Source organism: Citrobacter sp. CK194 (assembly GCF_030333395.1).
Classification (GTDB): domain Bacteria; phylum Pseudomonadota; class Gammaproteobacteria; order Enterobacterales; family Enterobacteriaceae; genus Citrobacter_B; species Citrobacter_B koseri.
On sequence record NZ_JAOWGA010000019.1, the window covers coordinates 460,970 to 576,312 of the forward strand.

Sequence of the window (115,343 nt, forward strand, 5' to 3'; positions counted from 1 at the left end):
GAAAAAGGGCAGCGTGCTGACGCTTGTGCTGGCGCAGGCGCTGGTGATCGCCATGCTCTGGAGCGTGGGGAAAGCGGCAACGCATCTGGCGCAGGCCGGCAGCCCGCTGGCGCGCACCAGCCTGGGGAGTGGCCTGTGGCTGGGTCTTGGGCTCACCCTGCTGGCCTGTAGCGATGCCATTCGCCGTATCACCACCCAACCGCTCTGGCGCTGGCTTCTGCATGCGCAAATTGCGCTCTTACCGCTGGCGCTGCTGCTCACCGGCGCATTCAACGATCTCTCTTTACTCAAAGAGTACGCTAACCGGCAGGATATTTTTGATAATGCGCTGGTTCAGCACCTGACGCTGCTGGCGGGAACCGTGTTGCCCGCGTTGCTGATTGGCGTACCGCTGGGCATCTGGTGCTCGTTTGCAACGGCGCGGCAGGGGCCGGTCTTTGCCGTTCTGAATGTTATCCAGACCATCCCTTCCGTTGCGCTGTTTGGCCTGCTGATTGCCCCGCTTGCCGGGCTGGTGAAGGCGTGGCCCTGGCTGGGAACGCTTGGCGTGGCGGGAACCGGGTTAACGCCCGCCCTGATTGCGCTGGTGCTCTATGCGTTACTGCCGCTGGTGCGCGGCGTGGTTGCCGGGCTTAACCAGGTGCCGCGAGACGTGCTGGAAAGCGCGCGGGCGATGGGGATGAGCGCTTCTCAACGCTTTATCCATGTACAACTGCCGCTGGCGTTGCCGGTTTTTTTACGCAGCCTGCGCGTGGTTATGGTGCAAACGGTGGGGATGGCGGTCATCGCCGCCCTGATTGGGGCGGGAGGGTTTGGCGCCCTGGTCTTTCAGGGACTGCTCAGCAGCGCCGTTGATCTGGTTCTGCTGGGGGTGATCCCGGTCATTGCGCTGGCCGTGCTGATCGACGCGCTGTTTGATTTATGGATCGCACTCCTGAAGGTAACGAATGATGATTGAATTTAGCCATGTCAGCAAAACCTTCGGTGCGCAGAAGGCCGTCAACGACCTCAATCTGCATTTTCGCGAAGGCAGCTTTTCAGTGCTGATTGGCACATCGGGGTCGGGAAAATCCACCACGCTGAAGATGATTAACCGCCTGGTGGAGCATGACAGCGGGGTGATCCGTTTTGCCGGGGAAGAGATCCGCAGCTTGCCGGTGCTGGAACTGCGTCGTCGCATGGGGTACGCCATCCAGTCGATCGGCCTTTTCCCGCACTGGACGGTGGCGCAAAACATTGCCACCGTACCGCAACTGCAAAAGTGGTCGCGCTCGCGTATTGATGACCGCACAGAAGAACTAATGACGCTGCTGGGACTGGACGTGAATTTGCGTCACCGTTATCCGCACCAGCTCTCTGGCGGGCAACAGCAGCGCGTTGGGGTGGCCCGTGCGCTGGCTGCCGATCCGCAGGTATTGCTGATGGATGAGCCGTTTGGCGCGCTGGACCCGGTAACGCGCGGGGCGCTTCAGCAGGAGATGACCCGTATTCACCGGCTGCTTGGCCGCACCATCGTGCTGGTGACGCACGATATCGACGAGGCGCTGCGTCTGGCGGAGCATCTGGTGCTGATGGATGGCGGCGAAGTGGTACAGCAGGGCACGCCGCTGGAAATGCTGACTGCGCCAGCGAATGATTTTGTGCAGGCGTTTTTTGGGCGCAGCGAACTGGGCGTGCGGCTGCTGTCGCTGCGCAGCGTGGGGGATTATGTGCGTCGCCATGAGCAAGTGGGCGGTGACGCGCTGGCGGAAGAGATGACGCTGCGCGATGCGCTGTCTGTCTTTGTGGCGCGAGGGTGCGACGTATTGCCGGTGGTGGATCAGCAGGGCACTCCCTGCGGGACGCTCCATTTTCGCGATCTGCTTTCGGAGGCGCTGCCCGGTGAAACGACGGTCTGATCCGCTGCTCTGGCTTATTGTCGCTTTTCTGGCGCTGCTTGCGGGGCTGCCGTACAGCCAGGCGGTGTTTGGCGCGCTGTTTCCGCAGCTGCCACGACCGGTTTACCAGCAAGAAAGCTTTATGGCACTGGCGCTGGCCCATTTCTGGCTGGTGGGCGTATCAAGCCTGATTGCTGTGGCGGTTGGCGTCGGGGCGGGGATTGCGGTCACTCGCTCATGGGGGGCAGAGTTTCGCCCGCTGGTGGAAACCATCGCCGCCGTCGGGCAGACCTTTCCGCCGGTCGCGGTGCTGGCGATAGCCGTTCCGGTGATGGGGTTTGGTCAGGAGCCAGCCATTATCGCGCTGATCCTCTACGGGGTTTTGCCGATATTGCAGGCCACGCTCGCCGGGCTGGGGGCGATTCCCGCCAGCGTCATGAGCGTGGCGCGCGGGATGGGGATGAGCCGGGGACAGCAGCTGTGGAAAGTCGAACTGCCGCTGGCCGCGCCGGTGATTCTGGCGGGGATTCGCACCTCGGTAATCATCAATATTGGGACTGCGACGATCGCCTCGACGGTGGGCGCCAGCACGCTCGGCACGCCGATTATTATCGGGCTGAGCGGCTTTAACACCGCCTATGTGATTCAGGGGGCTTTACTGGTCGCGCTGGCGGCGATCATTGTCGATCGCCTGTTCGAGCGTCTGGTGCTGCGCCTTAACCGGCACGTAAAATAAACGTATAGCCAGCGAGCATCACGCCGCCGATACCGCCGATAGCCATCAGCAGGAAGAGGGTAATCACACCGATTTTAGCTGCGCGCATTGTGCACTCCTTATGTTAACAAAAGGATTGTACCGTAAAGCACGTTTGTTAATGAATCATTAAATGCGCAGAATGTCTGATCACGCATTGATGCCGCCATCCGGTAAGGCTACAGGCCCAGCGGGTAAATATCGTGCCCCTGCGCGCGCCAGGCATTGAGTTGCTGCTGCTGCGCGGGCGTCTGCGTCTCGCCGCACCAGATAAGCAGCGTCCTGCCGTCAAACAGCTCCGGGCGAAGCTGGTTCAGCGAGTGAGCCAGCACATCGACGCGCCATCCTTGCTGGCTGGCGACCCAGCCTTCCAGCCACAGCCGGGTGGTATCGTGAATATTCCAGCCGACCACCAGCGCGTCTTTCCCCTGTTTTTTGCGCGCGGAGGCAAGACAAATCGCAATGTAATTGATCAAGATGCCGTCAAGGATGCCGAGCAGCGCCTGGAGAGTGGGTTGATGGCACTGTAAGCGTCGTCGCAGAGGAGTAAACAGGTGCGTGGTGAGCGTCTGGGCGGGGTAATCCTGCCCACGTTCTTTAATCCATAGCCTGAGGCTATGCAGATTGTTGCTTTGCAAATAGTGCAGCAGCGTCTCCTGCTGTTCGCGCCAGCCGTTTTGCACATCGATGTTATCGTTGCTGAGCAGCACCTTGACCTTACTGACCTGCACGCCGTTATCAATCCAGCGTTTAATCTCCCGAATCCTGTCGATATCGGCGTCATTAAACAGGCGGTGCCCCCCGTCTGTTCGCTGGGGCTTTAATAATCCGTAACGCCTCTGCCACGCGCGTAACGTGACAGGGTTGATATCACAAAGCAAAGCCACTTCACCTATTGTGTAAAGCGCCATCGTTTCACCCTTGCTCGCGAGGTCCCAGTTTTACTTTAGACGCTCTTTTACGAACCAGGTAGTTTTGTCTGTTTTTTAATCAGTGTGCGGGTGAGATTGTGGCCTGACGTGCGCTTTTGAGTGATCGTTCTCACGAATTCATGTTTTTTTGCAACAGTTCAAAGAAAGATAAGCGCAGCCAATGTATGTTACGCGTTTTTAAGAGATGTGTGGTTTGCGGGTATGTACGAGTTTAATCTGGTGTTGCTGCTGCTTCAGCAGATGTGCGTGTTTCTGGTCATTGCGTGGTTAATGAGTAAAACACGTTTATTCATCCCGTTAATGCAGGTTACCGTTCGCCTGCCGCATAAATTTCTCTGTTATATCGTCTTCTCTATTTTCTGCATTATGGGCACCTGGTTTGGGTTGCACATCGAAGATTCCATTGCCAATACCCGTGCGATCGGCGCCGTGATGGGCGGCTTGCTGGGCGGGCCTGTGGTCGGCGGCCTGGTCGGACTCACCGGCGGTTTACACCGTTATTCGATGGGCGGGATGACGGCGCTGAGCTGCATGATTTCCACCATTGTCGAAGGGTTGTTAGGCGGCCTGGTGCATAGCGTGCTGATCCGTCGCGGGCGCACCGATAAAGTCTTCAGCCCGTTAACGGCCGGGGCGATTACCTTCGTCGCTGAACTGGTGCAAATGCTGATCATTTTGTTGATCGCCCGACCTTTTGAAGATGCGTTGCATCTGGTAAGCAGTATTGCCGCGCCCATGATGGTGACTAACACCGTCGGGGCGGCGCTGTTTATGCGCATTTTGCTCGACAAACGCGCGATGTTTGAAAAATACACTTCGGCGTTTTCCGCCACCGCGCTGAAAGTGGCGGCCTCCACGGAGGGTATCCTTCGTCAGGGCTTTAACGAAGTGAACAGCATGAAGGTGGCCCAGGTGTTGTATCAGGAACTGGACATCGGCGCAGTGGCGATCACCGATCGCGATAAACTGCTGGCGTTTACCGGCATTGGCGACGATCACCACCTGCCGGGGAAACCTATTTCATCAAGCTACACGCTGAAAGCGATTGAGACCGGTGAGGTGGTGTATGCCGATGGTAACGAAGTGCCTTACCGCTGCTCGTTGCATCCGCAGTGCAAATTAGGCTCAACGCTGGTGATTCCGCTGCGCGGCGAAAACCAACGCGTGATGGGCACCATCAAACTGTATGAAGCCAAAAACCGGCTCTTTAGCTCCATCAACCGAACGCTGGGCGAGGGGATTGCGCAACTGCTGTCGGCGCAGATTCTGGCCGGGCAGTATGAACGCCAGAAAGCGCTGCTCACACAGTCGGAAATTAAACTTTTGCATGCGCAGGTGAATCCTCATTTTCTGTTTAACGCGCTTAACACCATTAAAGCGGTGGTACGCCGCGACAGCGAACAGGCCAGCCAACTGGTGCAGTATCTCTCGACCTTCTTTCGCAAGAACTTAAAGCGCCCCTCGGAGATTGTGACCCTTGCCGATGAAATTGAGCATGTGAATGCCTATTTGCAAATTGAGAAGGCGCGCTTCCAGGCGCGGTTGCAGGTGAATTTAAACGTGCCGGAGGAACTTTCGCACCAGCAACTGCCCGCGTTCACTCTGCAACCGATTGTGGAAAACGCCATTAAGCACGGCACGTCGCAACTGCTCGGCACCGGCGAAGTCTCCATTACGGCCAGACAGGACGGGCAGCACCTGATGCTGGACATTGAGGATAACGCCGGATTGTACCAGCCCACGACCAATGCCAGCGGCCTGGGGATGAACCTGGTGGATAAACGGCTGCGCGAACGCTTTGGCGATGATTACGGCATCAACGTGGCCTGCGAACCCGATCTCTTTACCCGGATAACCTTACGACTTCCCCTGGAGGAAAACGCATGATTAAAGTGCTGATTGTGGATGATGAGCCGTTAGCGCGGGAAAATCTGCGGATTCTGTTACAGGAACAAAGTGATATTGAGATTGTGGGTGAGTGCTCGAATGCGGTAGAGGCGATTGGCGCGGTGCATAAGCTGCACCCGGACGTGCTGTTTCTCGACATCCAGATGCCGCGCATCAGCGGGCTGGAAATGGTCGGGATGCTCGATCCAGAACATCGGCCGTACATTGTTTTTCTGACCGCTTTTGACGAATACGCCATTAAAGCGTTTGAAGAGCACGCTTTTGACTATCTGCTTAAGCCCATTGAAGAGAAGCGGCTGGAGAAAACGTTGGCGCGTCTGCGACAGGAACGAAACATGCAGGACGTTTCGGTGTTGCCGGAAAATCAACAAGCGTTGAAATTCATTCCCTGCACCGGACACAGCCGTATTTATCTGTTGCAAATGGATGACGTGGCGTTTGTCAGCAGCCGGATGAGCGGCGTGTACGTAACCAGCAGCGAGGGGAAGGAAGGGTTTACCGAATTGACGCTGCGAACGCTGGAGAGCCGCACGCCGTTATTGCGCTGCCATCGTCAGTATCTGGTGAATATGGCGCAGTTGCAGGAAATTCGTCTGGAGGATAATGGTCAGGCCGAGCTGATTTTGCGCAACGGTTTAACGGTTCCTGTCAGCCGTCGCTACCTGAAAAGTTTAAAAGAGGCGATTGGGCTGTAAAAGACTGCTAAAATGATTTTTTGCCTCATTAACACCCGAAGGCCCCATGCTGAGTAACGATATTCTGCGTAGCGTGCGCTACATCCTGAAAGCAAACAATAACGATCTGGTGCGCATTCTGGCGCTGGGTAATGCCGAAGCCACTGCGGAACAGATTGCTGTCTGGTTGCGTAAAGAAGAGGAAGAGGGCTTTCAACGTTGCCCGGATATTATCCTCTCTGCTTTCCTGAATGGGCTGATTTACGAAAAGCGTGGTAAAGATGAGTCCGCGCCAGCGCTGGAGCCGGAGCGCCGCGTTAACAATAATATTGTGCTGAAAAAGCTGCGTATCGCGTTCTCGCTGAAAACCGACGATATTCTTGCGATTCTGACGGAGCAAAAATTCCGCGTCTCGATGCCGGAAATCACGGCGATGATGCGCGCCCCGGAGCATAAAAACTTCCGCGAGTGTGGCGATCAGTTCTTGCGTTATTTCCTGCGCGGGCTGGCGGCGCGTCAGCACGAGAAGAAAGCGTAATAAGATAAGCGGTAGGCCGGATAAGGTGTTTGCACCGTCATCCGGCGTGGTTCGCTGGCGTTCTGGAATAAAAAAGCCGGAGAATGTCTCCGGCTTTTTTGTTTATTTCACCTGCTGGCCTGGCTTCGCACCGTCATCCGGGCTTAACAGGAAGATATCTTTCCCGCCAGGACCGGCGGCCATCACCATCCCTTCAGAGATGCCGAAGCGCATTTTACGCGGGGCCAGGTTGGCGACCATCACCGTATGGCGACCAATCAGCGCCTGCGGGTCAGGGTACGCGGAACGGATGCCGGAGAAGACGTTGCGCTTTTCGCCGCCCAGATCCAGCGTCAGACGCAGCAGTTTGTCAGAACCCTCAACGAACTCAGCGTTTTCAATCAGCGCCACGCGCAGATCGACCTTAGCGAAATCGTCAAAGGTAATGGTTTCCTGAATCGGGTCGTCTGCCAGCGGGTCGGTAACCGGCGCCGCCGCCGCTTTCACCTCTTCTTTCGAGGCTTCAACCAGCGCATCGACCTGTTTCATGTCGATGCGGTTATACAGCGCTTTGAAGGCGTTAACCTTGTGGCCCAGCAGCGGTTGCGCGATTGCATCCCAGCTCAGCTCGGTGTTCAGGAACGCTTCCACACGTTCGCTCAGCGTTGGCAGAACCGGCTTCAGGTACGTCATCAGCACGCGGAACAGGTTGATGCCCATCGAGCAGATCGCCTGCAGGTCGGCATCGCGGCCTTCCTGTTTCGCGACAACCCACGGCGCCTGTTCATCAACATAGCGGTTAGCCATGTCCGCCAGCGCCATAATTTCACGGATCGCTTTACCGAATTCGCGGCTTTCCCACGCTTCGCCGATGACCGCTGCTGCGTCGGTGAAGGTTTTGTACAGCGCGGGATCGGCCAGTTCAGCAGCCAGTACGCCATCGAAACGCTTGTTGATAAAGCCCGCGTTACGGGAAGCCAGGTTGACGACCTTGTTGACGATATCCGCGTTGACACGCTGCACGAAGTCTTCCAGGTTCAGGTCGATGTCATCGATGCGGGAAGAGAGCTTCGCCGTGTAGTAATAGCGCAGGCTGTCGGCGTCAAAATGGTTCAGCCAGGTGCTGGCCTTAATAAAGGTGCCGCGCGATTTAGACATCTTCGCGCCGTTCACCGTTACATAGCCGTGAACGAACAGGTTGGTCGGTTTGCGGAAACCGCTGCCTTCCAGCATGGCCGGCCAGAACAGGCTGTGGAAGTAGACGATATCTTTACCGATGAAATGGTACAGCTCGGCGTCAGAATCTTTCTTCCAGTAGTCGTCAAAGCTGGTCAGATCGCCGCGCTTGTTGCACAGATTCTTGAATGAACCCATGTAGCCGATCGGCGCATCCAGCCAGACGTAGAAAAATTTGCCCGGCGCATTCGGGATTTCAAAACCGAAGTATGGCGCGTCACGGGAGATATCCCACTGTTGCAGGCCGGATTCAAACCACTCCTGCATTTTGTTCGCCACCTGCTCCTGCAACGCGCCGCTGCGGGTCCACGCCTGCAACATTTCGCTGAAAGAGGGCAGGTCAAAGAAGAAGTGCTCAGAGTCGCGCATCACCGGCGTAGCGCCGGAAACCACGGATTTCGGTTCGATAAGCTCGGTCGGGCTATAGGTCGCGCCGCACACTTCGCAGTTATCGCCGTACTGATCTGGAGACTTACATTTCGGGCAGGTGCCTTTTACAAAACGATCCGGCAGGAACATGCCTTTTTCTGGATCGTAGAGCTGAGAGATGGTGCGGTTCTTAATGAAACCGTTCTCTTTCAGGCGGGTGTAAATCAGCTCGGACAGCTCGCGGTTCTCTTCGCTGTGCGTTGAGTGGTAGTTGTCATAGCTGATGTTAAAGCCTGCGAAATCAGTCTGATGCTCCTGACTCATTTCACCAATCATCTGCTCTGGCGTAATCCCCAACTGCTGTGCTTTCAGCATGATAGGGGTGCCGTGTGCGTCGTCCGCGCAGATGAAGTTGACCTGGTGGCCGCGCATTCGCTGGTAACGGACCCAGACATCAGCCTGGATGTGCTCCAGCATATGGCCGAGGTGGATGGAGCCGTTGGCGTACGGCAGCGCGCACGTTACCAGAATTTTCTTCGCGACTTGAGTCATAGTAGGTATTACTTCTTCTCTAGTAAAAGGGGGTTCTGATGTTACCTGAAAGGTAATAACTACGCCAAGAAATAAGGGGATCAAACCATAAATGAATAATTATTACCGCAGGAGTAAACTAGAAAGTTACAATTGTACTTTTCATAACGATAAAAAGGAGTCGGGATGAACGCACAATCCCAGGCTAAATCACCAGAGACCCTGCGCGCAATGGTTGCCGGGACGCTGGCGAATTTTCAGCACCCAACCCTGAAGCATAACCTGACGACGTTGAAAGCGTTGCACCATGTCGCCTGGCTGGATGACACGCTGCACGTTGAGCTGGTCATGCCGTTTGTCTGGCACAGCGCGTTTGAGGTGTTAAAAGAGCAATGCAGCGCCGATTTACTGCGGATTACGGGCGCGAAAGCCATTGACTGGAAGCTGTCGCATAACATCGCGACGCTGAAGCGCGTTAAAAATCAGCCTGGCATTAACGGCGTGAAGAACATTATCGCCGTCAGTTCCGGTAAAGGCGGCGTGGGAAAATCGTCTACCGCTGTTAACCTGGCGTTAGCGCTGGCGGCGGAAGGGGCGAAAGTCGGTATTCTGGATGCTGATATCTACGGCCCGTCTATCCCGACCATGCTGGGGGCTGAGAATCAGCGTCCAACTTCGCCGGACGGCACCCATATGGCGCCGATTATGTCTCACGGTCTGGCGACCAACTCCATCGGTTATCTGGTGACGGATGACAATGCGATGGTATGGCGCGGCCCGATGGCCAGCAAAGCGCTGATGCAGATGTTGCAGGAAACGTTGTGGCCGGATCTGGATTACCTGGTACTGGATATGCCGCCGGGAACCGGTGACATTCAATTGACGTTGGCGCAGAACATTCCGGTTACAGGCGCGGTTGTCGTTACCACGCCGCAGGACATCGCGCTTATTGACGCCAAAAAAGGCATTGTGATGTTCGAGAAGGTCGAAGTACCGGTGCTCGGGATTGTTGAAAACATGAGTATGCATATCTGTAGCAACTGCGGTCACCATGAGCCAATTTTTGGCACCGGCGGCGCACAGAAACTGGCCGAGCAGTACCGTACTCAACTGCTGGGGCAGATGCCGTTGCATATCAGCCTGCGTGAAGATCTCGATCGCGGAACGCCGACGGTAATCAGCCGTCCCGACAGTGAGTTTACCGCGATATACCGCGAGCTGGCAGGGCGCGTTGCGGCGCAACTGTACTGGCAGGGTGAGGTTATTCCCGGAGAAATAGCTTTCCGCGCGGTTTAATTTCGCCTGAACCGTCAGGATGACTGCTATTCACCGCATCAGAAATATATTGATGCGGTGAATATATTAATGAAATAATCATCACACTATTATTTATTTTCCCTTCATTATTTGGGCGCTTTTCTTAAAAAATCGCCAAATACATCATTTGAATTGATCATAGCTATCTTATTAATTTATTATCTCGATTGGTCTTACAATGAACCAGCGAGCATAATTTCCCGTGAAGATAAACTGTGCTGTGCTCTCTTTTACGACAGGATTAACGCTAAACATGAAGAATCCTTTGCTGATGGGAATTATAGTTCTGGCTTATGGAATGAGTTCTCCTGTTTTTGCTTCTGATACCGCGACGCTCACGATTAGCGGAAGCGTCACGACCCCCACCTGTCACGCTGACGTTGTGGATACTCAGTTGCAACAGCGTTGCGGTAATAACACCTATCTGACAAACGCAGGAGAAACGGCCTCAATGCCGGTCAGAGGCGTTGTAACGGAAGTTATCACTCTGCCTGGAGGCTCTGCTCGCCAGATAGTCTTAAACCGCTACGACTAAAATAACGTGAATACGAGAAAGCCCACATTATTTTCATGAATGATGTGGGCTTTTTTATTTATATTTTGAATGTATTTAATGATAAATCACGATTATTAATAAATTCTAAAAATGATAATTAGTACAACTTATTTGTTGTAATTATATTGCATTCTGTAAATTGTTTTAAATCAACAAAACAACACGTTTACATTGCGATAACGTTTTGTGTGTGAGAATTTAGTTTCAAGAGTTAATCCCTCTTAACAAATAGAAATTCATTTATTAAGGAAGATACTATGAAACGTTCAATTATTGCTGCCTCCGTATTGTCTGCTATTTTTATGAGTGCCGGGGTTTTTGCGGCGGATGCAGATTATGGCGAACTGATTATTACGGGTAAAGTTGTTGGCACAACATGTAAATTTGTTGGTGATGCAACTGCAAAGATTGATATGAACCAGGTGGGGGTGGACCGTTTAAATATACTGAATGCTGGCGGCGTTTATGATGGATATTCTAACTCCACTATCACGCCGTTGAAAGTTGAGTGTACGGGTGATAATGCACCTCGTATTACCTTCTCCCGTTCACAGTTTGATAGTTCACATACCTCTGTTACACGGAATACTGCATCAAACAATGGCGCTGGTTTTTCTGTCTATTATGACGGGACTAAGGTTAATGCAGATAATGGTATTTCTCTGGAAAAAAGTGATGATGGGAAATATGAGCTTAGCTTCTCAGCGCGTTATGCTAATCTGGCTGGACAAAATAATGTAACAGCGGGTGAGGTGAGCTCCTCTTTGACGCTGACGGTAGTAACTGATTAACACACCCTTTTAGTCGGCGGCGTTTTGTCGCCGCCGATTTCTCTGATAATAAGGTGAGTTAACCATGAGAAAGATAATGGCATTATTGTTGGCTGGTGCTGTAATGCCTGCGTGGGCAGGTATTTATATTTACGGCACACGGATTATTTATCCAGCCCAGAAAAAAGAAATTACTGTACAGTTAATGAATGAAGGTACGCGTAGCGCGTTGGTGCAGTCATGGATTGATGACGGCGATACCAGTTTGCCACCTGAAAAAATTCAGGTGCCATTTGTTCTGTCACCGCCAGTCGCCCGAGTGATTGCGGGTTCTGGCCAACAACTGAAGATTAAATTACTTGAAAATAGATTGCCGGGTGATCGTGAAAGTCTGTTCTTTCTCAATGTGTTGGATATCCCGCCAAATTCAGCAGAAACGGAAGGGAAAAATGTAATCAAATTTGCGATGCAAAACCGTGTGAAGTTTATCTACCGTCCACAAGGAATTTCTTCTGTAGATAAAAATAGCTTTTCTCGTCTGCGGATTAGTAAATCATACAACGGCATAAACATCAAAAATAATTCAGCAAACTGGATTACTATCCCTGAAATTGTTGGAAAAACCAAAATTAATAAAGAAACTTATGTGCTTGCACCCTGGTCAGATAAATTAGTAAGCACTTCTGTTGGCGTTAATCATTATACTGTCACACTTATTGATGATCATGGTAATTATTTGAGTGAGAAAGTAAAAACGGATAGATAGCCCAAGGATTGGTTATGTTAAAGATAAACTCCATTACGTTAGCGATCCTTTCTGTGCTGGTGATATCCCCGGTATGGGGAGAAACCGAAACATTTGACACACACTTTATGTTTGGCGGATTAAAAGGTGAAAAGGTTTCCCGTTATCAGATCGACGGAGATAAACCGATGCCGGGCCTTTATGATATGGATGTTTATCTTAACAATCAGTGGCGTGGCCGTTACGAATTAAATATCCAGGATGATCCTGATGATACTTGCTTGTCTATAGCTCAGTTGCATCAGATTGGTATTAAGTCCGATGGTCTTCAAGTGGATAAGAAAGTTGATTGTGTATCGCTACGAGCCGCAGTTCAGGGGGGGGATATTAGCTATGATATCAGTCAGTTTGCTCTAAATTTGACGGTGCCTCATGCCTACGTGAATGAATACGAGCCGGGTTATATGTTACCTGAAACCTGGGATCGGGGCATTAATGCTCTATACATGTCTTATTATGCCAGTCAGTATTACAGTAATTATAAAAGTGGTGGTAATGATGAAAGCAGCTACGTAAGTCTGAACAGTGGGCTAAATCTGTTTGGCTGGCAGTTACATTCGAATGCAAACTTCACGAAAAGTAATGATGACAGCGGAGAATGGAAAAATAATACATTGTATATGGAACGTGGCATCCCTGAAATATTAGGAACGCTACGTGCCGGAGATATGTATACCGGAACCGATCTGTTTGACTCTGTACGTTTCACCGGGATACGTATCTGGCGTGATATGCAAATGCTGCCCAATTCGAAACAAAACTTTACACCCATTGTTCGTGGTATTGCACAAAGTCATGCTTTAGTAACCATTGAACAGAATGGCTTTATTGTCTATCAAAAAGAGGTTCCGCCTGGCCCATTTGCGATTGCCGATCTACAGCTTGCTGGAGGTGGTGCCGATTTGGATGTCAGTGTAAAAGAAGCTGATGGTTCAGTTTCCCATTATCTTGTGCCTTATTCATCTGTACCTAATATGCTACAGTCTGGCGTATCAAAATACGATATTGCGGCAGGGAGTAGCCATATAGAAGGCGCGACAAAGCAGACGGATTTTTTGCAAGCCAATTATCAGTATGGATTAAATAATCTACTGACATTATATGGTGGCACTATGCTGTCTGACCATTACCAGGCCTTTACATTAGGCACAGGGTGGAATACACATATTGGTGCTGTTTCTGTGGATGCCACTCAGTCTCATAGTAAACAGGATAATGGTGATGTTTTTAATGGTCAAAGTTATCAGATAGCGTGGAATAAATATGTTTCACAAACAGGTACGCAGTTTGCGTTAGCAGCCTATCGTTATTCTTCACGTGATTACCGTTCATTTAATGATCATGTCTGGGCGAATAATAAAAACAGCTATCATCGGGATAACAGTGATGTGTATGACATCACTGATTATTACCAAAATGATTTTGGTCGTAAGAATAGTTTTTCTGTCAATATAAACCAGGGGTTACCAGAGGGATGGGGGTACCTGGCACTGAGCGGATTATGGCGTGATTATTGGGGACGCAATGGCAGCGGAAAGGATTATCAGTTGAGTTATTCTAATGACTGGCGGCGTATTAGTTATACCTTGTCTGCGAGTCAGAGTTATGATGAGGATAATCGGGAGGATAAGCGTCTTAATATTTATATTTCCATCCCATTCTCCTGGGGCGATGGCGTCACGGCAACGAAACGCGATCTCTTTGTTTCAAACTCAACGACGTTTGATAACGAAGGCTATCAGTCGAATAATACCAGCCTAAGCGGCATTGCGGGTGGTCGAGATCAATTTAGCTATGGCGCGAATCTTGCGCATCAGCGGCAAAATAATGAAACAAGCGCAGGTGGAAACCTGACGTGGCGAGCGCCGGTTGCGACGGTAGGCGCCAGCTATAGCCAGTCTAATAAATACCGGCAGGCTGGTGGGAATATCCAGGGGGGAATTGTCGCCTGGTCTGATGGCATACATTTAACCAACCGCCTCTCAGATACACTTGCCATTATTAAAGCGCCTGGGTTAGAAGGGGCAGCTGTGCAAGGTCACCGTTATCTGACCACGGACAAGAATGGGTATGCCATATATGACAGTCTGACGCCATATCGTGAAAACTTTTTAACGTTGGATCTTTCCCATACCTACAGTGATGTCGAACTACGCGGTAATCGTAAGGGGATTGTGCCTTATCGTGGTGCGGTTGTGTTAGCTGAGTTTGAAACCGACAGGCGCAAGCTCTGGTATTTTCTGGCGCGACGTCCAGATGGTTCTCCATTAACCTTCGGTTATGAAGTAGAAGATCATTCCGGGAAAAATGTTGGCTTAGTTGGGCAAGGAAGTCGCCTCTTTATCCGTACAGATAATGTTCCTGCCTCTTTGAAAGTCGCGACAAACAAACAGCAAGGATTGTTTTGCATTATTACTTTTGATGGCATAATTGATGAGAATAAGACCTATATTTGCCGATGAAAAGGACTTGCTATGAATAAGTATTGGTTAATATTATTACTGTTATTCCCTGTCTTATCACAGGCTAAATGTTCACTAGGGAATAACACAACCGCACAACAATCTATTGAAATAGATATGACATCAGGTGCTGCGGTGATTCCTGTCAAAACTAATTTACATGATACGTTTACCTGTAATGCGTCAAGCGACAAGATGTATTATGCGACGCCTTTACAAAATTATATCGTTGAGTTTAAAGGGACAGGGTCGCAGAAATCCATTTTTATGCAATTAAAGCTGACTGGAAATGGCTTTCCCGTTACGATTGGTAACCAGGAGACTACAACAGATAATGTGATCAATACGAAGTCGTTTACGCTTGAAGCGAACTATATAAAGTCTGGAACTGCGGATTTAACCGTTTCAGGTAATAGCATTAACTTAAACCGTCCTGCTATCAGCATTCTTACTGATAATACCTGTAATAATAATCTTTTCTCATGGATTCTTTGTTGGATAACGGGAAAGCTAAACAGTAATGTTTCTTATTCACAAAACATTATTTTTACAGTAAAACATAAACCTACGACCTGCCATTTTTCACAGAATCAATATGTTATTGCGATGCCAGAAACAACATTAAATGAGATAATAACCGGAAATAATACGAAAACAGGAACCACGAATCTGATTTTAAACTGTGATAGCGTATATAATGTTACGACTAATCCAGTGAGTTTCAACGTTTCTCATGGTGACTGGAATGAAAACGGCACGATACTTAAAAATACGCTGGCGGAGGGTGCAAAAGGTGTGGGGTTTCAGATATACAGTGGCTCAGGTACTACGCCTTTAATGCAGGGTGATATATTAAGAACAATGGTAAAAATGACCAGTATTGAGGATAAGTATACTATCCCGATTACCGCAAAATATGTCAGAGTCAGCAACGAACCATTACGTCCTGGAAATTTGCAAAGCAAAGTAATATTTGCTGTTTCATATGATTAAATCATTTCTCTGAAAACGCGTCCTTTTCTGAATGAAAGGACGTGTTTTATCTGTTGTTTTTACAGTAAAGCATTTACCGATGATAAAAAATCTCGCCGTCGTAGGCTTTGATAATTTTGCCGTCGGTGTCGTTAATCAGTACATAAGCGCCGCCCATATAGGTCCAGTGGGTTCCTGCGTCGGGCGCTGGCAGATTGCGTTGCTTCCATTGCTTAATATTGTACTCGTCGGTGCGGTACAGCTCAGGAACGGTATCGCCAGGTTTGAAATGGGTAAAGTCGGCAACAAAGCTGCTCAATTCGTACTGATCAATCCCCGTTGCGGCGGGTGCGGCCCAGACTGCGCTGGTTGCCAGCAGCAGTGCGCCCATTAAAAATTTATTCTTCATACCCATAAACTCTCCACGTATTCGGGTCATAAAAATCAGTCGTGTATCATTCTCACTGTGCAGCAAGTCTGACAAGAACTATTTTGTTATCACGCCAATAATTTCGTAAAAAGTGTAAACGAAAGCGCGCGCAAGCAACACATGCCGTAGGCAGTTCGCATCACGAATGACGGTTTTGGGAACTATCTGACCTGCGCTGGAGCCAGCGATATCGGCATTTCGCTGATTTACATCCCCTGACGCACCCAGTATCCTGTTGGTGAAACATGCATAATAAATGCTTCGGTTTCAACGACTCGGGGTGCCCCTTTTCACGAAGGGCTGAGACATACCCGTATTACCTGATCTGGATAATGCCAGCGTAGGGAAGTCTGACACTGCTCGTGTCCCTTCTTCACGCGGGCAGGAGCTGAACCATGCAGCCTGACCTGCACAGCCGCACGCTTGCGGCTCATACCTTACAACAATTTCGTATCCTTTCTCCGCTGACCCACTGTATGACGAACGACGTCGTGCAGAACTTTACCGCCAATACATTACTGGCATCAGGCGCCTCACCGGCGATGGTGATTGAGCCCGAAGAGGCGCGCCAGTTTGCTGCTATCGCCAGTGCGTTACTGATTAACGTCGGCACGCTGACCCGGTCACGCGCGGAGGCCATGCGCGCTGCGACAGAGCAGGCCCATATAGCGAAAACCCCCTGGACGCTTGATCCCGTGGCGGTTGGCGCGCTCGATTATCGCCGCCGTTTCTGTCTGGAACTGCTGTCTCTTAATCCCAGGGCAATACGCGGCAATGCCTCGGAGATCCTCGCCCTGGCTGGATTAGCGGCGGGCGGGCGTGGAGTGGATACCACCGATACGGCGGTATCGGCGTTACCGGCCGCTCAGGCGCTGGCGCGTCAGACGGGAGCCGTCGTTGCGGTAACGGGAGAGGTGGATTATGTCACCGACGGGCAGCGTACCGTCAGCGTTACCGGCGGCGATGTGCTGATGGCGCGCGTTGTCGGGACGGGATGCGCCTTATCTGCGGTTGTGGCGGCCAGTTGCGCGTTGCCGGGAAATACGCTGGACAATGTGGCGTCAGCCTGTAGCTGGATGAAACAGGCCGGGCAGTCTGCTGCCGAACGCAGTCAGGGGCCCGGGAGCTTTATTCCGGCTTTTCTTGATGCGCTGTATCACCTTAATGCGGAGGAGCAGGTATGAAACGGATTAACGCGTTAACCATTGCAGGCACTGACCCAAGCGGCGGCGCCGGGATTCAGGCCGATTTGAAGACCTTTTCGGCGCTGGGCGCGTATGGTTGCTCCGTCATTACGGCGCTGGTGGCGCAAAATACCCGTGGCGTGCAGTCGGTGTACCGCATTGAGCCCGATTTTGTCGCAGCGCAGCTGGATTCTGTCTTCAGCGATGTGCGTATCGACACCACCAAAATCGGTATGCTGGCGGAAACGGATATTGTTGAAGCTGTTGCAGAGCGTTTGCAGCGTCACCAGGTGCAAAACGTGGTGCTGGATACGGTGATGCTGGCGAAAAGCGGCGATCCACTGCTTTCTCCGTCGGCGGTGGAGACGTTGCGCAGCCGGTTATTGCCGCAGGTGTCGATTATCACGCCGAATCTGCCGGAGGCTGCGGCGTTGCTGGATGCGCCGCACGCCCGCACGGAACAGGAAATGCTGGAACAAGGGCGTGCGCTACTGGCGCTGGGCTGTGGCGCCGTGCTGATGAAAGGTGGTCATCTGGATGATGCGCAAAGCCCGGACTGGCTCTTTACCCGTGAAGGGGAGCAGCGTTTTACCGCCCCACGGGTGATGACCAAAAATACCCACGGCACCGGGTGTACGCTGTCGGCGGCGTTGGCGGCGCTGCGCCCGCGCCATAGCAACTGGGCCTATACGGTACAGGAAGCAAAAACCTGGCTTTCGGCGGCGTTAGCCCAGGCGGATACGCTGGAGGTAGGCGAGGGGATTGGCCCGGTACATCATTTCCACGCGTGGTGGTAATGGTAGTATACTGATCCCAGACTTGTCGGCCTGGAAAAAGATAAATGGAACAAGCGCATACCCGGCTTATCGCGCAACTGAATGAACGAATTGCCGCGGTGGATAACACGCCGCTGTACAGGAAGTTTGCCGAGACGGTCAAAAATGCCGTTCGCAGCGGGATTCTTGAGCATGGCAACATTTTGCCCGGCGAGCGCGATCTCAGCCAGTTGACCGGCGTTTCGCGTATTACGGTGCGCAAGGCAATGCAGGCGCTGGAAGAAGAAGGCGTCGTGACCCGCGCCCGTGGCTACGGAACGCAGATTAACAACATCTTCGAATATTCCCTGAAAGAGGCGCGCGGTTTTTCGCAGCAGGTGGTATTGCGCGGTAAAAAGCCGGATACCCTGTGGGTCAACAAGCGGGTAGTGAAATGCCCGGATGAGGTGGCGCAGCAACTGGCGATCGCCGCAGGCAGCGATGTGTTCTTGCTCAAACGTATCCGTTATGTGGATGAGGATGCGGTGTCCATTGAGGAGTCCTGGGTGCCCGCGCACCTGATTCATGATGCGGACGCCATCGGGATCTCGCTGTATGACTATTTCCGCAGCCAGCATATCTTTCCGCAACGTACACGCTCTCGCGTCAGCGCGCGTATGCCGGATGCGGAATTTCAGTCACATATTCAGATGGACAGCAAAGTGCCGGTGCTGGTGATCAAGCAGGTGGCGCTTGACCAGCAACAGCGGCCCATTGAATACAGCATCAGCTACTGTCGCAGCGATCTATACGTTTTTGTGTGCGAGGAGTAGCGCCTCGCGCGTTGGCGCGCAATCGCCGCCGCGATGGCCTACCACCCAGGAGGCGACCGCGTTCCCCAGCAGCACCGCGTCTGCAAGCGCCCAGCCGGATGCCAGCCCGGCCAGCATGCCTCCCGCGTGGCTGTCTCCCGCGCCAATGGTATCGACGACCGTTGTGGCAAATGCGGGCACGCAGCCGGATGATTGCTGGCTGAAATACCATGCTCCGTCTTTATCGTGGCGGACAATAACCGGTGAGGCAAACGCCGCAAGCCAGGCGGCGCCAAACGCGTTAGGTTCATGACTAAAGCCAAACCGTTCGGCAGCAATGTCTGCCTCCTGACGGTTCAGCGATACCAGCGGATGGCAGGCCATAATCCGCGCCATTAGCGGGTCGGGAATGTCGCCGATTCGCGGCCCGAAGTCGATAAACGGCGTCACGCGCTCTAACCCTTCCAGCCAGCTCACCAGCAGTTCGCCGCATGGCGAGGCGAGTTGATAACCGGAAAAGTAGATCCAACTGTCGGGCGGAATTGTCAGCTGCGCCAGCCAGTCGGCATTCCATTGGTTCTCAACGCCGCTGAACGACATAAACGTGCGTTCGCCATCCGGTTCTACCAGCGCCAGACACCAGCCGTTGTCTCCCTCTGCGTTGTCGATCAGGCTGTGTAACCCCTCTTTCGCCATGCGATGACGAATAATGTCTGACCATACGCCCTGACCGAGGGGCAGGGCATTACTGGCCTCAATCCCCAGACGCTTTAAGGCGACGGCGATATTGAGCGCGCAGCCGCCGACGTTGACGCCTTGCTGTTTAAGCTCAATATCGCAGCCACGCCAGGGCAGCGCGTAAGCATCGGCAATCACATCAATGACCGCCGCGCCCACGACCGTCACCGGCTGGCGGCGGGCTAAATCGGGCAGCAACGCCCGCAGGCGCGTTGTGTTCATACCGCCTCCCGCTGCTGGCGATAGCGCGTCAGCGCGGTGGCATAGCGCATGAAGTCCAGTTGGTTTACCGCGTCCAGCTCATCTTTCAGCGCAGGCTCGATGGCCTCCACGCCGTGCAGCGCGCCACAAATCGCCGTTGCCATCGCCCCAATGGTGTCGGTGTCGCCGCCGAGATTGGCGCACAGAATGGCGCAGCGGTTAGGGTCGGTGTTGGCCAGCTCGACCATTGCGATGGCGCAGGGCACCGATTCAATGGTGCTGGTGCCCGCGCCAACCACCTGGTAAAGCTGCTCGCTGGCGGATTCAATGCCGTTCGCGTCACGGACGATCTTCAATGCGATCTCCAGGCGAGCGGAGAGCGAGGCGCTAAAGGTCGTGATGCGTTTTTGCTGCGCATAGTGGGCGATAGCCGGTAGCGAATCGACAATATCAGACCAGCAATCACCTTCAATCGCGCGTGAGATAGCCCATGCCACAACGACCGCACCAGCAACAGCCAGGTCTGACTTATGTGTCGGGCTGGAGGCCAGGGCCACATCATCAATAAACGCATCCAGATCGCGTGGCGGAAGCAAGCACCCCAGTGGGGAAACGCGCATGGCCGCCCCGTTGGTCACGCCGTTGTTTTCCAGTTCAGCAACGGGCTTGCCGTCACGAATGGCGTTCAGCGCAATTTTCGACGTCGGGCCAAGAACGTTCTTATTAAAGGCGTCAAAGCGCAGCGCCCAGTCCAGAATGTTACGGCCAATCAGGTCCGGGTCGATCTGCCCGTCGCGCTCCAGCAGCGCATCCGCCAGACACAGCGCCATCGACGTATCGTCAGTAAATTCAGCGCGGTTAAAATAGCAGGCCGCGTTATTTTCCGCAGGGCCGGGCAGAAAGCGATCAATCCAGCCAAAATGCGCTTTTACGCGCGTTCTGGGCCATAGCTCCGACGGCATTCCCATCGCATCCCCTAACGCCTGCCCATAAAGGGCACCGAGAATACGTTCAGCTTTCATTTAACTTCCCCTTGTGTCAGCGCAATATCGCGATCGTCCACTTTAATCGCAGTGATCTCTTTGTCGGATTCGCGAAAGAAAATCATAAACAACACGGCAATCACGGCGATCATCACCGCCCCGAATGTCCACATGCCCGCCCAGTTGAAGGTGAGGCCGTTTACCGGCTCTTTATAGGCAAACATTTTTTCCATCATCACGCCGCCGAGACGGTAGCCCAGCAGGCTGCCAAACCCCTGACAGCAGAGGGTGATCAACCCCTGAGCGGCAGTACGCATATGCACAGGCGCTTTTTTATCGACATAGATATAGGCCGTAACATAGTAGAAGTCGTAACTGACGCCGTGCAGCAAAATGCCAAGAAACAGCAGGGCATAGGTGAAATATTCTTCCGCGCCGCCGTAAACAAAAAAGCCGTAGCGGATTGCCGCAGTGATAAGACCAAGCAGTAAGACCTTTTTAATGCCAAAGCGCTTCGTGAAGAAGGGTAACGCCAGCATAAAGAAGATTTCGGAGAACTGGCCCAGCGTCATCCAGCCGGTGGCGTTTTTCATGCCGACTTCCGTCAGATAGCCATTCGCGAAGATGTAGTAGAACGCCAGCGGCATCGCAAACAGGAACGAGCAGAAGAAAAAGACCAGGAAGTTTTTATCGCGCAGCAGGATCAGCGCATCCAGCCCCAGCATAACTTTAATGTCCAGCTTGCCGGTGCTTTTTGGCGGCGTATCCGGCAGGAAGAACGCAAAGGCGCCCAGCAGGACGGAACTGCCTGCGGTGATCAACAGCGGAATATTGGTTGGCGAGATATCGTTATAGCCCAGCATTTGCGGTAAGAAGCCGCACGCCAGCCCGGATGCGATCCAGCCAATGGTGCCCATCACGCGAATGCGTGGGAAATCGCGCTCGACGTCCGGCACGTTGGCGAAGGCGATGCTGTTCGTCAGCGCAATAGTGGGCATATAGGTTAAGGAATAGGCCAGCAGCAGCGGGAAGAACCCGGCGAATGTTGTTTGCTGCGCGGCGAAATACATCAGGACTGCGCCTGCGAACATCAGCACCGCCAGCACTTTTTGTGCGGAGAAAAAGCGGTCAGTCAGTGAGCCGACGAGAATCGGCGAGAGAATGGCGGCAATCGCGGTACATGCGTAAGACCAGCCGATTTCTCCGGCGCTAAAACCGCTTTTGTTCAGCCAAAGCCAGAGGGGGACGAACCAGGCGCCCCAGATAAACCACTCCACGAACATCATGAACGACAGTTTCACTGTAGTTTTCATCGTTAAATCCTTCATGACAGGTAAGGTACGCGATGACAGTACCACTTAATAATACCTTTTAAATACCTTTGGGGCGTAAATTTGACTGCTGTAACACTTTTTCGTACCTGAAACGTGCCAGCAGATAGCGCTGAAAAATGCGCTACAGATGGAAAAAATGGCCGGTCAGTACCAGGCTTATTGCTGCCCGCAAAACGCGGGTCAGGACAATCCACATTCCGGTACTCAATCGGAACTTACGGGAGCATAGCTATGACTGATATTGCGCAGTTGCTTGGCAAAGACGCCGACAGCCTTTTACAGCATCGTTGTATGACCATTCCTTCTGACCAACTTTATTTACCCGGACATGACTACGTAGACCGCGTGATGGTTGATAACAACCGTCCGCCTGCCGTACTGCGTAACATGCAGACACTGTATAATACCGGACGTCTGGCCGGAACGGGCTACCTCTCCATTCTGCCCGTCGATCAGGGCGTTGAACATTCTGCCGGGGCGTCGTTTGCCGCAAACCCGCTTTATTTTGATCCAAAGAATATCGTCGAACTGGCTATTGAAGCAGGCTGTAACTGCGTGGCCTCGACGTATGGGGTACTGGCATCGGTTTCACGCCGTTACGCGCACCGCATTCCGTTCCTCGTCAAACTGAATCACAACGAGACGTTGAGCTACCCAACGGAGTACGATCAAACGCTCTATGCCAGCGTTGAGCAAGCGTTCAATCTGGGCGCCGTGGCCGTTGGCGCGACCATTTACTTCGGTTCTGAGCAGTCGCGTCGTCAGATTGAAGAGATTTCCGCCGCTTTTGAACGTGCGCATGAGCTGGGGATGGTGACCGTTCTGTGGGCATATTTGCGTAACTCTGCATTTAAAAAAGACGGCGTGGATTACCACGTTTCTGCCGACCTGACCGGGCAGGCTAACCACCTGGCGGCGACGATTGGCGCAGATATCGTCAAACAAAAAATGGCGGAAAATAACGGCGGCTATAAGGCGGTGAATTTCGGCTACACCGACGATCGTGTTTACAGCAAGCTGACCAGCGATAACCCTATCGATCTGGTGCGTTACCAGTTAGCCAACTGCTATATGGGGCGCGCGGGGCTGATTAACTCCGGCGGCGCGGCGGGCGGTGAGACCGATCTCAGCGACGCTGTGCGTACTGCGGTTATCAACAAACGCGCGGGCGGCATGGGCCTGATTCTGGGGCGTAAAGCCTTCAAGAAAACAATGGCGGATGGCGTGAAACTGATTAACGCCGTGCAGGACGTCTACCTGGACAATAAAGTGACGATTGCCTGATGTCACGTACCCCTCCCCAGGTTTTCGGGGAGGGGTATTGGTTATCAGGACGGCGCAAAAATCACTCTCTGAGCATTTTCGCCATGTGTTGCAACTGCTTATAGGCCTCGTAACGACGATGATGCAATGGCTGATACGCTGTCTGTGGGTAATAACAGGTATCCACATGCGTAAACTGCTTCATGGCCTCGGCAACCGAGGGGGAAATATTTCCGGCGACGGCGCCAAGTATTGCGGAACCTAATAAAACGGGCTCGCTGCACTGGGTGGTTAATACCGGAAGTCCGCAGGTATCGGCTAATAGTTGCCGCACCAGAGGATGCTGACCCGCACCGCCGCTAATCACGATATTTTTATTCCGTACGCCGCAGGCATTCTGCGCATCAATAATTTGCCGCAAACCGTAACCGATACCGCACAGTCCCGCCACATACAACGCCAGTAAATTGTCCAGATCGCGTTCCATACCCAATCCGCAAATAACGGCGCGTGCGTGCGGGTCGGCAAACGGCGCGCGGTTGCCTAAAAACTCCGGTACAACATGAATACCCGCCACCAGCGTGACGGCGTCCGACGCCTGCGGCGCTTTTTCTGACACCCGATCGGCAAGATAAACCGGCAGCGGTAATCCTGCCTCCTGCGCCAGTTTCCGCGCGTCTTCGGCGGCGGGATGAAACGCCAATAGCTGATCGATAGCCGCGCCCGCGGCGCTTTGCCCTCCCTCAACAAGCCAGAGCCCTGGCACCATCGCGCTGTAATACGGCCCCCAGACGCCGGGAACGAAAACGGGATCGTTCGTTGAGGTCATAGTGCAGGATGAAGTGCCAAACACATATGCCATATTATTGAGGGCTCCGCCTTCAACGCCGACAGTCCCGATGCCGCCCGCATGGGCGTCAATCAGACCCACGGCGACCGGTGTGCCCGCAGGCAGGCCCATCTCCTGCGCCGCCTGCGCGGTTAAGCCGTCGCCACAGGGCGTACCCGGCGGCACGATGCGCTGCCCGATGCGGGCAAACTCGTCATCAGCCAGTTCTGCCAGCCCGATCGTGCGGAAATAGTCCGGGTCCCAGCGGTTTTCATGAGCAAGCCAGGTCCATTTGCAGGTGACTGTACAGATGGAGCGGGCAAGGTCGCCGGTGGCGCGCCAGGTCAGGAAGTCTGCAAGGTCGAAAAATTGCCATGCGTTTTCGTACACCTCGCGGCGATTTTCCTTCAGCCATAAAATCTTAGGCGTTTCCATTTCCGGTGAGATTTTCCCGCCGACATAGTTCAGCACCGGATGTTGGCTGGCGTTAATGCGTTCAGCCTGTTCAGTCGCGCGATGGTCCATCCAGACGATGATGTTTTGCGCCGCATCGCCTTCGGCGCTCACGGGGAGCGGCGCGCCGTTTTTATCCAGAACCACCAGCGAGCAGGTGGCGTCGAAACCGATCCCCGCCACGCTTTCCGGCGCCGCGCCGGACTGCCTGAGCGCTTCCCGGATGCAGTGACAAACGGCCTGCCAGATCTCCTGGCTGGACTGCTCCACGCGGCTGCCGCTCCGATGAGTGGTCGTGATTTTTTGCGTGACATGAGAGAGCAACGTGCCGCTCAGGTCGAAGATACCTGCGCGGACGCTGCCTGAACCAACATCCACGCCGATAACGGTTTTCTGTAAGCTGTTCATGGCGCTTTTCCTCACAGATCAACGCTGTTGGGGAGGATAACCAGATCGCGAACAGTGACGTTTTTCGAACGAGTGACCATAAACAGTACCGATTCTGCGACTTCGATCGGCTGCATCAGGCTGCCATTTGCCAGCGCTTCTTCCATTTTCGCCTGCGGCCAGTCGTCCAGCAGCGCGGTCACTACCGGCCCCGGCAGCACGGCTCCGACGCGTACGCCATGTTCGGACACCTGACGGCGGGTTGTATGGACAAAGGCCTGAACGGCAAATTTGGAGGCCGTGTAAATAGGTTCCCAGATGACCGGTACAACGCCAGCGATAGAACTGGTGAAAATGATATCGCCGGATTTTTGCGCAATCATATGCGGCAATACGGCGCGGACGCAGCGAAATGCGGCATTGATGTTGAGGTTCAGTACGCGATCCCAGACGTCAGGATCGCCTTCGGCGACCGGTCCGCCAATGTAAGCGCCTGCGTTAGCATGGAAAATATCCAGCCCACCGGCCAGCTCGATAATGCCTGCCAGCAGGTTGTCGACCTGTCCGGTATTGAACAAGTCGATTTGCAGCGCAAACGCGTTATCGCCCAGTTCCGCGATGATTTTCTTCAGCTTCTCGCCTTCGCGGTCGATCAGGACCACTTTTGCTCCTGCGGCAAGCAGGGTTTTCGCACACTCAAGGCCGATACCGGAGGCTGCGCCGGTAATGGCTGCAACCTTGCCGTTGAGGGAAGTATTCATGGAGGGGACAGAGTGATTCATTTTATAATCCTTTATGCATAGGTGATTTTTAAGGTGTATTTGCTTCTGCGCGAAGAACGGGGGCGTTCTGACTGGCGTGTGAAGCATATTGCTCAATCGATGAAGCTGATCTAGCACTTGTTTATTTCCTCAGCAAGAGACATTCAAAATGAAGAGGCGATTTTGTGACGCGCGTTGAGAAAACGAAGAAAACAACCATCTACGACCTGGCTGAGTTAACCGGGGTTTCCGCCAGCGCGGTGAGCGCAATTTTGAATGGCAACTGGAAGAAGCGACGCATTAGCGCAAAGCTGGCGGAGAAGGTGACCCGGATTGCTGAAGAGCAGGGATATGCGGTGAACCGACAGGCCAGTCTGCTTCGCAGTAAGAAATCGAATGTCATCGGGATGATTGTCCCGAAATACGACAACCGCTACTTTGGCTCCATTGCTGAAAAGTTTGAAGAGATGGCGCGTGCCAGGGGGCTGCTGCCCATCATTACCTGTACGCGGCGTCAACCGGAGCTGGAGGTTGAAGCGGCGAGGGCGATGCTCTCCTGGCAGGTGGACTGGGTTATCGCCACCGGGGCGACGCACCCGGATAAGATCGCGCAGATGTGTCATCAGGCGGGTGTGCCCACGCTGAACCTCGATCTGCCCGGAACGCTGGCGCCGTCGATTATTTCGGATAACTATGCGGGGGCTAAAGCGCTGACGGAAAGCATTCTCGCCAGCAGCCAAAAGCGGTATGGCGTTTTGGCTCCGCTGACGTTTGTGGGGGGGCGAATCACCGACAATAACACCGCCGAACGCTTGCGCGGCTTCCTCGACGCGCATAAAGCGCATGGATTGACGGTGCCGGAAACGCAGCAACTGGTCACGGGGTATTCTTCCGCAAGGGTGGAAGGGTTACTGAAATCGGTCTATCCGTCGCCTGATATTCCACTGCCGGGGCTGTTTGTTAATTCGACAATTTCGCTCGAAGGGGTGGTGCGCTGGCTGGCGCAGAACGGGCAGACGGGAAGCCATCAGCCGCCAATGGGCTGTTTTGACTGGGACCCGTTTGTCTCTCTGCTGGGGCACGATATCGATATGGTGCGCCAGGATGTGCCAGCCATGCTGGACAAAGTGTTTGAGATTGTGGATTCCGGCGACACCACAATACGTCGTATTGAGATCCCGCCGGAATTGATCGCCAGCCAGAACATGGCGCGTTAGCGCGTCAGCAACCAGCGCGCGGTATGTTCATCGGTGACCAGACCGTTGATCCAGCCGCCTTTCAGTGCGGCGAGGATAGCAGGGCGCTTATCTTCACCGCAGGCCGCCGCAATACGCGGACACTGGCTCTGGCGTATATCGTAGCTGGTGATGTAGCGGTTGATGAGGCTATCCACTACGTTGCCGTCTGCGTCAATAAAGCGGCCAAGTATTTCCCCCACGCCGCCGCGCGCGGTCAGTTCGTCCAGTTGCGCCTCATTGATAAAACCGTCTTTGAAGATAGGACTCTGTTTCCCCAGCGCGCCGATGCCGACAAAAATGACCTCCGACGCTTCGGCGACGGCAGAGACGTTGCGGAACAGACGGCTGGTGCACCACATCTCGTATTCATCACAGGATTGCGCATAGCGTGGCGCGGGCCACTGGTAATATTTGCCCTGAATTTTACGCGCCAGCAACAGCGGGACGTCGTCGTAATAGTTACATTGTCCGTGTTCGTTCATGGCGCTGATCAACGCCACGCAGCGCGTATTGCGACTGTCGAAATCAATGCGTTTGATGGTTTTTTTCAGCGTCAACCCGGAACCAATGCCGACTACCGTCGGTTTGTCGCCCTGTAAGTAGCGGGCCATCAGTTGATAACAGCCAAAGGTTACGCTGTCGAGGGTGCTTTCGCTGCTGTAGGCGGGAACAATATTGCAGTTAATTAACTGATACTTTTCCTGCAAAAGCTGCGCGTAATCGAGGCAGTTCGCGACAGGATGGTGCAGACCAATCGAAACAATGCCTTCCTCTTTCGCCGCAGCGATAAGGCGTTGTACCACCGGTCTTGACGTCCCAAGCTGGCTGGCTATCTCACTTTGGTTTAAACCCGCAATGTAGTACATCCATGCGGCCCGGACTTTCTGATCCAGCCTGATGTCATCTTCTTTGCTCACGTTTCCCTACCTTAAGAGTGGCGTTGGGGGCGTTAATTTCCCTCAACCGATAAGGTCATTCTGGCGGGTGCTCAGGATTGAGGCAAGCTCTTTGCTCTTTTGTGGTCATTTGTAATTTTATAGAGCAATTGCTCTTTTGTGATCTACGGCTCTTATTTAATACAAATGATCGACTAGAGTGCAGGCATAACCTCACTGGAGAGCAGAACAATGAACGATCAATACACATGGCTTCATATTGGCTTAGGTTCTTTTCACCGCGCCCATCAGGCGTGGTATCTGCATCGTCTGATCGCTTCCGGCGATACGCGCTGGCACATTGCCGCCGGCAATATTCGCAATGACGCCGAGCACGTTGTGCAGGCGCTGGCGGCGCAAAACGGTCGTTATGTGCTGGAAACGGTCAGCCCGGAGGGCGAACGTGAGTACGAAGAGATCACGTCGATTCAGAAACTGCTGCCGTGGCAGGCGGATTTACAGCCGCTGATTGCCGAAGGCGCCAGAGCGCAGACCAAAGTGATTGCCTTTACCGTGACGGAAGGGGGCTACTACCTGAACACCAGCCACAAGCTGGAAGTGAATAACCCCGATCTGGCGAGCGATCTCAACGGCGGCTGTAAAACGATTTACGGCGTTATTACCCGCATTCTGGAAGCGCGTATGGCCAATAACGCAGGGCCGCTGACGCTGCTCAACTGCGACAACGTGCGTCACAACGGTGAACGGTTCCACGATGGTCTGGTTGAGTTTTTACAGCTGACTGGCAAACAGGCGGTGATTGACTGGCTTAGCGCCAATGCGACCTGCCCGAATACGATGGTGGACCGCATCACGCCGCGTCCGGCAGCCGATCTTCCGGCGCGTATCAAAGCGCAGACGGGCATTGATGATAAAGCGCCGGTAATGGGCGAAACCTTTATCCAGTGGGTGGTTGAAGATCGTTTCCGCGATGTGCGTCCTGCGCTGGAAAATGTCGGTGTGGAGCTGGTGACGTCTGTTATCCCGTATGAAGAGGCGAAAATCCGCATCCTCAACTCATCACATAGCTGCATTGCGTGGGCGGGTACGTTAATCGGCCAGCAGTATATTCATGAAAGCACTCTGACGGACTTTATCTACCAGATTGCCGACCGCTACGTGACGGAAGACGTGATCCCTTGCCTGGGAGATAACGGCATCGATCTCCCGACCTATCGTGATGTGGTGCTTAAGCGTTTTACCAACCCGCATATTCAGGATACCAACCAGCGCGTTGCCGCCGACGGATTCTCGAAAATCCCGGCGATGATTGCGCCGACGCTGCGCGAGTGCTATCAGCGCGGTGCGCGGCCGAACGCTACCGCTATGCTGCCCGCACTGTTTTACGTCTTCATGGAGCAGTGGCACAAGGGCACGCTGCCTTATGAATACCAGGACGGCATTTTGGATGCGCCAGCGGTACATGCCATGTTTGAATCCGCCGATCCAATCGCGGCGTATGCCAGTGATAAAGCGCTGTTTGGCGACCTGACGGAACGTGATGATTTCGCCGCGCTGCTGCGCGAGAAAATCGCTGCTGTTCACACGCTGATTAACTGAGAGGTGGCTATGTATCTGGGTATCGATCTCGGCACATCTGAAGTGAAGGCGCTGGTCATTGATGAAAATAATGACATTGTCGCCACCCATAGCGCGCCGCTGACGATTCAGCGACCCCATCAACACTGGTCAGAGCAATCACCGGAAGCCTGGTGGGACGCGACGGAGTATCTGATGTCCACCCTGCGGGAGAAATGTGGTCATCACTGGCAGGCGATTAAGGCGATCGGTCTTTCCGGTCAGATGCATGGCGCGGTACTGCTTGATGCCGCCGGGAATACGATCCGCCCGGCGATTCTGTGGAATGACACCCGTAGCGCCCAGGAGTGTGCGGAGCTGGAAGAAATTGCCCCAGAGTTGCATCAGGTTGCCGGTAACCTGGCGATGCCGGGGTTTACCGCGCCGAAATTGCTGTGGGTGCGTCGCCATGAACCGCAGAATTTTGCCCGCATCGAAACGGTGCTGCTGCCGAAGGATTATCTGCGTTTCAAAATGACGGGTAAAAAAGTCTCCGACATGTCCGATTCGGCAGGGACGCTGTGGCTTGACGTCGAGAAGCGCGACTGGTCGGATGCGCTGCTGGAGAAATGCGGGCTGACGCGAGCCAATATGCCGGAACTGGTGGAAGGCTGCGATATTTCTGCCACGCTCGATCCCGCCGTCGCGCAACGCTGGGGGTTAAACCCTTCGGTGGTGGTCGCCGGGGGCGGCGGAGACAACGCGGTCAGCGCTATTGGCGTTGGCGCGGTATCGCCCGGCGATGCGTTTATTTCACTGGGGACGTCCGGCGTGCTGTTTGTGGTGACGGACGCGTACCGTCCCGCGCCGCAATCCGCAGTACATGCTTTTTGCCACGTCCTGCCGAATTTGTGGCACCAGATGAGCGTAATGCTCAGCGCCGCCAGCTGTCTGCAATGGTTCTGCCGCCTGGTCGGGACAACGGAAACGGAACTGCTGGAAGAAATCGCGCAGTTAAGCGATGCGGAAAAAGCCAGCGCGCCGATGTTCCTGCCGTACCTTTCCGGCGAACGCACGCCGCATAACGATCCTGACGCCCGGGGCATGTTCTGGGGGCTGACGCACTCCAGCCAGCGCGCGCTGATGGGGTATGCGGTGCTGGAAGGCGTCAGTTTCGGCATCGCTGACGGGCTCCGTGTTTTGCAGGAGAGCGGTACAAATATCGAACAATGTTCGCTGGTGGGCGGCGGCGCCCGAAGTCCGTTCTGGGCGCAACTGCTGGCAGATATTCTGGATATGCCCGTGGTGACGCACAAAGGCGGAGAAACCGGCGGCGCGCTGGGCGCGGCGCGACTGGCGTGCCTTGCGGCGGGTAAACCGTTGGCGTCCGTTTGCGAAAAACCGGAAGTCTACAAAACCTGGTATGGCGATCCGGTTCGCCACACGGCGCTGATGCAGCGTTATCAGCAGTTTAACGCACTGTACCGAAACGACCTGAACTATCGAAATCAATAATTTCTATAACAAAAGCCCTCCGGTGAATGTACCGGAGTGGCTCCCTGCACCCTAAAACGAGGTCAATATGTCGTTAACTAACAAACAATGGCTGGGATTACCCTTAAGTCTGGTCTGGGGGTATATCGCCATCGCCGTATTCATGACTGGTGATGGTTTCGAGCTGGCATTTTTGTCGCACTACATCAAAGCGCTGGGCTTTACCCCGGCGGAAGCCTCCTTCGCCTTTACGCTATATGGTCTGGCGGCGGCGCTGTCGGCCTGGGTATCCGGCGTAGTGGCGGAGATCATCACGCCGCAAAAAACCATGATGATCGGCTTTGTGCTGTGGTGCGTATTCCACGTATTGTTCCTCGTTTTTGGACTGGGTCAGTCCAACTACGCCTTAATTCTGTTGTTTTACGGTATTCGCGGTCTGGCGTATCCGCTGTTCCTTTATGCGTTTATCGTCGCCATTGTGCATAACGTCCGTAGCGACAGCACCAGCGCCGCGCTGGGCTGGTTCTGGGCGGTCTACTCTATTGGGATCGGCGTTTTCGGCAGTTATATCCCGAGTTTTACCATTCCGCATATTGGCGAAATGGGCACCCTGTGGCTGGCGCTGGCGTTCTGTCTGACCGGCGGTGTTATCGCGCTGGTTTCGCTGCGTAAAATTGAAACGCCGCGCCATATGCAAAACCTCACCACCCGTGAAAAGTTCAGCGAACTGGGGCGTGCGGTCACGCTGCTTTACACCAACCGTAGCATTATGTTGTCCAGTATCGTGCGTATTATCAATACGTTATCGCTGTTCGGTTTTGCGGTGGTCATGCCGATGATGTTTGTGGATGAACTGGGCTTCACCACCTCTGAATGGCTACAGGTATGGGCGGCGTTCTTCTTCACAACCATCTTCTCCAACGTCTTTTGGGGCGTACTGGCAGAGAAAATGGGCTGGATGAAGGTTGTACGCTGGTTTGGCTGCATCGGGATGGCGCTCTCCAGCCTCGCGTTTTATTACATTCCGCAGCACTTTGGCCATAACTTCGCGATGGCGCTGGTTCCGGCAATCGCGCTGGGGATCTTCGTTGCCGCGTTTGTGCCGATGGCCGCCGTCTTTCCTGCGCTTGAGCCAAAACACAAAGGAGCCGCGATTTCGGTCTACAACCTGTCGGCTGGGCTTTCCAACTTCCTCGCCCCGGCGATCGCCGTGGTGTTGTTACCGCACTTCAGCACCATTGGCGTCGTGATTGCGTATACGTTGCTCTATATTGTGGCGTTTATTCTGTGTCCGTTTATTCGTGTTGAACAACCCGGATTCACGCGTCAGGAGGCATGTGAAGGCGAAACGGTCGGTATTTCTTAATGATGTCGGGCCCGGCTGTGCTGCCGGGTCTTTTTAAGGCGGCAAATGATGAAGAGTAAAGCGGTAATTTTCGACATGGATGGCGTCATCATTGACTCCGAAGGGCTGTGGCGTCAGGCGCAAAAAGACGCGCTGGCAAGCTGGGGAGTGACGGTTAATGACGAGGAGTGTGAAACGTTAACCAAAGGGAAGCGACTGGATGAGATTGCCCGCGTCTGGTGCGAATACTGTCCGTTGCAGACAGACCCTGGGGTGCTGGAGTCGGCCATTCGCAAACGCATTACCGGACTTATTGCAACGGAAGGCGAAGCGATGGACGGCGTCTACGCGGTATTGCATCATTTTCGCCACAGGGGGTATCGGATTGCGCTGGCTACGTCATCATCCCATCAGGTTATTGAGGCTGTTCTCTCTAAACTTAATCTCCGGGGGCATTTTGACGTCATTTGCAGCGCTGACGATGAACGCTACGGCAAACCGCACCCGGCGGTGTATCTCTCCGCGCTGAAAAAGCTGGGCCTGCCCGCCGCAGATTGTCTGGTGATTGAAGACAGCCTGAGTGGTTTTCGCGCCGCGCAGGCCGCCGGAATTGATACCATCGTGGTGTCTGACGGCTGCCAGCATCCCTGCTTTAGCGAGGCCATCGGGCGCTACACGTCAATGCCGCAACTCCTGGAGACGCTGGCCCCGCCGGTTCGGGCCGCAGGGTAAATGACCCGTTTGTGAGCGCAGAGGTTCCGGGATGTCGCCGGTCTGATTATCCCTCTCTGCGCTTACTTTCTTTTTTCATTAGCGCAGTAACGGGCAGTCTGGCGGCAAACGGCAATGCAGCGCGTTGGGAAGTATTTCAATATGAAATTCCTGACCGCTGAGCGGCTCGCCATCGAGGTTAAAGGTGATTTCATGCGGAGCCTGAATATCAAACCAGGCGGATGCGCCATCGACAATGTTGGGGTTCTCTTCCGGCTGCGTCAATGTGGAAAACAGCGCCGGAAGCAGCTCCTCACCGGTGAAGATCCGCAGTTGCAGCAGCCCGTCATTAATGAGTGCGCCAGGGCAGAGCTGTTGTCCGCCACCGGCCTGACGACCATTACCAATGCCAATCACCAGCGCATCGCCCTGCCAGTGAAAATTCTCGCCGCGAATCTCACAGCGATCGGGCTTGAGGGTGTCCATGCGCATCAGCCCATGAATAAAGTAAGAGACGCCGCCCAGAGCGGCCTTGAGTTTTTCCGGCGTTTCGGTGGTGATGCGCGTCCCGAAACCCCCTGTCGCCATATTAATAAAGCAGGTTTTATCGTTGACCTGAGCGATATCGATCGCAACCGCGTTACCGGCAATCGCCAGTTTTAAGGCTTTATCCAGCGCTTCCGGGATGCCAGCGCTGGTGGCGAAGTCATTGGCCGTGCCCAGAGGCAAAATGCCAAGCGCGGGAACGTTGCCGCCCTGACACTGAATCAGCGCGGCGGAAACCTCATTGATGGTGCCGTCGCCGCCGCCCGCAATGACCGTCTCAACGCCAAGCTGTCGGGCTTCATCAACATAACGCTGGGCATCGCCTTTTTCCCAGGTGACCCGGACGTGAATCTCCACGCCCTCATCGCGAAGTAGCCCTATCGCGTCGCGCAGGGGCTGATTATCAGCGCCTTTGCCATTTAAAATCAGTAAGCTGGCGGGAAACGTAGCCATCCTTTGTTTGCCTCTGTCGTTAACCTGTTGAAAGTGTATAGCAGAAAAGGCGCGGAAAGGTCAGAACAGGCTGAAAATGGAAGGTTTGTGCTGCATAAAAAAATAAGCCTGCGTAAGGGAGATTACGCAGGCTAAGGAGGTGGTTCCTGGTACAGCTAGCATTTATGGGTTATGTTTTTCAGCGCCTCGGATAATACCCGTAATGAACGAGGCGGTATGTGATCGATTTCTAAGAATCTTCCCATAATGAAAAAATAACGTGGATTAACTACTTAGCGTGTGGGTTCCGCGTGGATTCGCCGGAAAAATTACGCATTAACAACGCATAATTCAGATCCATATCCTGCGGCACCGGCATCCAGACGGTGTAGCCATCGCCAGGCGCCACCGGCATTGCTTCACCTTTGGCGTTTTCCATATGCTCCAGAGTGAAGTTGACGTTCCCCTGCGGCGTCATCAGCTCCAGGCTGTCGCCGATGGAGAATTTGTTCTTCACGGCAACGGCGGCAAGGGCGCCTTTACGCTCGCCGGTGAACTCACCCACGAACTGCTGACGTTCAGAAACAGAGTAACCGTACTCGTAATTCTGGTAGTCATCATGCGTGTGACGGCGCAGAAAGCCTTCGGTGTAACCGCGATGCGCCAGGCCTTCCAGCGTTTCCAGCAGTTGCGGATCAAACGGCTTGCCCGCAGCGGCATCGTCGATCGCTTTGCGATAAACCTGAGCGGTACGCGCACAGTAGTAGAAGGATTTGGTACGGCCTTCGATTTTCAGTGAGTGCACGCCCATTTTGGTCAGGCGCTCAACGTGAGCAATGGCGCGCAGATCTTTCGAGTTCATGATGTAGGTGCCGTGTTCATCTTCGAACGCGGTCATGTATTCGCCCGGACGCTGAGCCTCTTCGATCATAAACACTTTGTCGGTTGGTGCGCCGATACCCAGCGTCGGTTCGACGTTCTGTACCGGAATAGGTTCGTATTTATGGACGATGTTGCCTACGACGTCTTCTTTCCCTTCCTGCACGTTATATTCCCAACGGCAGGCGTTGGTGCAGGTTCCCTGGTTCGGATCGCGCTTGTTGATGTAGCCAGAGAGCAGGCAACGACCGGAGTAGGCCATGCACAGCGCGCCGTGTACGAAGATTTCGATCTCCATTTCCGGCACCTGTTGACGAATCTCTTCAATCTCTTCCAGCGACAGTTCGCGGGAAAGAATAACGCGGGTCAGCCCCATCTGGTTCCAGAACTTCACCGTTGCCCAGTTTACGGCGTTGGCCTGCACCGAAAGGTGAATCGGCATCTCCGGGAAGTTTTCACGCACCAGCATGATAAGCCCGGGATCGGACATGATCAGCGCATCCGGCCCCATTTCCACAACCGGTTTAAGATCGCGAATAAAGGTTTTCAGTTTCGCGTTATGCGGCGCAATGTTCACGACCACATAGAATTTTTTGCCAAGCGCGTGGGCTTCGTTAATGCCGAGCTGCAAATTCTCGTGGTTAAATTCGTTGTTGCGCACGCGCAGGGAGTAACGCGGTTGGCCCGCATACACGGCATCTGCGCCATAAGCGAAAGCGTAACGCATATTTTTCAGCGTTCCCGCCGGGGAAAGGAGTTCCGGTTTAAACATAATTTTCTCGTTCTGATGACAGGTCAGATCCGCTTCACTGAATGAGGCGGTTAGGGGAGTGCCCCTACGTTAAGGGCGGGCATTGTAGCGCTGTGGGGGAGGCAGGTAAAGAAAAACGCCGGATGGCGGCGTAGCGCCTTCTCTGGCCGACAACGCTCTTATTTGTCGGCCGGATCAGCGGAGCGTCATCCGGCTATTGCAGGCGTGACTTATGCAATCCGGCAGGTATCCGCTTCCCAGCGATACCCGACGCCGTATACCGCACGGATGAACGACTGTTCGGCGTCCAGCGATTCCAGCTTGCGGCGCAGGTTTTTGATGTGGCTGTCAATGGTGCGGTCCGTCACCACGCGATAATCATCGTAGAGATGATTAAGCAGCTGCTCGCGGGAGAAGACTTTCCCCGGCTCGTGAGACAGCGTTTTCAACAGGCGAAACTCTGCGGGGGTCAGGTCGAGCATCTTGCCGCGCCAGGATGCCTGAAAACGGCCTTCATCGACAATCAGCGGGCTTTGCGCGTCCAGCTGTTGCAGCTCACGCTGCGGCTTGCAGCGGCGCAAAATCGTTTTCACGCGGGCGACCACCTCACGGGGGCTGTAAGGTTTACAGATGTAATCATCGGCGCCAATCTCCAGCCCAAGCAGGCGGTCGATCTCTTCAATCTTTGCCGTGACCATCACAATGGGTACGTCAGAAAAACGGCGAATTTCCCGGCACAGCGTCAGGCCGTCCGTACCTGGCAACATTAAGTCCAGCAGGATCAGGTCTGGCGGTGTTTGATGCACATACTGCAATACCTGATCGCCATGACTGATTAGCGTGGGGGCATAGCTTGCGGCGCGCAGATAGTCGATCAGCAGTTGTCCCAGCTTGGGTTCATCTTCCACGATTAAAATACGTGGCGTGTTTTCATCAATGGGTAACTCAGTCATACATCTCTCTGTAAATCGCGTTCCAGCGGTAACTCTACTGTAATGCTAAGCCCGCCAAAAGGCGAATGGGACGCCCGAATACGACCATTATGCGCTTGTACGATATTGTCGCAAATCGCCAGTCCCAGACCGGACCCGCCGCTGGCGCGGTTGCGGGAGCCTTCCGTGCGGTAGAAACGTTCAAACAGTTTTTGTAACTGCTCATCGCGAACGCCGGGCGCGGAATCGGCGAACGTTAACAGCAGCATGTTGTCGCGCTGCTCGGCGGAAATGTGCAGGCTGCCGCCGCTGTCGGTGTAGCGCAGACTATTTTCCAGCAGATTATTGAATAACTGCATCAGACGATCCGGATCGCCGAATACCATTACGCTGTCAGGAAGGGAAAAGTGTAACGTCAGCCCACGGCTGGCGAAGCGCTCGCGAAACGCGCCGCCCGCCACCTCCAGCAGGGGAATCAGGTCCACCGATGTTTTCTGGTACGCCAGCGCGCCTTCATCGGACATAGAAAGCTGATGCAGATCGTCAACCAGCTTGGTGAGCGTGCCGACTTCAGCCTGGAGCGAGGCCACCGATTCGGGCGTAAACTGGCGGACTCCGTCCTGGATAGCCTCCAGCTCACCGCGCAATACCGCCAGCGGCGTGCGCAGTTCGTGGGAGATATCCGCCATAAAATCGCGGCGCATTTGCTGATTTTTTTCCAGCGTGCTGGCGAGCTGGTTAAAATCCTGCGCCAGTTTACCCAGTTCATCCGCGCTGGTCGGCGTTACGCGCGTCGTGAAGTCGCCTGCGGCCAGTTTGTGCGTGCCTTCCACCAGCCGCTTAACGGGCGCCAGCAACCCGCGCGCCAGCGGAAACGTTGCCAGCGCCGCCAGCAGAGTCGACAACGCCACGATCAGCCAACTTGTACGGCGCTGTTGCTTATCAAAATTAATATCGGTATTGCGCGTCAGTCGCTCAACGGGAGAGGCAATCACCGCGCCAACCTCCACACCGTTTACGTGAATAGCCCGGCGGGTGCCGTCACGCGGGACTGGCGCTCGCGGGCCGACCAGCACATTGGCGTGTTGATCGACGACCCAAAATTGGGTTCGCCAGCCATGAGGCGGCATCCCGGGGCCGGGTTTGTTATCGTCGTTGTCATGCTCAAAAGAGCGCAGGATCTGGAAAACGAAGCGATCGTTATTGCGTAAAAAACGCCAGTTGCCGTGCAGCGAATACTGCTCGCCCAGCGCGTCGCCGAGCATCTGCAACCGCTGTTCGTTGCCATGTTTGATGTAGTCGATAAACCCACGCTCAAAGCTGATGCGTACGGCCCAGTGCATGCTGATCAGCAAGACAATGCAGGTGGCGAAAATCGCCAGAAACAATTTGCCGGTAATACCGGGCCGCCAGAACTTCATTGCGTGCTCCTTTTGCGTCGTGAAATGACGGCGTTTTTATGCGTGTCGTTCGGCACCCGGGCGAAGATGAGTGCGGGCAGCGCGATAATCAGGGCCATGCACAGCCAGGTATACATAAACACCGTGTGGCTCGCGCCGCTGTCGGCCGCGATATGTTGTTGACCAAACATGCCCAGCAGCAGCCCGGCGATGGTCACGCCAATACTCATCGACAGTTGCATGATCATGGACAGCAAGCTGTTGCCGCTGCTGGCGAGTTCATCGGGCAGATCTTTGAGCGTTAAGGTGTTCATGGATGAAAAACGGGTGGAGTTGACCATGCCTTGCAGGAACAGCACAAAGGGCAGGGCGTAATACCAGCCAAGCATCGCGACGCTCATAAACAGCAGGCTGACCAGCGACAGGCCGAGGGTGGTGGAGACCAGTACGCGACGATAGCCAAAGCGGTTTACCACCTGTACGACGATACGTTTCATTCCCATGCTGCCGAGTACCATCGGGATCATCATCAACCCGGCATGAAACGGCGAGAACCCCAGACCAATCTGCAAAAAGACCGGCGTCATGAAGGGCAGCATGCCGCTCCCGACGCGCCCGGCGAAGCTACCAGACAGGCCCAGCGAGAAGGTGTGGGTGCGAAACAGCGCCAGACTAAACAGCGCGCGCGGATTGTTTTTGGCGTGTTTCAGGTAGAGCGCAATCGCCAGGATGCCGCACAACACCAGTGCGCCCAGTGAGAGAGGCGAGAGCCCTGTGCCTTTGCTGCCGTCCAGCGCCAGCGTCAGTACCGCCATGCCGACGGCCAGCAGGAGGAACCCTGAAAGATCGAAGCGCCGGGTTTGCATGGTGTAATTCGGCATCAGCATGAGCGTCGCAATCGCCCCGACAATGCCGACCGGAATGTTAATCAGGAAAATCCAGTGCCAGGAGGCGTACTCGACCAGAATACCGCCCAGCGCCGGGCCGAGCAGCGGCCCGACCTGACCGGGCAGCGTGACGAAGGTCATCGCCGCCATATATTGTTCGCGCGGAACGATCTTCATGACCGTCAGTCTGCCGACCGGCACCATCATGGCGCCGCCCACGCCCTGTAAAACGCGCGCCAGCACCAGTTCATTCAGCGTGCTGGACCAGGCGCAAAATAGCGATCCCAACGTAAACAGCACAATGGCGGTAAAGAAGATATTACGCACGCCGACTTTATCCGCCAGCCAGCCGCTGGCAGGCAGCATTACCGCCACGGTCAGTACATAGGAAACCACGACCATGTGCATATGCAGCGGGCTTTCCCCCAGACTGAGCGCCATAGAGGGAAGCGCGGTGTTGACGATTGTGGTATCCAGCGATTGCATAAAAAAGCCGAATGCCACAATCCAGAGTTGCCAGCGTGTGCTGTCAGGAAGTTCTGTCATGGCTCTGTTATGGATTCCGGTTGGCTATTATTACGTGAAAAACGCAGCCGCAGACGGTCGAAAAAGAGATAGACCACCGGGGTGGTATAGAGCGTCAGCAGCTGGCTCATCACCAGTCCGCCCACGATCGTAATCCCTAATGGTTGACGTAACTCTGAACCATCGCCCCCGGAGATAACCAGCGGCAGCGCGCCAAACAGCGCCGCCAGCGTGGTCATCATGATTGGGCGAAAACGCAGCAGGCAGGCCTGGAAAATCGCCTGTTCCGGCGTCAGGTTGCCGTTTCTCTGCGCCTCAAGCGCAAAATCGACCATCATGATGGCGTTTTTCTTCACAATGCCAATTAATAGCATGATCCCGATGAGCGCGATTAGGCTGAACGGGGCATTGAACAGCTCCAGCGCCAGTAGCGCCCCCACGCCTGCGGAGGGGAGGGTAGAGAGGATGGTCAGCGGATGAACATAACTTTCATACAATATCCCCAACACAATATAGACCGTCGCGATCGCCGCCAGGATCAGAATCACCTGCGAATTCATCGTCTCCTGGAAAACCTGTGCCGTTCCGGCGAAACTGCCGCGCACCGTTGACGGTACGCCAAGCTGTGTCATCGCCCGGTTGATGGCTTCCGTCGCTTCGGACAGCGACGTGCCCGTAGGCAGGTTAAACGCGATAGTCGAGGCGGCGGACAACCCCTGGTGATTCACTGACAGCGGTGCATTGGCGGGCTGCCATTTTGCAAAATAAGAGAGCGGAATCGCCTTCCCGTCGCTGTTAATGACGAACATCTTCTCCAGCGCGCTGATGTCCTGGGTATAGCGTGGGTCAACCTCCATCACAACCTTATACTGGTTCATCGGCTGATAGATGGTGGAAATTTGCCGTTGACCGAAGGCATTATTCAGCAGACTGTTGGCGGCCTGCACGTCGATCCCCAGCCTGGACATGGTTTCGCGGTCGTAAATCAGGTTCATCTCCGCGCCGTTATCTTGCTGATCGGAGTTAACGTCCGCCAGTTGGGGGAGCGCCGCCAGCGCCTTACGGATTTTCGGCTCCCATTCTCGCAGCGCGCTTAAATCATCAGACAGCAGGGCATACTGGTAGCTGGCGTTAGCCTGCCGCCCGCCGACGCGGATATCCTGTACCGCCATCAGAAACAGGTTTGCGCCCGGCTCTTTTGCCAGTGCGACCCGCAGCCGGTCGATAACCTGCTGCGCCGTTTCATGGCGCTCGCCGCGTGATTTCAGCGTAATAAACATCATCCCGCTGTTGACCCGCGAACCGCCGGTGAAGCCGGTCACGTTGTCGACCGCCGGATCGTCGCGAATGATCTTCATAAAGTCCTGAAGTTTGCCGCGCATCGCCTGAAACGAAATACTCTGGTCAGCCTGAATGCCGCCCATCAGTACGCCCGTATCCTGTTCGGGGAAGAAGGTTTTGGGGATGGAAATATAGAGCCAGATATTCAGCGCAATGGTGCCCAACAAGACGACGCCCACCAGCCGCGTATGGTTTAGCACCCATTTCAGCGATGTGCCGTACCCTTGTTGCAGGCCAGTCAGCAGACGGCCAAAGCCGCGGCTTCGCGTCTGCTCGCGAGGCTTGCTGGACTTCAGCATCCAGCCGCACATCATGGGGGTTAGCGTGAGCGAGACGAGCAGCGAGATGCCGATCGCCACCGAAAGGGTGACGGCAAACTCGCGTAATAATCTTCCGGGCAATCCCCCCATCAGCAAGAGCGGCAGGAATACCGCCACCAGGGAGAGGCTCATGGAGAGCACCGTAAAGCCAACTTCGCGCGTTCCCTGAAGCGCCGCCTGCAAGGGCTTCATGCCGGCTTCAAGATGGCGGGAGATATTTTCCAGCACCACAATGGCGTCATCGACGACAAACCCGGTGGCGATAGTCAGCGCCATCAGCGACAGGTTGTTCAGGCTAAAACCGCACAGGTACATTGCGGCGAAGGTGCCAATCAGCGACACGGGAACCGCAACGGCAGGAATCAACGTTGCGCGCCCGGAGCGCAGAAATAAAAAGACCACCAGAATGACCAGCGCAACGGAAATAACCAGCGTTTGCTCCACTTCCTCCAGCGAGGCGCGAATCGTCGGGGAACGATCCTGAGCGATTTGCAGGTCAATTGAGGCGGGAATCAGCGTTTGTAATTCCGGGAGCTTCTCGCGAATGCTGTCTACTGTCTGGATGATATTGGCTTCCGGCAGCTTGCGAATCATCAGCAAAATCGCCGGTTTGGCGTTGGTCATCCCGGCGTTACGCACATCCTGCACCGAGTCAGTTACCGTGGCGACATCGCCCAGACGCACGGCGGCGCCGTTGTTGTAGTGGATAATCAACGGCTGGTATTCCGTCGCCGTTTTCAGTTCATCATTTGTCTGAACCTGCCAGCGATGAGTCTTGTCGTCGATCGCGCCCTGCGGCTTACGCACGTTGGCATTGCTGATGGCGCTGCGCACGTCATCCAGCGATACGCCCTGATTAAACAACGCCTGCGGGTTAAGCCCCACGCGCACGGCGGGCAGCGAACTGCCGCCGACATCCACATCGCCGACGCCGTCAATTTGCGCGATTGTCTGCGCCAGCTGCGTTGAGGCGAAGTCATACAGCTCTCCCTGCGACCAGGTGTCCGATGTGAGCGTCAGAATCATAATCGGCGCGTCGGACGGGTTGGCTTTACGGTAGGTCGGGCGGCTGGGCATCCCGCTGGGCAGCAGACTCTGTGCGGCATTAATTGCCGCCTGCACGTCACGCGCCGCGCCGTTGATATCACGGTCAAAGTTAAACTGAAGGATAATTCGCGTGCTGCCCAGCGAGCTGCTGGAGGTCATCTCACTGACCCCCGCGATGCGTCCGAGCGAACGCTCCAGCGGCGTGGCGACCGACGACGCCATGGTTTCCGGCGAAGCGCCCGGAAGCGATGCGCTCACCATAATGACCGGAAAATCCACCTGCGGCAGCGGGGCGACCGGCAATAACCGGAAACCCAGCACGCCGCAGAGCGTAATGGCGATGGAGATTAAAATAGTCGCCACCGGGCGGTAAATGAAAAGGGCGAAAAATTTCATTTACGCCTCCTCTTCCTGGCGGGGGAAGCGGCTTTTCACATACAGCGACAGGCGGTCAAACAGCAGATAGATGACGGGCGTGGTGAACAGGGTTAAGACCTGGCTGACCAGCAGGCCGCCTACCATGCCAATCCCTAACGGGCGGCGTAATTCCGCGCCTGTGCCGGTACTTAACATCAATGGCAGTGCGCCTAACAGTGCCGCCAGCGTGGTCATCAGAATCGGGCGGAAACGCAGCAAACAGGCCTGGAAAATCGCATCACGCGGCGCCATTCCCTGCTCGCGCTCGGCGGCCAGGGCGAAGTCGATCATCATGATAGCGTTCTTCTTCACAATGCCGATCAACAAAATGATCCCGATGATGGCAATCACGTCCAGTTCACTACCGGCAATCATGAGCGCCAGCAGCGCCCCGACGCCCGCCGTTGGCAGGGTGGAGAGGATCGTGATTGGGTGGATAAAGCTTTCGTACAGCACGCCAAGCACGATATACATCGCCACCACTGCCGCCACGATCAGCCAGACGGTGCTGCCGAGCGCAGCCTGGAAGGCCAGCGTGCTGCCCTGGAACTGGGTGGTGATATCGACTGGCAGGTTGACCGTTTTCTCCGTGTCCAGAATGGCCTGTACCGCATCGCCGAGCGAATAATTATCCGGCACGTTAAACGAGAAGGTCGTTACCGGGAACTGATCCAGGTGATTAATGGAAAGCGGCGCGAAACGCTGCTCGATTTTGGCGATGGCGCTAAGCGGCACAATCCCGCCGTCGCTGCTGGTCAGACGGATGGTGTCCATTGCCGCCAGCCCTGGCGTGGTGTCGGTGTTATGTTCCAGCACGACGCGATATTGATTCGCCTGGGTGTAGATGGTCGAAATCAGGCGCTGGCCAAAGGCGTTATACAGGGCGTTATCGACATCCGCCATGCTGATGCCAAGACGGCTGGCGCTGTCGCGGTCAACGTTCACATACGCCACCAGACCTTTGTCCTGCCAGTCGCTGCTGACGTCAGAAAGCTGCGGAAGCTGCTGGAGTTTTTCCATCAGCTGCGGCACCCAGGTGCTGAGCGCATCCAGTGAGGTGGCCTGTAGCGTAAACTGGTACTGCGTGCGGCTCACCTGAGTATCAATGGTGAGATCCTGCGTTGGCTGGAGGTAGAGATCGACGCCGGGCACTTTCGCCACGGCGTGTTGCAGGCGGGCGATGACTTTCTGCACCCGATCGTCACGTTCATTCAGCGGTTTAAGGTTAATTTGCAGACGCGCGCTGTTCAGCGCCGGGTTGGTGCCATCAACGCCGACAAAGGCGGTCAGACTTTCTACCGCCGGGTCTTTTAAAATCACATCAGACACCTGGCGCTGGCGCTGGGCCATGCTGGCGAACGAGCTGGATTGCGGAGCCTGCAATGTGCCCTGAATAATGCCGTTATCCTGCACCGGGAAGAACCCTTTCGGGATAAAGACCCACAGCATGATGCTGAGAAGCAGGGTGCCGAGCGCCACGCTCAGCGTCAGCCACGGATGGTTGAGCACTTTTGCCAGCCACTGACCGTATTTCTCAATGACGCGATCAAACATTTTTTCCGCCGCGCGGGAGAAGCGGTTTTGCTTGCGCAGCGACGCCTGGCTGAGCATCCGGGCGCACATCATGGGCGTCAGGGTCAGCGACACGACGGCGGAGATCAGGATCGCTACCGCCAGCGTGACCGCAAATTCGCGGAACAAACGCCCGACGATATCGCCCATGAATAACAGCGGGATCAGTACCGCAATCAGCGAGAAGGTTAATGAAATAATGGTAAAGCCGATTTCGCCAGCGCCTTTGAGCGCCGCCGCCAGCGGTTTTTCCCCTTTCTCGATGTAACGCGAAATGTTCTCAATCACCACAATCGCGTCGTCCACGACGAAGCCGGTGGCGATGGTCAGCGCCATTAGCGTCAGGTTATTGATCGAGAAATCGAGAAAGACCATTACCGCAAAAGTGCCGATCAGCGATAACGGCACGGCGACGCCCGGAATGATTGTGGCGGGGACATTACGCAGGAACAGGTAGATGATCATCACCACCAGCGCAATCGCCAGCATCAGCTCGAACTGGGTGTCGGTAACGGAAGCGCGAATGTTGGTGGTGCGATCCGACAGCACGGTGACATTGACCGATTTCGGCAGACTTTCCGTAAGCTGCGGCAGCATCTGACGAATGCTGTCCGCCGTGGAGATAATGTTGGCGCCAGGCTGGCGCTGCACATTCATCACAATGGCCTGTTCTTTATTGGCCCACGCGCCAAGCCAGCTGTTTTCCGCGCCTTGTTCGACCGTTGCCACATCGCCCAGACGTACCGGCGCGCCGTTCTGCCAGGCGATGATTAACTGGCGATACTCATCGACGGACTGCATCTGATCGTTAGCAGAGAGCGTGACCGCGCGAGTTGGGCCATCAAGACTCCCTTTCGCCGAGTTGACGTTAGCGCTGGTGATGGCGGCGCGAACCGTTTCGCTGGTAAGCCCCAGCGCGGCAATCGCCTGCGCATTCAGCTTCACACGCACGGCCGGGCGTTGGCCGCCGGACAGCGTGACCAGCCCTACGCCGGAAACCTGGGAAATTTTCTGCGCCACCCGGGTTTCCACCATATCTTCCACTTGCGTCATGGGCATGGCGGTTGAGGTGACGGCCAGCGTCATGATCGGTGGATCTGCCGGGTTAACTTTGCTGTATACCGGCGGGTTAGGCAGATCGCTCGGCAGCAGGTTTGTGGCCGCGTTAATGGCGGCCTGTACTTCCTGCTCGGCGACATCCAGCGGCAGAGTCAGCTGGAACTGCAACGTCACAACCGATGCGCCGCCGGAACTTTGTGACGACATCTGTTTCAGGCCGGACATTTGCCCGAACTGGCGTTCAAGCGGCGCGGTGACGGCGGAGGTCATCACATCCGGGCTGGCGCCGGGGTAGAGCGTTACCACCTGAATGGTGGGGTAGTCCACCTCCGGCAATGCGGCGACGGGCAGGAAGCGGTAACCGATAATCCCGGCGAGTAAAATCGCCACCATCAGCAGCGTGGTCGCGACAGGGCGCATAATAAACAGGCGCGACGGGCCGCCTGTGCTGCTAGGAGGTAACACCTGCATCAGGAGCGCACTCCTTTCTTACCGTATTCCCGATTCGTGGCTTTATCTTCTTTCGCCGCAGGCGCTTGCGCTTCCACCACTTCGACTTTCGCCCCATCCGTCAGACGATCGATCCCGTCCGTCACGACGCGATCGCCTGCCGACAGCCCGGCGCTGATTACCACGTTCTGACTGTCCTGAATACCCGGTTTAACCAGATGCTTGCTGACTTTGTTCTCATCATTTAGCACCCAGACAAAGTGGCCTTCGTTACCCATTTGCACGGCCGCTGTCGGTATCACCACCGCGTTTTGCTGCGTGTCGACCAGCATGCGGGCGTTAACAAACTGGTTAGGGAACAGCGCGTCATCCTGGTTGTTAAAACGGGCTTTGATTTTGATGGTGCCGGTCGTGGCGTCGATTTGGTTGTCCAGGCTGAGCAGTACGCCATCGCTTAATTTCTGTGAGTTAGTGCGATCCCAGGCTTCAACGGTCAATGTTTTGCCCGTTTTTTGCGCCTGTACGACGGTGGCGATATCGCTTTCCGGCAAGGTAAAAATCAGATCGATTGGGTGTGTCTGGGTGATAACGACAATGCCTGTGGTATCGCCGCTGGAGATTTGATTACCGACATCCACCTGTTTTAACCCCACGCGACCCTCTACCGGTGCGGTGATGCGGCTCCAGTCAAGCTGCAACTGCGCGCTGGCGACGCTGGCTTCATCGGCCTTAATGGTGCCTTCTGTTTCGCTGACCAGCGCCTGTTGCGCGTCCAGCTCCTGGCGGGAGACAAGGTTGGTTTTCACCAGCTGTTGATAGCGCGCTAAATCGCGACGGGCATTCGCCAGCGTGGCTTTGTCTTTCGCGAGCTGCCCCTGCGCTTGCGCTAAGGCGACTTTAAACTGGCTGGGATCGATTTCCGCCAGCAGTTCGCCCGCTTTGACCTGTTGTCCTTCCTGGAAGTGCAGCGCCATCAGTTGACCATCCACGCGGCTGCGTACCGTGACGGTATTGGCGGCAGCGATCGTGCCCAGCCCGGTCAGATAGCGTGGTACGGCTTGTTCCGTTGCGGTGGCCGCCTGAACCGGCGCCAGCGGGCCAGAACGCATGCCGCGACGTCCTGCGCCAGCCTGACGTTGCGCATGTTCGTTAGCGCCCGGCGCATTCCCCTGGGTTTCGCTGCGACTATGCCAGAACCCGTACACGGCAATGGCCGTCACAACGACCACGATTGCTATCACCCAGCGGGATTTTTTACTGCCTTTCATCGTTATAAGTTTCTCATCCTGAAACGTTTCGCGGAATGATACTAGTTTAGTCATCCATAACGGGAGAAAAATGGAGGAATTATGAAACACTGTCTGGATTCGTCTGAATGACGTCGGCCTTTGCGAGGCGGTTAACGAAATACGACGTCCGCCCAGCGCGCAAGACCGGCGGTGACGGAACCGAAGTCATCGCCGCCAGCAATCGGAATGCCCGGCAACTGCTCCGCCAGCGCACTTTTGATCAGCGGTGAGCGCGCGCTGCCGCCGGTCAGATAGATGACATCCGGTTTTTCCTGCGCATTGTCCAGCGCCAGCTGTACCTGCTCCAGAATACGCGCCAGCGGCTGGCTCAGCGCGGCTTCCAGCCCCTGCTGACTGATAGACGTCGCCAGCTCATCGCTGATAAACGGCAGCGTGGTGAGGATATCGGGCTGCCCGGACAGGGCGATTTTGCTCTCCTCCGCGCGGCGTACCAGACGATAGCTGAGGCGCTGACGCCAGACTTTAAGCAGCAGCGCGACTTTATCCGCATCGCGGGCGTCCCGAACCAGCTCGTTGAGCAGGCGACCGTTGGCGCTGCTGTAGAAATCGCTTTGTGCGGGAACATCATTGATCGCGACAGCGTTCCACCACGGCAGAACCGGCAATGCGATGCCTTTTTCGGTTTCGCCGCCCATGCCCAGCAACGGCATCAGGTGTTTAAACGCCAGCGCGATGTCCAGGTCGTTACCGCCCACGCGACAGCCGCTGTGCCCGAGCAGGCTGGAGGCGCGGTCAGCGCGCTGATGCCACTGCGGCCCCATCAGCAGCAATGAACAGTCGGTCGTCCCGCCGCCAATATCCACCACCAGTACGCGTTTCTCTTCCTGCAACGTGGCTTCATAATCCAGACCCGCCGCAACCGGTTCAAACTGGAAGACGACATCCTGAAAACCGGCGCGTTTTGCCGCGCGCTCCAGAATGCCTTGCGCCTGGCGGTTGGCCTCGTCGCCACCCAGCCCCTGAAAGTTAATTGGTCGACCAATCACCGCCTGCGTGATGCTTTCCGGCAACTGCGTTTGCGCCATATGACGGATGTGCAACATCATCGCGCAAACCAGATCCTCAAACAGCGCAACCTGCTGCGGTTTTAGGCCGTTAGCGCCGAGGAAGGATTTTGGCGATTTAACGAAGTAAACCTCTTCCGGGTCGTCAATGTAGTGGCTCAGCGAAGCCAGCCCGAACAGCACGCTGCCTGCGCCGACCTCAATATCTTCTTCACGGTTGTAGCGCATTGCGCGCCGCAACAGCGCCTGCGTTTCGTCATCCGTCGCCGGAACCGCGTGATGGCGGTACAGCCACTCGCTGACGGCTTCACGCGTCGGGGCGCAAAGCATTGAGGGCAACAGCGTGCTGTTATTTTCCATTTTTAGCAGCTGCGGTTGCCCGTCGCGCATGACGGCAACGGAACAGTTTGCCGTGCCGTAGTCAAAACCAATAAACACCTTAATAATCCCCATGCCAGTGAAGAAGGGGCGTGACTTTAACGAAATGTTGTAATCCCGACAACTGGAATATGAAAGCAAGGCGCGGCGTTTGAATAGCGTTTATGCTGAAGGAGAATAAAAACAGGAGTCGCAATGTATATCCTAAGCTGGCAGCCGCCTTATGACTGGTCCTGGATGTTGGGTTTTCTCGCCGCGCGTGCGGTGAGCGGCGTCGAAACGGTTGAGCCCGCGCGTTACGTTCGCAGTCTGGCGACGGGAGAACATCGGGGACTGATCGCCGTTGTACCGGAGCACCAGACGCATACGCTGCGCGTAACCCTGAGCGCGGGCTTGTTGCCCGTCGCCGAAGAATGTCTGGCAAAAATTGAACGCCTGTTCGATCTGCGCTGTAACCCCGATCAGATTGCCGATGCGCTCGGCAGTCTGGGGGCTGCGCGACCGGGATTGCGTCTGCCCGGCTCGGTGGATGCCTTCGAACAGGGCGTAAGGGCGATACTCGGGCAACTGGTCAGCGTGGCGATGGCGGCAAAGCTGACGGCGAAAGTCGCCCGTTGTTATGGTGATGTGCTTGCCGATGCGCCGGAGTATGTCTGTTTCCCCACGCCGCAAACGCTGGCGGCGGCGGACCCATTCGCGCTTAAAGCACTGGGGATGCCGCTTAAACGCGCGGAAGCGCTGATCCATCTGGCGCGTGCGACGCTGGATGGAACGTTAGAGACGGTCGCGCCGCCGGATATTGCGCTGGGGGTGAAAAACCTGCAAACCTTTCCTGGGATTGGGCGCTGGACGGCCAACTACTTCGCGCTGCGCGGCTGGCAGGCGAAAGATATCTTTTTGCCGGATGATTATCTGATTAAACAGCGGTTTTCGGGAATGACGCCCGCACAAATCCGCCGTTATGCGGAGCGCTGGAAACCCTGGCGCTCCTACGCGTTGCTGCATATCTGGTATACGGATGGCTGGCAGCCGTCAGTTGATGGCGAAATAACTGGTGTTCAGTAACAGATCCAGCGGCTGGGCATCGGCAATGACGTCGCCGTAAATCAGATCGATGCCAATACCGGAAAGCGCATCCATGATCAGCGGCATTTGTACCGGGCCGGCAATGGTTCTGACGCCCAGCCGCTGCGCATGGCTCTGAATAATCGATACCAGCATTTCATCCATTAAATTACCGTGAAGGCTGGCGCAGAGTTCGCTATCAAGCAACAGGTAGTCAGCCATGTGGGCGCTTAAGCAATCGAAAAGCGCCAGGTCACGGTTGACCTGGCTGAGAACAATGCGACAGCCCGCCTGACGCAGTATCTGTATCGCGGGTATGGCCTTATCGGACTCTTGCATCAGGACATGTGCCGGGATAACCAGATGCAATAAGCGCGGCGGAAGTGGGCTGCGCTCCAGTTGTTCGAGCAGCTCATCAATGAATGTTGCGCGACTGAGTCCGGCGGCGGAAAGCGGCAGGGCGATGCTCACCCCCTTACTGGCGACGGTGGATGCCGCGTGCTGGAAAAATGTCTGAAACACGCGACGATCGAGAGCGTGGCTGAGTTCGGGATCGGTTAGCCCTGCGCGGAATGCCTGCTCCTCCATGATTTCGCCGTCGCTGGCCCACAGCCGCAGCGAGATCAGCCAAAAACCGCACGTTTCAGGGATGCGCGGCGACGCGACCCCACGGGCGATCATCAATAGAGGGTTATCTTTGATTATGCGCCATTGTTCATCCTGAGACGTAACTTCCCGCTCGCTGTGCGCCTGTTCCTGCTGCGCTTCGTACACGGTGACACGTCCCCGACCGTTGTTTTTAGAGGCATAGCAGGCGATATCCGCCTGGGACATCACGTCTACCGCCAGGCGATTGGCGTTATTGATTAGCGTGATCCCGGCGCTGGCGCCAATGGGGTGTTCACGGTCTTCCCACGTAAAGCGGTATTCATTAATCGCGTTGACGATCCGCGTAGAAATAAAGCGTGCGCTGTCGATATTGCAATCCGGCAGCAGGAGGCCAAATTCGTCCCCGCCCAGGCGGGCCAGCATATCGCTGGAACGCAGCATACTGAGCATTAAGGCGGCCAGTTCGCGAAGCAGCGCATCGCCTGCGGCATGCCCGGCGCTGTCGTTAACGGCTTTAAAGCGGTCAAGATCAATAAAGACCAGCGCATGATGCTGGCGCGTATCGCGTACCGTAAGCAGGATTTCTTTAAGATGGCCTTCAAAACTGACCCGGTTAGCCAGGTGGGTGAGGGCGTCATGAGAGGCGCTGTAGCTGAGCTGGCGCAGCATTTTCCGCGATTCCGTGACGTCCTGAATGACCAGTACGGAGCCGATATTCCCGCCGTCCAGCGTACTGAGCGGCGTAATGCTGTAATGAATGTCGTAGCGACCGCCGTTGCGACAGTGAAGCACCACATCCTGCTCAATGGCGGAACGCGACATATCCGCGCTATAGATATTTTCCATCAGCGGGCCGTTATCGCCAAAAGTGATGCGCAATACCGTCAGCAGCGGGATGCCGATCGCATGCTCCTGCTGCCAGCCGCTCATCTTTTCGGCGACAGGGTTCATAAAGGTTACGTTCATGTCGACGTCAATACAGACAACCGCTTCCCCGATGGAGTCCAGCGTAATGTGCAGGCGCTCTTTTTCCTGATACAGCGCCTCGTTAAGCTGCTTGACTTCGGTCATGTCCATGTTGATGCCAAGCAGGCGTTCCACGTCGCCGTCTTTATCCAGCACCCGGTTCGCCAGGGCGCGGATATGCCGGATGCCATCTTTTACGCCAATCCTGAATTCGAGCTTAAAGGGGAGACGTGCCGCCAGAGACTCGCGGATGATCTTTTCCGTCGGCGCGCGGTCTTCCGGCAACAGGCAGTCGTGCCAGAGTTGCCAGGTGGGTTTGATATGCGGCGGAACCTCATACAGCTCAAACATGCGCTTATCCCAACTGATCACGTCAGGCCGCAGTTCCCATTCCCAGATGCCGATACCGCCCGCTTCGTTCGCCAGCGTAATCCGCTCCATCAGGCGCTTGTTTACCCGTTCGGTATGTTTCAGGTCGTTGATATCTTCAATTTGCGCAATGAAATAGAGCGGGGTGTTGTCGCTATGGCGAACCAGTGAAACGGCCAGTAATGCCCAGACCACATCGCCGTCGCGGGTGTAATAGCGTTTCTCCATGGAATAGCTGTTGATATCGCCGCGCACCAGCATATTCAGCTGTTCAAGGTCGTTATGCAGATCCTCAGGCCAGGTGAGCTGTTGAAAGGTGAGGGCGCGCAGTTCATCCTGGCTGTAGCCAAGAAACTGACACAATGCCTTGTTGGCCTGTAGCCATTGGCCTTCGGTGCCCACTAACGCCATGCCGATCGCGGAATATTCCATCGCGTTACGAAAGCGTAATTCGCTTTCCGTGATATTTTTTTGTTCCGCCCGAAACGCGTACATCACCATTGTCATGATGTTGACGGGCAGCAGGATCATTAAAAGCGGCAGCCAGGGAACGTTCATCATGGCGTATGTTTTGGGCGTTGACAGCAGCGCCGGGTCGGATGCCAGCATCAGCGACGTCATCATGACGGTGGCGAGGAAGATCAGAAACGCTTCCATACGCGGCAGACGTATCGCGCTCCACATCAGCAGAACGATGATGCAGGTGAAAGGCCACGGAACGTACAGCATAGAGAGCCAGCTTAGCCCCAGCGTTATCGTCAGCGTAAGCAGCGTTTCAAGCAGTAAACGGGGATCGCGATGGCGAAGCAGGTAGTGCGGTTTAAACAGCAAGCCTAATGGCACCAGCGCCAGCGCGCCGATAGACTCGGACAGAATCCAAATCAAAAATGTTTTTACTGGCGTCCCTTCGGGCATCAGCAGCCAGAGCAGCGCGCCTCCCAGTAGCGGTGGAATCACCGCGCTGCCCGTCGCCAGGCGGAGCCAGTCATTCAGATTTTGTAAGGGGTTATACCAGGGCAGTAGCTTACGTAACAGGATTGCGCCGACCACCGCTTCAATAATATTGATCGCCGTCCAGCCAAAATTCAGCGAACCGGCAGGAGAAAAAACGAGTGACGCACTTATGCTGCCGAGGGAACAGACCAGTGCGATCCCCGGCCACATCCGTCCTGCGTGGCGATAAAAACCGACCATCATGATTGACGTCGGGAACCACAGCGGCGCCAGCGGCGTATCGAAACGCGACAGTTCCAGCGAGAAGAGTGTAAAGATAAAGGTGAGCAGACCTAAACTGACGAGACGCAGTAGAGGGTGAGGCAAGGTAACTAAAACATGTTGGGTTTGTTTACTCATTACCACGTTATCCGAATAGCCCTTGCCGTCGCGGAGGGCCCGGACGCGTCAGTTTTCATTCAGGATCATGCTAGTACAAACAATTTACGATTTATACGTCAGCGGCTCATAATTTGACATCTCCGGGGGATTAATTCCGGCATAAACGAATAAATCCGGCAGCTGCTTTAAAAATAAGCATTTTAATTTGCGACAGGGAGAGATGGACGGCAATTTAGCGTTCTGTTATCTCGACTGGTATCGTGCCGCTGAAATCCCTATAATTGCCGCGTTTGACGCTTCGGCGTCGCCCTCCCTAACATCCAGGTTAATCAGGTCGCTAAATTTATGACTGTTCAGTCTCATCAGTGCGTCATTATCGGTATTGCTGGCGCATCGGCTTCCGGCAAGAGTCTTATTGCCAGTACCCTTTATCGCGAATTGCGTGAACAAGTGGGTGATGAACATATCGGCGTTATTCCCGAAGACAGCTATTACAAAGATCAAAGCCATCTGTCGATGGAAGAGCGTGTAAAAACCAACTACGACCATCCTAATGCGATGGATCACAGTTTGCTGTTCCAGCATCTGCAAGCGCTCAAGCGCGGTTCGGCGATTGAATTGCCCGTATACAGCTATGTTGAACATACCCGCATGCAGGAAACCGTTCGCGTCGAGCCCAAAAAAGTCATTATTCTCGAAGGGATTTTGCTGCTGACGGACGCGCGTTTGCGTGAAGAGATGAACTTCTCTATTTTTGTCGATACCCCGCTGGATATCTGCCTGATGCGCCGTATTAAGCGCGACGTCAACGAGCGTGGGCGTTCAATGGATTCGGTGATGGCGCAGTACCAGAAAACCGTACGCCCGATGTTCCTGCAATTTATTGAACCTTCCAAGCAATACGCCGATATTATTGTACCGCGCGGCGGTAAGAACCGCATTGCGATTGATATTCTGAAAGCGAAAATCAGTCAGTTCTTTGAATAAGCCCAGCGAATTGTGTACCGTTCAGTGATAACCTGGTTCGCCCTTGACGCGTTGAACGTTAAGGGCCTGATGCACGAAAGGAGAAAGTGCCATGCGTTTGTGTGACCGAGATATTGAAGCCTGGCTGGATGAAGGCCGCTTGTCGATCAACCCGCGTCCTCCTGTTGAGCGTATTAATGGCGCGACGGTGGATGTGCGCCTTGGCAATAAATTTCGTACATTTCGTGGCCACACGGCTGCGTTTATTGATTTAAGCGGCCCGAAGGATGAGGTCAGCGCTGCGCTGGATCGCGTGATGAGCGATGAAATCGTGCTGGATGAAGGCGACGCGTTTTATCTTCATCCGGGCGAGCTGGCGCTGGCCGTGACCTTTGAGTCCGTCACGCTGCCGCCGGATCTCGTGGGGTGGCTGGATGGCCGTTCCTCGCTGGCGCGTCTTGGGCTGATGGTGCACGTTACCGCGCACCGTATCGATCCCGGCTGGTCCGGTTGCATCGTTCTGGAGTTCTACAACTCCGGGAAATTACCGCTGGCCCTGCGTCCGGGAATGCTGATTGGCGCCCTGAGCTTTGAGCCGCTCTCCGGCCCTGCCGCACGCCCTTATAACCGTCGCCAGGATGCGAAATACCGCGATCAGCAAGGCGCTGTTGCCAGCCGGATTGACAAAGACTGAGTCTGCTCCACTGAGGATAGCATGAGACGATTTCTGACGACGCTGATGATTCTCCTGGTCGTGCTGGTGGCCGGTTTCTCGGCGTTGGTGATGTTGGTGAATCCGAATGATTTCCGCGCGTATATGGTGCAGCAGGTCGCTGCGCGTAGCGGATATCAACTGCAACTGGATGGCCCTCTGCGCTGGCACGTATGGCCTCAACTCAGCATCCTCTCTGGACGGATGGCGCTGACGGCGGAAGGCGCCAGCGAACCCCTGGTTCGGGCCGACAATATGCGCCTGGACGTTGCGCTGTGGCCGCTTCTTAGTCATCAGTTGAAGGTTGAACAGGTGATGCTCAAAGGCGCGGTCATCCAGTTGACGCCGCAGACGGAAGCGGCGCGCCGGGAAGACGCGCCTGTTGCGCCAAAAGACAATACGCTGCCGGATGTCCCGGAAGACCGTGGTTGGTCTTTTGATATCAGCAGCTTACGCGTTGCTGACAGCGTGCTGGTGTTCCAGCATGAAGACGACGAGCAAATTACGGTTCGCGATATTCGCCTGCAAATGGAGCAGGATGAACAGCATCGCGGGACGTTTGATTTTTCCGGGCGGGTGAACCGCGATCAGCGCGATCTCTCGCTCTCCTTCAACGGAACGGTCGATGCGTCTGACTATCCGCACAACTTAACGGCCGGTATCGAGCAGCTCAACTGGCAGTTGCAGGGAGCCGATTTACCGAAACAGGGTATTCAGGGCCAGGGGCAATTACAGGCGCAGTGGCAGGAAGGGCAAAAAAGGCTCTCTTTCAGTCAGCTCAGTTTAACCGCCAACGACAGCACCCTGACCGGACAGGCTCAGGTGACGCTGAGCGATGAGCCGGAATGGGCGATCGATCTGCAATTTGGCAAGCTGAATCTGGATAACCTTCTTCCGCGAAATGACGTGGCAAGCACATCCAAAAACGTGGCGCAAACGGGGCAGCAGTCGACGCGGCCGCGGCCGGTTATCGCGTCCCGCGTTGATGAACCCGCTTATCAGGGGCTAAAAGGGTTTTCTGCGGCCCTCTCTCTGCGGGCGGATAACGCGAAGTGGCGTGGCATGGCGTTTACCGACGTGTCGGCGAAAATGACGAATCAGGCCGGTTTGCTGAATATCGTCGAGTTGCAGGGGAAACTCGACGGCGGTGAGATTTCTCTGCCCGGTACGCTGGACGCGAGAGCGGCAAATCCGCGCGCCGTGTTCCAGCCGCGCCTTGAGGATGTGGAAATCGGTACGATTCTGAACGCGTTTGACTATCCCATCGCGCTGACCGGCAAAATGTCGCTGGCGGGCGATTTTTCAGGCGCGGATATTGACGCCCAGGCGTTTCGTCACAGCTGGCAAGGGCAGGCGCATGTTGAAATGCGCGACACGCGTATGGAAGGGATGAACTTCCAGCAACTGGTGCAGCAGGCGGTAACGCGTAGCGGTGGCGATGTGCAGCAATCGCAGCAGAATTTTGATAACGCGACCCGTCTGGATCGCTTTGTCACCGACCTGGCGCTGGATAACGGTAAGCTCACGCTGGGCAGCATGGAAGGGCAGTCTGCAATACTGGCGGTTTCCGGTAATGGCGCGTTGAATCTTGTTGAGCAGACCTGCGACACGCAGTTTAACGTGCGCGTGCTGGGCGGCTGGACAGGTGAAAGCAAGCTGATTGATTTCCTGAAAGAGACGCCGGTTCCGCTGCGCGTATACGGTAAGTGGCAGGCGCTGAATTACAATCTCCAGGTTGACCAGATTCTGCGTAAGCATTTGCAGGATGAAGCAAAACGTCGTCTGAGCGACTGGGCGGATCGTAATAAAGAGACCCGCAACGGTAAAGACGTGAAGAAGCTGCTGGATAAGCTGTAAGCGAATCTGAATGCCGGCTGTGAAAACAGACAACATTTGTAGGCCGGGTAAGGCGTTTACGCCGCCATCCGGCAACACCCTACGCCTGATGGCGCTGCGCTTATCAGGCCTACAACGACACAACCGTAGGCCGGGTAAGGCGCCAGCCGCCACCCGGCATGCCGTTCTGCCTTACACCTCGTAATCTAACTCGTCATCGCTACGTAACGGAATAATCTGCACTTTCTGTACGCGGTGACTCTCAACCTGCAAGGTTTTCAACAGGTAATCTCCCACCTGAACCTCTTCTCCGGTTTTCGGCACGCGTTGCAGGTATTCCATCAACAACCCCGCGATGGTGTGGTACTCGCGTTTCTCATCCAGCGGCAGCGGAACGTACTGCACCAGATCTTCCAGCGGCATATGGCCGTTGGCGGTCCAGGAGCCGTCCGGGTTTTTCTGAATATCGTGACGGGCGTCGATCTCTTCCACTTCGTTCGGCAGATTACCGGCGATGGTTTCCATGACGTCGCTCAGGGTTACGATCCCTTCAACGGAACCAAACTCATCCACGACAAAAGCAAAATGCGTGCGGGCGTTACGGAACTGCTCCAGCGCCGGAAGTAGCGGCAGCGTTTCAGGAAACACCAGCGGTTGACGGATCAACGCCCGCAGATCGAGCGGATCGCCGCGCAGCGATTGCTGTAGCAGGTCGATGACATGCACCACGCCAAGCAACTCTTCCTGTTCGTCCTCTCCGGTCACTACCAGACGCGTATGCTGGTTTTTTTCCAGCAGGGCGCGAATTTCCTCTTCAGGCGCGTCGAGATCGATGTGCTCAATATCATGGCGCGAGGTCATGATACTGCTGACGGTGCGCTGGTTGAGGTTCAGCACCCGCTCAATCATCTGCCGCTCTTGCGGGTTGAAAATCTGGCTGTCGTCATGATCCGCCAGCATAGCGGAGGTGTCAGCATCCAGCTCGGCATCCTCCTTTTTCCCGCTGAGCAAACGCATCACCGCTTCGGTGGTGCGCTGGCGCAACGTATGGTTGGCGGATAAGAAGCGACGACGGTTGAAGATCGCCAGTTGGTTCAGCGCTTCAATCATCACCGAGAAGCCGATCGCGGCGTACAGATAACCTTTCGGAATATGGAAGCCAAACCCTTCCGCCACCAGGCTGAAGCCGATCATCAGCAGGAAGCTGAGGCAGAGGATCACGATGGTTGGGTGGCTGTTCACAAACCGGGTCAGGGATTTACTGGCCAGCAGCATCAGGCTGATGGCGATAATCACCGCCGCCATCATCACCGCAAGGTGTTCGACCATCCCCACGGCGGTAATGACCGAGTCGAGGGAGAAGATGGCGTCCAGCACCACAATTTGCGCCACCACGCCCCAGAATTTCGCCCCTTTGCGTTGGGTGGGGTTATCGCTGTCTTTCCCCTCCAGCCGCTCGTTGAGCTCCATCGTGGCTTTAAAGAGCAGGAAGAAACCGCCAAACAGCATAATCAGATCCCGGGCGCTGAAGCTCAGGTCGCGTATGCTGAAGAGAGGCTTCGTCAGCGTGACCAGCCACGAGATAGACGCCAGCAACAGCAGCCGCATGATCATCGCTAACAGCAGCCCGGTAATGCGCGCACGATCGCGCTGCGCAGGCGGCAGTTTTTCAGCGAGGATAGCAATAAAGACCAGGTTATCAATGCCGAGGACTAACTCGATGACGATAAGCGTGACGAGTCCGGCCCAGATTGATGGATCGGCAATCCATTCCATAGTGAGAATAATACCTTTCGTTATATGACAGTTGTCACAATTCGATCATGGATAAAGCTGGCGCAAAATGCAATGACATAACGTCATTTCTCTTTCTTTTATATCAGGCTTTTATGCTGAAAACGTGGCGGAAAAATAACCATAAAGTTTCCATATGGTACGATTTTTTGAATGTGGATATATTTCGGAAATATCGCAGGTTGGGCGTTAAATATAGAATTTGTCAACATCAATAAAATCCTAAAATTATAATTTCGCCACGCTTAATATTAATCTTAAAAAGGGTGAAGTACAGGCTTGTTACCTTGCCTGCTATTACGTTAACTGCAACAATTCTTGCAGCATTAATGGTGGGCAACAAAAATATCCTGTCGCCGTCAAGCAGGCCATTACTGAGTAACTTTCTTATTTCCTGTGATGTTTCTCTGTCGCGAAGAAGATGAAATAAAGAGGATTATAAAAACCTAAATTAATCAGTGTATTGGTAGCTAAAAAGCCAAGGGCGGTAGCGTGTCTGATAACCTGGTGACAAGTCTGAATTATTCTGTCAATAGCCTACGGATGAATCCAAATTTTTTAGGACTGATGCCAGTTAAATTTCTTTTCAATTAACTGCAATGTAAATGTGTACAGGCGAAGTCGCTATTTAAATTGCACGGGATAATTACTCTGCCAAAGTGATAAATAATCAATGATGAAATCCAAAATGAAATTGATGCCATTATTGGTGTCGGTAACCTTGATAAGTGGTTGCACAGTACTTCCGGGCAGCAATATGTCTACGATGGGTAAAGACGTGATCAAACAGCAAGACGCTGATTTTGATCTCGACCGTATGGTGAATGTCTATCCGTTGACGCCGCGCCTGGTGGAGCAATTACGACCACGTCCAAATGTGGCGCAGCCCAATATGTCACTGGACCAGGAGATCTCAAGCTACCAGTACCGCGTCGGCCCAGGCGATGTTTTGAATGTGACGGTCTGGGATCACCCGGAACTGACCACACCCGCCGGGCAGTACCGCAGCTCCAGTGATACCGGCAACTGGGTTCAACCCGATGGCACCATGTTTTATCCCTACATCGGCAAAGTGACTGTGGTGGGCAAAACGCTGGGTGAAATTCGCAGTGATATTACCGGGCGCTTAGCGAAGTACATTGCTGACCCGCAGGTGGACGTTAATATCGCCGCTTTCCGCTCGCAGAAGGCGTATGTCTCCGGGCAGGTGAATAAATCCGGCCAGCAGGCGATCACCAACGTGCCGCTCACCGTTCTTGATGCCATCAACGCCGCAGGTGGTCTGACCGAAAACGCCGACTGGCGCAACGTCGTGCTGACGCACAATGGCCAGGAGCAGCGAATTTCTTTGCAGGCGCTGATGCAAAACGGCGATCTCAGCCAGAACCGGTTGCTCTACCCCGGCGACATCCTGTTTGTACCGCGTAATGACGATCTGAAAGTCTTCGTGATGGGTGAAGTGAAGAAACAGAGCACCCTCAAAATGGACTTCAGCGGTATGACGCTCACCGAAGCATTGGGTACAGCGGAAGGTATCGACCTGACCACCTCCAATGCCAGCGGCATCTTCGTGATTCGACCGCTGAAAGGCGAGGGCGGACGCAATGGCAAGATCGCCAATATTTATCAGCTTGATATGTCTGATGCCACTTCTCTGGTGATGGCGACGGAGTTCCGACTGCAACCTTACGATGTGGTGTACGTCACGACCGCACCGGTTGCGCGCTGGAACCGTCTGATCAATCAGTTGCTGCCGACCATCAGCGGTGTCCGTTATATGACGGATACGGCCAGCGACATTCATAACTGGTAAACGTCATGTTTAACAAAATCTTAGTTGTTTGCGTGGGGAACATTTGCCGTTCCCCGACGGCAGAGCGCTTGCTGAAAAGTTATCACCCGTCGTTAACGGTGGAGTCCGCCGGGCTGGGCGCGCTGGTGGGAAGGGGCGCCGACCGGTCGGCGGTCAGCGTGGCGGCGGCGCATAACCTCTCTCTTGAAGGTCATTGCGCCCGCCAGATCTCCGGGCGTATGTGCCGGGATTATGACCTGATTCTGGCGATGGAAAAACGCCATATCGCCAGACTGTGCGAGATGGCGCCAGAGATGCGCGGGAAAGTGATGTTGTTCGGCCACTGGGACAGCGAGCGTGAAATACCCGATCCGTATCGCAAAAGTCGCGAGGCGTTTGAAGCGGTGTACACATTACTTGAAAGGTCTGCTCGCCAATGGGCGCAGGCATTGAACGCAGAGCAGGTATAACAATGACAGAAAAAGTAAAACAGCTTGCCGCTCCGGTAACGGGCAGTGATGAAATCGATATCGGTCGCCTGGTGGGAACCGTCATTGAAGCGCGCTGGTGGGTGCTTGGCATTACGACGGTATTTGCGCTGTGCGCGGTGATTTACACGCTATTCGCCACGCCGATTTACAGCGCCGACGCACTGGTGCAAATCGAGCAAAATACCGGTAACTCGCTGGTGCAGGATATTGGTTCTGCGCTGGCCAATAAACCGCCGGCATCAGAAGCGGAAATTCAGCTGATTCAGTCGCGTCTGGTTCTGGGGAAAACCGTTGACGATCTCGACCTGGATATCTCCGTCACCAAAAACACCTTCCCGCTGTTTGGCGCAGGCTGGGAGCGTCTGATGGGGCGGCAGAATGAGACGGTGAAAGTGACAACGTTCACCCGTCCAAAAGAGATGGGCGAGCAGGTTTTCACGCTTAACGTGCTGAGTGACAAAACCTACGAACTGACCAGCGACGGCGGCTTTAGCGCGCGCGGTCAGGCCGGGCAACTGCTGAGTAAAGACGGTGTGACGATGATGGTGAGCGCTATCCATGCCCGCCCGGACAGTGAATTTACCGTCACTAAATTCTCCACGCTTGGGATGATCAACAATCTGCAAAACAACCTGACCGTGACGGAAAACGGCAAAGATACCGGCGTATTGAGCCTGGCCTTTACCGGTGAAGACAAGGATCAGATCCGCGATATTCTCAACAGCATCACCCGCAACTATCTCGAACAGAACGTTGAGCGGAAATCTGCGGAAGCGGCGAAAAGCCTGGCGTTCCTGGCGAAACAGTTGCCGGAAGTGCGCACTCGCCTGGACGTCGCGGAAAACAAACTCAACGCCTTCCGTCAGGATAAAGACTCCGTGGACTTACCGCTGGAGGCCAAGGCGGTGCTGGATTCGATGGTGAATATCGACGCCCAGCTTAACGAACTGACCTTCAAAGAGGCGGAAATCTCCAAGCTGTTTACTAAAGCGCATCCGGCTTACCGCACGCTGCTGGAAAAACGTAAAGCGCTGGAAGACGAAAAAGCCAAACTGAACGGGCGGGTGACGGCAATGCCGAAAACGCAGCAGGAAATTGTGCGTCTGACGCGCGACGTCGAATCCGGTCAGCAGGTTTATATGCAACTGCTGAACAAGCAGCAGGAGCTGAAGATCACCGAGGCCAGCACCGTCGGGGATGTGCGTATTGTTGACCCGGCGATTGCCCAGCCGGGCGTGCTGAAGCCGAAAAAAGCGCTGATTATTCTTGGCAGCATTATTCTTGGCCTGATGCTCTCTATCGTCGGCGTGTTGCTGCGTTCGCTGTTTAACCGTGGGATTGAAAGTCCGCAGGTGCTCGAAGAACACGGCATCAGCGTCTATGCCAGCATTCCGCTGTCGGAGTGGCAGAAAGCGCGCGATAACGTCAAAACGATTAAGGGCGTTAAGCGCTACAAACAGAGCCAGTTGCTGGCGGTGGGGAACCCAACCGATCTGGCGATTGAGGCGGTGCGTAGCCTGCGTACCAGTCTGCATTTCGCCATGATGCAGGCGCAAAACAATGTGCTGATGTTGACCGGGGTCAGCCCGTCTATCGGCAAAACCTTTGTCTGCGCCAACCTGGCGGCGGTCATCAGCCAGACCAACAAACGCGCGCTGCTGATCGACTGCGATATGCGTAAAGGCTATACCCACGAGCTGCTGGGCACCAACAACGTGAATGGTCTGTCCGACATTCTGGTGGGCAAAGGGGATATCGCCTCCTGCGCCAAACCCACCTCCATCCCGCATTTCGATCTGGTGCCGCGCGGACAGGTGCCGCCTAACCCGTCGGAACTGCTGATGAGCGAGCGCTTTGGCGAACTGATTGCCTGGGCCAGCGCGCGCTATGACCTGGTCTTAATCGATACGCCGCCGATTCTGGCGGTGACCGATGCGGCAATCGTCGGACGGCATGTCGGCACCACGCTGATGGTGGCGCGTTACGCCGTTAACACATTAAAAGAGGTGGAAACCAGCCTGAGCCGCTTTGAGCAGAACGGCATTCCGGTAAAAGGCGTAATCCTCAACTCCATCTTCCGACGGGCGACCGGTTATCAGGATTACGGTTACTACGAGTACGAATACAAGTCGGATTCAAAATAATAAGTCGCCTGATGACGCTGCGCTTATCAGGCCTACAGGGCCGACAAAATTGCTGGTGATTGTAGGCAGGATAAGGTGTTTACGCCGCCATCCGACACTATCCGGGGAATGAGAATGACAATAGACAACCCACTGATTTCGATCTACATGCCAACCTGGAATCGGCAGCAACTGGCGATTCGCGCGATTAAATCGGTGCTGCGCCAGGACTATACCCACTGGGAAATGATCATTGTGGATGACTGCTCCTCATCGTATGAGCAGTTGCAGCAGTTTGTTGAAGGGTTAAACGACCCGCGCGTGCGCTACACCCACAATGCGATCAATTCCGGCGCCTGCGCGGTGCGTAATCAGGCCATTATGCAGGCGAAGGGGCAGTACATCACCGGGATCGATGATGATGATGAATGGACGCCGAACCGTCTGAGCGTGTTCCTTGAACATAAGCATCAGCTGGTAACGCACGCGTTTTTATACGCCAATGACTATGTCTGCGAAGGCGAGGTTTACTCGCAGCCGGCCAGTCTGCCGCTGTACCCGAAATCGCCGTACTCACGCCGTCTTTTTTATAAACGCAATATCATTGGCAATCAGGTCTTTACCTGGGCCTGGCGTTTTAAAGAGTGCCTGTTTGATACCGAACTGAAAGCCGCGCAGGACTACGATATTTTCCTGCGCATGGTGGTTGAGTACGGCGAACCGTGGAAAGTGGAAGAGGCGACGCAGATTCTGCACATCAATCACGGTGAAATGCAGATCACCTCCTCGCCGAAAAAGTTCTCCGGCTACTTCCATTTCTACCGCAAGCATAAAGACAAATTCGACCGCGCCAGCAAAAAGTATCAGCTGTTTACGCTGTACCAGATCCGCAATAAGCGAATGACCTGGCGCACGTTGCTGACGCTGTTTTCTGTGCGTAACGGCAAACGCCTGGCCGACGGACTGCGGGGGCGTTAAGGATGCTGGAGGATCTACGCGCAAACAGCTGGAGTCTGCGCCCGTGCTGCATGGTGCTGGCCTACCGCGTCGCCCATTTTTGTTCCGTCTGGCGCAAAAAAAATGTGCTGAATAACCTGTGGGCCGCGCCGGTGCTGGTGCTGTACCGCCTGATGACCGAATGCCTGTTTGGTTACGAAATTCAGGCCGCCGCAACCATCGGCCGACGCTTCACCATCCATCACGGTTATGCCGTCGTGATCAATAAGCATGTCGTCGCGGGCGACGACTTCACCGTGCGTCATGGCGTCACCATCGGCAACCGGGGCGGCGACAGCCTGGCGTGCCCGGTCATTGGTAACGGCGTTGAGCTGGGCGCTAACGTCATTTTGCTGGGGGATATCACCATCGGCAATAACGTGACTATCGGGGCGGGCAGCGTGGTGCTCGACACGGTTCCCGATAACGCGCTGGTAGTGGGAGAGAAGGCGCGAGTGAAGGTAATTAAATGAATATTCTGCAATTTAATGTTCGACTGGCGGAAGGCGGCGCGGCGGGCGTGGCATTAGACCTGCACCTGCGCGCGCTACAAAAAGGCCTGACCTCGCACTTTGTCTATGGCTACGGCAAAGGCGGGAAGAAAAGCGTCAGCCACAGCAACTACCCGCATGTGATTAAACAGACGCCGCGTCTGACATCGGTCGCCAATATCGCGCTGTTTCGTCTGTTTAACCGCGACCTCTTTGGCAATCTCGATAACCTGTACCGCAAAGTGACCCGGACACCCGGCCCGCTGGTGCTGCATTTTCATGTGCTGCACAGCTACTGGCTGAATCTGGCGGAGGTTGTCGCTTTCTGCGAGAAGGTTAAAAACCATAAGCCGGACGTGAGGCTGGTCTGGACGCTGCACGATCACTGGAGCGTGACCGGACGCTGTGCCTTTACCGACGGCTGTGAAGGCTGGAAAAGCGGCTGTCAGAAATGCCCGACGCTGACCAATTATCCGCCGGTAAAAGTGGACAGAGCGCACCAGCTGGTGATGGGCAAGCGGCAGCTGTTTCAGCAGATGCTCTCGCTGGGCTGTCAGTTTATCTCGCCCAGCCAGCATGTGGCGGAGGCGTTTAACAGCCTGTACGGGGCAGGGCGTTGTCGCATTATCAACAATGGCATTGATGTGGCGACCGAAGCGATTCTGTCCGAACTGTCGCCGGTGAGCGAGCGCCAGGGCAAACCGAAAATTGCCGTGGTGGCGCACGATCTGCGCTATGACGGCAAAACAAACCAGCAGCTGGTGCGCGACATGATGGCGGCAGGCAACAACATTGAGCTGCACACCTTCGGTAAGTTTTCCCCCTTCGACGGTGAGAACGTGGTGAATCACGGCTTTGAAACCGATAAACGCAAGCTGATGAGCGCCCTTAACCAGATGGATGCGCTGGTGTTCAGCTCCCGGGTTGATAATTACCCGCTGATTTTGTGTGAAGCGTTATCTATCGGCGTGCCGGTGATCGCCACGCACAGCGACGCGGCGCAGGAGGTGCTGGCAAAATCGGGCGGGCGAACGTTCAGTGAAGACGAGGTGCTGAACCTGGTGCAGATGAGTAAATCCGACATTGCCCAGGCCGTATTTGGCGCCTCGCTGGAGGCCTTTTGCGAGCGTAGCCGCACCGCATACAGCGGACAACAGATGCTGGAGGAGTATGTCTCGTTCTATCAGAATCTGTAGTTACCTGCTGCTGCCGATGATCTACCTGCTGGTCAACGTCAAAATTGCCCAACTGGGCGAAAGCTTCCCCATCACCATCGTCACCTTTTTACCCGTTTTGCTGTTGTTGTTCATTGAGCGCATCAGCATTAAAAAATTGATGATTGCGCTGGGCGTGGGGGCGGGGCTGACGGCGTTTAACTACCTGTTCGGTCAGTCGCTGGATGCCAGCAAATATGTCACCTCGACGATGCTGTTTGTTTACATCGTCATCATTATCGGCATGGTGTGGAGTATTCGCTTTAAAACCGTTTCCCCGCATAACTACCGCAAGATATTACGTTTTTTCTATATGGTGGTGGCGTTTGTGGTGGCGCTGGCGGCAGTTGAGATGGCGCAGATCATTCTCACCGGCGGCAGCAGCTTAATGGAAGGAATTTCGAAATATCTTATTTACAGTAATAGCTATGTGCTGAATTTTATTAAATTTGGCGGTAAGCGAACCACTGCGCTCTATTTTGAACCGGCGTTTTTTGCTCTGGCGTTAATCTCAATTTGGCTCAGCATCAAACAGTTTGGTATCAAAACCCCTAAGACCGATGCTATGATTCTGGCAGGGATAATATTATCAGGATCATTTTCAGGGGTAATGACCTTTATCCTGTTTTACTTACTGGAGTGGGCATTTCAGTATCTGAATAAGGATGCGATAAGGAAAAAATTGCCACTGGCGATTATTTCGTTGGGCGTATTTTTAGTCGGTGTGGTTTTTGCTTTTCCTTATATCGCTGAACGTCTTGGAGATTTAGGAACGGAAGGCTCGTCATCGTATTATCGTATCGTTGGGCCATTAGTGATGGTCGGTTATTCGTTGACCCATATTGATGGCGTAGTCAGATTTGGCTCACTTTATGAATATGTCGCATCATTCGGAATTTTTAACGGTGCGGATGTCGGGAAAACAATAGACAATGGCCTGTATCTGCTGATTATTTACTTCTCATGGTTCGCGGTGTTATTGACCGCATGGTACATGTGGAAAATCTTAAAAATGACGCTGAATGCGTTTGGCGATAATCAGAATTTTCGGGTGCAGCTTTATCTCTTTACGCCGGTATCGTTGTTTTTTACCGGTTCGATATTTAGCCCGGAATATGCATTTTTAATCGTTTGTCCTTTTATTTTGCGCAAAGCGCTAAATATTACGAATTCATGACGAGGTGGTTTTATGTTACTTAGCGTCGTTACTGTCGCCTTTCGTAATTACGACGGCGTGGTAAACACCTGGCGCTCGCTGCGCAACCTGGCGCGCGATCCCAGCCTGACCTTTGAATGGATTGTTGTGGACGGCGGTTCGGATGACGGCACCGCCCAGTTTCTGGAAAAACTCAACGGTGAGTTTAACTTACGCTTCGTAAGTGAAAAGGATCGCGGCATTTACGACGCGATGAACAAAGGCATTGCGATGGCGCAAGGGCGCTATACTCTTTTCCTCAATTCCGGCGATGTGTTTCATGAAGATGTCACCGATTTTGTCCGTCAACTGGGGCGAAAAAATGATGACGCGATGTACATTGGCGACGCGTTGCTGGATTTTGGTGAAGGAAATAAAACCCGACGGAGCGCCAAACATGGCTGGTATATCTACCACAGCTTACCCGCCAGCCATCAGGCTATTTTCTTCCCGACCGCAGGGCTGAAAAAACATCCATACGATCTGCAATATAAGGTGTCATCTGATTACGCGCTGGCAGCCAGTCTTTATAAATCAGGCTATCCTTTCCGTCGAATCAAAGGGTTGGTGTCTGAATTTTCTATGGGCGGCGTGTCAACCTCAAACAATCTTGAATTATGCCGGGATGCAAAAAACGTGCAGCGTAAAATATTACGCGTCCCCGGATTCTGGGCGGAATTATCTTATTTATTACGTCTGAAAACGACTGGCAAAGCAAAAGCCTTATATAACAAAGCCTGAATATAAGGAAAAATGATGCAGGATTTAAGCGGCTTCTCGGTGCCGAAAGGGTTCCGGGGCGGCAATGCAATAAAAGTGCAATTATGGTGGGCGGTGCAGGCGACGTTATTTAGCTGGTCGCCGCAGGTGATGTATCGCTGGCGCGCATTTTTATTACGGATGTTTGGCGCAAAAATAGGAAAAAACGCAGTCATCCGACCTTCTGTAAAAATTACGTATCCGTGGAAATTGACGTTAGGTGATTACGCCTGGGTCGGCGATGACGCCGTTTTATATACGCTGGGTGACATTACGATTGGCGCACACTCTGTTATTTCGCAGAAAAGCTATTTATGTACCGGCAGTCATGATTATGCCAGCGCCCATTTTGATATTAACGCCACGCCAATTGTGATTGGCGAGAAATGCTGGCTGGCGACGGATGTCTTTGTCGCTCCCGGCGTAACGATAGGCGACGGCACCGTCGTTGGTGCGCGAAGCAGTGTTTTTAAATCGCTACCGGCAAACACAATCTGCCGTGGCAATCCCGCAGTGGTAACGCGCGAGCGCGTTGAGAAAGTTACTCCCTAACGGGACTATTTGAGGAAAATAAAATGTCAAAAGTCGCTCTCATTACTGGCGTAACCGGGCAGGATGGTTCTTACCTGGCGGAACTTCTGCTGGAGAAAGGTTACGAGGTTCATGGTATCAAGCGTCGCGCGTCTTCGTTCAATACCGAACGCGTGGATCATATCTATCAGGACCCGCATGCCAGCAACCCGAAATTCCACCTGCACTACGGTGATCTGACCGATTCATCCAACCTGACCCGCATTTTGCAGGAAGTGCAGCCGGATGAAGTCTACAACCTGGGGGCAATGAGCCACGTTGCGGTTTCGTTTGAGTCCCCGGAATACACTGCTGACGTAGATGCGCTGGGTACGCTGCGTCTGCTGGAGGCGATCCGCTTCCTGGGCCTGGAAAAGAAAACCCGTTTCTATCAGGCTTCCACCTCTGAGCTGTACGGTCTGGTGCAGGAAATTCCGCAAAAAGAGACCACGCCGTTCTATCCGCGCTCTCCGTATGCCGTCGCCAAACTGTACGCCTACTGGATCACCGTTAACTACCGCGAATCCTACGGCATCTACGCCTGTAACGGCATTCTGTTCAACCATGAATCTCCACGTCGTGGCGAAACCTTCGTGACCCGCAAAATCACCCGCGCGATTGCCAATATCGCTCAGGGGCTGGAGTCCTGCCTGTTCCTCGGCAACATGGATTCCCTGCGTGACTGGGGCCATGCCAAAGACTACGTCAAGATGCAGTGGATGATGCTGCAACAAGAGACGCCGGAAGATTTCGTGATCGCGACCGGCGTGCAGTACTCCGTGCGTCAGTTCGTCGAAATGGCGGCGGCACAGCTGGGGATCAAACTGCGCTTTGAAGGGGAAGGCGTGGAAGAGAAAGGGATTGTCGTTTCTGTCACCGGTCATGACGCGCCGGGCGTAAAGCCGGGTGATGTGATTATCGCCGTTGACCCGCGCTACTTCCGTCCTGCGGAAGTGGAAACCCTGCTGGGCGACCCGTCAAAAGCGCACGAGAAGCTGGGCTGGAAACCGGAGATCACACTCCAGGAGATGGTGTCTGAAATGGTCGCGAAAGACCTGGAAGCGGCGAAGAAACATTCCTTGCTGAAATCTCATGGCTACGAGGTTGCCATCGCGCTGGAGTCCTGAGGATGATGAAACAACGTATTTTTGTGGCGGGCCATCGCGGGATGGTGGGTTCCGCCATCGTAAGACAGCTGGCGCAGCGCGAGGATGTGGAGCTGGTGCTCCGCACCCGCGACGAGCTGAATTTGCTGGACAGCCGGGCGGTACAGGCATTCTTCGCTGAAGAACGCATTGACCAGGTTTATCTGGCGGCGGCGAAGGTGGGTGGTATTGTCGCCAACAATACGTACCCGGCCGATTTCATCTACGAGAACATGATGATTGAGAGCAACATCATTCACGCCGCGCATCTGCACAACGTGAACAAGCTGTTGTTCCTCGGTTCCTCCTGTATTTACCCCAAACTGGCAAAACAGCCGATGGCGGAAAGCGAACTGCTGCAAGGGTCGCTTGAACCAACCAACGAGCCGTATGCCATCGCCAAAATTGCCGGGATCAAACTGTGTGAGTCCTGGAATCGCCAGTTTGACCGCGATTACCGCTCGGTTATGCCGACCAACCTGTACGGGCCGCATGACAACTTCCACCCGAGTAATTCGCACGTCATTCCCGCGCTGCTGCGTCGCTTCCATGAAGCGACCGAGCAGAACGCGCCGGATGTAGTGGTATGGGGCAGCGGGACACCGATGCGCGAGTTCCTGCATGTGGATGATATGGCTGCCGCCAGCATCCATGTGATGGAGCTGGATCGCGAAGTGTGGCAGGAGAACACGCAGCCGATGCTCTCGCACATCAACGTCGGTACTGGTGTGGATTGCACCATTCGGGAGCTGGCGCAAACGATCGCTCAGGTCGTGGGCTACAAAGGGCGGGTGGTGTTTGACGCCACGAAACCGGACGGCGCGCCGCGCAAACTGCTCGACGTAACGCGCCTGCATCAGCTTGGCTGGTATCACGAGGTGTCGCTGGAGGCCGGGCTTGCCAGCACTTACCAGTGGTTCCTTGAGAACCAGCACCGGTTCCGGGGGTAAACATGTTTTTACGTCAGGAAGATTTCGCTACCGTCGTGCGCTCTACGCCGCTGATCTCCATTGATTTGATCGTGGAGAATGAGCGCGGCGAATTTCTGCTGGGCAAGCGCACCAATCGCCCTGCGCAGGGTTACTGGTTCGTACCGGGCGGGCGCGTGCAGAAGGATGAGACGCTGGAAAAAGCGTTTGAGCGTCTCACTCAGGCGGAACTGGGGCTGCGTTTACCGCTGTCCGCAGGCGCGTTTTATGGCGTCTGGCAGCACTTCTATGACGATAACTTCTCCGGCGAAGACTTTACCACTCATTACGTTGTGCTTGGTTTTCGCCTGAAGGTGAATCAGGCGGATCTGCATCTGCCTGATGAACAACATGAAGATTATCGCTGGCAGACGCCTGAGCGGCTTCTGGCAAGCGCCAGCGTTCACGACAACAGTCGGGCGTACTTCCTCGCGGATCGTCAGTCCGGGGTGCCTGGATGTTACACGAAATCATTCAGCCTGAATCAAGGCGGCAGGGGTGAGCAGATGCAGCCAACGCAGAGTCAGGTTGAAGGATGAAGCGTATGAGAATCCTTGTGTACGGCATCAACTACTCGCCGGAGCTAACCGGCATCGGTAAATACACCGGCGAGATGGTGGAGTGGATGGTGCGTGAAGGGCATGAAGTTCGGGTGATCACCGCGCCGCCTTATTACCCGCAGTGGAAAGTGGGCGAGCAGTATTCCTCCTGGCGTTATCGCCGGGAAGAGGGGGCGGCCACCGTCTGGCGCTGCCCGTTATATGTTCCGACGCAGCCATCGACGCTGAAACGCTTGCTGCACCTGGGCAGTTTCGCCCTGAGCAGTTTCTTCCCGCTGATGGCGCAGCGACGCTGGAAGCCGGATCGGATTATCGGCGTGGTGCCGACGCTGTTTTGCACGCCGGGTATGCGTTTGCTGGCGAAACTCTCCGGCGCGCGCACGCTGCTGCATATTCAGGACTACGAGGTGGATGCGATGCTCGGTCTGGGGCTGGCCGGGCAAGGCAAGAGCGGTAAGGTTGCCCGACTGGCCGCCGCGTTCGAGCGCAGCGGTCTGCACAACGTCGATAACGTCTCCACCATCTCCCGTTCAATGATGAATAAAGCGCAGGAGAAAGGGGTCGCGGCAGACAAGGTGATTTTCTTCCCTAACTGGTCGGAAGTGGCGCGTTTTCGCGACGTGACCGCTAGCGATGCGGCCCGCTTACGCCAGACGTTGGGGGTGCCGGATGATAAAAAAATCATTCTGTACTCCGGCAATATTGGTGAAAAACAAGGACTTGAAAACGTGATTGACGCCGCTGAGCGTCTTACCGATCGCCCCTGGTTGTTTGTCATTGTCGGGCAGGGCGGCGGCAAAGCGCGGCTGGAAAAAATGGCCCGTGAGCGCGGCCTGGATAACGTCAAATTTTATCCGCTTCAGCCTTATGAAGCCTTACCTGCGCTGCTGAAGATGGGCGATTGCCATCTGGTGGTGCAAAAGCGCGGCGCGGCGGATGCCGTTTTGCCGTCGAAACTGACCAATATTCTGGCGGTGGGCGGCAACGCGGTGATCACCGCTGAACCGGAAACCGAACTCGGCCAGCTTTGTCGCGACTATCCCGGCATTGCCGTTTGCGTGGAACCGGAATCGGTCGACGCGCTGGTGACGGGGATTACCCAGGCGCTTGCCATGCCTGAGAACAACACGGTGGCATGCGAATATGCCGAACGCACGCTCGATAAAGAGAACGTGTTACGTCAATTTATTACAGATATTCGGGGATAAATCATGGGTCAACGTAAACTTTATCCGGTCGTGATGGCGGGTGGCTCGGGTAGCCGTTTATGGCCGCTTTCTCGTGTACTTTATCCAAAACAGTTTCTCTGCCTGAAGGGCGATCTCACCATGCTGCAAACGACCATTTGTCGTCTGAACGGCGTGGAGTGCGAAAGCCCGGTGGTGATCTGCAATGAGCAGCACCGCTTTATTGTCGCCGAACAGTTGCGCCAGCTAAACAAACTGACGGAGAACATTATTCTCGAACCTGCCGGGCGCAATACCGCGCCAGCGATTGCGCTGGCGGCGTTGGCGGCGAAACGCCACAGCCCGGAAGGCGATCCGCTAATGCTGGTACTGGCGGCCGATCACGTCATTGCTGATGAAGGGGCGTTTCGTGACGCGGTGCGTAACGCCATTCCGTATGCCGAAGCGGGTAAGCTGGTCACGTTCGGCATCGTGCCGGATCTGCCGGAAACCGGCTACGGCTATATTCGTCGCGGCGATGTCTCTCCCGGCGAGCAAGACGCGGTTGCTTTTGACGTCGCGCAGTTTGTCGAAAAACCCAATCTTGAAACCGCGCAGGCCTACGTGGCGAGCGGCGACTACTACTGGAACAGCGGGATGTTTCTGTTCCGCGCCGGGCGTTATCTGGAAGAACTGAAAAAATACCGTCCCGATATTCTGGACGCCTGCGAAAACGCGATGAGCATCGTTGACCCCGACCTCGACTTTATCCGCGTGGATGAAGAGGCGTTCCTCGCCTGCCCGGAAGAGTCGGTGGACTACGCGGTGATGGAGCGCACGGCGGATGCGGTGGTTATGCCGATGGATGCCGGCTGGAGCGACGTGGGTTCCTGGTCTTCACTGTGGGAAATCAGCGCGCACACCGCCGAGGGAAACGTGCATCACGGCGACGTCATTAGCCATAAAACGGAAAACAGCTACGTTTATGCGGAGTCGGGCCTGGTGACGACCGTCGGGGTGAAAGACCTGGTGGTTGTACAGACCAAAGATGCGGTGCTGATTGCCGATCGCAATGCGGTGCAGGATGTGAAAAAAGTGGTGGAGCAGATTAAAGCTGACGGGCGTCATGAGCACCATATCCACCGTGAAGTCTACCGGCCGTGGGGCAAATACGACTCTATCGACGCCGGCGACCGTTATCAGGTGAAACGTATTACCGTTAAACCCGGCGAGGGGCTCTCCGTGCAGATGCATCACCATCGGGCGGAGCACTGGGTGGTGGTTGCAGGGACGGCAAAAGTCACCATCAACGGCGAAATCAAACTGCTCGGTGAAAACGAGTCTGTCTACATACCTCTGGGGGCGACCCACTGCCTGGAGAATCCGGGAAAAATTCCGCTCGACCTGATTGAAGTCCGCTCCGGTTCGTACCTTGAAGAGGACGACGTGGTGCGCTTCGCCGATCGCTACGGGCGGGTGTAAGCCAGGTAAGTTGCCGGATGGCGCGTTGCTTATCCGGCCTACAGGTCCGTAGTCCCGGTAAGCGCAGCGTCACCGGGCAATAAAACAAAAATTGAAAAAGGCTCTTACGAGAGTCAGGGCCAACTGTTGCCTGAAGAAGGGTAAAAACATGACGAAATTAACCTGTTTTAAAGCCTACGATATTCGCGGCAGGCTGGGCGAAGAGTTGAATGAGGATATCGCGTGGCGTATTGGCCGCGCTTACGGCGAGTTCCTGCAACCGAAAACCATTGTGCTGGGCGGCGATGTGCGCCTGACAAGCGAGTCGCTGAAACTGGCGCTGGCGAAAGGGTTGCAGGATGCGGGCGTTGACGTACTGGATATCGGCCTTTCCGGCACGGAAGAGATCTATTTTGCGACCTTCCATCTGGGCGTCGATGGCGGTATTGAAGTGACCGCCAGCCATAACCCGATGGACTACAACGGTATGAAACTGGTGCGCGAGGGCGCGCGCCCCATCAGCGGCGACACCGGCCTGCGCGACGTGCAGCGTCTGGCGGAAGCCAATGATTTTCCACCGGTCAACGAAGCCAGACGCGGCAGCTATAAGCAGATCAATCTGCGTGACGCCTACATCGACCACCTGTTCGGCTACATCAACGTCAACAATCTCACGCCATTGAAGCTGGTCATCAACTCCGGCAACGGCGCGGCAGGCCCGGTGGTGGATGCCATTGAAGCCCGCTTTAAGGCGCAGGGCGTGCCGGTTGACTTCATCAAAATCCACAACACGCCGGACGGCAACTTCCCGAACGGCATCCCTAATCCGCTGCTGCCGGAGTGTCGCGATGACACCCGCAACGCCGTTATTGAACACGGCGCAGATATGGGCATTGCCTTCGACGGGGATTTCGACCGCTGCTTCCTGTTTGATGAGAAAGGGCAGTTCATTGAGGGCTACTACATTGTCGGCCTGCTGGCGGAGGCATTTCTGGAGAAACACCCGGGGGCGAAGATCATCCACGACCCGCGTCTGTCCTGGAACACCGTTGATGTGGTGACGGCGGCGGGCGGCACGCCGGTGATGTCGAAAACCGGTCATGCCTTCATTAAAGAACGTATGCGCCATGAAGATGCTATCTACGGCGGCGAAATGAGCGCCCATCACTACTTCCGTGATTTTGCGTACTGCGACAGCGGGATGATCCCGTGGCTGCTGGTGGCGGAGCTGGTATGTCTGAAAGGGCAGTCGCTGGGGGAACTGGTGCGTGACCGGATGGCGGCGTTCCCGGCCAGCGGTGAAATCAACAGCAAACTGGCAGAGCCTGCGGCCGCCATCAGCCGGGTGGAAGCACACTTTGCGCGTGAAGCGCTGACGGTGGACAGAACTGACGGCATCAGCATGTCGTTTGCCGACTGGCGCTTCAACCTGCGTTCTTCCAATACCGAACCGGTGGTGCGGCTGAACGTGGAATCACGCGGCGACATTCCGCTGATGGAAGCGCGAACGCGAACCCTGCTGACGTTGCTGAATCAGTAATGTCGGTTCTTCCCTTACCCGGCGACGGGTAAGGGGCTAATAACAGGAACAACGATGACAAATCTAAAAAAGCGCGAGCGAGCCAAAACCAATGCATCGTTAATCTCTATGGTGCAACGCTTTTCGGATATCACCATCATGTTTGGCGGGTTATGGGTTGTCTGCAAGCTGAGCGGATTGCCTTTCCTGTATATGCATCTGTTGGTGGCGCTGATCACGCTGGTGGTTTTTCAGATGCTGGGCGGCATAACTGATTTTTACCGTTCCTGGCGCGGCGTGAAGATTTCGACGGAACTGGCGCTGCTGCTGCAAAACTGGACGCTGAGTCTGGTCTTCAGCGCAGGCCTGATTGCCTTCAATAACGACTTCGATAACCGTCTTACCGTCTGGCTGGCGTGGTATGCGCTCTCCAGCGTGGGTCTGGTGGTCTGCCGCTCGTTCATTCGCTACGGAGCCGGATGGCTGCGTAACCGTGGGTACAACACGCGCCGGGTGGCGGTGGCGGGGGATCTTCCTGCCGGTCAGTCGCTGCTGGACAGCTTCCGCAAGGAGCCGTGGTTGGGTTTTGAAGTGGTCGGCGTTTACTACGATCCGAAACCGGGCGGCGTCTCTTCTGACTGGGCCGGAAATCTGCAACAACTGGTCGAGGATGCCAAAGCCTCACGCATTCATAACGTCTATATCGCCATGTCGATGAGTGACGGGGCGCAGGTAAAAAAACTGGTGCGCGCTCTGGCGGACACTACCTGCTCGGTCATCCTCATCCCGGATGTTTTTACCTTCAATATTCTGCACTCGCGTATTGAAGAGGTAAGCGGCGTGCCGGTCGTGCCGCTGTATGACACGCCGCTGTCAGGGATCAATCGTCTGCTGAAACGCGCGGAAGATATCGTGCTGGCGTCGCTGATTCTGCTGCTGATCTCTCCGGTGCTGTGCTGCATTGCGCTGGCGGTCAAATTCAGTTCGCCAGGGCCGATCATTTTCCGCCAGACCCGTTATGGCATGGACGGTAAGCCGATCAAAGTGTGGAAATTCCGCTCCATGAAGGTGATGGAAAACGACAAAGTGGTGACGCAGGCGACGCAAAACGACCCGCGTGTAACCCGCGTGGGGAATTTTCTGCGCCGTACCTCGCTTGATGAACTGCCGCAGTTTATCAACGTTCTGACCGGCGGCATGTCTATCGTCGGGCCGCGCCCGCACGCGGTGGCGCATAACGAGCAGTATCGCCAGCTTATCGAAGGCTACATGCTGCGCCATAAAGTCAAACCCGGCATTACGGGGTGGGCGCAGATCAACGGCTGGCGCGGCGAGACCGACACGCTGGAGAAAATGGAAAAGCGCGTGGAGTTTGATCTGGAGTACATCCGCGAGTGGAGCGTGTGGTTTGACATCAAGATTGTTTTTCTGACGGTGTTCAAAGGCTTTGTGAATAAAGCGGCGTACTGAGGAACGATCATGAGCTTACGAGAAAAAACCATCAGTGGGGCGAAGTGGTCGGCGATCGCTACGGTTATCATTATCGGGCTGGGACTGATTCAGATGACCGTGCTGGCGCGGATTATTGATAATCACCAGTTTGGTCTGCTGACCGTGTCGCTGGTGATTATCGCCCTCGCCGATACGCTGTCGGACTTCGGTATTGCCAACTCCATTATTCAGCGTAAAACGATAAGCCACCTCGAACTCACCACCCTGTACTGGCTGAACGTTGGCTTAGGGCTGGCGGTGTGCGTCGTGGTGTTTTTGCTTAGCGACGTGATCGGCAACGTGCTGCATAACCCCGATCTGGCGCCGCTGATTAAAACCCTGTCGCTGGCGTTTGTGGTGATCCCTCACGGGCAACAGTTTCGCGCGTTGATGCAAAAGGAGCTGGAATTTAACAAAATAGGCATGATCGAGACCAGCTCGGTGCTGGCAGGGTTCACCTTTACCGTGGTCAGCGCCCATTTCTGGCCGCTGGCAATGACGGCTATCCTCGGCTATCTGGTCAACAGCGCCGTCCGTACGCTGCTGTTCGGCTATTTTGGCCGGAAGATCTACCGCCCCGGCCTGCATTTTTCGCTGGCGTCTGTTTCGTCGAACCTGCGCTTTGGCGCATGGCTGACGGCGGACAGCATCATCAATTACGTCAATACTAACCTGTCGACGCTGGTGCTGGCGCGTATTCTCGGCGCGAGCGTCGCTGGGGGATACAACCTTGCTTATAACGTGGCGGTAGTTCCGCCAATGAAGCTTAACCCGATCATTACCCGCGTATTGTTCCCGGCGTTCGCCAAAATTCAGGATGATACGGAGAAGCTGCGCGTCAACTTCTACAAGCTGCTGTCGGTCGTGGGGATTATTAATTTTCCCGCGTTGCTCGGTCTGATGGTGGTATCGAATAATTTTGTGCCGCTGGTTTTTGGCGAGAAGTGGAGCAGCATCATTCCGGTGCTGCAACTGCTGTGCGTGGTGGGGCTGTTGCGCTCTGTCGGCAACCCGATTGGTTCGTTGCTGATGGCGAAAGCGCGCGTCGATATCAGCTTCAAATTCAATGTGTTCAAAACCTTTCTGTTCATTCCGGCAATTATCGTTGGCGGCCATCTGGCGGGGGCGACAGGCGTGACGCTGGGCTTCCTGCTGGTGCAGATCATCAATACCGTTCTGAGCTATTTCGTCATGATTAAACCGGTGCTGGGGTCGAGTTACCGCCAGTACATCCTTAGCCTGTGGCTACCGTTTTATCTCTCTTTACCTACCCTGGCGGTGAGCTATGGGTTGGGGATTGCGCTGAATGGACATCTGCCGCTGAGCGTACTGCTGGCAACGCAAATCGTGGCGGGCGCGCTAGCCTTCGCCGTGATGATTGTGCTTTCGCGCCATCCGCTGGTGGTGGAGATGAAGCGCCAGTTTTGCCGTAGCGAAAAAATGAAAACACTGCTTCGCGCAGGATAACTTTTGCCGGATGGCGACGTTTACGCGTCGTATCCGGCCTATGAATTGATTTTGCTGTAGGCCGGATAAGGCGACAGCCGCCATCCGGCAACGATTTTAAGGGGCAAATATGAAATTACTGATCCTGGGCAACCACACCTGCGGCAACCGTGGCGACAGCGCAATTTTGCGCGGCCTGCTGGATGCCATTAACCGTCTTGAGCCTGACGCAGAAGTGGATGTGATGAGTCGCTATCCGGTGAGCTCATCCTGGTTATTGAATCGCCCGGTGATGGGCGATCCGCTCTATTCGCAGATGAAGCAGCACAATAACGCGGCGGGCGTGATGGGGCGCGTGAAAAAAGTGCTGCGTCGCCGCTATCAGCATCAGGTACTGCTCTCCCGCGTCACCGATACCGGCAAGCTGCGCAATATTGCCATTGCGCAAGGGTTTACCGACTTCGTGCGTCTGTTATCCGGTTATGACGCCATTATCCAGGTCGGGGGCTCGTTTTTCGTCGATCTGTACGGTGTGCCACAGTTTGAACATGCGTTGTGTACTTTTATGGCGAAGAAGCCGCTGTATATGATTGGTCACAGCGTCGGCCCCTTCCAGGACGAGCAGTTCAACACGTTGGCGAATTACGTCTTTGGGCACTGTGATGCGTTGATTCTGCGTGAATCAGTCAGTCTGGAGCTGATGAAGCGTAGCGATATCACCACGACGAAAGTTGAAGCGGGGGTCGATACCGCCTGGCTGGTTGATCATCACAATGATGATTTTGAACCGGGCTATGCCGTTCAGCACTGGTTAGCCCTTGCCGGAAAGCAAAAGACGGTTGCGATTACGCTGCGTGAACTGGCGCCATTCGATAAGCGTCTGGGAACCACCCAACAGGCTTACGAGAAGGCGTTTGCTGGCGTGGTGAACCGTATCCTTGAGGAAGGCTATCAGGTTATTGCGCTGTCAACCTGTACCGGTATCGACAGCTATAACAAAGACGATCGCATGGTGGCGTTAAACCTGCGCCAGCACGTCAGCGATCCGGATCGTTACCATGTGGTAATGGACGAACTCAACGATCTTGAAATGGGGAAAATCCTCGGCGCCTGTGAACTGACCGTGGGCACGCGCCTGCATTCCGCCATTATTTCCATGAATTTCGCGACCCCTGCGATTGCCATTAATTATGAGCACAAATCTGCCGGAATTATGCAACAGCTGGGATTGCCTGAAATGGCGATCGACATTCGTCATTTGCTTGACGGCAGCCTGGAAGCGATGGTGGCCGATACGCTGGGGCAGTTGCCCGCGCTCAACGCGCGACTGGCGGACGCCGTAAACCGCGAGCGTGAACAGGGCTTTCGCATGGTGCAGTCAGTGTTAACCCGTATCGGGGAGGGGAAATGAAGGTCAGCTTCTTTTTACTGAAGTTCCCACTGTCGTCAGAGACCTTCGTGCTGAACCAGATCACCGCGTTTATCGATATGGGGTTTGAGGTGGAAATTGTCGCGTTGCATAAAGGCGACCTTGAGAACACGCATGCGGCGTATGACACCTACCGCCTGGGTGAAAAAACGCACTGGCTGCTGGATGAGCCGGAAGGCAAGCTGGCGAAGCTGCGCTATCGCGCCATTGCGTCTTTGCGTGGCGGTACGCGCGCATCAACCTGGAAGGCGCTGAATGTTTCACGTTACGGTGATGAAGCGCGCAACCTGATTCTGTCCGCAATCTGCGGGCTGACGCCAAAAATGTTCCAGGCGGATGTTTTTATCGCCCATTTTGGCCCGGCGGGCGTAACGGCGGCGAAGTTGCGGGAACTAGGCGTGATCAAAGGCAAAATCTCCACCGTTTTTCACGGTATTGATGTATCGCACCGCGATGTGCTCAATCACTACACGCCTGAATATCAGCGCTTGTTCCAGCGTGGCGATCTCATGCTGCCCATCAGTGAATTATGGGCGGGACGCCTTAAAACGATGGGGTGCCCGCCCGAGAAAATTGCGGTCTCGCGGATGGGCGTCGATATGACGCGCTTTACTCACCGTCCGGTAAAAGCGCCGGGTACGCCGCTGGAGATTATCTCCGTGGCGCGATTAACCGAGAAGAAAGGACTGCACGTAGCGATTGAGGCCTGCCGACAGCTCAAAGCGCAGGGGGTGGCGTTCCGTTATCGCATCCTGGGCATGGGGCCGTGGGAGAGACGCCTGCGCACATTGATTGAGCAGTACCAGCTTGATGATGTGATTGAAATGCCAGGCTTTAAGCCCAGCCATGAAGTGAAAAAGATGCTGGATGACGCGGATGTATTTCTGCTGCCGTCTATCACCGGTACGGATGGCGATATGGAAGGTATTCCGGTGGCGCTGATGGAAGCGATGGCAGTCGGGCTGCCGGTGGTTTCAACCGTTCACAGCGGTATTCCTGAACTGGTGGATGCCGGTAAGTCGGGCTGGCTGGTGCCTGAAAATGATGCTGAGGCGTTGGCGGAGCAACTGGCGGCATTCAGTCGTATCGACACCGAGTCGTTGCGGCCTGTGGTACAACGCGCCCGTGAAAAAGTTGAGGCTGATTTTAATCAGCAGGTAATTAATCAACAGTTAGCCAGCCTGCTGCAAACGATGTAAACCGAGGTTGTATGCCAGAGAATAAACTCTCCCGTCGCACCTTCCTGACGGCAGGCTCTGCGCTTGCCGCGCTTCCTGTCCTCCATTCCCCCTTTGCCCGCGCGCTTGAACCCCGGCAAACCGTCAATATTCAGGATTATAACCCCCGAGACTGGATAGCCTCGTTTAAACAGGCGTTTAGCGAAGCGCAGACGGTTGTTGTTCCTGCGGGGCTGGTCTGCGAGAACGTCAATACCGGCATCTTTATCCCGGCAGGAAAAACGCTGCATGTGCGTGGGCGCTTAAGCGGCAATGGTCGCGGTCGGTTTGTGTTGCAGGATGGCTGCCAGGTAACAGGAGAGCAGGGCGGCAGCCTGCACAACATCACCCTGGATGTGCGCGGTTCAGATTGCACCATCAGGGGGATTGCCATGAGCGGGTTCGGCCCCGTTACCCAGATCTACATTGGCGGCAAAAAGCCGCGAGTGATGCGTAATCTCACCATTGATGATATTACGGTCAGCCATGCAAATTACGCCATTCTGCGCCAGGGATTCCACAACCAGGTGGACGGCGCGCGCATCACCAACGGCCGATTCAGCGATCTGCAAGGAGATGCCATCGAATGGAACGTGGCGATTAACGATCGTAACATTCTGATCTCTGACCATGTTATAGAACGCATCGACTGCACCAACGGGAAAATCAATTGGGGGATTGGCATCGGACTGGCGGGCAGCACCTACGATAATGCCTACCCGGAAGAACAAACCGTAAAGAACTTTGTCGTGGCCAATATTACCGGATCGGATTGCCGACAACTGGTTCATGTGGAGAACGGAAAACACTTTATCATTCGTAATGTAAAAGCGCGGAATATCACGCCTGATTTCAGTAAGAAAGCGGGTATTGATAATGCGACGGTAGCAATTTATGGATGTGATAATTTCGTGATTGATAATATCGATATGGTGAATTGTGCGGGGATGCTTATTGGTTATGGCGTCGTCAAAGGCAAATATTTATCCATTCCGCAAAACTTCAAATTAAATGATATTCATCTTGATAACACTCGCCTGGACTATAAACTGCGCGGCATTCAGATCTCTTCAGGGAATGCGACCTCCTTTGTGGCGATCACCAATCTGGATATGAAGCGCGCTACGCTTGAACTACACAACCAGCCGCAGCATCTTTTCCTGCGTAATATCAAGGTAATGCAGGAGTCTGCGACAGGGCCCGCGCTGAAGATGCACTTTGATCTGCGTAAAGATATACGCGGCAAGTTTATGGCGAAACAGGACACTTTGCTGTCGCTGGCGAACGTTCATGCAGTCAATGAGAAGGGGCAGAGCTCTGTCGATATCGACAGGATTAACCACAAGGTGGTGAATGTGGAAGCGGTCAATTTCAGGTTGCCGGAGCGGGGGAGGTAGTTTTGCGACCATTCCTGGCGAAAGTTACTCATACTTAAGATTATGGCTACTGCAATCTGCGGATAAGCGGCGTACCATCACATCCAACGCCATAATGTAATTCATGCTGGCTAAAACATGCTAAAGAGCTATAATTCAGCAACCATTTTATAGGTGGATGAAATAATGATTAATTTGAAAGCAGTTATTCCGGTAGCTGGTCTGGGTATGCACATGTTGCCTGCCACCAAGGCAATCCCCAAAGAGATGCTGCCGATTGTTGACAAACCGATGGTACAGTACATTGTTGACGAAATTGTTGCTGCTGGGATCAAAGAAATCGTTCTGGTCACTCACGCCTCCAAAAATGCGGTAGAGAACCACTTCGACACCTCCTACGAATTAGAGTCACTTCTGGAGCAACGCGTGAAACGTCAGTTGCTGGCGGAAGTGCAGTCCATTTGCCCACCAGGCGTGACGATTATGAACGTTCGCCAGGCTCAACCGCTGGGTCTGGGGCATTCCATTTTATGCGCACGTCCTGTGATTGGCGACAACCCGTTTGTGGTGGTGCTGCCTGATATCATCATTGATGACGCGACGGCCGATCCGCTTCGCTATAATCTTGCGGCAATGGTAGCGCGTTTCAACGAAACGGGGCGCAGCCAGGTGCTGGCAAAACGCATGAAAGGCGACCTTTCAGAGTATTCCGTTATCCAGACCAAAGAACCTCTGGATAATGAGGGGAAAGTCAGCCGTATTGTTGAGTTTATTGAAAAGCCGGATCAACCGCAGACGCTGGACTCAGATCTGATGGCGGTAGGTCGCTATGTGTTGTCGGCAGATATCTGGGCAGAACTGGAAAGAACAGAACCCGGCGCCTGGGGCCGCATCCAGTTGACGGATGCGATTGCAGAACTGGCGAAAAAACAGTCTGTTGACGCCATGCTGATGACAGGCGACAGCTACGACTGCGGTAAGAAAATGGGCTATATGCAAGCGTTTGTGAAGTACGGGCTGCGCAACCTGAAGGAAGGGGCGAAGTTTCGGAAGGGAATTGAGGCGTTGCTTAACGAGTAAGCTAAGCCGATCGCCAGAGGCGGATGTTATAAAAATAATGACGGCAGAAACATCCAGGTGTCTTTGGATGTTTCTGCCGTTTTTGTTTCATATAAATATCCTTAATAACAATGTGTTAGCCACCAAATTTTCGTTATGGTTTTGTGGCATTTTTCCTTGTTTCTGACCTTGTTTGGTAAGACAATTAGCGTTTGAGTTTTAGAGCGCTTTGCCAGGATCGGCAGGCTCGTAACATTTCTGGAATGCATGCAGTACACTGGTAGCTGTTGAGCCAGGGGCGGTAGCGTGCGTAAAACATAGTTAGAGATTTGCGTTACAATAGGCCATTATTGTAACAATCTAAATAGTATATTTTTCGGTGAATAAACATGTTTGATAATAAAACTATTCTGGTAACTGGTGGTACGGGGTCTTTTGGTAATAAATTTGTTCGAATGACATTGGAAAAATATAATCCGAAAAAGATTATCATTTATTCTCGTGACGAAATGAAACAGTGGGAAATGGCGAAGCATTTTAAAGATGAAAGCCGTATTCGTTTCTTCATTGGCGATGTTCGCGATAAAGATCGTTTATACCGTGCATTAGATGGTGTTGATTTCGTCGTCCATGCAGCAGCAACTAAGATTGTACCGACAGCAGAATACAACCCATTCGAGTGTGTAAAAACAAATATTAACGGTGCGATGAACGTTATTGATGCATGTATTGATAAAGGCATTGAACGTGTTGTTGCACTCTCAACAGATAAAGCGAGTAGCCCGGCTAATCTTTACGGTGCAACCAAACTGGCCTCTGACAAACTGTTTGTTGCGGGTAATTCCTACTCTGGTGCAACCAAAACGCGTTTTGCCGTTGTCCGTTACGGTAATGTAATGGGTTCTCGTGGTTCAGTCATCCCTTTCTTCCTTTCCATTAAAGATAAAGGTGAACTGCCTATTACTGATGATCGTATGACCCGCTTTATGATTACCCTGGAACAGGGTGTTGAACTGGTATGGCATGCTTTCAACGATATGGTTGGCGGTGAGATTTACGTGAAAAAAATCCCATCAATGAAAGTTACCGATGTTGCTACCGCTGTTGCCCCGGATGCAACTCAGAAAGTCATTGGTATTCGCCCTGGTGAAAAACTGCATGAGCAGATGATCAGTGCGGAAGATGCACATTATACCTATGAATACCCAGAACATTTCAAAATCCTGCCTGCTATTCACAACTGGTGTGACTCTCCTGAACGTATCAAAGACGGTAAGAGAGTGCCGGAAGGGTTCGTGTACGAGAGCGACAGCAATACGGAATGGATGAGTATTGAGGAACTTCGTCAGTGGATTGATGATAACCGCGAAAAAGTAGGCAATATCTGATGAAATTTATCCCTTATGGACGACAGGATATCTCTGATGAAGATATCAATGCAGTTGTGGACGTATTGAAGTCAGATTTTTTGACCCAAGGACCATGTGTACCACAGTTTGAGCAAGCTATTGCAGATTATGTCGGTGTTAAACATGCCGTTGCTGTGAACAGTGCGACCTCTGCGTTACACGTTGCTTGCCTGGCGTTAGGCCTGAAGAAAGGTGACTGGTTATGGACGTCTCCGAATACGTTTGTCGCTTCGGCTAATTGTGCTTTGTATTGTGGAGCCAATGTTAGTTTTGTCGATATCGATCCGCAAACCTACAATATGAGTGTGAGCGCGCTAAAAGCTAAATTGGTTACTGCTAAGGCTAGCGGCGTATTACCAAAAGTTGTTGTTCCTGTTGCTTTCGCTGGTCAATCATGTGAGATGGAAGAAATTCATCAACTGTCTAAAGAGTATGGTTTTGCCATTATTGAAGATGCATCACATGCAATTGGCGGTAGTTATCAGGGTGTTAAAATTGGTAATTCTCGTTTTGCCGATATTACGATACTGAGCTTTCATCCGGTAAAAATTATAACGACAGCAGAAGGCGGCATGGCGCTCACCAACTGTGATTCCCTGGCTGAAAAATTACAGCTTTTTCGTAGTCATGGCATTACCCGCGATGGTGATAAAATGACGAAAGCCACGGAAGGAGGTTGGTACTATCAGCAGGTTGATCTCGGTTTGAATTATCGTATGACCGAATTGCAGGCTGCTTTGGGTGTGAGTCAGTTAAAACGTATTGAGGATTTTGTTGCCCGTCGGCATGAATTGGCAAGACGTTATGACGCGGCGTTTGAGGGAGTACCTGTTTCCACTCCTCTTCAATCACCAGGTGGCTACAGTGCTCTGCATCTTTATCCTCTGACGGTTAACGATCCAGCACAGCGTAAACCGCTTTTTGACTACCTGCGTGATAAAGGAATTGGCGTTAACGTCCATTATATCCCTGTTCATACTCAGCCATATTATGAACAACTCGGACATAAAGCAGGCGATTACCCGATTGCTGAGAACTATTACTCGCGCGCAATCAGCATTCCGATGTACTCGACACTTTCTGATGAAGAGCAGAATTACGTTATCAAATGTATTCGGGAGTTCTTTTAAATGAATGTGGCAATCATTCCTGCGCGTGGCGGTAGCAAGCGTATACCACGTAAAAATATTAAAGAATTTTGTGGGAAACCAATGATTGCCTGGTCCATTGAAGCCGCTCAGCAGAGCGGCGTCTTTGACCGAATCATTGTATCAACAGATGATGAAGAAATTGCTGAGGTCGCGCGTAAATATGGTGCGGAAGTGCCGTTTATGCGGCCTGCTCATATTTCTGATGATTTTGCTACAACAGTTGATGTCATTCATCATGCCTTGGATGAGTTATCCCAAAGTGTATGTATTGATTTTGTCTGCTGCATCTATGCGACCGCCCCCTTTCTTCAAGGCCAGGATTTGGAAAAAGCATATGAAAAGCTGCAGCAAAGCGATTGCGATTATGTTTTCTCTGCAACATCTTTCCCATTCCCGATCCAGCGAGCTGTTTATTTAAAGCCAGATGGAAAGGTACAGATGTTCCATCCTGAAAATGAAAAGACACGCTCTCAGGATCTTGAACCTGCTTACCATGATGCCGGGCAGTTTTACTGGGGCAAACCTGAGGCATTTATGAATCGAAAAGGTTTCTTCACGTCAAAGAGCTTGTTAGAAATCCTCCCCCGTGAGCGGGTACAGGATATTGACACTCCTGAAGACTGGGTGATTGCTGAAAATCTTTTCCAATTACTTAAAGCTAAAATTGATGGCTAAATATATAGCGTTTCGTGCTGATGGAAGTGTCGATACAGGGATAGGCCATATCAAAAGGTGCTTATCTTTGGCTCAAAAATTTATGAGGGAAGGTTTTCAGGTTCTCTTCATTTCCCGAAGTCTGACACCAGTGCTTGAAGCCGAGATAAAAACATCAGGTGCTGATTACATCAGGATCCCCACTACGTCAGAGCGAGAAAACAGATATTTTCATTCAGCCTGGCTTAATGGAACTGAAAGTGATGATGCCTCCCTCTCCAGAGAGATATTGGTGAAATATGGTTGCGAAAGTAATAATGAACTTAGCTTAATTGTTGTCGATCATTATGCGCTTGGGAAACCATGGGAAACTGAACTGAATTCATTGGCACCTTTGCTGGTAATTGATGACCTTTGTGATCGTTCGCATCACTGTAACTGGCTGATTGACCAGACTATCGGTCGCCAGAAAGGGGATTATCTTGCATTAGTAAATAGTGATTGTCAGTTACTATTGGGGCCTCAATTTTCCCTGTTAAGGGATGAATTTTCTCAATGGAGACCAAAGTCATTAACACGGCGAAAAGATATCCAACATGTAAACAATATTTTGGTTACGTTGGGTGGTGTTGACAAAAACAACAAAAGCCTAATGACACTTTCAGCACTTGAAAAAAGTCATTATAGCGGCAAGATTACACTTATTGTTGGCTCTGGGAATCCTAACTTATATAGTTTAGAAGACGCCATCTCAAAATCACTTAATAAAATTAGATTAGTTATTAATTCTGATAAAATGTCAGAGGAAATGACTGACGCTGATCTATGCATTGGCGCTGCTGGTACGACCTCGTGGGAGAGGTGTGCATTAGGATTACCTACAATAAATTTGGTAATTGCCAAGAACCAGGAAACTATCGCTGAGAACTTAAGTCAAGCTGGCGCTGCAATCAACTTTGGACTCCTGGAAAACGAAGACGATATATTAAGGCTTAAGAATTTGATTGATCATCTTATAAGTGATGTCGCAATTTTAAAAAAATTGTCTGAGGCTTCTTCTCAAGTCTGTGATGGCACAGGGTTGCACAGAATTTATTCTACAGTGAACGAGAAATTATGCTTAATGTAACGTTATTGTGTAGTGATATCGAACACCCGGTATATGTTTACCTCAGTACGTGGCAAGAGAGAAATAAAGATAATTATAATATTGAATTAGTCACCAGTGTTGCAGATATTAAAAATGCAAACGGTGTTCTATTCCTTATATCTTGTTCTGAATTTATCAAAAAAGAGATTAGGGAGCGATTCGAATATACGTTAGTTCTTCATGCTAGTGATTTGCCACAAGGACGAGGATGGAGTCCGCATGTATGGGATATCTTAACCGGGAAAGACCGTATAGTTTTATCTTTGCTAAATGCTGAATCAGGTATAGATACGGGAGACATTTGGAGAAAAATTCATATACCTCTAGATGGCACTGAGTTATTTGATGAAATTAATGAAAAATTATTTGGTGCGGAAATCGAATTGATTAATTGGTTCTGTCAAAATTATAAAACAGCGACGCCGACCTCTCAAACTGGAAACCCGGATTATTACGAAAAACGGACGCCTGAAAACAGCGAGTTGGATACTGATAAAACAATAAGAGAACAATTTAATTTGCTTAGAGTATGTGACCCTAATCGGTTTCCTGCTTATTTCATCATTAATGGTCAACGATACAATATCACAATTAAAAAGGTTAACTAATGAATAAGTTTATTGAAATTGCCGGGCGTAAAATTGGTGCTGACTTCCCTCCATATATCATTGCGGAGTTGTCAGCAAATCATAATGGCGATATTAATACTGCTTTCCGGTTGATCGAGATAGCTAAAGAAAGTGGCGCTGATGCGATCAAAATTCAAACTTATCGACCAGATACAATAACAATTGATTGCAACAAAGAAGATTTTCAGATTAAAGATGGCCTGTGGAAAGGAAAATCTTTATATCAGCTTTATGAATGGGCACATACTCCATGGGAGTGGCACCAGAAGCTTTTTGAGAAGGCTAAAGAAGTTGGTATCACGATGTTTAGTTCTCCTTTCGACTTCACTGCTGTTGATCTTCTGGAAGAACTGGATGCCCCAGCTTACAAGATAGCCTCATTTGAACTCGTTGACTTACCTTTAATCCGCTATGTGGCAAGTAAAGGAAAACCGATGATTATGTCAACGGGTATGGCGGATGAACACGAAATCCAGGAAGCTATAGACGCTGCGTACGGTGCCGGGTGTAAAGAACTGGTTGTTCTGCATTGTGTCAGTGGTTATCCGGCTCCTGCCGAAGATTACAACCTTGCAACCATACCCGATATGGCAAAACGGTTTAATGTAATCACTGGTTTGTCAGACCATACAATTGATAACACCACTGCGGTTGCCTCAGTTGTTCTTGGTGCCAATATTATTGAAAAACATATCACCCTCGACCGCAATGGCGGTGGCCCGGATGATAGCTTCTCCCTGGAACCTAAAGATCTTGTAGCGTTGTGTCGCGATGCGAAGACGGCCTGGATGGCATTAGGTCGGGTGAACTATGAGCGCAAAGAAAGTGAAAAAGGCAATCTCAAATTCCGTCGCTCTCTTTATGTCGTAAAAGATGTGAAGAAAGGCGAAAAATTGACTAGTGAAAATGTTAAGAGTATTAGACCGGGGTATGGCATGGCGCCGAAGTATTATGATGATATTCTTGGCAAACATGCTCGAGTAGATTTGAAGTATGGAACTCCTCTTAGCTTTGATGTCATAGAATAAACATCAAGCCTCGCCGCTAATAATTTGGTGGGGCTATAATTTAATTTTACTATTATATATCAATGATGAATATAACAAAAAAATCACTTTTGATGCTGTCATTACGAGGGGCAACGTTAGCAAGCAAATTTATTCTTATTACATATTTAGCAAAGTATAGCTCGTTTGAAGTTCTCGCTGGATATTCATTAATATCAATAACGGTTTCATATTTTCTTTATATTTTAGGATTTGATTTCTATTCTTACTCATCCCGGGAAATTATTAGTAATACTTATTATAAAAGTTCCGGTATGATTTTTAATCAATTCTTCTTTTATATTGTAATGTATGTACTCAGTATCCCATTACTAATCGTTTTTTTTCAGTATAATATTATTAGTTCCGACTTGCTTTTTCTGTTTTCTTTTGTTCTTATATCTGAACATCTTTCCCAAGAGTTCATGAGGTTGATTGTTATTAATGGTCATGCGCTAAAGGCTAATTTTCAACTATTTTTAAGAACAGCCTCTTGGATTTATTTATATATTGCATATTCATATAATGATAGTTGTGTATCGTTAAATAATCTTTTGATTTTTTGGGCTAGTGCTAATGTTGTCGCTATTGCTTATTCATTAACCGAATTAAAATACACAAAATGGCGTGGAACTTCTTTTTGGAGAATTAATATTCCTTGGATATGGCAGGGTGTTAAAATAGCAATTCCTCTACTTCTTGCGACTCTTATGCTTAGAGCCATTTTTGTTAGTGATAGATATTTTTTAAAGTTTATGTCATCCACTCAAGATCTGGCTATATATTCATTCTTTAGTAATATGGCAAATGCGTTGATTGCATTTGTTGATGCTGCTGTTATTATGATTTTTTATCCTAAGTTAGTTAACGCATTCAACTCCAAAGATAATGAGAAATATAATTCTATCCTTGCGCAATTTAAAGTTAGTGTATTTAAAATAGGTGGTGGAGTTTTAATATTATTGTCTGCTTTTATGCCTGTGATGTGTTACTTTTTGGATAAAAAAGACTTTATGAACTCTATTGTTATATTTTATATTCTAATTTCATCCACATTTATATATTCCTTTGGGCTAATCTATCACTATGAGCTTTATGCCAGAAAGAAAGATAGGATTATACTTTATTCAACACTGGTGTCATTTGTTTTTGGTGTAGGGATGCAATATATTCTAGGTTACTTTTTCCAAAGTACTGGTGTAGCATGTGGTGTATTGTTTTCTACATTGTTGTTATTTTTCATGAAGGCATATTTTGTTAAATACGTCAAAAGGGTTTTGCTTTGAAATATCTTATTGATAGTGAAGTTAAAGAAGAAATTTATGAGATATTAGAACTTGAAAATATATATAAAGATTATTCTACTATAATAATCTGTTGCCCTGTAGGTCTCTTAAATGATAGCGATGAAGCAACTAAGTATAAATTAGTTCAATATCAACTCGGTAAGTTCAGGTTTATCAATAAATTAAAACAATTAGCTTTTTTGATTTACTCAATCGTGAAATATAGACCAGATATTGTTTTCTCTGGTTATCCTATGTTAAAACATAGGCTGGTAAATATATTTTCAGCCTTCAGAATTAAACACTATTCTTATTTGCGAGGCCTTTTTGCTGACTCGAAAAATTACAAAGGGTTTTCTGATCATTTGTATCTTATGTTAAAAAAATACCATTTGCCTCTGACTATTAATAATTTTCAATGCGATAAAATATTCACTATATCAGCCTTAAACATAAAGTTTCTTCTTGCAAGAAGCGCAAAGCAAGAGAACATTGAGCTTATTCCTCCGCCTTGGCTTGAAAAGATAAAAAAACAAAAAACCTTAAGTGGTAGTGATGCTATTAGCGGAGGCCATGTCTATTTTGTGACTCAGGCTTTTATGTCTCATTCTTGTAAGGCGGCAGCTGAAAGTCAGATAGTCTTTGCTACCGAATTACACGAGCATTTAAAGCAAAACGGAGTAGAATTGATTATTAGAAAACATCCAAGAGATTATACAGACTATGAAAAATATGGTTTTTCAATAAACAATATAAGTAGCTATGAGTTTATCCGAACACTCTGCCCGAATGATATATTAATTACACCATTTTCAACGATGGCATTTGAAGCAAGATTTTTTGATGTAAATATAATATTTTATTCTACATCGGATTTAGATGAGTTATACAAAAAAGTCTATTCTGATTTGAATATTACCCCATTTTACAATGTGGCTGAAATAGGAAGCGAAATTAGAGATTTTTATGGAAAAAGTAAACCGTTAAAGAATGTAGAAAATATATTCTATATTAATTCGGAATAAAGTGGAAATATATATTCTTTGACTCAGAGGTTTAATTTTAACATTAATTTTTACTTATCCTTTTTACTATGCAATTCCTGTAGTAGATACCAATTTTGGACATTTTTTTGAGGTACTGTATTTTGCTTTTGTTGATTTTTTGATATTGATTTATTTGTGTTGTTATTTTAACAAGTTTAGAATGGCAGGTTTGGGGGTTTTTATTACATTTATTATATGGATATGGCAATTTAATGGGGTGGATAATGTTAGACCCTATTTTCCATTCATCATATATTGATGATGGTGCAAGATTCAAAGGTTTTTCGTTAAGCCCTACACATTACTCCGTCTATGCATTATGCGGTGTAGTATTTGCGTTTGAGTTTATAAAGAATAATTTTACTAAAGTGTGTTGTATTATTATTTTGTCCTTCTTTATTTTCTATTCGGAAACGCGACTAGCTTTAGTTGTATTATTGGGGATCATATCTCTTTATTGTTTTTCTAAAATAGCGATGAAGCTAAAGAAAGTTATATCATTTGGTATAATAATTTTTTCTCGTTATCTTATATTGCATACGCATTAATTACTAAGCATACGACTATTTTTTTTAGGTGGATATGAGGGAGACGATGATAAATCTTATGAAGCAAGGACTCTTATTCAAGAACATATTTTTGATGCTTCAAATAATTCATCTTTAACTCAGTATATTTTTGGTCATGGTGCGGAGTCAGCTCGCAATATGTTAATTGATATCTATGGATATGATATCATGCCTCATAATGATTTTGTTAAATTATTTTATGACTTTGGTGCTATGCTATCGGTGCAATTGTTTTCTTAATTTGTCTTTACAGATACGAATAAAGGAATCTATTATCATTTTCTCTTTTATCTATTTATATAAGTGCATTTTATCATAATATGGCTTACTCTCTATTCGTGGTTGCTCTGTTAATTACATTGCCTACTACTTATACTCAAAAATTAAAAAATAAATATTAGTGTTGGATGGTAGTTAAGAAATGAAAATATTTATAGTGTCACATAAACGCTTTGATTTTCCAATTAATGAAAAATTCATGCCTATTAAGGTTGGTTTTGCGGATGAATTTATTGCTGAGAGTTTTGTACTGGACTCTTCGGGAAATAATATATCAAATTTAAACTCTTCATTTTGTGAACTGACAGCAGCCTACTGGATCTGGAAGAATTCTCAGGAAGACGTTGTGGGCTTGGCGCACTACCGCCGCTATTTCGCATCTTCTAAAAGTGATTTGAAGGTTAAGGGAAAGCGCATCGCATCACCAGAAGAGATGATGGCGTTGCTGAAAGAAGCTGATATCCTGATTGCCAGACCGAGAAATTATTACATCACATCGATTAAAAACCATTACATTCATGCCCACCATGAGTCTGACTACACTCAGCTTCGTGATGAGATTGCGTTACAGCACCCGGAATATTTGTCTGATTTTGACTCTATTATGGGTGGGACAAAAATTAGTTTGTATAATATGTTTGTTTGTAAAAAGTCATTGATCGATGAATACTTTGAATGGCTTTTCCCGGTACTTTTTGCGCTTGAGCAAAAAATTGACTACCAAAATTACGATGCTTACCAAAAGCGTGTTTTTGGTTTTATGGCAGAGCGTCTTTTCAATGTCTGGCTTCATCATCATCGCGAAAACTTGCGCATTAAATATATGCCAGTAGTGAATATTGATGGCGAAAATATTTTACTGAAAGGCATTGGATTATTAAAACGACATTTCTGGGGTAAAAAATGAAAGTTGCTATAGTGGGCGCAGGTATTTCTGGTGCGGTTATTGCGAGATTATTAGCAGAGGAAGGGATTGAGTCTGTTGTTTTTGACAAACGTTCTCATATTGCTGGTAACTGTCATTCAGAACGTGATCCGCAGACCAACGTCATGTTGCACGTTTATGGTCCCCATATTTTTCATACAGATGATAAAGAAGTTTGGGATTTCGTTAATCAGTATTCACAGTTTATGCCTTACACCAACCGTGTGAAGGCCATTTACAAAGGCAATGTTTACTTACTACCAGTAAACCTGCATACGATTAATCAGTTTTTCAATAAAACAATGCGTCCGGATGAAGCCCGTGCTTTCATCGAATCTAAAGCTGACAAATCTATTGTCGAACCGAAAAACTTTGAAGAACAGGCCATCAGCATGATTGGTCGGGAACTGTATGAAGCATTCTTTAAAGGCTATACGCGTAAACAATGGGGTTGTGAGCCGACGGAGTTACCAGCCAGTATTTTGAAACGCTTGCCGCTTCGTTTTAACTATAATGACAATTATTTTAACCACCAGTATCAGGGGATGCCCAGAGATGGCTATACCGATATGGTTGGAAAAATTCTTGATCACGAACTGATTGAAATAAGAACAGATACTGAGTTTTCAGCTACCGAGAGTGGGGCCTACCAGCATGTATTTTGGTCAGGCGCGCTGGATGGTTACTTTAACTTTAGTGAGGGGCGTCTGGGTTATCGCACGCTGGATTTCGAAAAATTCTCAGCAGAAGGTGACTACCAGGGAACGGCTGTTATCAACTACTGCGAAGAAAATGTACCTTATACCCGAATCACTGAGCATAAGCATTTCTCACCCTGGGAGTCACACGAAAAAACAACATGTTATCGTGAGTTTAGTCGCTTCTGCACCGAAGATGATATTCCGTATTATCCGATCCGTATGGTTAAGGAAAAAGAACTGCTCAATCGCTACCTGGATAAAGCGATGGAATTAAGCAATACCACTTTTGTCGGGCGTCTTGGTACCTACCGCTATCTGGATATGGATGTCACTATTCGTGAAGCTATTGATGTTGCAAATAAATTCCTTGAATGTCAAAAGAGTCAGGAGCCAATGCCTGTATTTAATATAAATCCTCGCTAACGTCAGGTGTTGTCATGGATACGGATAATTTTTTGAATAAATATAATCCATTGCTATGCAAGGTTTTTCTCGCAGCATCGGATTTTATATTTTTTAACTTATCACTGGCCCTCTCTATTGGTTGTGTATACTGGATTTTTAACGATCTTTATCGTTTTATCCCCGATGCTCAACTAGAGATGCGCATAATTTCTCATGTCATCCTGAGTTTGATATGTGTGGGATGGTTCTGGGTTCGGTTGCGACATTATTCCTATCGCAAACCCTTTTGGTTTGAATTGAAGGAGATTATCCGCACTATTGTGATCTTTGCTGTTTTTGATCTGGCGCTGGTCGCTTTTTCTAAATGGCAATTTTCTCGGTATGTATGGGTCTTTTGTTGGACGTTTGCATTAATTCTGCTGCCGCTTTTCCGAGCAATGACCAAACAACTTCTTAATCGTCTTGGGATTTGGAAGAAAAAGACTGTCATTATGGGTAGCGGAAGTAATGCAGTGGAAGCTTATTATGCACTGCAAAGTGAGGAAATGCTTGGCTTTGATGTTGTCGCATTTTATGACGAAGAGTGTACAGAGGCAACGCTACAGGGACTGCCGGTTCTTCAGGACCCCAATATTCTTTGGGAAATGAAGAAAACAGGCGATATTCATTTCATTGTAGCTTTTGAAATGGAAAACAGCGATAAGACCATTAACTGGTTGCGCGAACTATCGAAGAAGGACTGCCGTTCTGTCACGGTTATTCCGTCCCTGCGCGGGTTACCACTTTATAATACCGATATGTCTTTCATCTTTAGTCATGAAGTCATGTTGCTGCGTATTCATAATAATCTGGCAAAACGGACATCTCGTTTCCTTAAACGGACTTTCGATATTGTCTGTTCATCACTGATTATCTTAATTTCTTCGCCACTGCTCATTTATCTTTGGTACAAAGTTACCCGTGATGGTGGTCCGGCAATCTACGGTCATATGCGAGTAGGGCGTCACGGTAAGCTTTTCCCTTGCTATAAGTTTCGCTCAATGGTGATGAATTCGCAGGAGGTTTTACAAAAGCTCCTTGATTCCGATCCTGCTGCACGGGAAGAATGGGAGCGTGACTTTAAGTTGAAAAACGATCCGCGAATCACTCCTGTCGGTCGATTTATTCGTAAAACCAGTCTTGATGAATTGCCTCAGTTATTTAATGTGCTGAAAGGTCAAATGAGTCTGGTTGGCCCGCGTCCGATTATCTCTGAAGAGTTACCACGCTATGATGAGAATGTTGATTACTATCTAATGGCGAAACCGGGAATGACAGGGTTGTGGCAGGTAAGTGGACGTAACGATGTGGATTACGATACCCGAGTCTACTTTGACTCCTGGTATGTCAAGAACTGGTCGCTGTGGAATGACATCGCTATTCTTTTCAAAACAGTGAAGGTAGTCCTCCATAGAGATGGTGCATATTGATGTAGCAGAAACTGCATTTTATGTGCATTAAGTTCATTCTGAAGAGGACATCTATTGCTACCTTCTGGCCTCTAACCTGAGTTAACATGTTCTTCACTTTACTCGCCGCCATTTTACGGCGGGGTATCCACACCTGACAGGAGTATGTAATGTCCAAGCAACAGATCGGCGTCGTCGGTATGGCAGTGATGGGGCGCAACCTGGCGCTCAACATCGAGAGCCGTGGTTATACCGTCTCCGTTTTCAACCGCTCCCGTGAAAAGACCGAAGAAGTGATTGCCGAAAACCCAGGCAAAAAACTGGTGCCTTACTACACGGTAAAAGAGTTTGTTGAATCCCTTGAAACGCCTCGTCGTATCCTGTTAATGGTGAAAGCAGGGGCGGGCACTGATGCTGCTATCGATTCCCTGAAGCCGTATCTGGATAAAGGCGACATCATCATTGATGGTGGTAACACGTTCTTCCAGGACACTATCCGTCGTAATCGCGAACTTTCTGCTGAAGGCTTTAACTTCATTGGTACCGGCGTTTCCGGTGGTGAAGAAGGGGCGCTGAAAGGCCCATCTATCATGCCTGGCGGTCAGAAAGAGGCCTACGAACTGGTTGCGCCGATTCTGACTAAAATTGCCGCAGTTGCAGAAGATGGCGAACCTTGCGTGACCTATATTGGTGCCGATGGTGCCGGTCACTATGTGAAAATGGTTCACAACGGTATCGAATACGGCGACATGCAGCTGATCGCAGAAGCCTATTCTTTGCTGAAAGGTGGCCTGAATCTGTCTAACGAAGAGCTGGCAGAGACTTTCACTGAGTGGAACAAAGGCGAGCTGAACAGCTACCTGATCGACATCACCAAAGACATCTTCACCAAAAAGGATGAAGAGGGTAAATATCTGGTTGATGTGATTCTGGATGAAGCGGCGAACAAAGGCACCGGTAAATGGACCAGCCAGAGTTCTCTGGATCTGGGCGAGCCGCTGTCGCTGATCACGGAATCCGTTTTTGCACGTTATATCTCTTCTCTGAAAGAGCAGCGTGTCGCAGCGTCTAAAGTGTTGTCGGGACCTAAAGCGCAGCTTGCGGGTGACAAAGCGGAATTTATCGAGAAAGTCCGTCGCGCGCTCTACCTTGGCAAGATCGTCTCTTACGCACAAGGGTTTTCCCAGCTGCGTGCCGCTTCTGACGAATACAACTGGGATCTGAACTACGGCGAAATTGCGAAGATCTTCCGTGCCGGCTGCATTATTCGTGCACAGTTCTTGCAGAAAATCACCGACGCATATGCAGAAAATGCGGGTATTGCTAACCTGCTGCTGGCACCGTACTTCAAGAAAATCGCGGACGATTATCAGCAAGCGCTGCGTGATGTGGTTGCGTATGCCGTGCAGAATGGTATCCCGGTTCCGACGTTCTCTGCCGCTGTTGCCTACTATGACAGCTATCGCGCAGCCGTTCTTCCTGCGAACCTGATCCAGGCGCAGCGTGACTACTTTGGGGCGCATACGTATAAGCGTACTGATAAAGAAGGCGTTTTCCATACTGAATGGCTGGAGTAATTCCTGATTCGCATCAAAAGCCCGGTGATTCACCGGGCTTTTTTTTTTGTCCCTAATCTGATTGATTTATTTTTACTGCTTAATATTAACTTAATAATTAATGTTTAACCTGATAAAGAAAATCTGAATTGTTTTAGCCTTCATTGACACAATATTCATTCAGGCGTTAAAACTTTTATATCTTATCAGGATGTATAAACATCATGATGCATAATTAAGTTAATTCTGAGAGCGTGAAATGAAAATCACCATTTCTGGAACCGGGTACGTTGGTCTGTCAAACGGTTTGCTTATCGCACAGCATCACCAGGTTACCGCGTTAGACATTATTCCCGAACGTGTAGAAATGCTAAATGATCGGATATCTCCGATTGTTGATAAAGAAATACAGCAATTTTTAGCGTCCGGGAATATTAATTTTGAAGCAACCTTAGACAAGGTATCCGCCTACCAAAATGCTGATTATGTCATTATTGCAACACCAACCGACTATGATCCAAAAACAAATTATTTCAACACATCAAGTGTAGAATCAGTTATTCAGGATGTGACAGAGATTAACCCATCGGCAGTGATGGTGATCAAGTCAACGGTGCCGGTTGGCTTCACCGCAACGATGAGTAAAAAATTTAATACGCAGAATATCATTTTCTCCCCCGAGTTCCTGCGCGAAGGTAAAGCACTTTATGATAATTTGCATCCTTCGCGGATTGTGATTGGTGAACGCTCTGAGCGTGCGGAGCGATTCGCTGCTTTGCTACAGGAAGGCGCTATAAAACAGGACATACCAACCCTGTTTACCGATTCGACGGAAGCAGAGGCGATTAAGCTTTTTGCTAATACTTATCTTGCGATGCGCGTTGCTTACTTTAATGAACTTGATAGCTATGCGGAAAGTTTAGGACTGAATACCCGACAAATTATTGAAGGTGTGTGTCTGGATCCTCGTATTGGCAATCATTACAACAATCCTTCATTTGGTTATGGCGGTTATTGTCTGCCGAAAGATACGAAGCAACTTCTGGCGAATTATCAGTCAGTACCAAACAATATTATCTCCGCGATCGTGGATGCGAACCGGACGCGTAAAGATTTTATTGCAGATGCCATCCTGTCCAGAAAACCCAAAGTGGTGGGCATCTATCGTCTGATTATGAAGAGCGGTTCTGATAATTTCCGTGCGTCTTCAATTCAGGGGATTATGAAGCGTATCAAAGCTAAAGGTGTGGAAGTTATTATTTACGAACCGGTTATGAAGGAAGCGTCGTTCTTTAATTCCCGCCTTGAACGTGATTTGAATACGTTTAAACAGCAGTCCGACGTGATTATCTCCAACCGCATGGCGTCTGAACTGCTGGATGTTCAGGACAAAGTTTATACACGCGATCTCTTTGGCAGTGATTAACCTTCTGTTATTGGGGCTACAATAGCCCCTGATTGGCTATCAAAGTGTTTGAAATAATCCGTAAATTTTATCAATAATCCTATAGCATTAACGATGTTTATGACTACACTGTCTCCAGCTTAAGCATTTTCTTAGTTAGGGTACTGATGACAGTGAACAATAACAATGCTACCGGGCGCAGTAATGACCCGGAACAGATTGATTTGATTGATTTAATGATGCAATTGTGGCGCGGAAAAATGACAATCTTTGTGTGTGTCATTGTCGCAATTCTATTGGCTGTTGGTTACATCCTGGTAGCGAAAGAGAAATGGACCTCTACCGCCATCATCACCCAGCCGGATGTGGGGCAGATTGCCACTTATAATAATGCGATGAGCGTTTTGTATGGCGATAACGCTCCGAAAGTTGCGGATATCCAGACTGGCTTTATCGGTCGCTTTAGCTCCGCCTTTTCCGCATTGTCAGCAGCTCTGGATAATCAGGAAGAACCTGAAGAATTAACTATTACCCCTTCTGTTAAGGGTCAATCATTGCCGTTGGCTGTTTCTTACGTTGGAGAGTCTGCGGAAGGAGCGCAACGCCAGCTGGCAGAGTATATCCAGCAGGTAGATGAGAGCGTTGCGAAAGAACTGGACGCGGATCTAAAAGATAACATCAAGTTGCAGACAACTACGCTTGAGGACTCGTTAAAAACGCAGGAAGTGGTCGCGCAGGAGCAAAAAGATTTGCGTATCAAGCAAATTCAGGAAGCATTGCGTTATGCGGAACAGGCGAATGTGATAAAGCCACAAATTCAACAAACTCAGGATGTCACCCAGGACAGTATGTTCCTTCTTGGTAGTGATGCGCTGAAATCAATGATCGAACACGAGGCCACGCGTCCGCTGGTTTTCTCTGGCGCCTACTATCAGACCAAGCAAAATCTGCTGGATATCGGAAATCTGAAAATCGAAACCGCATCCATTCACGCCTACCGTTACGTCATGAAGCCGACGCTACCAATTCGTCGTGACAGTCCGAAAAAGGCAATTACACTGGTTCTGGCGGTATTGCTGGGCGGGATGATTGGTGCGGGTGTGGTGCTGGGACGTAATGCGTTACGTAACTATAAGCCGAAAGCGCATTAATTTATTGTTATCCTGGATGGCGCTACGCTTATCCGACCTACAAAAAACCGGGCATTGCCCGGTTTTTTCGCATCAGAAGCTATTGATGACGCTTACGCAAATTCTCAATGACGGTCGTTAAATCGAGGTCCTGATCCTGTAGCAGCACCAGCAGGTGGTACATCAGGTCGGAGGCTTCATTGGTCAGCTCAAAACGGTCATGTACCGTTGCGGCGAGCGCGGTCTCGACACCTTCTTCACCCACTTTCTGCGCGATACGCTTGGTGCCGCTGGCGTAAAGCTTCGCCGTGTAAGAGCTTGCCGGATCGGCGGTTTTACGCTCGGCTAACAGTTGCTCAAGCTGATACAGGAATAACCACTGATGGCTGGCATCCCCAAAGCAGCTGCTGGTGCCTTTGTGACAGGTTGGTCCAATTGGATTGGCCAGCACCAGCAGTGTGTCGTTATCACAATCCGGCGCAATGCGGACTACCTTCAGGAAGTGGCCGGATGTTTCGCCTTTGGTCCACAAACGCTGTTTGGTTCGTGAGAAGAAAGTGACGTTGCCGCTTTCGATTGTTTTATCCAGCGCTTCAGGGGTCATGTAACCCAGCATCAATACTTCACCGGATACCGCATGTTGCACGACAACCGGCATCAATCCGTCGGTTTTTTCCCAGTCGAGTTCGCGGCGCTGTTGCTCTGTTAACATATCCTGATCTCCACGCCCTGTGCTTCCAGGTACGCTTTTAATTCACCAATATTAATAATCTGTTTGTGGAAGACGGAGGCAGCAAGCGCCCCGTCGACATCGGTATCGCGGAAGGCTTCAAGGAAGTGCTCCATCGTGCCCGCGCCGCCGGAGGCAATCAGCGGTACATGACAGACGTCACGGACTTTTTTCAGTTGCTCCAGATCGTAACCGTTACGCACGCCGTCCTGATTCATCATGTTAAGCACGATTTCACCGGCCCCGCGTTTTTGCACTTCCTGCACCCAGTCGAGAGTTTCCCACTGCGTCACGCGAGTACGGCTTTCATCGCCGGTATACTGGTTGACGTGATACTTGCCGGTTTCGGCATCAAACCAGGTATCAATGCCCACGACGATGCACTGTACGCCAAAGCGGTCAGCAAGACGGGTGATCAGCGTTGGGTCGGCCAGCGCAGGGGAGTTGATGGAAATTTTATCGGCGCCGAAAGAGAGGATTTTAGCGGCGTCATCAATAGACCTGATGCCACCCGCGACACAGAATGGAATGTCGATCACTTCCGCGACGCGCGACACCCAACTCTTATCAACCACGCGCCCGTCACTGGAAGCGGTAATATCATAGAACACCAGCTCGTCTGCGCCTTCATCGGCATAGCGTTTTGCCAGCGGGACGATATCGCCGATGATTTCATGATTGCGGAACTGTACGCCTTTTACCACCTGACCATCGCGTACGTCCAGGCAAGGGATTATACGTTTTGCCAGCATTGGATGGCCTCCTTAACGGTGAATTTACCTTCCAGTAGGGCGCGGCCGACAATCACGCCGCGAACGCCCGTGCCGCGCAGAGCGGCTACGTCTTCAATCCCGCCAATTCCGCCGGAAGACTGAAAGGCGATCTGCGGATATTTCGCGCACACTTCGTCATATAATGAGACGTTGGAACCCGCCAGCGTGCCGTCACGGGAGATATCGGTGCACAGTACATGCTTCAGGCCAACCGGCAGATAAGTCTCGACCAGCTCTTCCAGCGAAACGCCGGAGTTCTCCTGCCAGCCGCTGACGGCAACCTGTTTGTTGCCCCGATCATCAATACGCACATCCAGCGCCAGCACCAGCGCGTCAGCGCCAAAGCGCTCAAACCAGCCTTTGACCACCTCGGGAGATTTGACCGCCGTGGAGCCGACCACCACGCGGGCAACGCCTGCGTCCAGCAGCGCCGCAACATCGTCTTCAGTACGCACGCCGCCGCCAACCTGCACGGGCACGTTCACACCCGCGACCAGCGTTTTAATCAGTGGGATCTGCCGTCTGGCCGGATCTTTCGCTCCGGTCAAATCGACCAGATGCAGTACTTCGGCGCCCTGGGCGGCATAATCCCGCAGGCGGGGAAGGGGATCGTTACCGTAATCACGCTGCCGGGCGTAGTCGCCCTGATGGAGACGCACTACGGTGCCATCGATCAAATCTAATGCCGGAATAATCATCACATCTCCAGGAAGTTTTTCAGCAACTGCGCGCCAGCGGCGCCGGAACGTTCCGGGTGGAACTGCACGCCGAAGAAATTGTCTTTTTGCACTGCCGCAGTGAAGGGTTCGCCGTAGTTGCATTGAGCAATGGTCCACGGATTTACGGGCATAGCGTAGCTGTGAACAAAGTAGAACCAGGCGCCATCTTCAATGCCCTGGAAAAGACGATTACCCGCCTGCGGGTAAACGCGGTTCCAGCCCATATGCGGGAGCGGCAGGCCAAAATCGGTCATCTTCGGGACGTCCTGGTCAATAATACCCAGAAGGTCGACGCCGTTTGTCTCTTCACTGTGGCGCCCGAGGATCTGCATGCCTAAACAAATTCCCAGAACGGGCTGAGTACAAGCCTTAATCAATTCGACAAGCTCACGCTCGCGCAACTGATCCATCGCCGCCTGGGCGGTTCCCACGCCGGGCAGGAAGAGTTTGTCAGCTTTTAAGACGACCTCCGGGTCGCGGCTGACCTGCGGATCATAACCGTGGCGCGCCACGGCGGATTTCACCGAGTTCAGGTTGGCGCAGCCGGTATCAAGGATGACGACGTTCATCACAGCACTCCTTTAGAAGAAGGCAGCGTGTCGCCTTCTACCCGAATGGCCTGGCGCAATGTGCGGCCAAACGCTTTAAACAGGCTTTCTACACGGTGGTGATCGTTTTTACCTTTGGTCTTCAGGTGCAGCGTCACGCCCATGGTGTAGGAGAGCGAGCGGAAGAAGTGTTCAACCATCTCGGTGCTCAGATCGCCCACGCGCTGATAGGTAAACTCGGCTTTATATTCCAGGTGCGGGCGCCCGGAGATATCCAGTGCGCAACGCGCCAGGCATTCGTCCATCGGCAGCACAAAACCAAAGCGGTTGATGCCGCGCTTATCGCCCAACGCCAGTTTTAGCGCCTCACCCAGCGCCAGACCGGTATCCTCTACCGTATGGTGATCGTCAATATAGAGGTCGCCCTTGACCGCGATCTCCATACGGAAACCGCCATGCGTGGCGATCTGATCGAGCATATGGTCAAAGAAACCCACGCCGGTATTGATCTTGCTGCCGCCTTCGCGATCCAGCCACACCTTGACGTCAATTTGCGTTTCTTTGGTATTGCGCTCAACGTGGGCATAGCGGTCGCGTTTTGTCAGCTGCTCACCAATCATCGTCCAGTTCAGGGTTTCACGGTTATAACGTAACCCGTTAATGCCCATGTTTTCGGCCAACTGGATGTCGGTAGCGCGATCGCCAATCACGTAGCTGTTGGCGCTATCCATCGCCTGTTCAGCCAGGTAACGTTCAACCAGCTTTACCTTCGGCTTACGGCAGTCACACTCATCCGCTGGCAGGTGCGGGCAGATCAGCACTTCATCAAACAGTACGCCCTGGGAGGTGAAAACCTGCATCATCAGGTCGTGCGGGCCGTCGAAGTCTGCCTGCGGGAAGCTCTGCGTTCCCAGCCCGTCCTGGTTGGTGATCATCACCAGCTTAAAGCCGTCTTTTTGCAGCTTCAGCAGAACCGGCACCACGTCCGGTTCAAAGGCGAGTTTGTCAAAACGATCCACCTGAAAATCACTCGGCGGTTCGGCAATCAGGGTCCCATCACGGTCAATAAAAAGATACTTCTGGCTCATACTTGCTCCGCACGTAAGGCGTCAATGACGCGCTGGCTTTCTTCGCGGGTTCCAACAGTGATACGCAGACAGCCGCTTAAAGAAGGTTGTTTATTCTGATCACGTAAGATAATGCCCTGATCCCACAGAGATTTAAACACGCTACTTGACGCGGTAAAACGTGCCAGAATGTAGTTAGTTTCTGAATCGAACACCTGTTCTACGCAGGCAATCTCTTTCAGCGCATTAACCAGATACTGACGTTCCAGCAGAATCTGCGCCACACGTTCGCGCATCGCGTTGACGCCTTGCGGCGTCAACGCCTGAGCGGCAATATCGGCGACCGGCGTAGAGAGCGGGTAGGGGGCGATGACTTTCAGCAGCAGGTTGATGACCTCTTCATTCGCCAGCGTAAATCCGCAGCGCAGACCGGCGAGCGCAAAGGCTTTGGAGAGCGTGCGCAGCACTACCAGATGCGGGTATTCAGAGAGCCAGCCAGCCAGCGTCGCCTGTGGGCAGAATTCAATATAGGCTTCATCCGCCACCACAATGGCGTTGCCGCGCGTCATTTCCAGCAGAGTACGTAAATCCTGTGGATTGATAAGCTGCCCGGTCGGGTTGTTGGGGCTGCATACAAACACCACTTTAACGCCGTCGAGTTTATCGGCGATGCCCCGCAGATCCAGCTGCCAGTTTTCCAGCGTCGGAACCGTCCGGCATTCAACGCCAATGGTTTCCGAGCTGACGCTGTACATGCCGTACGTTGGCGGGCAATAGAGAATTGCATCTTTCCCCGGTTCGCAGAATGCGCGAATCAGCAGTTCAATACCTTCGTCTGCGCCACGGCTGACCAGCACCTGCCCGGGGTTCACTCCGGCGTACTGCGCATAATTTTCAATAACCGCTTTTGGCTGACATTCCGGGTAGCGGTTGAGCGTTTGCTGAGTCAGCTGAAACTCCACCGCCGTCGGGAACTCATTGGCATTCAGCCAGACATCGCCATTACCACCCAAACGGCGAGCGGACTGGTACGGCGTCAGGTTGCGAACGTTTTCTCGGGCTAAGTCGGTGACGCTGCGGGTATTTTCAGTGCTCATGCTTGCTCCTTAAGGGCGTTAACGCGCAGGGTGACAGCATTTTTGTGGGCGGTCAGCCGTTCTGCCGCAGCCAGCGTTTCAATGGTGGATGCCAGTGCGGAGAAACCCGCCTGCGACAATTCCTGAACGGTCATGCGTTTCTGGAAATCCGCCAGACCGAGGCTGGAGCAGGTGGCGGTATAACCATAGGTCGGCAGCACATGATTGGTGCCGGAAGCATAGTCGCCTGCGGATTCCGGTGACCAGTCACCGAGAAAAACGGAACCCGCGCTGGTAATATCCTCCACCAGATCGCGTGCCTTGCGGGTCTGAATGATCAGGTGTTCCGGCCCATACTGGTTCGAGATGGCGACGCACTGGGCTAAGTCTTTCGTCACGATCAGACGGCTGGCGCTTAATGCCTGACGCGCCGTTTCTGCACGCGGTAACTCCGCTAACTGGCGTTCGACGGCCTCCGCGACGTTCTGCGCAATACCGGCATCCGGGGTCAGCAGGATGACCTGAGAATCCGGGCCGTGTTCCGCCTGAGAGAGCAGGTCAGACGCCACGAAATCTGGCGTGGCGCCGCTGTCGGCGATCACCAGCACTTCAGAAGGGCCGGCTGGCATATCAATTGCCGCGCCGTCGAGACGCTGGCTGACCTGGCGTTTCGCCTCGGTGACAAACGCGTTGCCGGGGCCAAAAATTTTGTCCACTTTTGGCACGGATTCGCTGCCGAACGCCAGAGCGGCAATGGCCTGGGCACCGCCGACGTTGAAGATTTCCTGTACGCCGCACAGCTGCGCAGCGTAAAGGATTTCATCCGCGATAGGTGGTGGCGAGCACAGCACCACTTTTTTGCATCCGGCAATACGCGCGGGCGTGGCGAGCATTAATACGGTGGAGAAGAGCGGGGCAGAGCCGCCCGGGATATACAGGCCGACAGATGCGACAGGGCGCGTCACCTGCTGACAGCGAACGCCGGGCTGCGTTTCAACATCTACCGCCGGTAGTTTTTGCGCATTGTGGAAGGTTTCGATGTTTTTTACCGCTACCGCCATCGCCTGTTTGAGATCGTCGCTCAGACGCGCGCTGGCCGCGGCAATCTCTTCGGCGGACACTTTCAGCGCTGCGACGTTCGTTTTATCAAACTTCGCGCTGTATTCGCGCAGGGCGTCATCACCGCGTGATTTCACATTATCCAGGATCTCTGCGACGGTACGGGTAATGCTGTCGGAGGCGGAAATAGCCGGACGCATCAGCAATGCACGCTGCTGTTCAGTATTGCAGCTATTCCAGTCGATGATTGTATTAAAGCTCATGGCCGTCACTCCATCATCTTTTCAATTGGCAGCACCAGAATAGAGCTGGCGCCGAGCGCTTTCAGTTTTTCCATCGTTTCCCAGAACAGGGTTTCGCTGCTGACCATGTGCATGGCGACGCGCTGCTGATCGCCCGCCAGCGGCAGAATGGTCGGACGCTCTGCGCCCGGCAGCAGGGCGATGACTTCATCCAGACGCTCGCTTGGCGCATGCATCATGATGTATTTGGATTCACGCGCCTGAATAACGCCCTGAATACGGGTCAGCAGTTTGTCGATAAGCTGTTGTTTGGCTTCGGCCATTTCGCCGTCACGCTGGATCAGGCAGGCTTTGGAGCGGTAAATTACCTCGACTTCACGCAGACCGTTGGCTTCCAGCGTCGCCCCGGTCGACACCAGATCGCAGATGGCATCGGCCAGACCCGCACGCGGAGCGACTTCAACAGAACCGTTTAACAGACAGGATTTAAACGATACGCCTTTCTGATCCAGATAACGCTTAAGCAGGTGCGGGTAAGAGGTGGCGATACGCTTGCCGTCAAGGGAAGCCGGGCCGTCCCAGGCTTCATCGACGGCGGTGGCCAGTGAGAGGCGGCAGCCGCCGAAGTCGAGACGGCGCAGGGTGTAGTAGCGCGGATCTTCGCCCTGCGCGCGGCGGCTCAACAGTTCTTCTTCCAGAACGTTTTCCCCGATGATCCCCAGATCGACAACGCCATCCATGACCAGGCCGGGAATATCGTCATCACGCACGCGCAGAATATCAATCGGCATATTCTCCGCCATCGCAATCAGACGCTGGGTGTGCAGGTTGATTTTAATACCGCAGCGGGCCAGTAATTCGCGTGAATCATCGCTTAAACGGCCTGATTTCTGAATAGCTATGCGTAAACGGGTGTTATCTAACATTCTTTTTTCCTCTTTATCCTGTCTGAACCGGTCTGAATCGCGCACCAAAAAAAGCCCCCGGAAGAATGATCTTCCGGGGGCTTTCTCATGCGTTCATGCACCACTGGAAGATCTGAATGTCTTCCAGCACACATCGCCTGAAAGACTAGTCAGGATGATGGTGATGATGGTGGTGTTTAAATTGAACGCGTGTCATAAAATTCTCGATGAATGCTTATTCATTTGATGCCTTTTAACCTAAACCACTTTAGCGCCGGAAAGCAAGGGCTTTTTTTCATCATTAATTCATTTCATATTGAAGGTATGAATTGTCAGTCCCGGCGGGCTGGCGTAGCCTTAGATAAGATGGCGTTAAAGTCAGGAGAGAACGCATGAAAAAGGTCGCAATTGTCGGTTTAGGATGGTTAGGAATGCCGCTGGCGATGTCGCTGACGGCAAGAGGCTGGCAGGTTACTGGCACGAAAACCACGCAGGATGGCGTGGAAGCGGCCCGCATGAGCGGCATTGAGAGCTATCCGCTGCGCCTGGAACCTGAGCTGGTTTGCGAAACGGACGATCTTGATGCGCTGATGGATGTGGATGCTCTGGTCATTACGTTGCCCGCTCGCCGTAGCGGGCCGGGGGAAGATTTTTACCGCCAGGCAATACAGGAAGTGGTCGACAGCGCGCTGGCGTATCACGTTCCGCGTATCATTTTTACCAGTTCCACGTCAGTGTACGGCGATGTGCACGGCATTGTGAAAGAGACTACGCCGCGTAATCCCGTCACGGCGAGTGGGCGCATCCTGAAGGAACTCGAAGACTGGCTGCACAATCTGCCCGGCACCTCCGTCGATATTCTGCGTCTGTCCGGGCTGGTAGGGCCAGGACGACATCCGGGGCGTTTCTTTGCCGGTAAAACCGCGCCTGACGGTCAGCAAGGTGTGAATCTGGTCCACCTGGAAGATGTGATTGCCGCTATTACTCTGCTGTTACAGGCACCTAAAGGGGGACACATCTATAATATATGTGCGCCTTCGCATCCGGCGCGTAATGTGTTTTATCCGCAGATGGCGCGTTTGCTGGGTATGGAACCGCCGCATTTTCTGGAAAGCCAGAGTAACGATAAAGGCAAGATTATTGATGGCAGCCGGATTTGTAATGAACTCGGGTTTGAATACCAGTATCCCGACCCGCTGGTGATGCCGATGGAGTGACGCGCCAGCAGACTACCGCCATACACCGCAAGGGGGCGAGTATGAAACCACTGCTGGACGTTCTGATGATTCTCGATGCGTTAGAGAAAGAGGGGAGCTTTGCGGCGGCGTCGGCAAAATTGTTTAAGACGCCGTCAGCGCTCAGCTATACCGTCCATAAACTGGAAAGCGATCTGAATATCCAACTGTTGGATCGCAGCGGGCATCGGGCTAAGTTTACCCGCACCGGTCAGATGCTGCTGGAAAAAGGCCGGGAAGTTCTGCATACCGTGCGCGAACTGGAAAAGCAGGCCATCAAACTTCACGAAGGCTGGGAGAACGAACTGGTCATCGGCGTGGACGATACGTTTCCTTTTTCTCTCCTTACTCCCCTCATTGAATCCTTCTACCAACATCACAGCGTAACGCGCCTGAAATTCATAAATGGCGTACTGGGCGGTTCCTGGGAGGCGCTGACGCAGGGGCGGGCGGATATCATCGTTGGCGCGATGCACGATCCGCCCTACGCCAGTGGTTTCGGTTTTGCGCGTCTGGGAGAGCTTGAGCAGGTTTTTGCGATTGCCCCGCATCATCCACTGGTGCAGGAAGAAGAGCCGTTGAGTCGGCGCACAATAAAACGGTTCCGCGCGATTGTGGTCGGCGATGAGACGCATCCGGCGTGTTCGGCAAGCGCGCAATTGCTTGATGATCAGGAAGCTATAACGGTTTTTGATTTTAAAACCAAACTGGAACTGCAAATCAGCGGCCTGGGATGTGGGTATTTACCGCGCTATCTGGCGCAACGCTTTCTGGACAGCGGTGCGCTTATTGAGAAGAACGTGGCGGCGCAGATCGTGTCGGAGCCGGTGTGGATGGGCTGGAACGAACAGACGGCCGGACTGGCCAGCGCGTGGTGGCGAGATAAAATTTTAGCAAATAGTGCTATTGCTGGCGTCTATACAATGGGGGATGCTGGGAAATCAAACAGTTAATAAAAAATATTTTTTGACGGGGCTCTCATTCTCTTGTCATTTCGCCTTAATTTAGTGCACAATGCGCCGCTTGCAAAAAATGACATTAACCGACGTTTTAATACGCGTCGGTTATTTTTTTGCATCAAACCAATCATTCAATAAAAGAGGCCGGGCTTCGTACCGGATAGATACTTACTAAAAACCGACAGTTGTTGTCGCTGAGGAATCCAGAAAATGGGGCAATTTTTTGCTTACGCGACGGCATTCGCCGTAAAGGGGAATGACCATGTCGCATAACGTTACTCCAAACACCTCTCGCGTGGAATTGCGTAAGACGCTTACGTTGATTCCGGTTGTAATGATGGGTCTTGCCTATATGCAGCCGATGACGCTGTTCGATACATTTGGTATCGTCTCAGGCCTCACTGACGGTCACGTTGCGACGGCGTATGCCTTTGCGCTGATCGCGATTCTTTTTACTGCGTTGAGCTACGGTAAACTGGTGCGTCGTTTCCCGTCCGCTGGCTCCGCGTACACTTACGCCCAGAAATCCATCAGCCCGACCGTAGGCTTTATGGTGGGCTGGTCATCGCTGCTGGACTACCTGTTCATGCCGATGATCAACATTCTGCTGGCGAAAATTTACTTTGAAGCGCTGGTGCCGACAGTGCCGTCGTGGATCTTTGTGGTGGCGCTGGTGGCCTTTATGACCATCTCTAACCTGCGCAGCATCAAGACCGTCGCTAACTTCAATACCCTGATTGTTATTCTGCAAATGGGGATTGTAGCGGTGATCGTCGGCCTGATTATCTACGGCGTGTCTCACGGCGAAGGTGCGGGTACGCTGGTAAGTTCCCGTCCATTCTGGTCTGAAGGCGCGCACGTTGTGCCGATGATTACCGGTGCGACAATCCTGTGCTTCTCGTTCCTCGGCTTTGACGGAATCTCTTCTCTGTCTGAAGAGACTAAAGACGCGGAGCGCGTTATTCCGCGCGCGATTTTCCTGACGGCGCTGATTGGCGGCCTGATCTTTATCGCGGCGTCTTACTTCCTGCAACTGTACTTCCCGGATATTTCGCGCTTTAAAGACCCGGATGCATCACAGCCTGAAATCATGCTGTACGTTGCGGGTAAAACCTTCCAGTGGGGCGTGCTGATTTTCTCCAGCGTGACCGTACTGGCATCCGGTATGGCGGCACACGCGGGCGTTTCCCGTCTGATGTACGTCATGGGTCGTGACGGCGTGTTCCCGACGCGTTTCTTCGGCTACGTTCATCCGAAATGGCGTACTCCGGCGTGGAACGTGCTGCTGGTTGGCGCGATCGCACTGTTGGCGATTAATTTCGATCTGGTTACGGCGACGGCGCTGATCAACTTCGGTGCGCTGGTGGCGTTTACCTTCGTGAACCTCTCCGTGATTTCCCAGTTCTGGATTCGTGAGAAGCGCAACAAGACGCTGAAAGACCACTTCAACTATCTGGTTCTGCCGGTGTGCGGCGCGCTGACTGTTGGCGCACTGTGGATCAACCTGGAAGAAAGCTCAATGACTCTGGGTTTGATCTGGGCGGGTATTGGCCTGGTGTATCTGGCTTGCGTGACCAAAAGCTTCCGCAATCCGGTACCGCAGTACGAAGATATCGCACAGTAATGAAATGACCTTTCACAGGTAAAAAACCGGAGACATGTTCTCCGGTTTTTTTATGCAAAAATCTGTAGGCCGGATAAGGTCATCGGCCGCCCTTCGGCACAACGCCTGATGGCGCTTCGCTTATCAGGCCTACACTCCTCACTGTATGCAGGCCGGATAAGGCGTTTACGCTTCGCTTATCAGGCCTACACTCCTCACTGTTTGTAGGCCGGATAAGGCGTTTACGCCGCCATCCGGCAAAAGCGACGCGTGGCTCCTCAGACAATCTCTTCTGCGTACTGCCAGAGTGATTTCAGCAATGCCAGTTTTTCTTTATCGTCAGCATATTGCTGATACAGCATCTGTAACTCTTCCGCATACCGTTGCAAAAACTCTGGCGTAAACACCTGACGACGATGCTCCAGCCAGCGTTGCTGTTCGGTTTCATCCAGCGTCCCAGGGAAGTTACGGGCGCGATAGTTGAACAGCAGTTTTTCAATCCGCTTATCGACAAACGTAATATCCAGCGCGGGCAAATTGCGCGGTTCGGTTTCCAGCACGATTTTCATGGCGGCACGATCGGCGTCGCTGAAAAAGCCATTGTATAGCTGCGCATCGACGTTTTCAGACGGCGTAAACGGCTCGGCCCCAGCGAAGATTGCCACAACCTTATCGCGTACCTGCGGATTATCGCGCAGCACTTTCAGGTTATCGAGACAGTGCTGACGGTTAATCCCCAGACGATCGGCATCCTCCGGGCGGAGCGTATTAGCCTGAGCCAGTACCGGGCATTTATTGATGTGTACCAGTTTTACCGGAACTGCGGCGTTATCGCCGAGATCGGCTTTAGCGGTATATAACCGCTCGCGCAGGGTATCGCTGTCCAGCTCCAGTAATGGCGACATATCGCCCGCCAGATCCACCATAATGACCGCGTTGCGGTTTTCTGGATGCCAGGCCAGCGGCGCAACCCAACTGGTGTTGCCGCGCCAGGCGCCAAACATACCGGAGATATGTACTAGCGGTTTCATTTGCGGCACATCGATTAACGCCGCCAGTTTATGTTTGTTGCGATGCGTGTAAAGGTAGTCAAACAGACGCGGCTGGCGCGACTTCACCAGTTGCGCCATAGCGATGGTGGCGTACACGTCTGCCATTGCATCGTGCGCGTTGGCATGTTCGATCCCGTTGGCTTTGGTCAAGTGCTCAAGGCGGAAGCTGGGCAATCCGTCGTCATTTTCCGGCCAGTTTATGCCTTCCGGGCGCAGGGCATAGCAGGCGCGCATCACATCCAGCAAATCCCAGCGCGAGTTGTCGTGCTGCCAGCTCCAGGCATAGGGATCGTAGAAGTTGCGATACAAAATGTTACGCGTGACTTCATCATCAAAACGGACATTGTTGTAGCCGACGACACAGGTCTTTGGCACGGTGAACAGCGAATGAATACGTCTGGCAAAGTCGGCTTCGTTCTCTCCTTTGTCGCGCGCTTCCTGCGGCGTAATCCCGGTGATGAGCACAGCGCCTGGCTGAGGCAGGTAATCATCGGCGGGCTTGCAGTAAAAGACTTCAGGTTCGCCAATAATGTTAAAGTCGCTATCCGTGCGGATGGCGGCAAACTGTGCGGGTCTGTCCAGCGCCGGGTGAGTCCCGAAGGTTTCGTAGTCATGGAACAGGAAGGTAGGGTGCTGCTTGCCGTCATTCATTGTTCAGTTCTATCCGTTACTGTGTGTTTGCGCGGTTCTGCGCAGCAGGGTATCAAATCCTGGCGGTGTTATCAGCTTCTGAGTCGTTATTGGGAGCGTTAAGGTTACACTGTCCGGCACTGCATAGAAAAACGTGCGTTATGTCACATTTTCTTGCAATTTATCCCTGTTTGTTTATCAGAACTTCCGTAAAAAGAACGGCAAATTATGACTTTCCTGAGGAAATAGTGTTGAAACGCCGTTTGTTTATTGCCGCTTCACTTCTCGCGATGAATCTTTCTTCCGCTCTGGCTGCCAATGTGCCAGATTTTTCTCCCCAGCCTCCGGCCATTCAGGCAGGGTCATGGGTACTTATGGATTACACCACGGGTCAAATTCTGACCGCAGGTAATGAACATCAGCGGCGTAACCCGGCCAGCCTGACCAAGCTGATGACTGGCTATGTTGTCGATCGCGCTATCGACAGCCATCGTATTAGCCCGGACGATATCGTAACCGTTGGACGTGATGCCTGGGCCAAAGACAACCCGGTGTTTGTGGGATCTTCATTAATGTTTCTGAAACAAGGGGAGCGCGTTTCGGTTCGGGATCTCAGCCGGGGGCTGATTGTTGACTCTGGAAACGATGCCTGCGTTGCGCTGGCGGATTACATCGCCGGAGGGCAACCGCAGTTCGTCGCCATGATGAATCACTACGTTGAAACCCTGAAATTGCAGGATACCCATTTTGAAACGGTACACGGACTGGATGCGCCAGGCCAGCACAGCTCAGCCTATGATCTGGCGATATTGTCCCGCGCCATTATTCACGGTGAGCCTGAGTTTTATCATATGTACAGTGAAAAGAGCCTGACATGGAACGGTATTACCCAGCAGAACCGTAACGGACTGCTGTGGGATAAAACCATGAATATCGACGGGCTGAAAACCGGCCATACCTCCGGCGCGGGCTTTAACCTGATTGCCTCCGCCGTGGACGGGCAGCGTCGTCTTATCGCCGTTGTGATGGGCGCGGAAAGCGCGAAAGGGCGCGAAGATCAGGCACGTAAGTTGTTGCAATGGGGACAGCAAAATTTCGATACGGTACAAATTTTACGCAGTGGCAAACAGGTTGGCACGGAACGTATCTGGTACGGCGATAAAGAAAATATTGCTCTGGGCACCGAGCAGGATTTCTGGATGGCGCTGCCGAAAACCGAAATTCCGCATATTAAGGCCCGGTATGCCCTTGATAAAAAAGAACTTGAAGCACCTATTGCCGCACATCAGCGGGTCGGTGAAATTGAGCTATACGATCGGGATAAACTGGTGGCGCACTGGCCTCTGGTGACGCTGGAGTCTGTTGGCAAAGGCGGCGTTTTTTCCCGACTGAGCGATTACTTCCACCATAAGGCGTAACCCCCTTTTCTGACACGGCAGACTGGTAAGAGTGCGAGTCTGCTCACATACTCATCATGATTTCCTTGTGACCTTTATATGCAAAACCTTATACTGTGTTTATATACAGTATGAGATTTGCCGGAGGGGACATCGCTTCCTTATCCGGCGCTGACTTCAATGCATTATGGAACACCGTCGACCTGATACGCGCAGCGCCATCAGGTCGACGGTGTGCTATCAGTCTCAGTGAAACTATCGGAGGCAGTATGGACTACGAAATCAGGCAGGCAGAGAAGCGTAATATCGCCGGTTTTCACATGGTTGGCCCGTGGGAAAAAACGGTGAAGCAAGGTTTTGAACAACTCATGATGTGGGTTGACGGGAATCAGGTTGTTCCGCTCGAATGGATCGCGGTTTACTACGATAATCCAGATGAGGTTCCGGCGGAAAAACTCCGCTGCGATACGGTGGTGTCTGTCCCGGATAATTTCACCATTCCGAAAAATAGCGAAGGCGTCATCCTGACGGAGATCGCCGGCGGGCAGTATGCGACAGCGGTGGCGCGCGTTGAGAATCATGATTTCGCGACGCCCTGGTATCAGTTTTTCAATAGCCTGTTACAGGACAATCACTACCAGATAGCGGCTAAACCGTGTTTTGAGGTCTATCTTAACAATGGAACGGAAGACGGGTACTGGGACATTGAAATGTATGTACCTGTACAGCCGAAATAGCCCTGTGTAAATTGTACGCAGTACCCGGCGGATAGGCGTCGTGACGGGGCAGTTTACGTGCGAGTCCTGTCCGCTATGGTGATATTTTCGCTGCAAAAGCGGGTACAATTCGTTTTTTGGTCATTTCCAGACGGAGTGCGTGAGTGCGGGCCGATAAATCGCTGAGTCCCTTTGAAATTCGTTTATATCGCCATTATCGTGTTGTACACGGCATTCGCATTGCGCTGGCGTTTATTCTCACTTTCCTGCTGGTTCGACTGTTCAACATCCCGGAAGGCACCTGGCCGCTGATTACACTGGTCGTCATTATGGGGCCGATCTCCTTTTGGGGGAACGTGGTTCCCCGTGCGTTTGAGCGCATTGGCGGCACGATTCTGGGGTCGGTATTAGGTCTTGTAGCGTTACGTCTGGAGCTTTTTTCCCTCCCGCTGATGTTGATCTGGTGCGCTGCGGCAATGTTCTTGTGCGGTTGGCTGGCGTTAGGGAAAAAGCCGTATCAGGCTCTGTTGATCGGCATCACGCTCGCCGTGGTGGTAGGCGCGCCGGCAGGCGACATGAACACGGCATTGTGGCGCGGCGGGGATGTTATTTTAGGTTCGCTGCTGGCGATGCTGTTTACCGGCATCTGGCCGCAACGCGCGTTTTTACACTGGCGCATTCAGATGGCGCATTGTGTGACGGCGTACAATCGGGTCTATCAGGCCGCGTTGTCGCCAAATTTGTTAGAGCGTCCCCGGCTGGAGAAGCATTTACAGAAACTGCTGAGCGACGTCGTCAAAATGCGTGGGCTGATTACGCCAGCCAGTAAAGAAACCCGCATTCAAAAGTCGATATTCGAAGCGATTCAAACCGTGAACCGCAATCTGGTCTGTATGCTTGAGCTGCAAATTAATGCGCACTGGGCATCTCGTGCCAGCCATTTTGTGATGCTGAATGCGCATACGCTGCGCGAAACGCAGCAAATGACGCAGCAAACGTTGCTCACCATCGCCCATGCGCTGTTCGAAGGCAACCCACAACCGGTACTGGCAAACACGGAAAAACTCAATGAGATTGTCGCGGAGCTGCGCCAGTTGATAAACGAGCATCATGGCAATACCGTGGCTGAAACGCCTATTCATGGCTATGTTTGGCTAAGTATGGAGACGGCGCGGCAACTGGAGCTGCTCTCCCATTTGATCTGCCGGGCATTGCGCAAATAAAAAGCAGATGACGCTCGTGATTCGGCTGCTGCTTCGATTCAGCACCGATTAAGGGTATGATACTGAAAAAGGATAAAACCATTGTCATCTGCAACGGCTAAAAGTAATGTTTACCCTAACGTATAGCGGTTGCTTAAACGAATCCGAATCTCACATTATCAGGGGTGTAAAAATGGAAACCAACAAGCCTTCTTTCCAG

97 protein-coding genes, 2 pseudogenes, 1 riboswitch and 1 other annotated feature (2 of these 101 running past the window's edge) are annotated in these 115,343 nt (G+C 52.6%); of the genes and pseudogenes, 68 read left to right on the forward strand and 31 right to left on the reverse strand.

Annotated features, from left to right (window positions below):
• The 3 genes in view from OGX80_RS18270 to OGX80_RS18280 are tightly spaced (each overlapping or abutting the next) and all read left to right on the forward strand, a layout consistent with a single transcriptional unit that may run on beyond the window.
• Positions 1-958 carry the 3' portion of an ABC transporter permease gene (locus OGX80_RS18270; RefSeq protein ID WP_048902379.1) on the forward strand. The gene continues 200 nt to the left of window position 1, outside the view, so the window shows 958 of its 1,158 coding nt (coding positions 201-1,158); its start codon lies beyond the left edge, outside the window; the stop codon is at positions 956-958.
• Complete coding sequence (locus OGX80_RS18275; RefSeq protein ID WP_115182321.1) at positions 951-1,898, forward strand: ABC transporter ATP-binding protein; 948 nt, start codon at positions 951-953, stop codon at positions 1,896-1,898. The genes OGX80_RS18270 and OGX80_RS18275 overlap by 8 nt, the downstream gene beginning before the upstream one ends.
• A complete protein-coding gene (locus OGX80_RS18280) occupies positions 1,882-2,613 on the forward strand; it encodes an ABC transporter permease (protein WP_115181400.1) in 732 nt (243 codons plus the stop codon). The genes OGX80_RS18275 and OGX80_RS18280 overlap by 17 nt, the downstream gene beginning before the upstream one ends.
• On the opposite strand, the gene OGX80_RS18285 is transcribed toward OGX80_RS18280, so the two are convergent.
• Together OGX80_RS18285 and mlrA are read right to left on the reverse strand one after the other, a co-directional pair.
• Positions 2,594-2,701 carry a protein YohO gene (locus OGX80_RS18285; protein ID WP_047462533.1) on the reverse strand — a complete coding sequence of 36 codons (108 nt, stop codon included), beginning with the start codon at positions 2,699-2,701 and terminating at the stop codon, positions 2,594-2,596. The genes OGX80_RS18280 and OGX80_RS18285 overlap by 20 nt on opposite strands.
• 109 nt (positions 2,702-2,810) lie before the next feature.
• Positions 2,811-3,542: an HTH-type transcriptional regulator MlrA gene (gene mlrA, locus OGX80_RS18290; RefSeq protein WP_115181401.1), complete on the reverse strand. Its 732-nt coding sequence runs from the start codon at positions 3,540-3,542 to the stop codon at positions 2,811-2,813.
• A 222-nt stretch (positions 3,543-3,764) separates the two neighbouring features.
• On the opposite strand from mlrA, the gene OGX80_RS18295 reads away from it, so the two are divergent.
• From OGX80_RS18295 to OGX80_RS18305, 3 genes are read left to right on the forward strand one after another with little or no spacing between them, the layout of a single operon-like run.
• Entirely contained in the window at positions 3,765-5,450 is a 1,686-nt protein-coding gene (locus tag OGX80_RS18295) for a sensor histidine kinase (RefSeq protein WP_012131646.1), read from the forward strand.
• Positions 5,447-6,166 (forward strand): two-component system response regulator BtsR, encoded by a 720-nt coding sequence (gene btsR, locus OGX80_RS18300; protein WP_012131647.1) that lies wholly within the window; start codon positions 5,447-5,449, stop codon positions 6,164-6,166. Before OGX80_RS18295 ends, btsR begins: the two co-directional genes overlap by 4 nt.
• 46 nt (positions 6,167-6,212) lie before the next feature.
• Entirely contained in the window at positions 6,213-6,683 is a 471-nt protein-coding gene (locus OGX80_RS18305; RefSeq protein WP_012131648.1) for a YehS family protein, read from the forward strand.
• 102 nt (positions 6,684-6,785) lie between these two features.
• On the opposite strand, the gene metG is transcribed toward OGX80_RS18305, so the two are convergent.
• On the reverse strand, positions 6,786-8,819 hold the full coding sequence (gene metG, locus OGX80_RS18310) for a methionine--tRNA ligase (RefSeq protein WP_115181403.1): 2,034 nt from the start codon (positions 8,817-8,819) through the stop codon (positions 6,786-6,788).
• Between the two features lie 165 nt (positions 8,820-8,984).
• On the opposite strand from metG, the gene apbC reads away from it, so the two are divergent.
• The 6 genes from apbC to OGX80_RS18340 all read left to right on the forward strand — a co-directional run bounded on the left by apbC (position 8,985) and on the right by OGX80_RS18340 (position 15,701).
• Positions 8,985-10,094, forward strand: a complete 1,110-nt coding sequence (apbC, locus tag OGX80_RS18315) for an iron-sulfur cluster carrier protein ApbC (RefSeq protein ID WP_012131650.1) — start codon at positions 8,985-8,987, stop codon at positions 10,092-10,094.
• Positions 10,095-10,368: 274 nt separating this feature from the next.
• Entirely contained in the window at positions 10,369-10,650 is a 282-nt protein-coding gene (locus OGX80_RS18320; RefSeq protein WP_112001919.1) for a YehE family protein, read from the forward strand.
• A 278-nt stretch (positions 10,651-10,928) separates the two neighbouring features.
• Positions 10,929-11,462 carry a fimbrial protein YehD gene (gene yehD / locus OGX80_RS18325; protein WP_101744019.1) on the forward strand — a complete coding sequence of 178 codons (534 nt, stop codon included), beginning with the start codon at positions 10,929-10,931 and terminating at the stop codon, positions 11,460-11,462.
• Between the two features lie 64 nt (positions 11,463-11,526).
• Positions 11,527-12,207 carry a fimbrial assembly chaperone gene (locus OGX80_RS18330; protein WP_012131654.1) on the forward strand — a complete coding sequence of 227 codons (681 nt, stop codon included), beginning with the start codon at positions 11,527-11,529 and terminating at the stop codon, positions 12,205-12,207.
• A 14-nt stretch (positions 12,208-12,221) separates the two neighbouring features.
• Positions 12,222-14,708: a fimbrial biogenesis outer membrane usher protein gene (locus tag OGX80_RS18335; RefSeq protein WP_115181405.1), complete on the forward strand. Its 2,487-nt coding sequence runs from the start codon at positions 12,222-12,224 to the stop codon at positions 14,706-14,708.
• A gap of 12 nt (positions 14,709-14,720) precedes the next feature.
• Positions 14,721-15,701: a fimbrial protein gene (locus OGX80_RS18340; RefSeq protein ID WP_115181406.1), complete on the forward strand. Its 981-nt coding sequence runs from the start codon at positions 14,721-14,723 to the stop codon at positions 15,699-15,701.
• Positions 15,702-15,774: 73 nt separating this feature from the next.
• Here OGX80_RS18340 and rcnB read toward each other — a convergent pair whose 3' ends face one another.
• Positions 15,775-16,095 carry a Ni(II)/Co(II) efflux transporter accessory subunit RcnB gene (gene rcnB, locus OGX80_RS18345; protein WP_024130186.1) on the reverse strand — a complete coding sequence of 107 codons (321 nt, stop codon included), beginning with the start codon at positions 16,093-16,095 and terminating at the stop codon, positions 15,775-15,777.
• 281 nt (positions 16,096-16,376) lie between these two features.
• Positions 16,377-16,474, forward strand: a riboswitch (TPP riboswitch).
• Between the two features lie 31 nt (positions 16,475-16,505).
• On the opposite strand from rcnB, the gene thiM reads away from it, so the two are divergent.
• From thiM to OGX80_RS18360, 3 genes are read left to right on the forward strand one after another with little or no spacing between them, the layout of a single operon-like run.
• Positions 16,506-17,294, forward strand: a complete 789-nt coding sequence (gene thiM, locus OGX80_RS18350; RefSeq protein ID WP_115181407.1) for a hydroxyethylthiazole kinase — start codon at positions 16,506-16,508, stop codon at positions 17,292-17,294.
• On the forward strand, positions 17,291-18,091 hold the full coding sequence (gene thiD, locus OGX80_RS18355; protein ID WP_115181408.1) for a bifunctional hydroxymethylpyrimidine kinase/phosphomethylpyrimidine kinase: 801 nt from the start codon (positions 17,291-17,293) through the stop codon (positions 18,089-18,091). The genes thiM and thiD overlap by 4 nt, the downstream gene beginning before the upstream one ends.
• Before the next feature lie 44 nt (positions 18,092-18,135).
• Entirely contained in the window at positions 18,136-18,882 is a 747-nt protein-coding gene (locus tag OGX80_RS18360) for a GntR family transcriptional regulator (RefSeq protein ID WP_012131660.1), read from the forward strand.
• Here the strand turns inward: OGX80_RS18360 and OGX80_RS18365 are convergent.
• The 3 genes from OGX80_RS18365 to OGX80_RS18375 are packed head-to-tail and all read right to left on the reverse strand — an operon-like array spanning position 18,856 to position 22,096.
• Entirely contained in the window at positions 18,856-19,821 is a 966-nt protein-coding gene (locus OGX80_RS18365; protein ID WP_012131661.1) for a PfkB family carbohydrate kinase, read from the reverse strand. The two genes, OGX80_RS18360 and OGX80_RS18365, sit on opposite strands and share 27 nt — an antisense overlap.
• On the reverse strand, positions 19,818-20,822 hold the full coding sequence (locus OGX80_RS18370; RefSeq protein WP_115181409.1) for an ADP-ribosylglycohydrolase family protein: 1,005 nt from the start codon (positions 20,820-20,822) through the stop codon (positions 19,818-19,820). Before OGX80_RS18370 ends, OGX80_RS18365 begins: the two co-directional genes overlap by 4 nt.
• Positions 20,819-22,096, reverse strand: coding sequence for a nucleoside permease (locus OGX80_RS18375; RefSeq protein ID WP_047462559.1), 1,278 nt, complete (start codon positions 22,094-22,096; stop codon positions 20,819-20,821). Before OGX80_RS18375 ends, OGX80_RS18370 begins: the two co-directional genes overlap by 4 nt.
• A 252-nt stretch (positions 22,097-22,348) precedes the next feature.
• Here OGX80_RS18375 and fbaB point away from each other — a divergent pair, with 252 nt between their 5' ends.
• The gene (gene fbaB / locus OGX80_RS18380; protein ID WP_012131665.1) at positions 22,349-23,401 is read left to right on the forward strand and encodes a class I fructose-bisphosphate aldolase; all 1,053 of its coding nucleotides are present in this window, start codon (positions 22,349-22,351) and stop codon (positions 23,399-23,401) included.
• 61 nt (positions 23,402-23,462) lie between these two features.
• Here the strand turns inward: fbaB and OGX80_RS18385 are convergent, their stop codons facing one another.
• Positions 23,463-25,070: an FGGY family pentulose kinase gene (locus tag OGX80_RS18385; RefSeq protein ID WP_115181410.1), complete on the reverse strand. Its 1,608-nt coding sequence runs from the start codon at positions 25,068-25,070 to the stop codon at positions 23,463-23,465.
• 11 nt (positions 25,071-25,081) lie between these two features.
• Positions 25,082-25,831, reverse strand: a complete 750-nt coding sequence (locus OGX80_RS18390; protein ID WP_181899070.1) for an SDR family oxidoreductase — start codon at positions 25,829-25,831, stop codon at positions 25,082-25,084.
• 164 nt (positions 25,832-25,995) lie between these two features.
• Between OGX80_RS18390 and OGX80_RS18395 the strand changes: the two genes are divergently transcribed.
• Positions 25,996-27,027 carry a LacI family DNA-binding transcriptional regulator gene (locus OGX80_RS18395; RefSeq protein ID WP_058669402.1) on the forward strand — a complete coding sequence of 344 codons (1,032 nt, stop codon included), beginning with the start codon at positions 25,996-25,998 and terminating at the stop codon, positions 27,025-27,027.
• Here the strand turns inward: OGX80_RS18395 and OGX80_RS18400 are convergent.
• Positions 27,024-27,965, reverse strand: a complete 942-nt coding sequence (locus OGX80_RS18400; protein ID WP_012131669.1) for a sugar-binding transcriptional regulator — start codon at positions 27,963-27,965, stop codon at positions 27,024-27,026. The genes OGX80_RS18395 and OGX80_RS18400 overlap by 4 nt on opposite strands.
• A gap of 210 nt (positions 27,966-28,175) precedes the next feature.
• On the opposite strand from OGX80_RS18400, the gene dalD reads away from it, so the two are divergent.
• The 4 genes from dalD to OGX80_RS18420 all read left to right on the forward strand — a co-directional run bounded on the left by dalD (position 28,176) and on the right by OGX80_RS18420 (position 33,072).
• On the forward strand, positions 28,176-29,543 hold the full coding sequence (gene dalD / locus OGX80_RS18405; protein ID WP_047462567.1) for a D-arabinitol 4-dehydrogenase: 1,368 nt from the start codon (positions 28,176-28,178) through the stop codon (positions 29,541-29,543).
• 9 nt (positions 29,544-29,552) lie between these two features.
• Entirely contained in the window at positions 29,553-31,016 is a 1,464-nt protein-coding gene (gene xylB, locus OGX80_RS18410) for a xylulokinase (RefSeq protein WP_115181412.1), read from the forward strand.
• A 67-nt stretch (positions 31,017-31,083) separates the two neighbouring features.
• Complete coding sequence (locus OGX80_RS18415; protein WP_012131672.1) at positions 31,084-32,361, forward strand: RbtT/DalT/CsbX family MFS transporter; 1,278 nt, start codon at positions 31,084-31,086, stop codon at positions 32,359-32,361.
• A 45-nt stretch (positions 32,362-32,406) separates the two neighbouring features.
• Positions 32,407-33,072 (forward strand): HAD family hydrolase, encoded by a 666-nt coding sequence (locus tag OGX80_RS18420; RefSeq protein WP_181899069.1) that lies wholly within the window; start codon positions 32,407-32,409, stop codon positions 33,070-33,072.
• Positions 33,073-33,150: 78 nt separating this feature from the next.
• Here OGX80_RS18420 and yegS read toward each other — a convergent pair whose 3' ends face one another.
• The 9 genes from yegS to yegD form a co-directional block, all read right to left on the reverse strand.
• Entirely contained in the window at positions 33,151-34,050 is a 900-nt protein-coding gene (gene yegS, locus OGX80_RS18425) for a lipid kinase YegS (protein ID WP_115181414.1), read from the reverse strand.
• Between the two features lie 268 nt (positions 34,051-34,318).
• Positions 34,319-35,680 (reverse strand): prephenate-dependent tRNA uridine(34) hydroxylase TrhP, encoded by a 1,362-nt coding sequence (gene trhP, locus OGX80_RS18430; RefSeq protein ID WP_012131678.1) that lies wholly within the window; start codon positions 35,678-35,680, stop codon positions 34,319-34,321.
• Positions 35,681-35,889: 209 nt separating this feature from the next.
• Positions 35,890-36,612 (reverse strand): envelope stress response regulator BaeR, encoded by a 723-nt coding sequence (gene baeR, locus OGX80_RS18435; RefSeq protein WP_012131679.1) that lies wholly within the window; start codon positions 36,610-36,612, stop codon positions 35,890-35,892.
• On the reverse strand, positions 36,609-38,012 hold the full coding sequence (gene baeS / locus OGX80_RS18440; protein ID WP_047462573.1) for an envelope stress sensor histidine kinase BaeS: 1,404 nt from the start codon (positions 38,010-38,012) through the stop codon (positions 36,609-36,611). The genes baeR and baeS overlap by 4 nt, the downstream gene beginning before the upstream one ends.
• Positions 38,009-39,424 carry an MFS transporter gene (locus OGX80_RS18445; RefSeq protein WP_115181415.1) on the reverse strand — a complete coding sequence of 472 codons (1,416 nt, stop codon included), beginning with the start codon at positions 39,422-39,424 and terminating at the stop codon, positions 38,009-38,011. Before OGX80_RS18445 ends, baeS begins: the two co-directional genes overlap by 4 nt.
• Entirely contained in the window at positions 39,421-42,507 is a 3,087-nt protein-coding gene (mdtC, locus tag OGX80_RS18450; RefSeq protein WP_115181416.1) for a multidrug efflux RND transporter permease subunit MdtC, read from the reverse strand. The genes OGX80_RS18445 and mdtC overlap by 4 nt, the downstream gene beginning before the upstream one ends.
• Positions 42,508-45,630, reverse strand: a complete 3,123-nt coding sequence (mdtB, locus tag OGX80_RS18455; RefSeq protein ID WP_012131683.1) for a multidrug efflux RND transporter permease subunit MdtB — start codon at positions 45,628-45,630, stop codon at positions 42,508-42,510.
• Complete coding sequence (locus OGX80_RS18460; protein ID WP_115181417.1) at positions 45,630-46,877, reverse strand: MdtA/MuxA family multidrug efflux RND transporter periplasmic adaptor subunit; 1,248 nt, start codon at positions 46,875-46,877, stop codon at positions 45,630-45,632. Before OGX80_RS18460 ends, mdtB begins: the two co-directional genes overlap by 1 nt.
• Before the next feature lie 131 nt (positions 46,878-47,008).
• Positions 47,009-48,361, reverse strand: a complete 1,353-nt coding sequence (yegD, locus tag OGX80_RS18465) for a molecular chaperone (RefSeq protein WP_115182322.1) — start codon at positions 48,359-48,361, stop codon at positions 47,009-47,011.
• 135 nt (positions 48,362-48,496) lie between these two features.
• On the opposite strand from yegD, the gene alkA reads away from it, so the two are divergent.
• Positions 48,497-49,366, forward strand: coding sequence for a DNA-3-methyladenine glycosylase 2 (gene alkA / locus OGX80_RS18470; RefSeq protein WP_110494059.1), 870 nt, complete (start codon positions 48,497-48,499; stop codon positions 49,364-49,366).
• On the opposite strand, the gene OGX80_RS18475 is transcribed toward alkA, so the two are convergent.
• A complete protein-coding gene (locus tag OGX80_RS18475; RefSeq protein ID WP_115181418.1) occupies positions 49,334-52,663 on the reverse strand; it encodes a diguanylate cyclase in 3,330 nt (1,109 codons plus the stop codon). The genes alkA and OGX80_RS18475 overlap by 33 nt on opposite strands.
• Positions 52,664-52,990: 327 nt before the next feature.
• On the opposite strand from OGX80_RS18475, the gene udk reads away from it, so the two are divergent.
• The 3 genes from udk to asmA all read left to right on the forward strand — a co-directional run bounded on the left by udk (position 52,991) and on the right by asmA (position 56,180).
• Positions 52,991-53,632, forward strand: a complete 642-nt coding sequence (udk, locus tag OGX80_RS18480; protein ID WP_024130192.1) for a uridine kinase — start codon at positions 52,991-52,993, stop codon at positions 53,630-53,632.
• 91 nt (positions 53,633-53,723) lie between these two features.
• Complete coding sequence (gene dcd, locus OGX80_RS18485) at positions 53,724-54,305, forward strand: dCTP deaminase (RefSeq protein ID WP_012131692.1); 582 nt, start codon at positions 53,724-53,726, stop codon at positions 54,303-54,305.
• Positions 54,306-54,326: 21 nt separating this feature from the next.
• On the forward strand, positions 54,327-56,180 hold the full coding sequence (asmA, locus tag OGX80_RS18490) for an outer membrane assembly protein AsmA (protein WP_115181420.1): 1,854 nt from the start codon (positions 54,327-54,329) through the stop codon (positions 56,178-56,180).
• 171 nt (positions 56,181-56,351) lie between these two features.
• Here asmA and OGX80_RS18495 read toward each other — a convergent pair whose 3' ends face one another.
• On the reverse strand, positions 56,352-57,935 hold the full coding sequence (locus OGX80_RS18495) for a TerC family protein (RefSeq protein WP_058669389.1): 1,584 nt from the start codon (positions 57,933-57,935) through the stop codon (positions 56,352-56,354).
• A gap of 691 nt (positions 57,936-58,626) precedes the next feature.
• Between OGX80_RS18495 and OGX80_RS18500 the strand changes: the two genes are divergently transcribed.
• From OGX80_RS18500 to wzzB, 35 genes and pseudogenes are all read left to right on the forward strand, one after another.
• Positions 58,627-59,766 carry a polysaccharide export protein gene (locus tag OGX80_RS18500; RefSeq protein WP_012131699.1) on the forward strand — a complete coding sequence of 380 codons (1,140 nt, stop codon included), beginning with the start codon at positions 58,627-58,629 and terminating at the stop codon, positions 59,764-59,766.
• A gap of 5 nt (positions 59,767-59,771) precedes the next feature.
• Positions 59,772-60,215: a low molecular weight protein-tyrosine-phosphatase Wzb gene (wzb, locus tag OGX80_RS18505; protein WP_012131700.1), complete on the forward strand. Its 444-nt coding sequence runs from the start codon at positions 59,772-59,774 to the stop codon at positions 60,213-60,215.
• Positions 60,216-60,217: 2 nt separating this feature from the next.
• Positions 60,218-62,380, forward strand: a complete 2,163-nt coding sequence (gene wzc, locus OGX80_RS18510; RefSeq protein WP_286471378.1) for a tyrosine-protein kinase Wzc — start codon at positions 60,218-60,220, stop codon at positions 62,378-62,380.
• Positions 62,381-62,494: 114 nt separating this feature from the next.
• Positions 62,495-63,337 (forward strand): colanic acid biosynthesis glycosyltransferase WcaA, encoded by an 843-nt coding sequence (gene wcaA / locus OGX80_RS18515; RefSeq protein WP_024130193.1) that lies wholly within the window; start codon positions 62,495-62,497, stop codon positions 63,335-63,337.
• A gap of 2 nt (positions 63,338-63,339) precedes the next feature.
• Positions 63,340-63,828, forward strand: coding sequence for a colanic acid biosynthesis acetyltransferase WcaB (wcaB, locus tag OGX80_RS18520; protein WP_049011279.1), 489 nt, complete (start codon positions 63,340-63,342; stop codon positions 63,826-63,828).
• Positions 63,825-65,042, forward strand: coding sequence for a colanic acid biosynthesis glycosyltransferase WcaC (wcaC, locus tag OGX80_RS18525; protein ID WP_104868469.1), 1,218 nt, complete (start codon positions 63,825-63,827; stop codon positions 65,040-65,042). Before wcaB ends, wcaC begins: the two co-directional genes overlap by 4 nt.
• Entirely contained in the window at positions 65,017-66,237 is a 1,221-nt protein-coding gene (gene wcaD, locus OGX80_RS18530) for a colanic acid polymerase WcaD (protein WP_115181422.1), read from the forward strand. The genes wcaC and wcaD overlap by 26 nt, the downstream gene beginning before the upstream one ends.
• 12 nt (positions 66,238-66,249) lie before the next feature.
• A complete protein-coding gene (gene wcaE, locus OGX80_RS18535; RefSeq protein ID WP_012131706.1) occupies positions 66,250-66,996 on the forward strand; it encodes a colanic acid biosynthesis glycosyltransferase WcaE in 747 nt (248 codons plus the stop codon).
• Positions 66,997-67,011: 15 nt separating this feature from the next.
• Positions 67,012-67,566, forward strand: a complete 555-nt coding sequence (wcaF, locus tag OGX80_RS18540; protein WP_047462599.1) for a colanic acid biosynthesis acetyltransferase WcaF — start codon at positions 67,012-67,014, stop codon at positions 67,564-67,566.
• Between the two features lie 23 nt (positions 67,567-67,589).
• Positions 67,590-68,711 (forward strand): GDP-mannose 4,6-dehydratase, encoded by a 1,122-nt coding sequence (gene gmd, locus OGX80_RS18545; protein ID WP_012131708.1) that lies wholly within the window; start codon positions 67,590-67,592, stop codon positions 68,709-68,711.
• Between the two features lie 2 nt (positions 68,712-68,713).
• Positions 68,714-69,679 (forward strand): GDP-L-fucose synthase, encoded by a 966-nt coding sequence (gene fcl, locus OGX80_RS18550; RefSeq protein ID WP_047462602.1) that lies wholly within the window; start codon positions 68,714-68,716, stop codon positions 69,677-69,679.
• 2 nt (positions 69,680-69,681) lie between these two features.
• A pseudogene (locus OGX80_RS18555) lies at positions 69,682-70,155 on the forward strand (GDP-mannose mannosyl hydrolase); the annotation flags it as partial.
• 86 nt (positions 70,156-70,241) lie between these two features.
• Complete coding sequence (gene wcaI, locus OGX80_RS18560; protein ID WP_115181423.1) at positions 70,242-71,465, forward strand: colanic acid biosynthesis fucosyltransferase WcaI; 1,224 nt, start codon at positions 70,242-70,244, stop codon at positions 71,463-71,465.
• 3 nt (positions 71,466-71,468) lie between these two features.
• Positions 71,469-72,905, forward strand: coding sequence for a mannose-1-phosphate guanyltransferase (cpsB, locus tag OGX80_RS18565; RefSeq protein ID WP_012131712.1), 1,437 nt, complete (start codon positions 71,469-71,471; stop codon positions 72,903-72,905).
• A gap of 148 nt (positions 72,906-73,053) precedes the next feature.
• The gene (gene cpsG / locus OGX80_RS18570; RefSeq protein WP_012131713.1) at positions 73,054-74,424 is read left to right on the forward strand and encodes a colanic acid biosynthesis phosphomannomutase CpsG; all 1,371 of its coding nucleotides are present in this window, start codon (positions 73,054-73,056) and stop codon (positions 74,422-74,424) included.
• Between the two features lie 54 nt (positions 74,425-74,478).
• A complete protein-coding gene (wcaJ, locus tag OGX80_RS18575; protein ID WP_047462612.1) occupies positions 74,479-75,873 on the forward strand; it encodes an undecaprenyl-phosphate glucose phosphotransferase in 1,395 nt (464 codons plus the stop codon).
• 9 nt (positions 75,874-75,882) lie between these two features.
• Positions 75,883-77,361 (forward strand): colanic acid undecaprenyl disphosphate flippase WzxC, encoded by a 1,479-nt coding sequence (wzxC, locus tag OGX80_RS18580; protein ID WP_115181424.1) that lies wholly within the window; start codon positions 75,883-75,885, stop codon positions 77,359-77,361.
• A 109-nt stretch (positions 77,362-77,470) separates the two neighbouring features.
• Positions 77,471-78,751 (forward strand): colanic acid biosynthesis pyruvyl transferase WcaK, encoded by a 1,281-nt coding sequence (wcaK, locus tag OGX80_RS18585; RefSeq protein WP_012131717.1) that lies wholly within the window; start codon positions 77,471-77,473, stop codon positions 78,749-78,751.
• Positions 78,748-79,968: a colanic acid biosynthesis glycosyltransferase WcaL gene (gene wcaL / locus OGX80_RS18590; RefSeq protein WP_047462621.1), complete on the forward strand. Its 1,221-nt coding sequence runs from the start codon at positions 78,748-78,750 to the stop codon at positions 79,966-79,968. The genes wcaK and wcaL overlap by 4 nt, the downstream gene beginning before the upstream one ends.
• Positions 79,969-79,979: 11 nt before the next feature.
• Entirely contained in the window at positions 79,980-81,383 is a 1,404-nt protein-coding gene (gene wcaM / locus OGX80_RS18595; RefSeq protein ID WP_049009106.1) for a colanic acid biosynthesis protein WcaM, read from the forward strand.
• Between the two features lie 165 nt (positions 81,384-81,548).
• The gene (gene galF, locus OGX80_RS18600; RefSeq protein ID WP_012131721.1) at positions 81,549-82,442 is read left to right on the forward strand and encodes a UTP--glucose-1-phosphate uridylyltransferase GalF; all 894 of its coding nucleotides are present in this window, start codon (positions 81,549-81,551) and stop codon (positions 82,440-82,442) included.
• A 368-nt stretch (positions 82,443-82,810) separates the two neighbouring features.
• Positions 82,811-83,809 carry a UDP-N-acetylglucosamine 4,6-dehydratase (inverting) gene (gene pseB / locus OGX80_RS18605; RefSeq protein WP_115181425.1) on the forward strand — a complete coding sequence of 333 codons (999 nt, stop codon included), beginning with the start codon at positions 82,811-82,813 and terminating at the stop codon, positions 83,807-83,809.
• Positions 83,809-84,960: a UDP-4-amino-4,6-dideoxy-N-acetyl-beta-L-altrosamine transaminase gene (pseC, locus tag OGX80_RS18610; protein ID WP_115181426.1), complete on the forward strand. Its 1,152-nt coding sequence runs from the start codon at positions 83,809-83,811 to the stop codon at positions 84,958-84,960. Before pseB ends, pseC begins: the two co-directional genes overlap by 1 nt.
• Positions 84,961-85,656 (forward strand): pseudaminic acid cytidylyltransferase, encoded by a 696-nt coding sequence (gene pseF, locus OGX80_RS18615; RefSeq protein WP_115181427.1) that lies wholly within the window; start codon positions 84,961-84,963, stop codon positions 85,654-85,656.
• Positions 85,649-86,764 carry a UDP-2,4-diacetamido-2,4,6-trideoxy-beta-L-altropyranose hydrolase gene (gene pseG / locus OGX80_RS18620; RefSeq protein WP_115181428.1) on the forward strand — a complete coding sequence of 372 codons (1,116 nt, stop codon included), beginning with the start codon at positions 85,649-85,651 and terminating at the stop codon, positions 86,762-86,764. The genes pseF and pseG overlap by 8 nt, the downstream gene beginning before the upstream one ends.
• A complete protein-coding gene (locus OGX80_RS18625; protein ID WP_115181429.1) occupies positions 86,752-87,393 on the forward strand; it encodes a formyl transferase in 642 nt (213 codons plus the stop codon). The genes pseG and OGX80_RS18625 overlap by 13 nt, the downstream gene beginning before the upstream one ends.
• Positions 87,393-88,442, forward strand: a complete 1,050-nt coding sequence (gene pseI, locus OGX80_RS18630; RefSeq protein WP_115181430.1) for a pseudaminic acid synthase — start codon at positions 87,393-87,395, stop codon at positions 88,440-88,442. Before OGX80_RS18625 ends, pseI begins: the two co-directional genes overlap by 1 nt.
• A gap of 443 nt (positions 88,443-88,885) precedes the next feature.
• Positions 88,886-89,746, forward strand: a complete 861-nt coding sequence (locus OGX80_RS18635) for a lipopolysaccharide biosynthesis protein (protein ID WP_142757145.1) — start codon at positions 88,886-88,888, stop codon at positions 89,744-89,746.
• The gene (locus tag OGX80_RS18640) at positions 89,743-90,771 is read left to right on the forward strand and encodes a CDP-glycerol glycerophosphotransferase family protein (RefSeq protein WP_115181432.1); all 1,029 of its coding nucleotides are present in this window, start codon (positions 89,743-89,745) and stop codon (positions 90,769-90,771) included. Before OGX80_RS18635 ends, OGX80_RS18640 begins: the two co-directional genes overlap by 4 nt.
• 1,011 nt (positions 90,772-91,782) lie before the next feature.
• Complete coding sequence (locus OGX80_RS18645; RefSeq protein WP_115181433.1) at positions 91,783-92,547, forward strand: DUF4422 domain-containing protein; 765 nt, start codon at positions 91,783-91,785, stop codon at positions 92,545-92,547.
• Entirely contained in the window at positions 92,544-93,689 is a 1,146-nt protein-coding gene (glf, locus tag OGX80_RS18650) for a UDP-galactopyranose mutase (RefSeq protein ID WP_115181434.1), read from the forward strand. The genes OGX80_RS18645 and glf overlap by 4 nt, the downstream gene beginning before the upstream one ends.
• A gap of 14 nt (positions 93,690-93,703) precedes the next feature.
• The gene (locus OGX80_RS18655; RefSeq protein ID WP_012131730.1) at positions 93,704-95,140 is read left to right on the forward strand and encodes an undecaprenyl-phosphate galactose phosphotransferase; all 1,437 of its coding nucleotides are present in this window, start codon (positions 93,704-93,706) and stop codon (positions 95,138-95,140) included.
• Positions 95,141-95,289: 149 nt separating this feature from the next.
• Complete coding sequence (gene gnd / locus OGX80_RS18660) at positions 95,290-96,696, forward strand: NADP-dependent phosphogluconate dehydrogenase (RefSeq protein ID WP_058669375.1); 1,407 nt, start codon at positions 95,290-95,292, stop codon at positions 96,694-96,696.
• Between the two features lie 238 nt (positions 96,697-96,934).
• Positions 96,935-98,101 (forward strand): UDP-glucose 6-dehydrogenase, encoded by a 1,167-nt coding sequence (ugd, locus tag OGX80_RS18665; protein ID WP_047462643.1) that lies wholly within the window; start codon positions 96,935-96,937, stop codon positions 98,099-98,101.
• A 146-nt stretch (positions 98,102-98,247) separates the two neighbouring features.
• The gene (gene wzzB, locus OGX80_RS18670; RefSeq protein ID WP_115181435.1) at positions 98,248-99,231 is read left to right on the forward strand and encodes an LPS O-antigen chain length determinant protein WzzB; all 984 of its coding nucleotides are present in this window, start codon (positions 98,248-98,250) and stop codon (positions 99,229-99,231) included.
• 79 nt (positions 99,232-99,310) lie between these two features.
• On the opposite strand, the gene hisIE is transcribed toward wzzB, so the two are convergent.
• The 9 genes from hisIE to hisL form a co-directional block, all read right to left on the reverse strand.
• Positions 99,311-99,922, reverse strand: coding sequence for a bifunctional phosphoribosyl-AMP cyclohydrolase/phosphoribosyl-ATP diphosphatase HisIE (hisIE, locus tag OGX80_RS18675; RefSeq protein WP_047462646.1), 612 nt, complete (start codon positions 99,920-99,922; stop codon positions 99,311-99,313).
• Positions 99,916-100,692: an imidazole glycerol phosphate synthase subunit HisF gene (gene hisF / locus OGX80_RS18680; RefSeq protein WP_012131735.1), complete on the reverse strand. Its 777-nt coding sequence runs from the start codon at positions 100,690-100,692 to the stop codon at positions 99,916-99,918. The genes hisIE and hisF overlap by 7 nt, the downstream gene beginning before the upstream one ends.
• Positions 100,674-101,411, reverse strand: coding sequence for a 1-(5-phosphoribosyl)-5-[(5-phosphoribosylamino)methylideneamino]imidazole-4-carboxamide isomerase (gene hisA / locus OGX80_RS18685; RefSeq protein WP_047462648.1), 738 nt, complete (start codon positions 101,409-101,411; stop codon positions 100,674-100,676). The genes hisF and hisA overlap by 19 nt, the downstream gene beginning before the upstream one ends.
• Complete coding sequence (gene hisH, locus OGX80_RS18690) at positions 101,411-102,001, reverse strand: imidazole glycerol phosphate synthase subunit HisH (protein ID WP_071258894.1); 591 nt, start codon at positions 101,999-102,001, stop codon at positions 101,411-101,413. Before hisH ends, hisA begins: the two co-directional genes overlap by 1 nt.
• Positions 102,001-103,068 carry a bifunctional histidinol-phosphatase/imidazoleglycerol-phosphate dehydratase HisB gene (gene hisB / locus OGX80_RS18695; protein WP_115181436.1) on the reverse strand — a complete coding sequence of 356 codons (1,068 nt, stop codon included), beginning with the start codon at positions 103,066-103,068 and terminating at the stop codon, positions 102,001-102,003. Before hisB ends, hisH begins: the two co-directional genes overlap by 1 nt.
• A complete protein-coding gene (gene hisC, locus OGX80_RS18700; RefSeq protein WP_115181437.1) occupies positions 103,065-104,144 on the reverse strand; it encodes a histidinol-phosphate transaminase in 1,080 nt (359 codons plus the stop codon). Before hisC ends, hisB begins: the two co-directional genes overlap by 4 nt.
• Positions 104,141-105,445 (reverse strand): histidinol dehydrogenase, encoded by a 1,305-nt coding sequence (gene hisD, locus OGX80_RS18705; RefSeq protein ID WP_049009130.1) that lies wholly within the window; start codon positions 105,443-105,445, stop codon positions 104,141-104,143. Before hisD ends, hisC begins: the two co-directional genes overlap by 4 nt.
• A 5-nt stretch (positions 105,446-105,450) precedes the next feature.
• A complete protein-coding gene (gene hisG / locus OGX80_RS18710; RefSeq protein WP_058669367.1) occupies positions 105,451-106,350 on the reverse strand; it encodes an ATP phosphoribosyltransferase in 900 nt (299 codons plus the stop codon).
• Positions 106,351-106,395: 45 nt separating this feature from the next.
• Positions 106,396-106,520 (reverse strand) — a sequence feature (His leader region).
• Positions 106,496-106,546 (reverse strand): his operon leader peptide, encoded by a 51-nt coding sequence (gene hisL, locus OGX80_RS18715; RefSeq protein ID WP_001364200.1) that lies wholly within the window; start codon positions 106,544-106,546, stop codon positions 106,496-106,498. Its footprint overlaps the feature before it by 25 nt.
• 175 nt (positions 106,547-106,721) lie before the next feature.
• Between hisL and OGX80_RS18720 the strand changes: the two genes are divergently transcribed.
• From OGX80_RS18720 to OGX80_RS18735, 4 genes and pseudogenes are all read left to right on the forward strand, one after another.
• Positions 106,722-107,546 (forward strand): SDR family oxidoreductase, encoded by an 825-nt coding sequence (locus OGX80_RS18720; protein WP_049009132.1) that lies wholly within the window; start codon positions 106,722-106,724, stop codon positions 107,544-107,546.
• Between the two features lie 41 nt (positions 107,547-107,587).
• Positions 107,588-108,572 (forward strand): annotated as a pseudogene (locus tag OGX80_RS18725) (LysR family transcriptional regulator).
• Between the two features lie 161 nt (positions 108,573-108,733).
• Positions 108,734-108,796, forward strand: a complete 63-nt coding sequence (yoeI, locus tag OGX80_RS18730; protein WP_099433339.1) for a membrane protein YoeI — start codon at positions 108,734-108,736, stop codon at positions 108,794-108,796.
• Entirely contained in the window at positions 108,786-110,147 is a 1,362-nt protein-coding gene (locus OGX80_RS18735) for an APC family permease (protein WP_024130202.1), read from the forward strand. Before yoeI ends, OGX80_RS18735 begins: the two co-directional genes overlap by 11 nt.
• Positions 110,148-110,404: 257 nt before the next feature.
• On the opposite strand, the gene sbcB is transcribed toward OGX80_RS18735, so the two are convergent.
• The gene (gene sbcB / locus OGX80_RS18740; protein ID WP_115181438.1) at positions 110,405-111,829 is read right to left on the reverse strand and encodes an exodeoxyribonuclease I; all 1,425 of its coding nucleotides are present in this window, start codon (positions 111,827-111,829) and stop codon (positions 110,405-110,407) included.
• 224 nt (positions 111,830-112,053) lie between these two features.
• On the opposite strand from sbcB, the gene dacD reads away from it, so the two are divergent.
• From dacD to OGX80_RS18760, 4 genes are all read left to right on the forward strand, one after another.
• On the forward strand, positions 112,054-113,226 hold the full coding sequence (dacD, locus tag OGX80_RS18745) for a serine-type D-Ala-D-Ala carboxypeptidase DacD (RefSeq protein WP_115591166.1): 1,173 nt from the start codon (positions 112,054-112,056) through the stop codon (positions 113,224-113,226).
• A 248-nt stretch (positions 113,227-113,474) separates the two neighbouring features.
• Positions 113,475-113,942: a DNA gyrase inhibitor SbmC gene (gene sbmC / locus OGX80_RS18750; protein ID WP_115181439.1), complete on the forward strand. Its 468-nt coding sequence runs from the start codon at positions 113,475-113,477 to the stop codon at positions 113,940-113,942.
• A 143-nt stretch (positions 113,943-114,085) separates the two neighbouring features.
• Positions 114,086-115,144, forward strand: coding sequence for an FUSC family protein (locus OGX80_RS18755; protein ID WP_012131751.1), 1,059 nt, complete (start codon positions 114,086-114,088; stop codon positions 115,142-115,144).
• Positions 115,145-115,316: 172 nt separating this feature from the next.
• A protein-coding gene (locus OGX80_RS18760) for a DUF496 family protein (RefSeq protein WP_024130204.1) crosses the window boundary here: on the forward strand, positions 115,317-115,343 show its 5' end (the start). Its footprint extends 309 nt past the window's final position; 27 of the gene's 336 nt are visible here — the first part of the coding sequence; the start codon lies at positions 115,317-115,319; its stop codon lies off the right edge, out of view.

What these genes read in the sequence shown, in the direction of transcription:
- OGX80_RS18275 (WP_115182321.1), top strand. Translation starts at nt 951, where the DNA reads ATGATTGAATTTAGCCATGTCAGCAAAACCTTCGGTGCGCAGAAGGCC.
- OGX80_RS18285 (WP_047462533.1), bottom strand. Translation starts at nt 2,701, where the DNA reads ATGCGCGCAGCTAAAATCGGTGTGATTACCCTCTTCCTGCTGATGGCT.
- mlrA (WP_115181401.1), bottom strand. Translation starts at nt 3,542, where the DNA reads ATGGCGCTTTACACAATAGGTGAAGTGGCTTTGCTTTGTGATATCAAC.
- OGX80_RS18295 (WP_012131646.1), top strand. Translation starts at nt 3,765, where the DNA reads ATGTACGAGTTTAATCTGGTGTTGCTGCTGCTTCAGCAGATGTGCGTG.
- btsR (WP_012131647.1), top strand. Translation starts at nt 5,447, where the DNA reads ATGATTAAAGTGCTGATTGTGGATGATGAGCCGTTAGCGCGGGAAAAT.
- OGX80_RS18305 (WP_012131648.1), top strand. Translation starts at nt 6,213, where the DNA reads ATGCTGAGTAACGATATTCTGCGTAGCGTGCGCTACATCCTGAAAGCA.
- metG (WP_115181403.1), bottom strand. Translation starts at nt 8,819, where the DNA reads ATGACTCAAGTCGCGAAGAAAATTCTGGTAACGTGCGCGCTGCCGTAC.
- apbC (WP_012131650.1), top strand. Translation starts at nt 8,985, where the DNA reads ATGAACGCACAATCCCAGGCTAAATCACCAGAGACCCTGCGCGCAATG.
- OGX80_RS18320 (WP_112001919.1), top strand. Translation starts at nt 10,369, where the DNA reads ATGAAGAATCCTTTGCTGATGGGAATTATAGTTCTGGCTTATGGAATG.
- yehD (WP_101744019.1), top strand. Translation starts at nt 10,929, where the DNA reads ATGAAACGTTCAATTATTGCTGCCTCCGTATTGTCTGCTATTTTTATG.
- OGX80_RS18330 (WP_012131654.1), top strand. Translation starts at nt 11,527, where the DNA reads ATGAGAAAGATAATGGCATTATTGTTGGCTGGTGCTGTAATGCCTGCG.
- OGX80_RS18335 (WP_115181405.1), top strand. Translation starts at nt 12,222, where the DNA reads ATGTTAAAGATAAACTCCATTACGTTAGCGATCCTTTCTGTGCTGGTG.
- OGX80_RS18340 (WP_115181406.1), top strand. Translation starts at nt 14,721, where the DNA reads ATGAATAAGTATTGGTTAATATTATTACTGTTATTCCCTGTCTTATCA.
- rcnB (WP_024130186.1), bottom strand. Translation starts at nt 16,095, where the DNA reads ATGGGTATGAAGAATAAATTTTTAATGGGCGCACTGCTGCTGGCAACC.
- thiM (WP_115181407.1), top strand. Translation starts at nt 16,506, where the DNA reads ATGCAGCCTGACCTGCACAGCCGCACGCTTGCGGCTCATACCTTACAA.
- thiD (WP_115181408.1), top strand. Translation starts at nt 17,291, where the DNA reads ATGAAACGGATTAACGCGTTAACCATTGCAGGCACTGACCCAAGCGGC.
- OGX80_RS18360 (WP_012131660.1), top strand. Translation starts at nt 18,136, where the DNA reads ATGGAACAAGCGCATACCCGGCTTATCGCGCAACTGAATGAACGAATT.
- OGX80_RS18365 (WP_012131661.1), bottom strand. Translation starts at nt 19,821, where the DNA reads ATGAACACAACGCGCCTGCGGGCGTTGCTGCCCGATTTAGCCCGCCGC.
- OGX80_RS18370 (WP_115181409.1), bottom strand. Translation starts at nt 20,822, where the DNA reads ATGAAAGCTGAACGTATTCTCGGTGCCCTTTATGGGCAGGCGTTAGGG.
- OGX80_RS18375 (WP_047462559.1), bottom strand. Translation starts at nt 22,096, where the DNA reads ATGAAAACTACAGTGAAACTGTCGTTCATGATGTTCGTGGAGTGGTTT.
- fbaB (WP_012131665.1), top strand. Translation starts at nt 22,349, where the DNA reads ATGACTGATATTGCGCAGTTGCTTGGCAAAGACGCCGACAGCCTTTTA.
- OGX80_RS18385 (WP_115181410.1), bottom strand. Translation starts at nt 25,070, where the DNA reads ATGAACAGCTTACAGAAAACCGTTATCGGCGTGGATGTTGGTTCAGGC.
- OGX80_RS18390 (WP_181899070.1), bottom strand. Translation starts at nt 25,831, where the DNA reads ATGAATCACTCTGTCCCCTCCATGAATACTTCCCTCAACGGCAAGGTT.
- dalD (WP_047462567.1), top strand. Translation starts at nt 28,176, where the DNA reads ATGAACGATCAATACACATGGCTTCATATTGGCTTAGGTTCTTTTCAC.
- xylB (WP_115181412.1), top strand. Translation starts at nt 29,553, where the DNA reads ATGTATCTGGGTATCGATCTCGGCACATCTGAAGTGAAGGCGCTGGTC.
- OGX80_RS18415 (WP_012131672.1), top strand. Translation starts at nt 31,084, where the DNA reads ATGTCGTTAACTAACAAACAATGGCTGGGATTACCCTTAAGTCTGGTC.
- OGX80_RS18420 (WP_181899069.1), top strand. Translation starts at nt 32,407, where the DNA reads ATGATGAAGAGTAAAGCGGTAATTTTCGACATGGATGGCGTCATCATT.
- yegS (WP_115181414.1), bottom strand. Translation starts at nt 34,050, where the DNA reads ATGGCTACGTTTCCCGCCAGCTTACTGATTTTAAATGGCAAAGGCGCT.
- trhP (WP_012131678.1), bottom strand. Translation starts at nt 35,680, where the DNA reads ATGTTTAAACCGGAACTCCTTTCCCCGGCGGGAACGCTGAAAAATATG.
- baeR (WP_012131679.1), bottom strand. Translation starts at nt 36,612, where the DNA reads ATGACTGAGTTACCCATTGATGAAAACACGCCACGTATTTTAATCGTG.
- baeS (WP_047462573.1), bottom strand. Translation starts at nt 38,012, where the DNA reads ATGAAGTTCTGGCGGCCCGGTATTACCGGCAAATTGTTTCTGGCGATT.
- OGX80_RS18445 (WP_115181415.1), bottom strand. Translation starts at nt 39,424, where the DNA reads ATGACAGAACTTCCTGACAGCACACGCTGGCAACTCTGGATTGTGGCA.
- mdtC (WP_115181416.1), bottom strand. Translation starts at nt 42,507, where the DNA reads ATGAAATTTTTCGCCCTTTTCATTTACCGCCCGGTGGCGACTATTTTA.
- mdtB (WP_012131683.1), bottom strand. Translation starts at nt 45,630, where the DNA reads ATGCAGGTGTTACCTCCTAGCAGCACAGGCGGCCCGTCGCGCCTGTTT.
- OGX80_RS18460 (WP_115181417.1), bottom strand. Translation starts at nt 46,877, where the DNA reads ATGAAAGGCAGTAAAAAATCCCGCTGGGTGATAGCAATCGTGGTCGTT.
- alkA (WP_110494059.1), top strand. Translation starts at nt 48,497, where the DNA reads ATGTATATCCTAAGCTGGCAGCCGCCTTATGACTGGTCCTGGATGTTG.
- OGX80_RS18475 (WP_115181418.1), bottom strand. Translation starts at nt 52,663, where the DNA reads ATGAGTAAACAAACCCAACATGTTTTAGTTACCTTGCCTCACCCTCTA.
- udk (WP_024130192.1), top strand. Translation starts at nt 52,991, where the DNA reads ATGACTGTTCAGTCTCATCAGTGCGTCATTATCGGTATTGCTGGCGCA.
- dcd (WP_012131692.1), top strand. Translation starts at nt 53,724, where the DNA reads ATGCGTTTGTGTGACCGAGATATTGAAGCCTGGCTGGATGAAGGCCGC.
- asmA (WP_115181420.1), top strand. Translation starts at nt 54,327, where the DNA reads ATGAGACGATTTCTGACGACGCTGATGATTCTCCTGGTCGTGCTGGTG.
- OGX80_RS18495 (WP_058669389.1), bottom strand. Translation starts at nt 57,935, where the DNA reads ATGGAATGGATTGCCGATCCATCAATCTGGGCCGGACTCGTCACGCTT.
- OGX80_RS18500 (WP_012131699.1), top strand. Translation starts at nt 58,627, where the DNA reads ATGATGAAATCCAAAATGAAATTGATGCCATTATTGGTGTCGGTAACC.
- wzb (WP_012131700.1), top strand. Translation starts at nt 59,772, where the DNA reads ATGTTTAACAAAATCTTAGTTGTTTGCGTGGGGAACATTTGCCGTTCC.
- wzc (WP_286471378.1), top strand. Translation starts at nt 60,218, where the DNA reads ATGACAGAAAAAGTAAAACAGCTTGCCGCTCCGGTAACGGGCAGTGAT.
- wcaA (WP_024130193.1), top strand. Translation starts at nt 62,495, where the DNA reads ATGACAATAGACAACCCACTGATTTCGATCTACATGCCAACCTGGAAT.
- wcaB (WP_049011279.1), top strand. Translation starts at nt 63,340, where the DNA reads ATGCTGGAGGATCTACGCGCAAACAGCTGGAGTCTGCGCCCGTGCTGC.
- wcaC (WP_104868469.1), top strand. Translation starts at nt 63,825, where the DNA reads ATGAATATTCTGCAATTTAATGTTCGACTGGCGGAAGGCGGCGCGGCG.
- wcaD (WP_115181422.1), top strand. Translation starts at nt 65,017, where the DNA reads ATGTCTCGTTCTATCAGAATCTGTAGTTACCTGCTGCTGCCGATGATC.
- wcaE (WP_012131706.1), top strand. Translation starts at nt 66,250, where the DNA reads ATGTTACTTAGCGTCGTTACTGTCGCCTTTCGTAATTACGACGGCGTG.
- wcaF (WP_047462599.1), top strand. Translation starts at nt 67,012, where the DNA reads ATGCAGGATTTAAGCGGCTTCTCGGTGCCGAAAGGGTTCCGGGGCGGC.
- gmd (WP_012131708.1), top strand. Translation starts at nt 67,590, where the DNA reads ATGTCAAAAGTCGCTCTCATTACTGGCGTAACCGGGCAGGATGGTTCT.
- fcl (WP_047462602.1), top strand. Translation starts at nt 68,714, where the DNA reads ATGATGAAACAACGTATTTTTGTGGCGGGCCATCGCGGGATGGTGGGT.
- wcaI (WP_115181423.1), top strand. Translation starts at nt 70,242, where the DNA reads ATGAGAATCCTTGTGTACGGCATCAACTACTCGCCGGAGCTAACCGGC.
- cpsB (WP_012131712.1), top strand. Translation starts at nt 71,469, where the DNA reads ATGGGTCAACGTAAACTTTATCCGGTCGTGATGGCGGGTGGCTCGGGT.
- cpsG (WP_012131713.1), top strand. Translation starts at nt 73,054, where the DNA reads ATGACGAAATTAACCTGTTTTAAAGCCTACGATATTCGCGGCAGGCTG.
- wcaJ (WP_047462612.1), top strand. Translation starts at nt 74,479, where the DNA reads ATGACAAATCTAAAAAAGCGCGAGCGAGCCAAAACCAATGCATCGTTA.
- wzxC (WP_115181424.1), top strand. Translation starts at nt 75,883, where the DNA reads ATGAGCTTACGAGAAAAAACCATCAGTGGGGCGAAGTGGTCGGCGATC.
- wcaK (WP_012131717.1), top strand. Translation starts at nt 77,471, where the DNA reads ATGAAATTACTGATCCTGGGCAACCACACCTGCGGCAACCGTGGCGAC.
- wcaL (WP_047462621.1), top strand. Translation starts at nt 78,748, where the DNA reads ATGAAGGTCAGCTTCTTTTTACTGAAGTTCCCACTGTCGTCAGAGACC.
- wcaM (WP_049009106.1), top strand. Translation starts at nt 79,980, where the DNA reads ATGCCAGAGAATAAACTCTCCCGTCGCACCTTCCTGACGGCAGGCTCT.
- galF (WP_012131721.1), top strand. Translation starts at nt 81,549, where the DNA reads ATGATTAATTTGAAAGCAGTTATTCCGGTAGCTGGTCTGGGTATGCAC.
- pseB (WP_115181425.1), top strand. Translation starts at nt 82,811, where the DNA reads ATGTTTGATAATAAAACTATTCTGGTAACTGGTGGTACGGGGTCTTTT.
- pseC (WP_115181426.1), top strand. Translation starts at nt 83,809, where the DNA reads ATGAAATTTATCCCTTATGGACGACAGGATATCTCTGATGAAGATATC.
- pseF (WP_115181427.1), top strand. Translation starts at nt 84,961, where the DNA reads ATGAATGTGGCAATCATTCCTGCGCGTGGCGGTAGCAAGCGTATACCA.
- pseG (WP_115181428.1), top strand. Translation starts at nt 85,649, where the DNA reads ATGGCTAAATATATAGCGTTTCGTGCTGATGGAAGTGTCGATACAGGG.
- OGX80_RS18625 (WP_115181429.1), top strand. Translation starts at nt 86,752, where the DNA reads ATGCTTAATGTAACGTTATTGTGTAGTGATATCGAACACCCGGTATAT.
- pseI (WP_115181430.1), top strand. Translation starts at nt 87,393, where the DNA reads ATGAATAAGTTTATTGAAATTGCCGGGCGTAAAATTGGTGCTGACTTC.
- OGX80_RS18635 (WP_142757145.1), top strand. Translation starts at nt 88,886, where the DNA reads ATGAGGTTGATTGTTATTAATGGTCATGCGCTAAAGGCTAATTTTCAA.
- OGX80_RS18645 (WP_115181433.1), top strand. Translation starts at nt 91,783, where the DNA reads ATGAAAATATTTATAGTGTCACATAAACGCTTTGATTTTCCAATTAAT.
- glf (WP_115181434.1), top strand. Translation starts at nt 92,544, where the DNA reads ATGAAAGTTGCTATAGTGGGCGCAGGTATTTCTGGTGCGGTTATTGCG.
- OGX80_RS18655 (WP_012131730.1), top strand. Translation starts at nt 93,704, where the DNA reads ATGGATACGGATAATTTTTTGAATAAATATAATCCATTGCTATGCAAG.
- gnd (WP_058669375.1), top strand. Translation starts at nt 95,290, where the DNA reads ATGTCCAAGCAACAGATCGGCGTCGTCGGTATGGCAGTGATGGGGCGC.
- ugd (WP_047462643.1), top strand. Translation starts at nt 96,935, where the DNA reads ATGAAAATCACCATTTCTGGAACCGGGTACGTTGGTCTGTCAAACGGT.
- wzzB (WP_115181435.1), top strand. Translation starts at nt 98,248, where the DNA reads ATGACAGTGAACAATAACAATGCTACCGGGCGCAGTAATGACCCGGAA.
- hisIE (WP_047462646.1), bottom strand. Translation starts at nt 99,922, where the DNA reads ATGTTAACAGAGCAACAGCGCCGCGAACTCGACTGGGAAAAAACCGAC.
- hisF (WP_012131735.1), bottom strand. Translation starts at nt 100,692, where the DNA reads ATGCTGGCAAAACGTATAATCCCTTGCCTGGACGTACGCGATGGTCAG.
- hisA (WP_047462648.1), bottom strand. Translation starts at nt 101,411, where the DNA reads ATGATTATTCCGGCATTAGATTTGATCGATGGCACCGTAGTGCGTCTC.
- hisH (WP_071258894.1), bottom strand. Translation starts at nt 102,001, where the DNA reads ATGAACGTCGTCATCCTTGATACCGGCTGCGCCAACCTGAACTCGGTG.
- hisB (WP_115181436.1), bottom strand. Translation starts at nt 103,068, where the DNA reads ATGAGCCAGAAGTATCTTTTTATTGACCGTGATGGGACCCTGATTGCC.
- hisC (WP_115181437.1), bottom strand. Translation starts at nt 104,144, where the DNA reads ATGAGCACTGAAAATACCCGCAGCGTCACCGACTTAGCCCGAGAAAAC.
- hisD (WP_049009130.1), bottom strand. Translation starts at nt 105,445, where the DNA reads ATGAGCTTTAATACAATCATCGACTGGAATAGCTGCAATACTGAACAG.
- hisG (WP_058669367.1), bottom strand. Translation starts at nt 106,350, where the DNA reads ATGTTAGATAACACCCGTTTACGCATAGCTATTCAGAAATCAGGCCGT.
- OGX80_RS18720 (WP_049009132.1), top strand. Translation starts at nt 106,722, where the DNA reads ATGAAAAAGGTCGCAATTGTCGGTTTAGGATGGTTAGGAATGCCGCTG.
- OGX80_RS18735 (WP_024130202.1), top strand. Translation starts at nt 108,786, where the DNA reads ATGTCGCATAACGTTACTCCAAACACCTCTCGCGTGGAATTGCGTAAG.
- sbcB (WP_115181438.1), bottom strand. Translation starts at nt 111,829, where the DNA reads ATGAATGACGGCAAGCAGCACCCTACCTTCCTGTTCCATGACTACGAA.
- sbmC (WP_115181439.1), top strand. Translation starts at nt 113,475, where the DNA reads ATGGACTACGAAATCAGGCAGGCAGAGAAGCGTAATATCGCCGGTTTT.